Source organism: Ruegeria sp. AB7 (assembly GCF_056542625.1).
The window spans coordinates 1-115,343 of sequence record NZ_JBQGAC010000007.1; the positions used below are offsets into that span (position 1 = coordinate 1).

The 115,343-nt window shown below is 56.3% G+C and carries 102 protein-coding genes, 2 tRNA genes and 2 pseudogenes (1 of these 106 running past the window's edge); 47 read left to right on the forward strand and 59 right to left on the reverse strand.

Annotated elements, in window-relative coordinates:
* On the forward strand, positions 1-90 hold a 90-nt coding region (locus ACR0EN_RS16855; protein ID WP_211330766.1), incomplete at its 5' end, for an EF-Tu C-terminal domain-related protein.
* Between the two features lie 270 nt (positions 91-360).
* Positions 361-582 (forward strand): hypothetical protein, encoded by a 222-nt coding sequence (locus tag ACR0EN_RS16860; protein WP_170420395.1) that lies wholly within the window; start codon positions 361-363, stop codon positions 580-582.
* Between the two features lie 34 nt (positions 583-616).
* Here the strand turns inward: ACR0EN_RS16860 and ACR0EN_RS16865 are convergent, their stop codons facing one another.
* Positions 617-1,321 carry a DUF374 domain-containing protein gene (locus ACR0EN_RS16865; RefSeq protein WP_170402235.1) on the reverse strand — a complete coding sequence of 235 codons (705 nt, stop codon included), beginning with the start codon at positions 1,319-1,321 and terminating at the stop codon, positions 617-619.
* 142 nt (positions 1,322-1,463) lie between these two features.
* On the opposite strand from ACR0EN_RS16865, the gene ACR0EN_RS16870 reads away from it, so the two are divergent.
* The 8 genes from ACR0EN_RS16870 (at position 1,464) to lptF (ending at position 14,164) form a co-directional block, all read left to right on the forward strand.
* A tRNA-Trp gene (locus ACR0EN_RS16870) sits at positions 1,464-1,539 on the forward strand.
* 228 nt (positions 1,540-1,767) lie between these two features.
* On the forward strand, positions 1,768-5,073 hold the full coding sequence (locus ACR0EN_RS16875; RefSeq protein WP_480587905.1) for an adenylate/guanylate cyclase domain-containing protein: 3,306 nt from the start codon (positions 1,768-1,770) through the stop codon (positions 5,071-5,073).
* Positions 5,074-5,193: 120 nt separating this feature from the next.
* Positions 5,194-6,759, forward strand: a complete 1,566-nt coding sequence (locus ACR0EN_RS16880; protein WP_170819346.1) for an FAD-binding oxidoreductase — start codon at positions 5,194-5,196, stop codon at positions 6,757-6,759.
* 39 nt (positions 6,760-6,798) lie between these two features.
* Positions 6,799-8,472 carry a hypothetical protein gene (locus tag ACR0EN_RS16885; RefSeq protein ID WP_170819345.1) on the forward strand — a complete coding sequence of 558 codons (1,674 nt, stop codon included), beginning with the start codon at positions 6,799-6,801 and terminating at the stop codon, positions 8,470-8,472.
* A complete protein-coding gene (locus tag ACR0EN_RS16890; RefSeq protein ID WP_480587908.1) occupies positions 8,465-10,225 on the forward strand; it encodes a ferritin-like domain-containing protein in 1,761 nt (586 codons plus the stop codon). Before ACR0EN_RS16885 ends, ACR0EN_RS16890 begins: the two co-directional genes overlap by 8 nt.
* Positions 10,222-11,532, forward strand: coding sequence for a radical SAM protein (locus ACR0EN_RS16895; protein WP_480587910.1), 1,311 nt, complete (start codon positions 10,222-10,224; stop codon positions 11,530-11,532). Before ACR0EN_RS16890 ends, ACR0EN_RS16895 begins: the two co-directional genes overlap by 4 nt.
* Positions 11,533-11,536: 4 nt before the next feature.
* Complete coding sequence (gene qhpG, locus ACR0EN_RS16900) at positions 11,537-12,952, forward strand: flavin-dependent monooxygenase QhpG (RefSeq protein WP_170564400.1); 1,416 nt, start codon at positions 11,537-11,539, stop codon at positions 12,950-12,952.
* A 72-nt stretch (positions 12,953-13,024) separates the two neighbouring features.
* Complete coding sequence (gene lptF, locus ACR0EN_RS16905; protein WP_170392575.1) at positions 13,025-14,164, forward strand: LPS export ABC transporter permease LptF; 1,140 nt, start codon at positions 13,025-13,027, stop codon at positions 14,162-14,164.
* Between the two features lie 2 nt (positions 14,165-14,166).
* Here the strand turns inward: lptF and ACR0EN_RS16910 are convergent, their stop codons facing one another.
* Positions 14,167-15,000 carry a LysR family transcriptional regulator gene (locus tag ACR0EN_RS16910; protein ID WP_480587912.1) on the reverse strand — a complete coding sequence of 278 codons (834 nt, stop codon included), beginning with the start codon at positions 14,998-15,000 and terminating at the stop codon, positions 14,167-14,169.
* Between the two features lie 102 nt (positions 15,001-15,102).
* Between ACR0EN_RS16910 and ACR0EN_RS16915 the strand changes: the two genes are divergently transcribed.
* On the forward strand, positions 15,103-15,693 hold the full coding sequence (locus tag ACR0EN_RS16915) for an HD domain-containing protein (RefSeq protein WP_480587914.1): 591 nt from the start codon (positions 15,103-15,105) through the stop codon (positions 15,691-15,693).
* Here ACR0EN_RS16915 and speB read toward each other — a convergent pair.
* From speB to ACR0EN_RS16965, 10 genes are all read right to left on the reverse strand, one after another.
* Positions 15,690-16,532, reverse strand: a complete 843-nt coding sequence (gene speB / locus ACR0EN_RS16920; RefSeq protein ID WP_480587916.1) for an agmatinase — start codon at positions 16,530-16,532, stop codon at positions 15,690-15,692. The genes ACR0EN_RS16915 and speB overlap by 4 nt on opposite strands.
* A complete protein-coding gene (gene nspC, locus ACR0EN_RS16925; RefSeq protein ID WP_170819338.1) occupies positions 16,529-17,698 on the reverse strand; it encodes a carboxynorspermidine decarboxylase in 1,170 nt (389 codons plus the stop codon). The genes speB and nspC overlap by 4 nt, the downstream gene beginning before the upstream one ends.
* An 88-nt stretch (positions 17,699-17,786) precedes the next feature.
* The gene (locus ACR0EN_RS16930) at positions 17,787-18,998 is read right to left on the reverse strand and encodes a saccharopine dehydrogenase family protein (protein WP_170819337.1); all 1,212 of its coding nucleotides are present in this window, start codon (positions 18,996-18,998) and stop codon (positions 17,787-17,789) included.
* A 22-nt stretch (positions 18,999-19,020) separates the two neighbouring features.
* Positions 19,021-20,910, reverse strand: coding sequence for a biosynthetic arginine decarboxylase (gene speA / locus ACR0EN_RS16935; protein WP_170819336.1), 1,890 nt, complete (start codon positions 20,908-20,910; stop codon positions 19,021-19,023).
* A gap of 102 nt (positions 20,911-21,012) precedes the next feature.
* On the reverse strand, positions 21,013-22,098 hold the full coding sequence (locus ACR0EN_RS16940) for a DUF1513 domain-containing protein (protein WP_170819335.1): 1,086 nt from the start codon (positions 22,096-22,098) through the stop codon (positions 21,013-21,015).
* Positions 22,099-22,101: 3 nt separating this feature from the next.
* Positions 22,102-23,112 carry an imelysin family protein gene (locus tag ACR0EN_RS16945; RefSeq protein ID WP_170392568.1) on the reverse strand — a complete coding sequence of 337 codons (1,011 nt, stop codon included), beginning with the start codon at positions 23,110-23,112 and terminating at the stop codon, positions 22,102-22,104.
* Between the two features lie 3 nt (positions 23,113-23,115).
* On the reverse strand, positions 23,116-24,663 hold the full coding sequence (locus ACR0EN_RS16950) for a di-heme oxidoreductase family protein (RefSeq protein ID WP_480587918.1): 1,548 nt from the start codon (positions 24,661-24,663) through the stop codon (positions 23,116-23,118).
* A complete protein-coding gene (gene bfr, locus ACR0EN_RS16955; RefSeq protein WP_170392566.1) occupies positions 24,623-25,108 on the reverse strand; it encodes a bacterioferritin in 486 nt (161 codons plus the stop codon). Before bfr ends, ACR0EN_RS16950 begins: the two co-directional genes overlap by 41 nt.
* Positions 25,056-25,349: a (2Fe-2S)-binding protein gene (locus tag ACR0EN_RS16960; protein WP_170392565.1), complete on the reverse strand. Its 294-nt coding sequence runs from the start codon at positions 25,347-25,349 to the stop codon at positions 25,056-25,058. The genes bfr and ACR0EN_RS16960 overlap by 53 nt, the downstream gene beginning before the upstream one ends.
* 128 nt (positions 25,350-25,477) lie before the next feature.
* Complete coding sequence (locus ACR0EN_RS16965) at positions 25,478-26,746, reverse strand: imelysin family protein (RefSeq protein ID WP_170819333.1); 1,269 nt, start codon at positions 26,744-26,746, stop codon at positions 25,478-25,480.
* 231 nt (positions 26,747-26,977) lie between these two features.
* Here ACR0EN_RS16965 and ACR0EN_RS16970 point away from each other — a divergent pair, with 231 nt between their 5' ends.
* Complete coding sequence (locus ACR0EN_RS16970) at positions 26,978-27,517, forward strand: ZrgA family zinc uptake protein (RefSeq protein ID WP_170513516.1); 540 nt, start codon at positions 26,978-26,980, stop codon at positions 27,515-27,517.
* Between the two features lie 34 nt (positions 27,518-27,551).
* Here ACR0EN_RS16970 and ACR0EN_RS16975 read toward each other — a convergent pair whose 3' ends face one another.
* Together ACR0EN_RS16975 and ACR0EN_RS16980 are read right to left on the reverse strand one after the other, a co-directional pair.
* On the reverse strand, positions 27,552-28,871 hold the full coding sequence (locus tag ACR0EN_RS16975; RefSeq protein ID WP_480587920.1) for a GH1 family beta-glucosidase: 1,320 nt from the start codon (positions 28,869-28,871) through the stop codon (positions 27,552-27,554).
* 1 nt (position 28,872) lies between these two features.
* Positions 28,873-29,904 carry a substrate-binding domain-containing protein gene (locus ACR0EN_RS16980; protein ID WP_170420435.1) on the reverse strand — a complete coding sequence of 344 codons (1,032 nt, stop codon included), beginning with the start codon at positions 29,902-29,904 and terminating at the stop codon, positions 28,873-28,875.
* Between the two features lie 214 nt (positions 29,905-30,118).
* Here ACR0EN_RS16980 and ACR0EN_RS16985 point away from each other — a divergent pair, with 214 nt between their 5' ends.
* From ACR0EN_RS16985 to ACR0EN_RS17005, 5 genes are all read left to right on the forward strand, one after another.
* Positions 30,119-31,474, forward strand: coding sequence for an ABC transporter substrate-binding protein (locus tag ACR0EN_RS16985; RefSeq protein WP_480587922.1), 1,356 nt, complete (start codon positions 30,119-30,121; stop codon positions 31,472-31,474).
* A gap of 65 nt (positions 31,475-31,539) precedes the next feature.
* Positions 31,540-32,547 (forward strand): carbohydrate ABC transporter permease, encoded by a 1,008-nt coding sequence (locus ACR0EN_RS16990; RefSeq protein ID WP_170402173.1) that lies wholly within the window; start codon positions 31,540-31,542, stop codon positions 32,545-32,547.
* Between the two features lie 12 nt (positions 32,548-32,559).
* On the forward strand, positions 32,560-33,708 hold the full coding sequence (locus ACR0EN_RS16995; protein WP_170392558.1) for a carbohydrate ABC transporter permease: 1,149 nt from the start codon (positions 32,560-32,562) through the stop codon (positions 33,706-33,708).
* A gap of 9 nt (positions 33,709-33,717) precedes the next feature.
* Complete coding sequence (locus ACR0EN_RS17000) at positions 33,718-35,373, forward strand: alpha-glucosidase (protein ID WP_480587924.1); 1,656 nt, start codon at positions 33,718-33,720, stop codon at positions 35,371-35,373.
* A gap of 3 nt (positions 35,374-35,376) precedes the next feature.
* Entirely contained in the window at positions 35,377-36,459 is a 1,083-nt protein-coding gene (locus ACR0EN_RS17005) for a sn-glycerol-3-phosphate ABC transporter ATP-binding protein UgpC (protein WP_170636789.1), read from the forward strand.
* Here ACR0EN_RS17005 and ACR0EN_RS17010 read toward each other — a convergent pair.
* The 4 genes from ACR0EN_RS17010 to ACR0EN_RS17025 form a co-directional block, all read right to left on the reverse strand.
* Positions 36,456-37,577, reverse strand: coding sequence for an aminotransferase (locus ACR0EN_RS17010; RefSeq protein WP_480587926.1), 1,122 nt, complete (start codon positions 37,575-37,577; stop codon positions 36,456-36,458). The genes ACR0EN_RS17005 and ACR0EN_RS17010 overlap by 4 nt on opposite strands.
* 107 nt (positions 37,578-37,684) lie before the next feature.
* Positions 37,685-38,791, reverse strand: a complete 1,107-nt coding sequence (locus ACR0EN_RS17015; protein WP_480587928.1) for a mandelate racemase/muconate lactonizing enzyme family protein — start codon at positions 38,789-38,791, stop codon at positions 37,685-37,687.
* A 25-nt stretch (positions 38,792-38,816) separates the two neighbouring features.
* Positions 38,817-39,374, reverse strand: a complete 558-nt coding sequence (locus tag ACR0EN_RS17020) for a dimethylsulfonioproprionate lyase family protein (RefSeq protein ID WP_480563556.1) — start codon at positions 39,372-39,374, stop codon at positions 38,817-38,819.
* Between the two features lie 17 nt (positions 39,375-39,391).
* Positions 39,392-40,474: an alcohol dehydrogenase family protein gene (locus ACR0EN_RS17025; RefSeq protein ID WP_255611785.1), complete on the reverse strand. Its 1,083-nt coding sequence runs from the start codon at positions 40,472-40,474 to the stop codon at positions 39,392-39,394.
* 132 nt (positions 40,475-40,606) lie between these two features.
* Between ACR0EN_RS17025 and ACR0EN_RS17030 the strand changes: the two genes are divergently transcribed.
* On the forward strand, positions 40,607-41,494 hold the full coding sequence (locus tag ACR0EN_RS17030) for a MurR/RpiR family transcriptional regulator (protein ID WP_170392553.1): 888 nt from the start codon (positions 40,607-40,609) through the stop codon (positions 41,492-41,494).
* Between the two features lie 28 nt (positions 41,495-41,522).
* Here the strand turns inward: ACR0EN_RS17030 and ACR0EN_RS17035 are convergent, their stop codons facing one another.
* Both ACR0EN_RS17035 and ACR0EN_RS17040 read right to left on the reverse strand, forming a co-directional pair.
* Complete coding sequence (locus ACR0EN_RS17035) at positions 41,523-42,263, reverse strand: SDR family oxidoreductase (protein ID WP_480587930.1); 741 nt, start codon at positions 42,261-42,263, stop codon at positions 41,523-41,525.
* A gap of 37 nt (positions 42,264-42,300) precedes the next feature.
* Positions 42,301-43,296: a quinone oxidoreductase family protein gene (locus tag ACR0EN_RS17040; protein WP_480587932.1), complete on the reverse strand. Its 996-nt coding sequence runs from the start codon at positions 43,294-43,296 to the stop codon at positions 42,301-42,303.
* 91 nt (positions 43,297-43,387) lie between these two features.
* On the opposite strand from ACR0EN_RS17040, the gene ACR0EN_RS17045 reads away from it, so the two are divergent.
* A complete protein-coding gene (locus ACR0EN_RS17045) occupies positions 43,388-44,224 on the forward strand; it encodes a LysR family transcriptional regulator (RefSeq protein WP_480587934.1) in 837 nt (278 codons plus the stop codon).
* Positions 44,225-44,227: 3 nt separating this feature from the next.
* On the opposite strand, the gene ACR0EN_RS17050 is transcribed toward ACR0EN_RS17045, so the two are convergent.
* The 15 genes from ACR0EN_RS17050 to ACR0EN_RS17120 all read right to left on the reverse strand — a co-directional run bounded on the left by ACR0EN_RS17050 (position 44,228) and on the right by ACR0EN_RS17120 (position 56,778).
* The gene (locus ACR0EN_RS17050) at positions 44,228-44,920 is read right to left on the reverse strand and encodes an SDR family NAD(P)-dependent oxidoreductase (RefSeq protein WP_170646668.1); all 693 of its coding nucleotides are present in this window, start codon (positions 44,918-44,920) and stop codon (positions 44,228-44,230) included.
* A gap of 111 nt (positions 44,921-45,031) precedes the next feature.
* Positions 45,032-45,538: a nuclear transport factor 2 family protein gene (locus ACR0EN_RS17055; RefSeq protein ID WP_170609669.1), complete on the reverse strand. Its 507-nt coding sequence runs from the start codon at positions 45,536-45,538 to the stop codon at positions 45,032-45,034.
* Positions 45,539-45,591: 53 nt separating this feature from the next.
* Positions 45,592-46,086 carry a nuclear transport factor 2 family protein gene (locus ACR0EN_RS17060; RefSeq protein WP_480459575.1) on the reverse strand — a complete coding sequence of 165 codons (495 nt, stop codon included), beginning with the start codon at positions 46,084-46,086 and terminating at the stop codon, positions 45,592-45,594.
* A gap of 58 nt (positions 46,087-46,144) precedes the next feature.
* Positions 46,145-47,098: an alpha/beta hydrolase gene (locus ACR0EN_RS17065; protein ID WP_480587936.1), complete on the reverse strand. Its 954-nt coding sequence runs from the start codon at positions 47,096-47,098 to the stop codon at positions 46,145-46,147.
* Positions 47,099-47,211: 113 nt separating this feature from the next.
* The gene (locus tag ACR0EN_RS17070) at positions 47,212-48,099 is read right to left on the reverse strand and encodes a helix-turn-helix domain-containing protein (RefSeq protein ID WP_170392546.1); all 888 of its coding nucleotides are present in this window, start codon (positions 48,097-48,099) and stop codon (positions 47,212-47,214) included.
* A gap of 155 nt (positions 48,100-48,254) precedes the next feature.
* Complete coding sequence (locus ACR0EN_RS17075) at positions 48,255-48,671, reverse strand: universal stress protein (protein ID WP_170402133.1); 417 nt, start codon at positions 48,669-48,671, stop codon at positions 48,255-48,257.
* 208 nt (positions 48,672-48,879) lie between these two features.
* On the reverse strand, positions 48,880-50,058 hold the full coding sequence (locus tag ACR0EN_RS17080) for a UxaA family hydrolase (RefSeq protein ID WP_170392544.1): 1,179 nt from the start codon (positions 50,056-50,058) through the stop codon (positions 48,880-48,882).
* Between the two features lie 12 nt (positions 50,059-50,070).
* Positions 50,071-50,376, reverse strand: a complete 306-nt coding sequence (locus tag ACR0EN_RS17085; RefSeq protein ID WP_170392543.1) for a UxaA family hydrolase — start codon at positions 50,374-50,376, stop codon at positions 50,071-50,073.
* 18 nt (positions 50,377-50,394) lie between these two features.
* Positions 50,395-51,357 carry an alcohol dehydrogenase catalytic domain-containing protein gene (locus ACR0EN_RS17090; protein WP_480587938.1) on the reverse strand — a complete coding sequence of 321 codons (963 nt, stop codon included), beginning with the start codon at positions 51,355-51,357 and terminating at the stop codon, positions 50,395-50,397.
* Positions 51,354-52,091, reverse strand: coding sequence for an SDR family oxidoreductase (locus tag ACR0EN_RS17095; RefSeq protein ID WP_170392541.1), 738 nt, complete (start codon positions 52,089-52,091; stop codon positions 51,354-51,356). Before ACR0EN_RS17095 ends, ACR0EN_RS17090 begins: the two co-directional genes overlap by 4 nt.
* A gap of 8 nt (positions 52,092-52,099) precedes the next feature.
* Positions 52,100-53,407, reverse strand: a complete 1,308-nt coding sequence (hisD, locus tag ACR0EN_RS17100) for a histidinol dehydrogenase (RefSeq protein WP_170392540.1) — start codon at positions 53,405-53,407, stop codon at positions 52,100-52,102.
* Positions 53,408-53,443: 36 nt separating this feature from the next.
* Entirely contained in the window at positions 53,444-54,775 is a 1,332-nt protein-coding gene (locus tag ACR0EN_RS17105) for a TRAP transporter large permease (RefSeq protein ID WP_170392539.1), read from the reverse strand.
* 15 nt (positions 54,776-54,790) lie between these two features.
* On the reverse strand, positions 54,791-55,306 hold the full coding sequence (locus tag ACR0EN_RS17110; RefSeq protein WP_170392538.1) for a TRAP transporter small permease: 516 nt from the start codon (positions 55,304-55,306) through the stop codon (positions 54,791-54,793).
* A 102-nt stretch (positions 55,307-55,408) separates the two neighbouring features.
* Positions 55,409-56,554 carry a TRAP transporter substrate-binding protein gene (locus ACR0EN_RS17115; protein WP_170392537.1) on the reverse strand — a complete coding sequence of 382 codons (1,146 nt, stop codon included), beginning with the start codon at positions 56,552-56,554 and terminating at the stop codon, positions 55,409-55,411.
* Between the two features lie 32 nt (positions 56,555-56,586).
* Positions 56,587-56,778, reverse strand: coding sequence for a hypothetical protein (locus ACR0EN_RS17120; protein WP_170625143.1), 192 nt, complete (start codon positions 56,776-56,778; stop codon positions 56,587-56,589).
* 171 nt (positions 56,779-56,949) lie between these two features.
* On the opposite strand from ACR0EN_RS17120, the gene ACR0EN_RS17125 reads away from it, so the two are divergent.
* Complete coding sequence (locus tag ACR0EN_RS17125; protein ID WP_170610026.1) at positions 56,950-57,987, forward strand: LacI family DNA-binding transcriptional regulator; 1,038 nt, start codon at positions 56,950-56,952, stop codon at positions 57,985-57,987.
* Positions 57,988-58,273: 286 nt separating this feature from the next.
* Here the strand turns inward: ACR0EN_RS17125 and ACR0EN_RS17130 are convergent, their stop codons facing one another.
* The 4 genes from ACR0EN_RS17130 to ACR0EN_RS17145 form a co-directional block, all read right to left on the reverse strand.
* Positions 58,274-59,053: an IclR family transcriptional regulator gene (locus tag ACR0EN_RS17130; RefSeq protein WP_480587940.1), complete on the reverse strand. Its 780-nt coding sequence runs from the start codon at positions 59,051-59,053 to the stop codon at positions 58,274-58,276.
* Between the two features lie 11 nt (positions 59,054-59,064).
* Positions 59,065-60,423 carry a TRAP transporter large permease gene (locus ACR0EN_RS17135; RefSeq protein WP_170392534.1) on the reverse strand — a complete coding sequence of 453 codons (1,359 nt, stop codon included), beginning with the start codon at positions 60,421-60,423 and terminating at the stop codon, positions 59,065-59,067.
* Positions 60,423-61,088 (reverse strand): TRAP transporter small permease, encoded by a 666-nt coding sequence (locus ACR0EN_RS17140; protein ID WP_170392533.1) that lies wholly within the window; start codon positions 61,086-61,088, stop codon positions 60,423-60,425. The genes ACR0EN_RS17135 and ACR0EN_RS17140 overlap by 1 nt, the downstream gene beginning before the upstream one ends.
* 66 nt (positions 61,089-61,154) lie before the next feature.
* Positions 61,155-62,393, reverse strand: a complete 1,239-nt coding sequence (locus tag ACR0EN_RS17145; RefSeq protein WP_170402109.1) for a TRAP transporter substrate-binding protein — start codon at positions 62,391-62,393, stop codon at positions 61,155-61,157.
* Positions 62,394-62,502: 109 nt separating this feature from the next.
* Here ACR0EN_RS17145 and ACR0EN_RS17150 point away from each other — a divergent pair, with 109 nt between their 5' ends.
* Positions 62,503-64,098, forward strand: a complete 1,596-nt coding sequence (locus ACR0EN_RS17150) for a GMC family oxidoreductase N-terminal domain-containing protein (RefSeq protein WP_170512808.1) — start codon at positions 62,503-62,505, stop codon at positions 64,096-64,098.
* Between the two features lie 329 nt (positions 64,099-64,427).
* Here ACR0EN_RS17150 and ACR0EN_RS17155 read toward each other — a convergent pair whose 3' ends face one another.
* Positions 64,428-65,045 carry a TetR/AcrR family transcriptional regulator gene (locus tag ACR0EN_RS17155; RefSeq protein ID WP_480587942.1) on the reverse strand — a complete coding sequence of 206 codons (618 nt, stop codon included), beginning with the start codon at positions 65,043-65,045 and terminating at the stop codon, positions 64,428-64,430.
* A 101-nt stretch (positions 65,046-65,146) separates the two neighbouring features.
* On the opposite strand from ACR0EN_RS17155, the gene ACR0EN_RS17160 reads away from it, so the two are divergent.
* From ACR0EN_RS17160 to ACR0EN_RS17175, 4 genes are read left to right on the forward strand one after another with little or no spacing between them, the layout of a single operon-like run.
* Positions 65,147-66,295, forward strand: a complete 1,149-nt coding sequence (locus ACR0EN_RS17160; protein ID WP_480587944.1) for an efflux RND transporter periplasmic adaptor subunit — start codon at positions 65,147-65,149, stop codon at positions 66,293-66,295.
* Positions 66,296-66,298: 3 nt separating this feature from the next.
* Positions 66,299-69,427 carry an efflux RND transporter permease subunit gene (locus ACR0EN_RS17165; RefSeq protein WP_480587946.1) on the forward strand — a complete coding sequence of 1,043 codons (3,129 nt, stop codon included), beginning with the start codon at positions 66,299-66,301 and terminating at the stop codon, positions 69,425-69,427.
* Complete coding sequence (locus tag ACR0EN_RS17170; RefSeq protein WP_480587948.1) at positions 69,424-69,843, forward strand: DUF2141 domain-containing protein; 420 nt, start codon at positions 69,424-69,426, stop codon at positions 69,841-69,843. Before ACR0EN_RS17165 ends, ACR0EN_RS17170 begins: the two co-directional genes overlap by 4 nt.
* A 6-nt stretch (positions 69,844-69,849) precedes the next feature.
* Positions 69,850-70,698, forward strand: coding sequence for an ABC transporter six-transmembrane domain-containing protein (locus tag ACR0EN_RS17175; protein ID WP_480587950.1), 849 nt, complete (start codon positions 69,850-69,852; stop codon positions 70,696-70,698).
* Between the two features lie 127 nt (positions 70,699-70,825).
* On the opposite strand, the gene ACR0EN_RS17180 is transcribed toward ACR0EN_RS17175, so the two are convergent.
* The gene (locus ACR0EN_RS17180) at positions 70,826-72,103 is read right to left on the reverse strand and encodes a tetratricopeptide repeat protein (RefSeq protein WP_480587951.1); all 1,278 of its coding nucleotides are present in this window, start codon (positions 72,101-72,103) and stop codon (positions 70,826-70,828) included.
* A gap of 241 nt (positions 72,104-72,344) precedes the next feature.
* Here ACR0EN_RS17180 and ACR0EN_RS17185 point away from each other — a divergent pair, with 241 nt between their 5' ends.
* On the forward strand, positions 72,345-72,701 hold the full coding sequence (locus ACR0EN_RS17185; protein ID WP_480587953.1) for an adenylate/guanylate cyclase domain-containing protein: 357 nt from the start codon (positions 72,345-72,347) through the stop codon (positions 72,699-72,701).
* A gap of 78 nt (positions 72,702-72,779) precedes the next feature.
* Here the strand turns inward: ACR0EN_RS17185 and ACR0EN_RS17190 are convergent, their stop codons facing one another.
* A complete protein-coding gene (locus tag ACR0EN_RS17190) occupies positions 72,780-72,998 on the reverse strand; it encodes a hypothetical protein (RefSeq protein ID WP_480587955.1) in 219 nt (72 codons plus the stop codon).
* Between ACR0EN_RS17190 and ACR0EN_RS17195 the strand changes: the two genes are divergently transcribed.
* The 9 genes from ACR0EN_RS17195 to ACR0EN_RS17235 all read left to right on the forward strand — a co-directional run bounded on the left by ACR0EN_RS17195 (position 72,975) and on the right by ACR0EN_RS17235 (position 82,024).
* On the forward strand, positions 72,975-74,090 hold the full coding sequence (locus ACR0EN_RS17195) for an MHYT domain-containing protein (RefSeq protein ID WP_480567406.1): 1,116 nt from the start codon (positions 72,975-72,977) through the stop codon (positions 74,088-74,090). The genes ACR0EN_RS17190 and ACR0EN_RS17195 overlap by 24 nt on opposite strands.
* A 111-nt stretch (positions 74,091-74,201) precedes the next feature.
* Entirely contained in the window at positions 74,202-75,056 is an 855-nt protein-coding gene (locus tag ACR0EN_RS17200; RefSeq protein ID WP_170646652.1) for an FAD binding domain-containing protein, read from the forward strand.
* Between the two features lie 12 nt (positions 75,057-75,068).
* Positions 75,069-75,563 carry a (2Fe-2S)-binding protein gene (locus tag ACR0EN_RS17205; protein ID WP_170392521.1) on the forward strand — a complete coding sequence of 165 codons (495 nt, stop codon included), beginning with the start codon at positions 75,069-75,071 and terminating at the stop codon, positions 75,561-75,563.
* Entirely contained in the window at positions 75,560-77,989 is a 2,430-nt protein-coding gene (locus tag ACR0EN_RS17210) for an aerobic carbon-monoxide dehydrogenase large subunit (RefSeq protein ID WP_170819312.1), read from the forward strand. Before ACR0EN_RS17205 ends, ACR0EN_RS17210 begins: the two co-directional genes overlap by 4 nt.
* 46 nt (positions 77,990-78,035) lie before the next feature.
* Positions 78,036-78,911: an AAA family ATPase gene (locus tag ACR0EN_RS17215; protein ID WP_170819311.1), complete on the forward strand. Its 876-nt coding sequence runs from the start codon at positions 78,036-78,038 to the stop codon at positions 78,909-78,911.
* Positions 78,908-80,089 (forward strand): VWA domain-containing protein, encoded by a 1,182-nt coding sequence (locus tag ACR0EN_RS17220; protein WP_170402076.1) that lies wholly within the window; start codon positions 78,908-78,910, stop codon positions 80,087-80,089. Before ACR0EN_RS17215 ends, ACR0EN_RS17220 begins: the two co-directional genes overlap by 4 nt.
* Positions 80,086-80,868, forward strand: a complete 783-nt coding sequence (locus tag ACR0EN_RS17225) for an XdhC family protein (protein WP_480587957.1) — start codon at positions 80,086-80,088, stop codon at positions 80,866-80,868. The genes ACR0EN_RS17220 and ACR0EN_RS17225 overlap by 4 nt, the downstream gene beginning before the upstream one ends.
* Positions 80,861-81,469 (forward strand): nucleotidyltransferase family protein, encoded by a 609-nt coding sequence (locus ACR0EN_RS17230; protein WP_170625155.1) that lies wholly within the window; start codon positions 80,861-80,863, stop codon positions 81,467-81,469. Before ACR0EN_RS17225 ends, ACR0EN_RS17230 begins: the two co-directional genes overlap by 8 nt.
* Positions 81,470-81,571: 102 nt before the next feature.
* Positions 81,572-82,024 (forward strand): SRPBCC family protein, encoded by a 453-nt coding sequence (locus ACR0EN_RS17235; RefSeq protein ID WP_170625156.1) that lies wholly within the window; start codon positions 81,572-81,574, stop codon positions 82,022-82,024.
* A 508-nt stretch (positions 82,025-82,532) separates the two neighbouring features.
* Here the strand turns inward: ACR0EN_RS17235 and ACR0EN_RS17240 are convergent.
* A pseudogene (locus ACR0EN_RS17240) lies at positions 82,533-82,819 on the reverse strand (transposase); the annotation flags it as partial.
* 154 nt (positions 82,820-82,973) lie between these two features.
* Between ACR0EN_RS17240 and ACR0EN_RS17245 the strand changes: the two are divergent.
* Both ACR0EN_RS17245 and ACR0EN_RS17250 read left to right on the forward strand, forming a co-directional pair.
* Positions 82,974-83,645: pseudogene (locus tag ACR0EN_RS17245) on the forward strand (cephalosporin hydroxylase family protein).
* Between the two features lie 1,207 nt (positions 83,646-84,852).
* A complete protein-coding gene (locus ACR0EN_RS17250; protein WP_170819308.1) occupies positions 84,853-86,571 on the forward strand; it encodes a glycosyltransferase family protein in 1,719 nt (572 codons plus the stop codon).
* A gap of 1,325 nt (positions 86,572-87,896) precedes the next feature.
* Here the strand turns inward: ACR0EN_RS17250 and ACR0EN_RS17255 are convergent.
* From ACR0EN_RS17255 to ACR0EN_RS17270, 4 genes are all read right to left on the reverse strand, one after another.
* The gene (locus ACR0EN_RS17255) at positions 87,897-88,694 is read right to left on the reverse strand and encodes a transporter family protein (RefSeq protein WP_480587960.1); all 798 of its coding nucleotides are present in this window, start codon (positions 88,692-88,694) and stop codon (positions 87,897-87,899) included.
* Positions 88,695-88,859: 165 nt separating this feature from the next.
* On the reverse strand, positions 88,860-89,840 hold the full coding sequence (locus ACR0EN_RS17260) for a CobW family GTP-binding protein (RefSeq protein WP_480587962.1): 981 nt from the start codon (positions 89,838-89,840) through the stop codon (positions 88,860-88,862).
* A gap of 14 nt (positions 89,841-89,854) precedes the next feature.
* Positions 89,855-91,321, reverse strand: a complete 1,467-nt coding sequence (gene gntH, locus ACR0EN_RS17265; protein ID WP_170819305.1) for a guanitoxin biosynthesis MBL fold metallo-hydrolase GntH — start codon at positions 91,319-91,321, stop codon at positions 89,855-89,857.
* A gap of 24 nt (positions 91,322-91,345) precedes the next feature.
* Positions 91,346-91,564: a hypothetical protein gene (locus ACR0EN_RS17270; RefSeq protein WP_480587965.1), complete on the reverse strand. Its 219-nt coding sequence runs from the start codon at positions 91,562-91,564 to the stop codon at positions 91,346-91,348.
* A gap of 99 nt (positions 91,565-91,663) precedes the next feature.
* Here ACR0EN_RS17270 and ACR0EN_RS17275 point away from each other — a divergent pair, with 99 nt between their 5' ends.
* The 3 genes from ACR0EN_RS17275 (at position 91,664) to ACR0EN_RS17285 (ending at position 93,884) form a co-directional block, all read left to right on the forward strand.
* Positions 91,664-92,998 carry a tetratricopeptide repeat protein gene (locus tag ACR0EN_RS17275; protein ID WP_480587967.1) on the forward strand — a complete coding sequence of 445 codons (1,335 nt, stop codon included), beginning with the start codon at positions 91,664-91,666 and terminating at the stop codon, positions 92,996-92,998.
* A 403-nt stretch (positions 92,999-93,401) separates the two neighbouring features.
* Complete coding sequence (locus ACR0EN_RS17280) at positions 93,402-93,545, forward strand: hypothetical protein (protein WP_170392506.1); 144 nt, start codon at positions 93,402-93,404, stop codon at positions 93,543-93,545.
* A 120-nt stretch (positions 93,546-93,665) separates the two neighbouring features.
* Complete coding sequence (locus tag ACR0EN_RS17285; protein WP_480587969.1) at positions 93,666-93,884, forward strand: hypothetical protein; 219 nt, start codon at positions 93,666-93,668, stop codon at positions 93,882-93,884.
* Between the two features lie 182 nt (positions 93,885-94,066).
* On the opposite strand, the gene ACR0EN_RS17290 is transcribed toward ACR0EN_RS17285, so the two are convergent.
* Positions 94,067-94,141: transfer RNA gene (locus tag ACR0EN_RS17290), tRNA-Gln, on the reverse strand.
* 370 nt (positions 94,142-94,511) lie between these two features.
* Between ACR0EN_RS17290 and ACR0EN_RS17295 the strand changes: the two genes are divergently transcribed.
* Positions 94,512-95,021, forward strand: a complete 510-nt coding sequence (locus ACR0EN_RS17295) for a ferritin (protein ID WP_480587971.1) — start codon at positions 94,512-94,514, stop codon at positions 95,019-95,021.
* A 27-nt stretch (positions 95,022-95,048) separates the two neighbouring features.
* On the opposite strand, the gene ACR0EN_RS17300 is transcribed toward ACR0EN_RS17295, so the two are convergent.
* Positions 95,049-95,537 carry an SH3 domain-containing protein gene (locus tag ACR0EN_RS17300; RefSeq protein ID WP_480503753.1) on the reverse strand — a complete coding sequence of 163 codons (489 nt, stop codon included), beginning with the start codon at positions 95,535-95,537 and terminating at the stop codon, positions 95,049-95,051.
* Between the two features lie 169 nt (positions 95,538-95,706).
* On the opposite strand from ACR0EN_RS17300, the gene ACR0EN_RS17305 reads away from it, so the two are divergent.
* The 4 genes from ACR0EN_RS17305 to ACR0EN_RS17320 all read left to right on the forward strand — a co-directional run bounded on the left by ACR0EN_RS17305 (position 95,707) and on the right by ACR0EN_RS17320 (position 102,181).
* Positions 95,707-96,693, forward strand: coding sequence for a 2-hydroxyacid dehydrogenase (locus ACR0EN_RS17305; RefSeq protein ID WP_170392503.1), 987 nt, complete (start codon positions 95,707-95,709; stop codon positions 96,691-96,693).
* A 27-nt stretch (positions 96,694-96,720) separates the two neighbouring features.
* The gene (locus ACR0EN_RS17310; RefSeq protein ID WP_170733023.1) at positions 96,721-98,118 is read left to right on the forward strand and encodes an FAD-linked oxidase C-terminal domain-containing protein; all 1,398 of its coding nucleotides are present in this window, start codon (positions 96,721-96,723) and stop codon (positions 98,116-98,118) included.
* 86 nt (positions 98,119-98,204) lie between these two features.
* Complete coding sequence (locus ACR0EN_RS17315; RefSeq protein ID WP_480587973.1) at positions 98,205-99,533, forward strand: hypothetical protein; 1,329 nt, start codon at positions 98,205-98,207, stop codon at positions 99,531-99,533.
* A 140-nt stretch (positions 99,534-99,673) separates the two neighbouring features.
* Positions 99,674-102,181, forward strand: a complete 2,508-nt coding sequence (locus tag ACR0EN_RS17320; RefSeq protein ID WP_480587975.1) for a GcvT family protein — start codon at positions 99,674-99,676, stop codon at positions 102,179-102,181.
* A gap of 69 nt (positions 102,182-102,250) precedes the next feature.
* Here the strand turns inward: ACR0EN_RS17320 and ACR0EN_RS17325 are convergent, their stop codons facing one another.
* The 3 genes from ACR0EN_RS17325 to ACR0EN_RS17335 form a co-directional block, all read right to left on the reverse strand.
* On the reverse strand, positions 102,251-102,586 hold the full coding sequence (locus tag ACR0EN_RS17325) for a carboxymuconolactone decarboxylase family protein (RefSeq protein ID WP_170594396.1): 336 nt from the start codon (positions 102,584-102,586) through the stop codon (positions 102,251-102,253).
* 72 nt (positions 102,587-102,658) lie between these two features.
* Positions 102,659-103,312, reverse strand: coding sequence for a DUF938 domain-containing protein (locus ACR0EN_RS17330; protein ID WP_170594397.1), 654 nt, complete (start codon positions 103,310-103,312; stop codon positions 102,659-102,661).
* 2 nt (positions 103,313-103,314) lie between these two features.
* The gene (locus ACR0EN_RS17335) at positions 103,315-104,376 is read right to left on the reverse strand and encodes an NAD(P)/FAD-dependent oxidoreductase (RefSeq protein WP_170733019.1); all 1,062 of its coding nucleotides are present in this window, start codon (positions 104,374-104,376) and stop codon (positions 103,315-103,317) included.
* A gap of 203 nt (positions 104,377-104,579) precedes the next feature.
* Between ACR0EN_RS17335 and ACR0EN_RS17340 the strand changes: the two genes are divergently transcribed.
* Entirely contained in the window at positions 104,580-104,990 is a 411-nt protein-coding gene (locus ACR0EN_RS17340; RefSeq protein WP_170595262.1) for a hypothetical protein, read from the forward strand.
* A 3-nt stretch (positions 104,991-104,993) separates the two neighbouring features.
* Positions 104,994-106,226 (forward strand): HlyD family secretion protein, encoded by a 1,233-nt coding sequence (locus ACR0EN_RS17345; protein WP_170392496.1) that lies wholly within the window; start codon positions 104,994-104,996, stop codon positions 106,224-106,226.
* 195 nt (positions 106,227-106,421) lie between these two features.
* Here ACR0EN_RS17345 and ACR0EN_RS17350 read toward each other — a convergent pair whose 3' ends face one another.
* From ACR0EN_RS17350 to xdhB, 7 genes are all read right to left on the reverse strand, one after another.
* Positions 106,422-107,612, reverse strand: a complete 1,191-nt coding sequence (locus ACR0EN_RS17350) for a S41 family peptidase (RefSeq protein WP_480587980.1) — start codon at positions 107,610-107,612, stop codon at positions 106,422-106,424.
* Positions 107,613-107,718: 106 nt separating this feature from the next.
* The gene (locus ACR0EN_RS17355) at positions 107,719-108,792 is read right to left on the reverse strand and encodes a BMP family ABC transporter substrate-binding protein (RefSeq protein WP_170733016.1); all 1,074 of its coding nucleotides are present in this window, start codon (positions 108,790-108,792) and stop codon (positions 107,719-107,721) included.
* Positions 108,793-108,826: 34 nt separating this feature from the next.
* Positions 108,827-109,747 (reverse strand): ABC transporter permease, encoded by a 921-nt coding sequence (locus ACR0EN_RS17360; RefSeq protein ID WP_170392493.1) that lies wholly within the window; start codon positions 109,745-109,747, stop codon positions 108,827-108,829.
* Position 109,748: 1 nt separating this feature from the next.
* Positions 109,749-110,831, reverse strand: a complete 1,083-nt coding sequence (locus tag ACR0EN_RS17365; RefSeq protein ID WP_170819298.1) for an ABC transporter permease — start codon at positions 110,829-110,831, stop codon at positions 109,749-109,751.
* A gap of 38 nt (positions 110,832-110,869) precedes the next feature.
* Positions 110,870-112,387 carry an ABC transporter ATP-binding protein gene (locus ACR0EN_RS17370; RefSeq protein WP_170819297.1) on the reverse strand — a complete coding sequence of 506 codons (1,518 nt, stop codon included), beginning with the start codon at positions 112,385-112,387 and terminating at the stop codon, positions 110,870-110,872.
* On the reverse strand, positions 112,384-113,319 hold the full coding sequence (xdhC, locus tag ACR0EN_RS17375; protein WP_170564238.1) for a xanthine dehydrogenase accessory protein XdhC: 936 nt from the start codon (positions 113,317-113,319) through the stop codon (positions 112,384-112,386). Before xdhC ends, ACR0EN_RS17370 begins: the two co-directional genes overlap by 4 nt.
* On the reverse strand, positions 113,319-115,343 hold the 3' portion of the coding sequence (xdhB, locus tag ACR0EN_RS17380) for a xanthine dehydrogenase molybdopterin binding subunit (protein WP_170819296.1). The gene runs 378 nt beyond the window's last position; the window shows 2,025 of its 2,403 coding nt (coding positions 379-2,403); its start codon lies off the right edge, out of view; the stop codon is at positions 113,319-113,321. Before xdhB ends, xdhC begins: the two co-directional genes overlap by 1 nt.

The window sequence follows — 115,343 nt, forward strand, 5'->3', positions numbered from 1 at the left end:
CCGATCGCGATGGAAGACGGCCTGCGCTTTGCCATCCGCGAAGGCGGCCGCACCGTCGGCGCCGGCGTCGTCTCGAAAATCATCGAGTAATCACGGTAGTCGGGCTTTGGCCCGACAAATCGGTGAACTAAAGAAGGCCGCTCTACATGGGGCGGCCTTTTCTCATCCAATCTTCTCGGCGCATTGAGATTATTCGTCGAATGATCTCGGGCAAGCTGAGTTCATTGAACAAAACAGCTGTCGATCTCGCATTCTTAATCTACCGTCCACTCCAAACGAAGACTGAACTCCCAGCTCTCTATTGCAACAGCAAGGGTGACGCGCAAATCAAGTGCGCCCCGGCGATCAGGGGAGACTAAGATGTTTGGTTTTGAATTTCTGAACTATGGAACGCAAATCCTTCACAGCAAGGATTTGGATGATATGAGAGCCGCTGTACTCGGTGACGACGAACAGGAAGTTGAGTGCAAAATCAGCGACTTTTGCCGAGAGCGCAAGCGATTTGATATCAAGCTTGCTGAAATGTCGGACAGCATGGCGAGAGGAGCGACCTCGGTCAAAACCAGCGCAGACGCGGCCTAACGGCGCAATAGTCGTTTCACGCCGGGTTCTGGGTTCACATGCTCTTTGCCCATGGCTCACGCCCGACCATCCGGTCGGCCTCGGCGGTGATGTCGTTCATATGCTGCTCAAGGCTCAGACGAAGGGCCTCAATCTGCTCTTCGCTGGCCTTGCGTGGAACTGGATCGGTCCATTCGCGGCACAGAAATACGCCGTCGTTGCGCCAGGGGCGAGGCATCAGCAGACGATCCCAAGTTCCGGCTTCGCGCCCGTGCCGCGCGGAATAGGTGATGCCGAAAACTCGTTTACCTGATGTGCGAGCCCAGACCAGCGGTACGGTCGAGGATACCCGCTCGGGTCCGCGAGGGCCGTCGGCGGCAATGCCAATCGAGATACCCTGTTTCATCTTTCCCAGCACTTCGCGCGACAAGGCGACGTGGCGCTTGCGGCTGGACATTGCAATTGTATCCATCCCGAATAGCTTCTGCACCCGCCCCACCATGCTGCCCGCGCGCGCTGCCGAAGTGATCGAGCAAATGCGGCCCTTGTCCAGTGGGAAGAAATATGGCGATTGTGCCAGTCTCTGGTGCCACAGCACCACGATGACCGGTTCGCCCTGTTCGGCCAGTTGATCCAGTTCTTCGTAACCGATGCGCTGCCAGCGTGTGTTGCGATGCACCAACCGGATATAGCTTGCGATCCGTCGCGCGACCCAGTTCAGCACGGCTTCGCTGTCTGCGATTTTCTTGCGGATGCTCAAGGCTGCGGTCCTCCTGCTGGCCGAGCCTTGTCTTAAAGAACTGCGCGCCGGGCGCAACTTTTTTGTCAGCGGTAAAGTGTTCGGAAAACTCAAAAAGCCTCTTGAGTCCGCTGCGCCTCTGTCATATCTGATGGCCCAGCCTAGGGGTATAGCTCAGTTGGTAGAGCGACGGTCTCCAAAACCGTAGGTCGCGGGTTCGAACCCTGCTGCCCCTGCCATTTCCCACCGGACAAGCGAAATTCCTGCAACAGAGGCGTGGGCTTGGTGCATACGTGTGGCGCAATTCACTTGACGTGTGCGGCAATAAAGAAAAAGCTTGATCAAGGCTGAAGGAAAAGCCATCAGGACTGTCCAGCTAATGTGCTAAAGTCGTTCGGCTTTTGTGTCACAATATGCAAGCCTGACCGGGTAGGGGAACCCGGAGACGATCGGGGACAACGGGGATAATGACAGAGATCGACGCATTCCTTGAAGAACACGGGCTGTCGAAGTATGCGCCGGTATTCGCGTCGAACGAAGTTACATTGGCCGATCTCGCACACCTCTCCGAACATGATTTGATCGACCTTGGGCTGCCACTTGGACCAAGGCGCCGATTGATGGCCGCATTGGGGCAGGCGCGGGATGCCAATCCGACACCGGTGCAAGGCAGTGGGAAGATTGTCGCCGAGCGGAGGCAACTGACAGTTATGTTTGTTGATCTGGTTGGCTCGACTGCCATGTCCGAGCGGCTTGATCCCGAAGACTTGGGGGAGCTGCTTCGGCGGTTCAAGGAAATTTGCTCGACCTCGGTTGCTCGCTTTGGTGGACATATCGCCGATTTCATGGGTGACGGGGCGATGATCTATTTCGGGTATCCTCACGCGGTGGAAGATGCGGCCTCGCGCGCCGTTCATGCGGGTCTGGATATTCTTGAAGGATTGAATCGCATGGAAGGCCAGGAGCGTCTGACTGCGCGGATCGGTGTTTCGACCGGTCTTGTCGTTGTGGGCGAGATCCATGGCGAAGGGTTGAAGGAACATGACGTGGTCATGGGGCGGACACCCAATCTGGCAGCACGTTTGCAGAGTTTGGCCGAGCCCAATACACTGATCATCAGCCCATCCACTCGCAGATTGGTGGGCAATGCATTTGAACTGCAGGATCGCGGGTCTTTCGCACTGAAAGGGTTTTCGGAACCGATACAAGCCTGGAGCGTCACCGGGCAGGCGCGGATCGAGCGCAGATTTGACATAATGCCTGATGCCGGTTCTGGTCGGCTCATTGGGCGCCAGGCAGAGTTCCGCAAGCTGACCGACAAATGGAATGAGGCAAGTCAGGGCGCTGGACAATCGGTTCTTGTCACTGGCGAGGCAGGGATCGGCAAATCACGCCTGATTGAGGGGCTTAGCCAAGAAGTGCTGGATCAAGGCGCGCTTCGCCTGAACTTCCAGTGTTCGCCCTTTCATGCCAACTCGGCACTTTATCCGATCATTCAGCATCTGGAACGCGCCGCAGGATTTGCGCCGACAGACAACGATGAGGATAAACTGGGAAAACTCTCGTACCTCTTGCGCCATCACCCGCCGGAGCATGTGCGCCTGATCGCTGATTTGTTGAGCGTTGATGCTGATGCTACGCTGGGACCTCTCGACCTGCCGCCGCAAGTGAAGCTTGAGAAGACGTTGGAGGCAGTGACAGAACAGCTTGCAACGTTAGCGCGAGAACGACCGGTGTTGCTGTTGTTCGAAGATGCGCATTGGGTTGATCCGACCACCTTGTCTCTTACAGATCGGGTGATCGAACATATTCGGGACTTACCGGTGCTGATCGTCGTAACAGCACGTACCGGTTTCGATCCGGGTTGGGGTCACCACAACAATACCCTGCGTATACCTCTCAAGCGTTTGACCAATCGGGATGTGGCTGAGATCGTAGCTGAGGTGGCGGGGGGGCACCCTGTACCACCCGAGGTTTGCGACCTTATTGCGGCCAAGACGGATGGCATTCCGCTTTATGTCCAGGAAGTGACCCGCGGTCTTTTGGAATCGGGGCAATTGCGCTTGAGCGACAAGGGGTATGTCGTGCGCGGCCCCCTGCCATCGCTTTCAGTTCCCAGCACGTTGCAGGATTCGCTGATGGAGCGTCTAGACCGTTTGGGCAAGGCCAAAGAAGTGGCGCAAACCGGCGCCGTGTTCGGGCGGCAGTTCTCGATCGCGTTGCTGGCCTCTGTTTCGTTTCTGTCTCCGACGGTTCTGCAGGCCGGACTGGAACAGCTCTCATCGGCCGGGATCATTCTTCAAGCCCCGGATGCGGCAGAGGATGAGTTCATCTTCCGCCACGCATTGATTCGCGACATGGCTTATGACAGCCTGCTGCGCACGGAACGGCAGTCGCTGCATGACCGCGCGGCGGGTGCGTTGCTAGAGAACCAGCCGCAACTGGCCCAGACTCAGCCCGAGGTTCTGGCACAGCACTACACGTTGGCCCAACGCGCGGATGAGGCCGTGATGCACTGGCAAAGCGCGGGGCGTCGAGCGATCGAACGCTCGGCCCAGGCCGAGGCGTTGACCCATCTGTCGAAAGCTCTGGATCAGCTTGCCGATCTGCCAAAGAGCCGTGCACGGGATTTGCAAGAGATCGACATCCAGATCCTGCGTGCCGGTGTCCTGCGCTCAACAAGTGGTATTTCGGGGGATGCGACGGGTGAGGCCTATGGGCGTCTGCGCGAACTATGTCACCGAGCTGACGAGACCGAGCGGCTGTTTCCTGTGCTCAACGGGCTATATGCATTCCATCTTGTGCGTGCCGAATATCGATTGGCGAAAGGCGTGGCTGCGCAGATCCTCGATCTGGCGGCGACAAGCGGCAAGACCGAACACCGCATGGTCGGTCATCGCGCCATGGGGGCGGTGCAATTGCATCTGGGCAACCTGTTAGATGCAAAGCGCCATCTTGAGCAAGCTTGGGCGCTTTATGATTTTGATCAGCACAGCCAGCTAGCCTATGTCTATGGAACGGATCATGCCGCGATTACATCAGCATTTCTGGGCACATGTTATTGCCTGATGGGTCGGCATCAAGATGCCCTGCAGGTGCAGAATACAGCGCTGGAATGGTCCAAGAACCTCAAGCACGCGCATAGTGTGGCGCAGATCTTGGTTTACATGTGCAAGGTTCACCTGCTGGCGCGCGACATCCCTGCATTGCAAAGGGATGTTAAGGCGCTGTCCGAAGTCGCCGAGGAGCATTCGCTACCCTTTATGGCGACAATTGCGCGGCTATGGGAAAGCTGGGCAAAGGCGACCACGACCTCTGAAGTCGAACATATCGAGGACCTGCGTCAGGCGTCGGAAGACTGGTGGTCGGTTGGGGCCGGAAATTACAAGACTTTCTTCCCTTCGCTGATTGCCGAGATTCAGACAAACGCCGGCCATCACGACGCGGCGCATCAGACTCTGACGCACGCCAGAAATGTTCTGAGTAAAACCGAAGAGAAATGGGCCGAGGCCGATCAGCTTCGTATTGAGGCTGCCCTTGTAGCCAAGACAGGGGGCGATCCCGTACCGCTGCTGTTGCGCGCTATCGAAACAGCGCAAAGGCAAGGCGCGCGGCTTTACGAGCTTCGTGCGGCGGTCGCGTTGGCGGAGTGGCGGCAACACCGAGGCGAACCGGTTGGTGAGGCGTTGAATTCGGTCATGTCGCATTTCCATCAAGATGCCCAACTGCCGGACCTCAAAGACGCACGAGCGTTGATGGAAACGATTACTTGACCCGAAGGCCAACTTGCTGCCAGCTTGGGCGCGGGCAGAGTTGGGATGATACCTGAATTTCGACTTTTAAGCGCTGGGCCACCAGTCCGGCGCCCCGCTCTTGTGGTATGAGGAGACCTAATGCGTAAGATCAGCAAAACCCTTCTGGCCAAGGATGTCTTGGCGCAAAGCCGTACCGATCTGGCGCTGCAGCAGTACCATTCGATCACGCCCGATGAGATACGTGAATTTGAGAAGAAACTGATCGGAACGGTCACTCTGCCGACCGACGCGGATTACAACAATGACCGGCAGGTTTGGAATCCGGCTTTCCAGGACTACCCAGAGATCATCGTCTATTGCGAGACCATTCAGGATGTACGCGCCAGCCTTGCTTTCGCGCGCGAGCATGAACTGTGGGTTGTTGCGCGGTCAGGGCGTCACAGCACGGCGGGATATTCGGTCAATAACCAGATGGTGCTGGATACCAGCCGAATGCGTTACGTGACCGTCGATCCAAAGGTGCCGATGGCCTATGTCGGTCCGGGCACACCGTTCAAGATGCTGAATTCGGAGTTGAACTCCTATCACCTGCACGTGCCGGGCGGGGCCTGTCAGGATGTCTGCGTTGCGGGTTTCATGATGGGCGGCGGCTATGGCTTTACCTCACGCCGGCTTGGGATGGCTTGCGACAGCGTTCTGGGTGTCACGGTCATGCTGTGGGACGGCAGTATCGTGATCGCGGACAAAGAAACGAACTCCGACCTCTTCTGGGCCATACGAGGCGGGACCGGCAATAACTTTGGCGTGTTGCTGGAAATCCGCTACCAGCTGCACCAGCTGTATAAAGTCTGGGGTTGCCACATCACATGGCCGTTGGACAAAGCCGCCAAGGCACTGGAGTACCTGCAGGCCAACTACATGCGCACCTGCGAAGATGACCGTTTCGGGGCCTATATCTTTCTGGCCTATCAGGGAGATCGAAAGGTGCTGCTGGTGTCGGCGCTCTATGATGGCACGTCCGAAGAGGGGAACGCGTTTGTTCAGCCCCTGCTGAGCGATGAAATCGGCGGCGAGATGGGTGAGGACGACCAGAACTATGGCACCTATCAAGAAATCAACTCATGGCTGTATGACGACAAATATGACATCCCCGTCGTCCCCGATCAGGCGCGTGAAGATAAGCAGGCCGGATATATTGAACGCCAGCTCAACGAAGCCGAATGGCAGCGCGTCGTAGACTACCTCGACAGCACGCCCAACGCTTATGGCGCTGTGGCCATCGAACCCTATGGGGGGGCGATCAATCGGATGCCGTTGGGCAAACAAGGCAATGCCTTCATTCACCGTGATGTGTCGCTGAACTTCTACGTCGATGTGTTCTGGGTGTCGGAAGAAGAAAAAGAGATCGTGGTGCCGTGGCTCGACGGATTCATGAAACTGATGACCGAAGAAGGCTATTTCATTGATCGCGTCTATCAGAACTATCCACGGCGGACCCAGAAGAACTATCGCTGGCAATACTGGGGCGAGTATTTCAACTCTTTGCTGTTCGTGAAGCAGAAATTCGACCCGCATAATTTCTTCCATTATCAGCAGAGCATTTCACCGGTGCCGGATGACGCTCCGCCAGACATCATCCGAGATACGTCCAAGTCGATCTTCGACGACCCAACGATCACATACGAGAGCTATTCGAACCCCTGAAAGCAGGGGCTGCCAAGGCCAAACGGGGGAGGGCCCAGTATGGACACGATCCAAGAGATTTTCTTTCTGCCACCCATGGCGGTTGCTCGCCTGGGACCGGGCGAGACACCGCTGGAAAGCTATGAGTGGCAGCAGGACATGGATGCCCATGGCAACAACAAAACGGTCATCCGCTCGAACATAACCCTGCGCGAGATCGAAGATGGCAGTGTCACCGCCTATCTTCCCGATCCCGACACGATCCGCTTTCGCGACGAAGGCGGCGCGCTGCGTCCGGTTGCCCCGTTCTTTGAGCTGTGGGCGCGGATGCATGATGCCGAGACGGGCGAGGAATATGAGACACCGGTGACGCTCGATCTGCTCGACGATCAGGGCCTGTCGCTGCAAAACGTGCGCTATTCGGTCACCGTCGGGAACACCAAGGCCGAGCGCCGGACTGGCGACGCGGCTTGCGGGTTTCGTGCACGGGTCGAGATTGCGGGTCAGGATTTCACCCCGAAACCCCTGCTGGCCTTCAGCCCGTATACGTCCGAACAACAGCCGATGGTCTATGAGCATAACCCGATCCCGCTAGGCTCGATCCGTGTGATGCATCCTGTGCAGGGTCATGATGAACCGGTCGAAGGGGAGTTCATCGACCGCAGCATCCTGCGCCTGCGCTTTATGCCTCCGAAAGGTGAGGTTTATGGCCCGCCTGATGCTGCATACGGTCCGGCGACGCTGGCCGTACCGGGCTATCAGAACGACCCGCCGAAATCGGAATATGGTCGCATCCACGAAATCGTGCCCGAACAGAACCGCATCCTGAACCCCGACACCCCTTGGTCGAAATGGATCATGATGTCCGGCACCTCGGACGACCCTGAGCCGCATGATAGTTACGACGGTGCCCGTGTGGGCAATGACCAATCCTGGGGAGTGGCCGATGACACCAGCGATGGCGTGATCGAGGCGACGCTGGCCGTGCGTGGCGAACGCCTAACCGCACGCGCCACGATCATGACCGGACCACCCGATTTTGCACCTGATGCGCGTCCGTTCTATAGCCTTGAGGATGATCTGGCCGATCGTGATCTGTCGCTAATCTCGGTAACTGAAGAGAACTACACGCAAGCTAAGGATGAGGTGGTTGATATTTTCCGCCGTGCCTTCGAGACCAACAGCCTGATCAACCTCGACGATATCCGCGCGCAAGGTTTGAAGGACAATGCCAAATTACAGGCGAAAACCGGGATTTCCCCGACGCCGGGCCTGCCGTCAACCGATGCGAAATCCATGACGGAGGAGGATGCAAGGCCGCCGGACAAGATCGACGAACTGATCCGCCCGCAACCGATCTCGGTCTTTTCGAACTCCGTGCCGAATGATCGGCTGCCCTATACAGTGGCGACGAAGTTCGTGCATGAGCAGTTGATTGACGAGGCCAACCTGCTGGATTTCCTGCGCCGTCGCCCGGATTTCGTTAAAACGCTGCTGCGTCCACCATATGGTATCCTGACCGAGCTTGAGACAAACCCGAACCCTGATCAAAATCCGAACCCGGATTTTCGCGATCCTCGGATTATCCGCGACTCGATGCACGACGCGCGGATGCCGCCTTATATGCGCGATTCCAACTATTACCCGCTGTCGCTGTCGCGCAGGCAGTACCATCTGGTGATCTCGTTCATCGACTATCTGGTTGCACAGGAAACGGAGGCTCAGAATGTCTGATCAGCCCGGCCATATCCGCGTTAAACCCCGCAACCTGACCGCCCGCGCGGCCTATAAGGTACCGGGCAACCCCGACAACACGCGACTGGACGGATCGGTGGGGAATTGCTTTCCCGGTCTGGAAATGGATGTGCGCAACCTGGACCGCCGCTTTTTCCCCGGTCTGGTGTTCAACGCCGCGCGGGTGCCGCTGAACCCCGTGCCCGAGGCACCGAAGAATTCGCAGGGCTTCCATCTGGTTTTTGTGGACTATTTCTACGACCCGATGCTGCCTGACAACAGCCCCGAGGAGTGGGTGCAGACGTTGTTGGAGGCCTACAGCGGTGACATCGGCGCAAAGCTCAGCCAAGGTCGCTGGTTCCTGTCATGGGTCGAGCAGAGCGGTAAGCGCATCACTTTCAAGGAGGAAGACGGCACACCCTATGACGGGCTGATGATTTGGCGGTTCATCCGCAGTCTGGAACATGGTGATGACAAACCGGTCAGCATTGCTCTGGAACGGCGCAATCATGAGGGCATCGTGGATACCGAGCAGGTCGTCCTGCACGGATTCCGCCGCCAGTACCGGACCGAGGCGGGGGTCTTCAGCGAAGCCTATGATCCCGGAGAATTGACGCAAAGCCTGTGCAATCCGTGGTCCCATGACTTCCGCGACTGCGGCTGCCACTACTGGCCTTCGAACCACCCCGACGTAGTGATGGCTGAGGTGGCGCCTGACGATCAGTTACCCTCGGGACAGTCAAAGAACCCGATCGAGGCCGAGACCTATCTGGATTGGCTGCGCTCGGACAAGTCTGCGTCCGGTAACGTCGCGGCGCTGAATACGGTCGAACAAAACCGCCCCTACCAAATTGACCATTATCAGGTAAATCAGATGTGGAGCGAATTGCCTATCGTCGTTGAAGGCCGCGAAACGGGCGAGGTTTATGAAGTTGATCCCGAAATGCCAGGTGTGGAGCCCTATGACACGCCGCAGGCGATGATCGAGGACCTCAAGACGCGTCTGGCCGCGATGGAGATGACGCTGAGCCTGCAATATCTTTATGCCTATTTCTCGCTGGCGGATCCCGAAACGGCGGATACCCGAAAATGGCCGACGCTGAAAGACGATCTGATATTTGCCCGGCGTTCGGTGCTGGAGGTCGCGATTGGCGAGATGACCCATATGCGCTGGGCGAACCAGTTGCTTTGGGAGCTTGAGTCCGAGGGGTATGAACCCATCTTGACCCCGTCCGAAACCTTGCCGGCGGGCAAGGGTAAGACGCAGCCGCGCGCACTGAGGCCATTGACGGCCGAAGCGCTTGCGGATTTCATCGAGATCGAGCGCCCCGGAGGCTTTATCGACCGCGCTTATGCACAATGTGTGGCGACTTTGGAGCAGGAGGATTTGTTCCCGGAACGCCGCCTTTATGCGCTGGCGGTACGGATCGACACCGACGGGGACGAGCACTTCCTGCGCTTCAGTCAAATGAAGGACGTTTTGGCCAAATACGATACGGGAGAAGGCACGCCTGCCTATTTGCGTCAGATTGAGGTTGGCACTGAGGAGGAGGCCAGGACGGCGCTGGAACTCTACGCTAAGGTCAAGGATGGGTTAGCCAACGCCTATGCGCTTGAAGCGGATGGCAAATTTGAAGACTCCCAGGCCTACATCCAGCAGGTGCGCGATGACATGAAGCTGTTCCGCGTCGAGGGCGAAGCGCTGGCCGCCAAGGGGATTGGCATCCCATTCTGGACGGAGGGTAAGGCGTGATCCCACCCGCCGCGCAGGTGCATTTCTTTGACACAGGGCATGGAGATCACATGCTGGCCGTTGATGGATCGCGCGTGTTTGATGTGCCTGAGGGGACGGCGGACCAATTCGCAACGATGGACAAGAGAAGTCAAAGCGCTTTCCTCAGGTCCATGGGATTGGATGGAACACCTTTCATCGATGACACGCCGCCTCAGAGTATGCCCGTGAGGTCGCTGTCACTGGCAGTGGCGCAGAAATGCAATCTGGCTTGCACTTATTGCTATGCTGCAGGGGGAGAATTTGGCGGACCCGCGCGGAATATGGAATGGGAAGTCGCCAAGGCTTCGGTTGATCGGCTGGTGGCCGAAGCCGAACCCGGTGTGCGGATCAACCTTGCCTATTTGGGTGGAGAACCTCTGATCAACCGCGATCTGGTGCAACGCACTACGGAATATGCCGTCGATCAGGCGCAGGCCAACGGGTTGAGCGTCGGGTTATCGATCACAACCAACGGGACCCTGCTACGCCCCGAGGATGCGGCGTTTTTCGAAGCGCATGGATTTGCTGTCACCATCAGTCTGGATGGCATGGGCGAGGTCCATGACAAGCTGCGCCCAAATCGTGGCGGTCGGGGTAGTTTTGATACGATCCTGAAACGGGTCGAGCCTTTGCTGGCAGCTCAACACCGTATGCAGGTTGGTGCCCGGGTGACGGTTACGCCGCAGAATATGAACCTGCCAGAGACGCTGGATCGGTTTGTGGGAATGGGATTTCATTCGATTGGATTCTCGCCCATGCTGGCCTCGCCCAACGGTCAGCATGAACTGAACCGGAGTGATTTGGACGAGATGCTATCGCAGATGATCCGTTGCGGCGAAGTTTTCGAGGCGGCGGTCATCGAAGGGCGGCGCTACCCATTCTCGAACATGGCAGCGGCGATGCAGGAGATCCACCGAGGCACCCATCGGCCCTATGCCTGCGGGGCAGGGGGCGGGTATTTTGGCGTGTCCGCTGATGGCGGCCTGTTCGCCTGCCATCGCTTTGTTGAAGACGAAGCCGGAGCCATGGGCGATGTATATGATGGCCCTGATCTTCGGCGCGAGAACTGGTTGGCGGATCGGCACGTGCACACACAATCCCCGTGCGGCACCTGCTGGGCGCGGTATCTCTGCGGCGGCGGGTGTCATCACGAAGTCATCCATCGCGGACGCCCCGCTTGCGACTACATTCGAGGTTGGCTGCACTATTGCTTTCAAGCCTATGTCCGCTTGTCCGAAGCACGTCCGGATTATTTTGGCGTGTCCGCACGGGTGGCCTCTGCCTGAACGGATGGAGATTGAGACCGAAATCTGCGTGATCGGAGGCGGCCCGGCAGGTAGCGCTGCTGCGCTGAGGTTGGCTCAGCTAGGTCGGCGCGTCTGCCTGATCGAGCGGCAAACGTTCCCGCGCCAACATGTCGGCGAGTCATTGCCGCCATCAATCTGGCCGATCCTGAACCTGTTGGGGGTCGACGAAACCGTTTCCCAAGCCGGTTTTCTGCGTGCAAGCGGATCGCTTTTGCATTGGGCCGGAGCGTTCGAACGTCGCGGCGTCGAAGGTGATCACCCCGGACTTTTGGTTGACCGGGGCCAGTTTGATGCGGTGCTGTTACATGCAGCACAAGCGGCGGGGGCACAGGTCGTCCAACCTGCGCGCGCATACCGCCCGGTGCGCCAGCAGTCTGGTTGGGAGATTCCCGTTCGGACCGACACGGGCGCCTTTCGGATCCGGGCACAAATCCTGCTGGACGCAGCGGGACGGCAAGCCGGGCTGGGCCGCAGGTTTCGCCCTGCATCCCAACCTTTGTTGGCGCTTTATGCTTATTGGCACGTGCCGCCGGGCTTTGGCCCGCAAGCCCGGGTCGAGGCGGGACAAGGGCATTGGTATTGGGGCGCGTTGTTACCGGGAGGAGTGGTCAACGCAATGGTTTTTGTCGATCCCGACGCCTGCATCGGGCTGCCACCCGCAGATCGACGCGATCTCTATCTGAATCTTCTGGCCCGTTCGACACTACTAGCGCCCTGTCTGGAACAGCGCCGTATCGGGCCTGCGCGGCGGGCGGATGCGACCAGCCAGGCCGAGACAACACCACCAACGCGCGACCTTCTGCGGGTCGGAGAGGCCAGCTTCGCGGTCGACGCTTTGTCGTCGCAGGGGGTGCAATTGGCGATGGGGCAGGCGGTGCAGGCCGCAGCTGTGGTGAACACGCTTCTGACAACCCCCGATCATAGTGATCTGGCTTTGTCTTTTTATGCGGATCGGCAATTCGAGCGTGTGCAGACCCATGCAGCGCTCGCAGCCGATTTCTATGCACGGCAGCATGCTGTCGATCCTTCGCACTTCTGGGCTGAGCGCGCAAAGCCGTTGGATTGGGTAAAGTCTCCAGCGTTCGATCCAAACACGGAGGCGTTGCGTGATGATCAGCCCCTCATCCTGTCACCTCAGGCCAAGCTCATCACTTCCGGCGTGCAAACCGCTTCGCATATCGAACCCGGCCTTGTCATAGGGCACCCGAATCTTCCAAGGCCAGTTGCAAATCTGGAGGGCGCAATGCTGGGACCGTTGTTAGAGCGGCTGGGCGCCCCGACAACCACTTTGAACATCATCAAGAGCTGGTCAGAGGTTTTGGCCACGCACACGGCGTCGCGCATTCTGCGCTGGCTTTGGTATCATCGCATCGTGATCCCCGCCGCTGATCAGGCTTAATCGAGGTTTCCTCGGCGCGTTGAATCACCTAAAGTCCGCCGCAACGCCAATCGCCAAGAAACAAGAGGTCGCATGTCGCGTTTTGATGGGTATTTCCTGCGGCAATTGCTGGTGCTGTTTGGCTTTTTCACCCTTGTGCTTGTCGGGGTGTTCTGGATCACGCGTTCAGTCAGCCTTTTTGATCGGGTCATCAGCGGCGGCCAATCGGCGATGGTATTCCTGGAGTTCACGGCGTTGACCTTGCCGACGCTGATCCGGACGGTCATGCCCATGGCGGTGTTTGCGGCCGCTGTTTACGCCACCAACCGTTTGAGCCGCGAAAGCGAGATGACGGTGATGCTGGCAACAGGCTCCAGCCCGTGGCGACTTGCGCGAGCGGTCTTGGTGTTCGGGCTCAGTGCGGGACTGATGATGGCTGTCATCAGCGTCTTTTTGCGACCTGCATCGGTTGATCAACTGGAATTAAGACAGGATGAAGTTGCCGGAGATGTCACCGCACAGCTGTTGAATGAGGGCGAATTCTTGCATCCAGCAGAAGGTGTAACCGTCTATATCGGCGATATCGATTTGGACGGAACGCTGCGCGAAGTCTTCGTCTCAGACCGTCGCGATGGGATTAACCCTGTCAGCTATTCCAGTGCCACCGCCTATCTGGTCAATCAGGCTTCGGGCATTCATCTGGTTATGCTGGATGGGATTGCGCTGCGGTATGATCAGGCTGGTAACACGCTGTCATCCACGTTGTTCGAAGACGCCTCTTACGACATTTCCGAACTGACCCAGAATTCGAGTATGGGCCATCGCAGCCTTGAAGCCATCCCGACGGTCGAGTTGATCTGGGATCGCGAAGCGGTCTCAGTGAAAGATGATCACAGCATCGGCCATCTGGTGGATGAGCTGCACCAGAGGTTCTCGTGGATTGCGATTTGTATTGCGGTCGCATTGGTCGGATATTCGACCCTGATGCTGGGTAGCTTTTCGCGCTTTGGGCTTTGGCCTCAGATCCTGGGTGCCTTTACCATTCTGGTCCTGCTTGAGGGAGTTCGGGGATTCGTATCCCCGTTCGTCATCAATGATCCCAGACTTTGGGGCTTGCTGTATCTTCCCGCCGTTATGGGCGTGCTTGTGTCGGTTCTGTTTTTACTGGCCGCGGGGCGACCCTTGCTGCGAAAAAGGGTTCGAAACGGAGCACCAAAGCCGTCACCGGTCTGAAGTCAGCGGCGAAGTTCCTCCAGGCACTGCAGGATGTTTGCAACTTCTTGACTGTCCGAACGGACCACCAAATACAGCGGTAGCATTAAGTCGCGCGCATCTTTCTCGCGCAACAGCTCGCCCGAGTTCAGATGCTGAGTGATGACATAGTCCGGGAAATACCCATACCCGCCACGCTGTAGGAGATAGCGTAAAGCCATCAAGCAATTACCCAGAAAGATAGTTTGCCCTGTCGCGAGACGCGCTGTGGAACGGACATGATCCCGGTAGGTCTCGCCCAGTTCTATGTTGACAAATACCCGTTCAGCGTCGGTGTTCGCATCCTTCTTGCTTTGAACCAAAGACAGCCGTTCGGGCGCAAGTTCGTGGAATACCACGCGCCGGTCCGTAGGTTTTTCATGGGTCAGCGCGGCGTCAAGTACGTGGGTCGCAACGGCGTCGACCATATCCAAATCATGGTCGTAATTCAGGGTTAAAAGCAATTGTCCAAACCGTTGTTCAAAGCGAACAGCAAGGTCCACCAGTAACGGATCCCACACGCTCAACTGGGCACCCAGACGCAGTGCCAACCGATTTTGAATCTGTTCAGGCAGGTCGTTGGCGGCGAACGACCACAGCGACAGCATCTGTTCCGCATAGGGTTTGAATTGGCGACCGTACTCGGTCAATACCGTTCCGCCGGCCCCGCGCGAGAACAGTGGTTTGCCTGTTGCGTCTTCCAGGGCCCTGATCCGGGCGCTGACTGCGGTTTGGGTTACATTCAACTTACGGGCCGCTGAGTGAAACCCACCGGTTTCTGCAACGCTTAAAAATGTTTCCAGAGATTTGGTTTGCATATTGAAAGTATTTTTTGATCGTATTGATAAAATCAATTCATTTTTTTGCCTACATATGCCGCTTTAAAGTGATTTGACGAACGTAGCCAAAGGATTCGCGCGATGCTGGACAAGAGCCACAAACCCACCTGGACCAGTTTTGAAGAGGCGAGCAAGGCCGACTGGGATGCGGTCATGGAGTATGAAGAGAGCTACAACGCTGCTTTGCCGGATCGCATACTGGACGCCATTCGTTCACTGGATGAAGAATGGACGCCGTATCCGGTGAATCGCTATCAGCACAGCCTGCAGGCCGCGACACGAGCGTATGAGGACGGCGCTGATGAAGAGTTGGTTGTGGCCGCCCTGATCCATGACACCGGCGATATCTTGTCGCCTTATAATCACGGGGAACTGTCCGCCGCGATGATGAAGCCTTATGTCAGTGAGAAGACACACTGGATTCTCAAGCACCACTGCGTGTTTCAGGGCTACTACTACAATCATCATCTAGGTGGTGATCGGAATGCCCGCGACAAATATCGCGACAGCCCGTATTGGGAGGACTGCCGCTATTTTTGCCATGAATACGATCAGAAGGCGTTCGACCCGGACTATCCGACCAAACCGCTGGAGTTCTTCGAACCCATGCTACGCCGCGTTCTGAACAAGGGCGAAGGGCACATGGAACTGAATGAGACCGCCGAGGCTTAACAGGCGGCCATCAGGCGATAGACGATCTGGGCGGCGGTAAAATCCCAGGCGGCATTGCCGTTCGGGGCCAGTTCGACGACGTCGAAACCCACACATTTTCGGCCCTTCAGGGCGTGTTCCACCAGGCGCAGTGCTTGATAATATCCCAGCCCGCCTGGGACGGGTGTTCCAGTGGCGGGCATGATTGCCGGGTCCAGCCCGTCAACGTCAAAGCTGACGTACACCAGATCGGGAAAATCCTTGGGCAAATCAACCGAGTGGATGTTGCCGGTAACCAGTTCTTCGGCGTCCACATGAAACACGTGGTTTCTCAGGCGGCTTTGGGCTTCTTCAGTCGAAAAGGCGCGAACGCCGAATTGCGCCAGACGGATACCTTCTTCGGCAAGAAGATGCATGACTGAGGCGTGAGAGTGTTTCTCGCCCTGATAAGCGTTGCGCAGATCAGCATGGGCGTCGATTTGCACGATACCAATCGGTTGGTTTAGAGCGCGGGCAACACCCAACACTGCGCCGTAGCTAAGTGAATGCTCTCCACCTAGCGTCACCGGGATTTTGCCGGCGCGAACGGCCGCTTCCGTGCGTTGGGCTAGGCGTTCCATTATCTCTGACAACGCTGCATCGCAGTCAACGGGTTCTTCGGTCAAGATCCCCTCGACGCAGGGCTCGGCGTGGCCAGTGATGCGTTCCAGTTCATTACTGGCTTCGATAATTGCGTCCGGGCCTTTGGCGGTGCCCGCCCCGTAAGATACGGTGCGTTCCAGCGGCACAGGGATCACACGGAACCGCGCGTCCTCGGTGCGCTCGGATGCGGACAGTTCACTGTCGAGGAAAATACTCATGAGAGGCGGCCTTTAAAGTCGTCATAGCCGAACTGTTTGATGATTTTCAGTTCGTCCGTTTCGCTGTTCCACAGCGCTATAGTCGGTAGCGGAACTCCGTTGAAGGTGTTGGTTTTGACCATCGAGTAATGCGCCTGATCGAGGAAGGCAAAGCGTTGGCCGATTTCCAGTGGCTTGTCCCAAGTGTAGTCACCGATCACGTCGCCCGCCAGACAGGACGGGCCGCCAAGGCGATAGGTATGGCCTGCCTCGGCCTCATCCATGAGGGCGGGGCGATAGGGGGCTTCGATGACGTCCGGCATATGGCAGGTGGCCGAGATATCGGTGATCGCAAGGGTCATACCGTTGGTCGGCAAGTCGAGGATTTCGCCAACCAGAATGCCCGCATCCAGGGCCACTGCCTCACCGGGTTCCAGATAGACGTCGATACCGTGTATCTCACGGATGGATTTGATGAAGGCGACCAGCCCGTCGCGGTCATAGTCATCACGGGTGATATGATGCCCGCCGCCGAAGTTCAGCCATTTGATTTGGCCAAGGTACGGTTTGAGCTTTGGCTCAACCGCGTCCCATGTCCGCTGCAACGGCGCGAACCCCTGTTCGCAGAGCGTGTGCATGTGCAGCCCGTCCACGCCACTCATAGTCTCGGCGGACAATTGGCTGACCGGCGTGCCCAGACGCGAGCAGGGCGCGCAAGGGTCGTATTTGGGGATTTCGCCTTCGGAATGTTCCGGATTGATGCGCAGACCGACCTGTACGCCGGCGGCTTGGGCTTTTGCCAGAAAGCGGTCCTTTTGCGCGGGTGAGTTGAAGATGATGTGGTCCGATAGCGACAGGATTTCGTCCATGTCCGCGTCTTTATATCCGGCGCAGAAAGTGGCGACCTCGCCGCCATATTCCTCGCGCCCCAGCCGCGCCTCATAGATGCCGGACGCGCAAGTGCCGCCGAGGTGTCGGCGCACCAGTGGGGCCAGCGAGAACATGGAAAACGCCTTAAGCGCGCTCAGGACATGTGCGCCGGAACAGGTGCCGATCTCGGAGAGGATGGTCAGGTTGCGCTCCACGGCTTTCTCATCGACCACGAAGCAAGGGGTGGGCACGCGGTTGAAGTCGAAATTGCGGAAAGCTCCGGCATCTCCGGCTTGGGTGGTCATCATGTCGGACAATTCGGGTGTCTCCGGATTGTGGAGAGGCCGGGGGGCGCTGCCCCCCGGACCCCCCGAGATATTTATAGCCAGATGAAGCTGATGCGGATCAGAAATCGACGGGGCCGTCGAGTTCGTGGACCTGCCACGGCAGGCCGTGGGTGTTCAGCATGTCCATGAAGTCGTCCGGGTCGAGCTGTTCCATGTTCCACACGCCCGGCTGGGTCCAGTTGCCCTTTAGCACCTGCGCCGCACCGATCATGGCGGGGACGCCGGTGGTGTAGCTGACGGCTTGGCTGCCGACCTCACGGTAGCATTCCTCGTGATCGCAGATGTTGTAGATATAATAGGTCTTTTCGCCCGAGCCGTCCTTGGCCTGACCTGTGGCGATGTCACCGATGCAGGCTTTGCCCTTGGTCTCCGCGCCCAGATCGCCGGGATCGGGCAGCAGGGTTTTCAGGAACTGAATCGGGATGATCTCCTTGCCGTCATGCATCACCGGGTCGATGCGGGTCATGCCGACATTTTCCAGCACTTTGGCATGAGTGATGTAGGCGTCACCGAAGGTCATCCAGAAGCGGGCGCGCTCAATCTCGGGGAAGTGGGTGCTGAGCGACTCCAGTTCCTCGTGATACATCAGGTACATTTTCTTGGGGCCGATGGCGGGGAAGTCGAACTCGACCTTGTGGGTCATCGCCGGGCTGTGCTGCCATGCGCCGTTTTCCCAATGGCGCACCTCGGCCAGCACTTCGCGCAGGTTGATTTCCGGGTTGAAGTTGGTGGCGAATTCTTGATCGTTGCTGCCGCCATTCGCGTCCAGCACATCGATCTGACGGATCGTATCCAACTTGTGCTTCTTCAGCCATTTGGCGAAGACGGATGTAACACCCGGATCGAAGCCCGATCCGAGGATGGCAGTCAAACCAGCCTCTTTGAACCGCTCTTGATAGGCCCATTGCCAGTGGTATTCGAACTTGGCCTCGTCCTCGGGCTCATAGTTCGCGGTGTCGAGATAGTGGATGCCGGCCTCAAGACACGCGTCCATCAGAACCAGATCCTGATACGGCAGGGCCAGGTTTACGAGGATCTCGGCCCCGGTTTCCTTGATCAGTTTGACCGTGTCCGCGACCTTGTAGGCGTCCAGCTCGGCGGTCTTGATGTCCACACCGACGCGGTCCTTAACGGCTGCCGCGATGGCGTCGCATTTCGATTTCGTGCGGCTGGCCAGCGTGATCTCGGTAAAGATGTCCGAATTCATCGCCATTTTGTGCACGGCTGCGTGGGACACGCCGCCCGCGCCGACAACCAGTGTTTTGCCCATGGGATAGTCTCCTCTCAAGGGGTTATTCGTAATAGGTGTAGCCGTTGATCGAGTCGCGATAGGCGCTCATCAGGGTTTTTCGGTCCTTGGCTTGCAGAGTACCGGTCGAAATCGCCTCGTCCACCATTTTGCGGAACGCGGCGACACAGTCTTGCGGGTCGAATTCCACATAAGACAAGACTTGAGAAATTGTGTCGCCCTCTTGTTCATGCAGCAAGTCGAAGCCACCGTCGGTGCGCAGGTCGATGGTGACAACATTGGTGTCGCCGAACAGATTGTGTAGGTCGCCAAGTGTTTCCTGATAGGCGCCAACGAAGAAGACGCCCATGAAATACTCGCCTTCTTCGGGCAGCGAATGCACCGGCAGGCTGGGGGACACGCCGTCGGCCAAAATGAACCGGTCAATCTTACCGTCGCTGTCGCAGGTAATGTCGGACAGGACCGCGCGGCGGTCTGGTGTTTCATTCAAGCTTTGCAGCGGCACGATCGGGTGTAATTGGTCGATGGCCCAGACATCGGGGAGGGATTGGAACAGCGAGAAGTTGCAATGGTAGATGTCTGCGACCTTCTCAAGCTGGTCATCCACTTCCGTGTCCAGATCATCACTTGCCGCCAAGGCCTTGAGACGGGCCATAAGGGACAGGTAGATGCGCTCGGCTCGGGCCATCTGGCGCAGGTCGACATACCCGCGCCTGAAAAGCGCGCGCAATTCATTGCGATAGAAAGTTGCGTCGTTCCAGCATTCCTGCAGCCGATCCTTGCTGAGATAGCCGTGTACTGCGGCGAGGTCCGAAACCATGTGGTGGTCATCGGGCTCGGCCATTGGTCCGTCCGGGGCGTCGTAGAGTGTGCTTTCCAACACGTTGAAGACCAGCATGGACGACGTCGCAACCACCGCACGGCCGCTTTCGGTGATCAGTGTGGGGTGGTCGATTTCAGCCTCGTCCATGGCGTAAGCCACGGTTTCGACTACGTTGGCGCAATATTCCTCGACCGTGTAGTTGATCGAGTTTTCCGCGGCCTTTTTTTCGCCCGTGTAATCCACCCCCATGCCGCCGCCGAGATCCAGATAGCTGAGTGGTACACCTTCACGCGAGAGTTCGGTGTAATACCGGCATGCCTCGCCAACAGCGCGGCGCACATCGTTAACGTCTTGCACCTGTGAACCCAGATGCGAATGTTGCAGCTTGAGGCAGTGCAGCAAACCCGCCGCTTTGAGCTTGTCCACGGTGGCAACAAGCTGGTCGGTGTTCATTCCAAAGGCGGAACGGTCGCCCGAACTTTCTTCCCATTTGCCGCTGATCTGATTGGTCAATTTGACCCGAACGCCTATTAGGGGCTCGATCCCCAGTTGGTTATAGACCTCGATGACGGTATTGGCCTCTTTTGGGCTTTCCAGAACGATGACGGTGTTGAACCCGATCTTGCGAGACAGGATCGCCAATTGGATGAATTCAGCATCCTTGACGCCATTGCAGACGATCAGCGCTTGGGGGGCCAGGCGATGGGCCAGGGCCACCACCAGTTCAGGTTTTGATCCTGCTTCAAGGCCATAATTGTATTTCTTGCCGAACTCGACGATCCGGTCGACCACCTGCGCCTGTTGGTTCACCTTGATCGGAAAAACACCGCGATAGTGGCCCTTATAGTTTACGCGCGCGATTGCCTCGGCAAAGCTCTCGTTCAGGTGCGCGATTTCATGCTCTAGATAAGACGCAACACGCAAAACCATCGGGGCTTTGATCCCCCGGTCGTCCAGATCGCTGAGGATGCCCGGCAGGCTGATTGCCTCGGCCTCGGGGGCCATCGGATTGCGCAGAGCTATCTCGCCCCTTTCTGTCACCTCAATGAGGCCATGGCCCCATTTCTCAACCCCGTAGATGGAATGCGGTGCGTCGGGCGTCTGTTTCAATCAGATCAGTCCTTAACTTGGGTGTGCTGGTTTAGCGCCTGCCAATACGGCAGCGGTTTGATTCGTCCAAGTGTAAACTGTGAGAGGGTTCGCCGCCGAATTCTAGCCGTATGTACGGATCGGGATCAGGTGGTTGTCCCACTGGCAATCCGACCGCGCGGTGATTTCGGCGCCGGTGGTCGTCAGAGTGCCAAATGCACCGGTTCCGGTGGTAAACGCCAACCCAGCCTTGCCGGCGCCTAAACCGCAAACATCTTCGAACACTAAAGCTTCGATGAATGCTCCGCTATTTACGTCGAAACGGTGCAATGCATCGCCTCGCGGACAGGTGATCGCAACCGATTGGCCATCGGTGGAAAAGGCAATGCTGCCAGCATACCCTTGCAACTCTCTTTGCTGCGTTTCGGGCGCTGACAAAAGGCGAGGCTTTTCGCCCCTTTGGTGAAGCCCCAGAAGGGCAGGGTACTTGGTCTGGCTGCCTTGCCATTGCATTGCAAAACCCACTAGACCATCGTCACGCACCGCAAGATGGCGGATCGAGTTTTTGTGCAGCGCGCAGGGTAGCTCCACTTGCTCCAAAATCGAACCCGAAATGTCGAGATAGCTCAGGTTGGGCTGCATCGTTGGCAGATTTAGCTTGGTCCGACCGCTGTCGGGGTGTGTCTCGATGCCACCATTGGCGACGACCAGTATGTCGCCACCGGGCAGCAAGCGCATGTCGTGGGGGCCTATCCCACCTGACGAGAACTCTCCCAGCCGTGCGAAGCTGATCGCGTCCCAGACGCCAACCACACCTTCTGCGGCCTCATAGTCGTTTTCGGTTGTGAAAAACTGTGTTCCATCAGCCGAGAATGCACCATGCCCGTAGAAGTGGTGGCCATTGGGTGCCTCCAGCCGCTTTAGGACAGAACCATCTGTACAATCAATTGCAATTGCAAAGGTCCCGGGGCGGCGGGCAAAGGCGACCGCTTGGGCTTTGAACGGATGGGCCGCGGCGGCGTGCCCGCGCGCGGGTAGCGGTATAGCGAACAAAACTGCGCCCGAGTTATCCAGGCCGGACAGGCGGTAGCTACCATCTGGGAATAAGGCAGCGGCCAGATAGCGGGGCGCGCCGACGGACGCCCAGCCCGGCACCGAAGCAAGACTGGCGGCACCAAGGCCTGCAAGAAATTCGCGGCGGTTCGTCAATGGTCAATCCCCATCCAGTGAGTTGAATCCGGCGCTGATGCCGAGCGTCGGGCCAAGCTCGGTCGCGGCGATCTCGCGAATGTCGTTGATCGATTGCTGCAGCGCTTCGATGCGGACGCGACCTTGCGGTGTCGCAACACCGGCGAGGGCGGGGTCGTCCAGTGATTGAGCCCGGTCGATGGCCCGCGCGAAACCGGCATCCAGATCTGCAGCAATCTCGGGGTGGTCAAAGGACAGACGGGCGGCCAAGTCACGCAGGGCGATCAGAGACAGCGTGACATGATGCAACGACCGCTTGGACCGCCGCGCTTCAGCACGGTTCGGGCGCGGACGCTCGAACGTTCCTAAAGGGCGTCCAATGCGTGTGTCGGCTGTGAACTCTAGCCCCGTTGTAAGCGCCTTAAATAGCTCCTGCATCGCCTCATCGCCCGAGCGATAGGGGCTGTTGTCCCCCGGCTGCGTCAGTCGTGGTGCGTAGCTTTGCCAGTCCGCGTTGATCGCGACGGCATTTCGGTTGATATCAGTGGTGATGGCGCGGATAAGCGCGCAACGATAGTCGGCGCTTCCTTGTTCTGTCATCGCTGGATCAAAGAGCATTCGTTCCAATGCAAAAAAGCCGCGCCCGGCGATTGAGGTTTCGGCAAAGGCATCGGGGTCGTCGACGGCAGTGTCTTCACTGGCGATGTGTCGGGACAGGGTTTTGGGTGTGAATCCTTTGGTATCTGGCCAGAAAGCCAGTGCAAAAGCACGATCGTCAGCCTCGGACGGCCCAAAACGTAAATGGCTGGCCGAAATCCAGCTATCGAATGCCGTGGCGTAATCAGCGCGCAGGTCGTCTGACTCCGGTTCGCAATCTGTTTGGGCTGTGGTCGACAAAGCTCCGGTTGCATCAGCTAGCTCTGCAAAGCGTGGCAGAATATGCGTTTCGGTCACATCCATCAAAATCGGAGCTCGATCCTGAGCAAAGGCGCCCAAGGGCACCAGCAGGGCGGCGGCGAAAGTAAGGCTACGCATGGGTCAGAGGCTCCCAAGAAAGCGGATCAGAGCGTCGCGGTCGGCTTTTGGCATTGAAACAACCGTGTCACGGGCGGCCTGCGCCTCGCCACCATGCCAAAGGATGGCTTCAAGCAGGGATCGCGCGCGACCATCGTGCAGGAATTGGGTGTGGCCTGAGACGCGCTGGGTCAGGCCGATGCCCCACAAAGGCGGCGTGCGCCATTCGCGGCCCGTTGCGCGGGCCTCGGGGCGGTTATCGGCCAGACCCTCGCCCATATCGTGCAACAGCAAGTCGGTATAGGGCCAGATCAACTGGAAGCTTTGTTCGGGCCTATCGGGCATCCTGTGGGTGACATAAGCAGGCGTGTGGCAGGATGCGCAGCCCGAGGCAAGAAACACATCTTTCCCGCGCAGCACTTCAGGGTCATCGGTGTCTCGGCGCGCCGGAACACCGAGATTGCGGCTGTAGAAGGCGACGAGGTCCATGCCAATCGCGTCAATCTCGAATCCCCGCGCATCGTTGTCTCCGTGCGGTGCATCGATGCAGTTGGCCTGTAATTCGGTGCAATCGCCGTACGGCGCGGGGTAAAGCGGACTTGATATGCCGATATCACCTGCGAAGGCCGCCGCCGATTGCTCCATCACCGTGGGCATCCCGGCCTTGTGACCAAAGCGGCCCATCATTGGTTCGCCAAATTCCGTCGACCATACGATGTTCGGACGGCCCGAGATGCCATCGCCATCTTCGTCATCAGGATCGGCTTTGGCCAGCAAGTCCTCAACCGGAATTGATTCCAGCAACCCCAGTCCGATCATCTGCGGCGCAACTCGAGGGCTAAGCATCGCGTCCGGGTGCAGCGGGCCATAGCCTAAATCGGCGGCCTTATAGCTGGGGCGGCGGAGCGAGGCCATTTCGCCATCGGACAGCGCGACGGGGACTTCCTCATACGTGATGTCCAGCCGATATTCTGCGGGATGGCCTGCCAGAGCGAAATCCTGCAGTTGAGTGCCATAACTCGGATCAGGCAGGGTGGCGATATAGTCTTCGATCTCGGCAGGCGCGCCCTCTGGCTTGCCGGGAACCGAAACTCTCAGGAACATCGAGACGGCATTGTCATCCGGGCCGTTAGGCGTATGACCGCGCCCGTCCTTGATGTGACAGCGCTGACACGAGCGGGCGTTGTATAGCGGACCCAAACCGTCCGAAGCCAGAGTGGACGACGGAGACGAGACCCAGATCTTTTTGAACAACCCGTTGCCGACTTTGAAGTCCAGCTCCTGTTCGAAGCTTAAATTGGCGGAGGGCTGAGAAAACGCGTCCGCATCAGTGCGCGCCCGCACAGTCGCAGCACCAGCGGACAGTTCTTCGAACCGTTGCGGCACACTGAAGTCGTCCGGCGTTGCTGTGACAGCGTCGATCCGGGCGCGTTCTTCGGCAGTTCTTGGAAGGAAATTTAGATGAGGGTCCCGCAGCTCGGTGGCTTGGGAAGAGGTGGCCGTGAGTGCGGCCACCGATGCCAGGGCAAGCTTACTCGCCTTCGTCCATCTTGGATGCGTTAAGTTGCGCATAATTGGCTTCGCCAATCCTTTCATAAAGGTCGAGCTGCGTTTCGAGGAAGTCGATATGTCCTTCTTCGTCGCTGATTAATTCTTCGAACAGGCCCATGGACACATAGTCGCCGGCCTCGCGGCAGTATTCCCGCGCTTCGACATAAAGCGCCCGCGCGTCTTGTTCGGCGGCTAGATCGCATTCCAGTGTTTCTTTCGGGGTCTGCCCGATGCGGAGTGGGTCAAGTTTCTGCAGGTTGGGGTGGCCCTCCAGAAAGATGATCCGCTCGATCAGCTTGTCTGCATGGCCCATCTCCTCAATGGATTCCTCACGGCTTTTCTTGGCCATATGGCCAAGCCCCCAATCCTCTTGCAGGCGGTAATGTAGCCAGTACTGGCTGACCGCCGTCAGTTCATGCCGCAGTGATTTGTTGAGGTATTCTATGACCTTGGGATCGCCCTTCATGTGCTTTCTCCTGTGATACTTCGGATCGTAATGACCGAAGCTGCATGGGGACTTTAAGATTATCGTCTGCGCGCATTGTGTCTAGGAAAAGCGGCATACATCCGCCGCAATCCGCTGACTTGCCGAGGGCATGATAGATCTTGCCGGGAGTGATGATGGTCTGTGGGTCTGCCGTGCGCATCCAATCGATCGCCGCTCGGATATCGTGGTCAGAGATGTTGGTGCAATGGCAAACGATCATGGCGACTCAGTCGGGGTATGCTATTTCCTAGTGAAATAGTAGGTTATTGAGGGTGCGTCCAGTGCCAAGACGCCACACTCGATGTTGAGAAAGGCCGAGAGCACTAAAAATGCGCCCGGCCATGATGCCTATTGGAATACCGCGTCAGGGTTATCCAAGCTGTCCGAGCCTTCGAAATCGATCTGGTCAAGCTCCAGCACGGTCACGATGCGTTCGATGGTCTTGGTCTGATCGACCAGTCCATTGACGCCACCCATAATCAGCGCTTCGCCACCTTCATTGCCGCGTTCCAGCATCTGGTCATACGCAAAACCCGCTTCGGCGGTTGATTTGATACGGCCTAGCGCCAGCATGGTGTTGGCCAGCTTGGCTTTCATCTCTGTATCAAGCGTCGGATCGGCTGCGGTCACCAGATCCGATAGGGATGCACCCGAAACAGGCGTGCCATCGATGCGGGTATAGCTGCCCAAATACACATTCTGGATGCCCAGGCCGTCATAGTAATGGCTGTTATGGGTGTTGTCCGAGAAGCAGTCCTGCTCTTCCTCGGGGTCGTTCAACATCAGGCCGAGGCGCATACGCTCACCCGCCTGCTCGCCGTAGGACAGCGAACCCATGCCGGTTAGGATCGCACTAACGCCAGCAGTTTCATTTGCGGCAAGAGCGGCACGTGCGTCACCATCTTCGGCCCACTGGGCAGTCATCCATTCCAGATCACTGATCAGCAGACCAGTTGCCGCGGTCAAATACTGGGCGCGGCGATCGCAGTTGCCACCTGTACAGCCGTCACCAACTAGATAATCGGTATAAGGACGACTTCCTGCGCCCGTGCCGTGGCCGTTCAGGTCCTGACCCCACAGCAGGAATTCGATGGCGTGATAGCCGGTGGCGACGTTCGCCTCGATCCCGTCAGCCTCGTGCAGCGTATCCGACAGCAGAGCAGGGGTGATTTCGCTGGCGTCAATGGTCTCACCAGACAGATCAAAGCTGGGGTTGGCGATGACGTTCAGTGCGGCAAACTCGTTCTCATCGCTGGGGCCGCCGTAGGAGGAATCCACATAGTCTATCATGCCCTCGTCCAGAGGCCATGCGTTCACCTTGCCTTCCCAATCGTCGACGATGGCGTTTCCAAAGCGATAAACCTCGGTCTGCTGATACGGCACGCGCGCGGCGACCCATGCGGCACGTGCGGTGTTCAGAGTGGCATCGGATGGGTCAGCAATCAGGGCGTTGACGGCAGCTTGCAGATTCTTTGCTGCAATCAGACTGTCGTCATATTTGGCTTCGGCGATGTTGGAATATGTGGTCAGAACATCGGCTTTGGACGGGGCCTCGGCGACAGCTGTACTTGCGATACACAAGGTCAGGGCACTGGCCGCGTTGAACAATCTGGTCATGTGGAACACTTTTCTTTCTTAGCGGGATTCGGACCCCGGCAGGCACAGCGGGGCTGGACCTGGCAATTTCTTAGTGAAATAGTCAGCAATGTCAACCTGAGTTTTATTGTCAGGTAATATTCCTATTTCTGACTAACCATATCTGGGGAGCCCGATGCACCCGGCGAACATTGCGCTGAGGCGCAATTGTATTAAAATGCCCTACGGTTTGTTTGGTTAATGGTGAACAGAATGAAACGCGCGGCCGTTGTTCTTGCGCTAATACCAGCCGCGCTGATGGCGCAGGCAGAGACCGCCATCGAAGCGCATACTCATGGCGCGGGTCATATGGCAATTTCATTTGTTGAAACCGGATTTAGCCTGACGCTTGAAGTGCCAGGCGTAGATATTGTTGGGTTCGAGCACACTGCCGAGAACGAAGATGAGAGGGCGGATGTTGCCGTCGCAATCTCGGACCTTTCTAAACCGCTTGAGATCTTTGAGGTGCCGCCTGAAGCGGGGTGTGTGACTGCAACGGCCAATGTCGCGCTTGTTGGTGATGTCTTCGTTCAGGATGAGGGGCAAGTCAGCGATAATGCCGCGCATCACACCGAATTTCAGGCCGATTATCTGGTGCAGTGTCAGGAGCCGTCGTTAGTGACTTCAATCCAGTTCACCTATTTCGAACGGTTTGCGCGCGCCGAGCGCTTGTTTGTTGAGCTGACATCATCCTCGGCCACACAGAACCTTACGGTGGAACGCCAAACGCCACATTTGAAGGTGCCAAACTGAACCGGCGTGTGCCCGCAGCAGCAAAGCTTGACGGTCAACCAGACTGATCCCGGACCAAAGCGGCCTGCAACGCGCGGTAGGAATCCTTTGGCCTTCTTTCCAGCGTCTCAAAATCTACATCGACCAGCCCGAACCGTTTTTCATATCCCAGCGCCCACTCGTAATTGTCGAGAAGGGACCAGATGAAATATCCCTTGATCGGAACGCCGTGGTCCAGGGCATTACACACTTCGGCAAGATGCTGGTTCAAGTAGTCAATTCTGTCAGCGTCGTTTTGACGTTCTGCGCTCGCCATGCCATTTTCGGTCACGTAGATAGGCAGGTCCCCAGTATACTCTTGCGCGGTCCGGATCAGGAAACGGGACAGGGCTGCCGGATCAATTTCCCACCCCATTTGCGTTTTTGGCAAGGGGCCGGGGACGTCGGTCAAGGAAGGCCAAGACGTATCTGCGCGCGTTATCAACTTGCGCGTATAGTAATTGAGCCCACACCAATCGACAGGTGCAGCTATCGTGTCGAAATCATCCTGCCACTTGTCCGGCAGATGCGGCTCCAATCCTTCCAGAACATTCTGAGGGTAGGATTTCTTGAATGCGCCGCCCAGGAAAAAGCGGTTGTAAATCCCGTCGTAAAGCGCCGCCGCAGTCTGAGCCTCATCGCTGTCGTCAGCAGGTTCCGCCCATTCAAGGTTGAACACTGCGCCAAGGTTCGACATGCCCAATCCGCGCATAGTTTCGATTGCGCGGCCATGGGCCAGCAATACATGATGCATCGCGCGCGCGGTTGCCCGGATGTCGCGCAAGCCGGGGGCATGTTGGCCTTCGAAATGGCTCAGCCAGCTTACACACCAAGGCTCGTTGACAGGTGCGACGCTGAACATCCGATCGCCTATGCGGCCCATGATGATCTCGGTGAAGTCTGCAAACCAATTCGCGATATCCCGGTTTCGCCAACCGCCCAGATCGGCGAGTGGTGACGGGAGTTCCCAGTGATACAGCGTTGCGCAGGGTTTGATGCCGCGTTCAATCAGCGCATCGGTCAGGCGATCATAGAAATCCAAGCCTTGCTGATTGATCGGTCCGCGCCCTTCGGGCAGCACGCGCGCCCAACTGGTTGAAAAACGGTAACAGTCGAAGCCTGCGCCCCGGATCAGATCCAGATCCTGTTCGAACCGGTTATAGTGATCGCAGGCCAAATCTCCGTTTTCCGCATTGGCGACGTTACCTGGAGTTGCAGCGAAACTGTCCCAATGGGTCTTGCCTGCGCCCCCATTGGCGTGTCCCTCGATCTGATAGGCCGATGTCGCCACGCCAAACTGAAAATCTGGCGGGAAATCTGCGCGTTTGTACTTCATCTCACATCCTTTGTGGGGCTGGCCCCGTCGAGCTGCCGACGACAAGTTCAGCCTCCAGCAAGCGCGTTTTGGGTGGGTCATCCGGAGCGTTGATCCGCTCGATCAGCATTTCGGCAGCCACCTCGCCCGCGTGTCTGACCGACGAGCGCGTTGCGGTGAAAATTGGAACATCCATACCATTGCGCATGTAGGACAACTCGTCATCATGAGCGATCACCGAGATATCGCGCCCCATTTTCAGGTCGCGTTCTTCAAGTGCGCGCCGGATTCCAACGGCAGAGATAATCGAAGAGGCCAAAATTGCTGTTGGCGGGTCGTCGAGCTTCAGCATGTCGCAGGCTGTCTGATGCCCATAAATCTCGGTCATCTCGGCGCTGCGCAGCAGGTGTGGATCAGGCGAGATCCCGGTTTCTTTGAGCGCCGCCAGATAGCCGTTCCTCCGCCGACGCGCGAAATCCATTTCCTCGAGTCCGTTGATTAACGCGATGCGCCGATGGCCCAGATCGATCAAAAACCGAGTAGCGCGTTCGAAAGAACGCTGGTTGTTCACATCGATCCAATCATATGGCTCTTTGGCGTAGGTCGACCGGCCATGAACAATGAAGGGTACGCCGAGGCGCGATAACACCGAGATGCGCGGCTCTCGTACCTTGGGGCCTTGCAGGACCACGCCGTCTACGACGCCCCGATTGAACAGGCTGCGATAGGATTCTTCAATTGATGTGTCCGGCGCGTGCGTGAACATCATGTCATAATTGTTCGCCGCATAGGTTTTGGCTGCGCCTGCCACAAAATCTCCGAAAATCGGATTGACCATTTCGTGCCGGGACGAGGTGGGAATCACATGGCCGATGACCATAGACCGCCCTGTCGCCAGCCCCTTGGCGCGGCTGTTGGGGCGGTAACCATGCTTGTTCGCAGCAGCCTGAACCCGGATGCGCGTCCCTTCGCTGACCTCCGGGTAACCGTTCAGCGCGCGGCTGACGGTTGTTTGTGAAAGGCCGAGGATCTCAGAGAGTTGCTTTAGGTTCATTTTACTCAAAGCGCCTTCAAATTGATGCCCATTTGTTTTGTTGTGAAAACCTGGCTCAGTCAACATGTTTCGAGAGAATGTCTTAGAATGGCAGTTTTTTAGGTGTTAGTAGGCGAGATATTGACAGGGTCTGAATGTTAGCGGATAAAGTACGGCATCCAAAGCGCTTTGAAAACGAATCTCGTTTGCGCCGAAAATATTGGGAGGAGAACTCATGAGACACGCACTTTATTCGGGTGCGGCGGCGATCGCTCTGCTGGCCGGGTCGGTACAAGCACAAGATTTGGTCTTCGCGCCGGGCGAGGGGCCGTTCAACTGGGACAGCTATAATGCCTGGGCCGAAAGCGCCCCGGATCTGAGCGGTCAGACGGTCACGATTTTTGGTCCGTGGCTGACCCCGGAAGACGGTTACTTCAACAACATGATTGCCTATTTCGAAGAGGCGACTGGCGCAGATGTGATCTATACCGGTTCCGACAGTTTCGAGCAGCAGATCGTTATCGATGCCGAGGCAGGATCAGCCCCCAATATCGCGGTCTTCCCGCAGCCAGGACTGGCGGCGATCATGGCATCCAAAGGGCAGCTGACGCCGCTGGGTGAAGATATGGCGGTCTGGGTTGGTGGCAATTATGCGGCTGGCGATTCCTGGGTTGATCTTGGCACTTACAAAGACGCTGACGGCAATGACCAGATGTATGGCTTCTTCTACAATGTGAACGTCAAGTCTCTGGTCTGGTATAACCCGGAAAACTTCGAGGATGCCGGATACGAAGTGCCGACGAGCATGGAAGAACTGAAGGCCCTGACCGAGCAGATCGTCGCCGATGGCGAAACCCCGTGGTGCATTGGCCTGGGATCGGGTGCCGCCACCGGTTGGCCCGCGACCGACTGGGTTGAAGACATGATGCTGCGGACTCAGCCGCCCGAGGTTTACGACCAGTGGGTGACAAACGAGATCCCGTTTGACGATCCGCGCGTTATCGCCGCAATCGAAGAGTTTGGCTGGTTCGCGCGTGATGACGCCAAGGTCTCGGGTGGGTCAGATGCTGTCGCCTCGACTGACTTCCGCGACAGCCCCAAAGGCATGTTCTCATCGCCGCCGCAGTGCTACATGCACCGTCAGGCGTCCTTTGTTCCGGCCTTCTTCCCCGAAGATGTCGAGTTCGGCCTGGATGCAGATTTCTTTTACATGCCATCTTTCGCAGACAAGGACTTGGGTAACCCGGTTCTGGGTGGCGGTACTCTGATGGCGGTAAGCAATCCATCGGATGCGACCAGCGCGTTCATGGAGTTCCTCAAGCAACCGATTGCACATGAAGTCATGATGGCACAAACCGGATTCCTGACCCCGCATAAGGGCGTGAACACCGAAGCCTATAAGGATGATACTCTGCGCGGTCTGGGTGACATTCTACTGGGCGCGACCACCTTCCGCTTCGACGGCTCGGACCTAATGCCGGGCGCCGTGGGTGCGGGTACGTTCTGGACCGGCATGGTTGACTATACTGGCGGGAAATCCGCCGAAGAAGTCACCGGCGAAATCCAGTCATCTTGGGACGCAATCAAGTAATCTGCTGAACCTTCGGGCAACCTTTCAATCAGGTTGCCCGAAACCCTAGCAAGGGAGAGGACGCCATGAATCCGGCAATTCAGGGCCTGCTGACAATCGTAATCGGTGTGTCGGGATGCGTGGGCTATTTCTACCTGTCCAACCAATTTCTGGATAAAGTCCTGTTCCCTGCGCGTGGACCGAACGCGGGTCGCAACATCAACCGCGCGAATATGATCCGGCCCTGGCTGTTTCTGCTTCCCGCGATCCTCGCCCTTGGGGTCTATCTTGCCTATCCGGTGTTTGAGACGCTGCGCCTGTCGCTGACTGATCGCGTAGCCGGAGGCGGATATGAATGGGCGGGTTTTGACAACTATACCCAGATGGTAGCCGAGCCGAAATTCTGGGAGGCGATGCGCAACAACATGCTTTGGCTGATTGTTGTACCTGCCATGTCCACCGCATTTGGCCTGCTCGTGGCGCAGCTAACGGATCGCATCCGCTGGGGTAACGTCGCCAAGTCGCTGATCTTCATGCCGATGGCGATTTCTTTCGTTGGCGCCTCGGTAATCTGGAAATTGGTCTATGATGCGCGTCCGGCCGATCAGGATCAGATCGGCGTCCTGAACGCGATCTACATCTTCTTTGGTGGAACCGAAACACACACCTGGCTGACCCTGCCTTTCTGGAACAATTTCTTCCTGATGATCGTTCTGGTCTGGATACAAACTGGCTTTGCCATGGTCATTCTGTCCGCCGCGCTGCGCGGCATCCCGGAAGAGACCATCGAGGCCGCCATTCTGGACGGGGCCAATCCGTTCCAGATTTTCTTCAAGATCAAAGTGCCGCAGATCAAAACCACGATCATGGTGGTCTGGACCACCATCACCATCGTGGTCCTCAAGGTCTTTGACATCGTTTTTGCGATGACCAACGGCCAGTGGGAGACCCAGGTTCTGGCCAATTACATGTACGACAAGATGTTCCGCGCCAATGACTGGGGCGTGGGATCGGCATCCGCCATGGTGATCATGTTGCTGGTGACGCCGATCCTGATCTGGAACGTGCGCAATGCGCGCAAAGAAATGCAGTAGGAGGACGGGGTTATGAGCGATATTGCAGGAACCCGCCCAGCCCTTAGATGGGTCGTTCACGCCTCGGTTGTGCTGCTTGTGGTGCTTTGGGTTTTCCCAACACTCGGTTTGTTGATCTCGTCATTCAGAACGGCGGACCAGATTTCCAGCAGCGGCTGGTGGCGGGCGCTCTTCCCGTCGGAGCAGAACCTGACTCTGCGCGCGGCTGCGCCGGAAACGCAGGTTCTGCAGGATGGTCTCTATGTGATCGAAGGCAATATCTTCGATGGTGATCGGGCCTCGGACATTTCGCGATGGGGTGTGAATTCCCGTGCGATTGATGCCTTTGCTCCGGGCGAAACGGCTGAGCTTCGTCGTGGCGGGACGATCACGGTTCAGGCCAACGGTGACTATCGGATGGAAAACGCAGAAGAGTTTTCGGGCAAGCGCGGCCCTCGCGTGTTTGTGACGACTACTCTGCCGCCTGAATTCACCTTGGAAAACTATGCCCATGTTCTCTTCAACGAAAGCAGTTCCGACAGTATGGGCAAGGCGTTCTTCAATACCCTGACGGTGACGATCCCGGCGACGATTATCCCGATTCTTGTCGCAGCATTTGCGGCTTACGCGCTGGCATGGATGGATTTCCCGGGGCGTGCCCTGCTGATCGCTGCGGTGGTTGGCCTATTGGTGGTGCCATTGCAGCTGGCGCTGATCCCGTTGCTGAAACTGCATCTCAATATCGGGATCGGCAAAGGATACCTGGGGGTCTGGATGGCCCATACCGGGTTCGGGATGCCATTGGCGATCTACCTATTGCGTAACTACATGGCCGGGCTGCCTCGTGACCTGATTGAGAACGCCCGGGTAGATGGCGCAACCGAGTTTCAGATTTTTACCAAGTTGATCCTGCCGCTTAGCTTTCCGGCACTGGCATCCTTTGCGATCTTCCAGTTCCTTTGGACATGGAACGATCTGTTGGTTGCCAAAGTCTTCCTGATCGATGCCAGCGGCCAGACAACGGTAATGACCAACCGTATCGTCGAGCTGCTGGGTACGCGGGGCGGTAACTGGGAAATCTTGGCCACGGCGGCGTTTGTCTCAATCGCGGTGCCGTTGGCAGTCTTCTTTGCAATGCAGAAATATCTGGTTCGCGGCTTGCTGGCCGGTTCCGTAAAATAAGGGCGTGTGATGAACGTGCAGACCAACGCGAAAGCATTCGAAAAAATCAAGTCGGCGTCAGATTGGTGGCGGGGCGGGGTGATCTATCAGATCTATCCGCGCAGCTTTCAGGACAGCAACGGTGACGGGATCGGAGACTTAAAGGGTATCACCCAGCGGCTTGGCTACATCGCCTCGCTAGGGGTTGATGCAATCTGGATTTCGCCGTTCTTCAAATCTCCGATGAAGGATTTCGGTTATGACGTCAGCGACTACCGCGATGTCGATCCAATGTTCGGCACTATGGCGGACTTTAAAGAGTTGTTAGATGAGGCCCATGCACACGGGCTTAAGGTGATGATCGATCTTGTGCTATCCCACACCTCAGATCAGCACCCGTGGTTTGGTGAAAGCCGCACCTGCCGAGATAATCCGAAATCCGATTGGTATGTCTGGGCCGATCCCAAGCCTGACGGGACACCTCCGAATAACTGGTTATCGATTTTTGGCGGTTCGGCTTGGCAGTGGGATGCGCGGCGTTTGCAGTATTATCTGCACAACTTCCTGACTTCGCAGCCAGATTTGAACTTCCATTGCAAGGATGTCCAGGATGCCCTGCTGGATGTGGCGCGCTTCTGGCTGGAACTGGGGGTCGACGGCTTCCGTCTGGATACCATCAATTTCTATTTCCACGACGCCCAGCTACGTGACAATCCTGGTCTGCCGATGGATCAAAGGAACTCATCAATTGCGCCGATGGTGAACCCGTATAACCATCAGGATCACCTCTATTCCAAAAGTCAGCCCGAGAATATCGCCTTCCTGGAAAGGCTACGCGCCCTGACTGACGAATACGAGGGCCGCGCCTGTCTGGGTGAGGTCGGCGACGCGCAGCGCGGGCTTGAGATTATGGGCGAATACACCAGCGGCGATAAACGGATGCACATGTGTTATGCTTTCGAGTTCCTCGAAAAGCGGGCTTTGACGGCAGCTTACGCAAAGCAGGTTTTTGACCAGCTTGAGGACAAGGCGGGTGATGCATGGCCATGCTGGGCCTTCTCAAACCACGACGTGCAACGCCATGCTTCGCGTTGGGGTTTGGACGATGCAGCTGTCCGGCAGCACGCCGTTCTCATGATGTGCCTGCGTGGCTCAGCCTGTCTTTATCAGGGTGAGGAACTGGGCCTGCCCGAGGCAGATGTTGCGTTCGAAGATTTGCAAGACCCCTATGGCATTGAATTCTGGCCTGAATTCAAAGGTCGCGATGGCTGCCGTACTCCGATGGTCTGGACCGCACAGGACGAACAATCCGGGTTCAGCACGAGCCGTCCCTGGTTGCCAGTCAGCGCTGCGCAGGCCGAGCGGGCGGTGGATCGGTTGGAAAAAGATCCAGCGTCGATGCTGCACCACTACCGCCATGCGATTGCATTGCGTCATGCGCACTCAGCGCTGATGTCCGGCGCGCAGACAGGGATGTCACAAATCGGTTCGGTATTGACCTTCACCCGAGAGGATGAAGCCGAGCAGGTCTTCTGCGCCTTCAATCTGGGTGACTGTCCGGTTGACGTGACCCTGCCAGAAGGTGACTGGCAAGTGATCGGGGAAGAGTTGGGCGGCGTTCGCGGGGAAAGCAACGTGACGCTGGATGCCGCTCAATTCTGTCTATTGGCTCGGGAAAAGAGGTAAACCATGTCGGAACTCAAGCTTACGGATGTGGCCAAATCCTATGGTCCTGTCGATGTTCTGAAACATATCGATCTCGAGATCGAGCAAGGCGAACTGATTGTCTTTGTCGGCCCATCAGGTTGCGGAAAATCCACTTTGCTGAGGATGATCGCGGGCCTTGAAAAGATCACTGGCGGTACGCTTGAGATCGAAGGGCAGGTGGTGAACGATGTGCCACCTGCGCAACGCGGCATCGCGATGGTGTTCCAGTCCTATGCGCTTTACCCGCATATGACGGTGCGCGAAAACATGGCCTTCGCGCTCAAGATCGCGAAGATGCCGAGCGCTGAGGTTGATGCCGCAGTGGAGCGCGCGGCCCAGATTCTACAGCTTGAACCCCTGCTGGATCGCCTGCCCAAGGCATTGTCTGGTGGACAACGCCAGCGCGTTGCCATCGGTCGTGCCATCGTGCGCGACCCCAAAGTATATTTGTTCGACGAGCCGCTTTCGAACCTCGACGCTGCCCTGCGCGTGGCGACGCGGATCGAGATCGCACGCCTGAAAGAGGCGATGCCCGACAGCACGATGATTTACGTCACCCACGATCAGGTCGAGGCGATGACACTCGCCAGCCGTATTGTGGTTTTGGCCAATAAGGGAATTGCGCAGGTCGGCACGCCGCTGGAACTCTATGAGACGCCAGATAACGAGTTTGTCGCGCAGTTCATCGGCTCACCAGCAATGAACCTGCTGCCTGGGACTATTACCGCGACAGGAGAGACAACAACCGTCACGCTGGATGATGGCGGCGTGGCAATCTCATCGATCCCGACGGATGCCGCTGACGAAGGCAAAAAGGTCAATATCGGTGTCCGGCCTGAGGACTTAAATATCACTGATGGAACACCAATTTATTCCGGCTTGGTGGATTTCACCGAAGCTTTGGGTGAGGTCACGCTGCTTTACTTTGCAGTCCCGGATGGACGGGAAGCCGTGATTGCAAAACTACCTGGTGTTCAGCGCAATCTGCGAGGAAAAACCGTCTCGGTCACGGCGGCACCCGAAAAGGTGCATCTGTTCCACAACGGTCAGTCGATGAGGCGCTAGTCGAGCTTCGCAAGGAAGGTGGAAACTTTTTCCAGCCCTTCGCGAATGATCGACGGAGTATTGGCGTAACCGATCCGAACACAGCCTTCGAGACCCAAGGCAGAGCCCGGCGTGAACATCACGCCGGTTTCCTGCAGCAGTTTCACGCAGAACTCGCGCGAGGGCATGTCGAAGTTGTAGTGCAACAGCGCGGTTGTTCCGGCCTTGGGTTTGACCCAACTGATTTTGGGCTCGCTTTCGACCCATTCTTCCAGCATGGCGAGGTTGCCGCGCGTTATGGCGTGGCTGCGCGCCAGAACCTTGTCGTTGTTTTCCAGCGCAAGCGCGGCGAAATGGTCGTCGATCATGCCGACCGAGATCGTGTCATAGTCCCGATGGATCGAAACCGCTTCGATCAGTTCTGGGTTGGCCGCAATCCAACCCAGTCGCAGCCCTGCCAGCGAAAACGCCTTGGACATGCCCGCGGTTGAAATGCCTTTCTCATAAAGATCTGCAACCGCATCCGTCATGCCCGAACCTTCTTGCCCTGTACCGCGATAGACTTCATCACACAGCAACCATGCTCCAGCGGAGCGTGCGATTTCGACGATCTCAAGCAGGAACGCGCGATCCATCACCGCACCGGTTGGGTTGTTGGGGTTGTTGATGGCAATCAGTTTGGTGCCCGGAGTTGCGGCGGCGCGCAGCTCCTCAAGATCGGGCAAATAAGCGTTCTCGGCCCGTAGATGGATCTGCGTCACCTCCGCGCCGATGCTGGCCGGGATGGAATAGTGTTGCTGATAGGTGGGCACGACGGCCACCACCTTGTCGCCGCGCTCGACCAGCGTTTTGTGGACCAGCATGTTGGCACCGATGGTGCCATGGGTGACGATGACATTCTCACGCTTTTGCTGGTCATATAGGCTACAAATCGCATCGCGCAGCCGGTCCGAGCCCCGAATCGCGCCATAGGTCATTTTCATCCCCAGCAATTCAGACAGATCATCCGAGTTTTTGCCGGAAAGCTTCAAAAGCTCGGCGATACTCAGGCTCTCGACGCAAGTCTCTGCAAGGTTATAGGCGCAGCGGGTTTCCCATTCATCCATCCAGATTTCGACGCCAAAGGGTTCGATCTTCATCGCGCTATCCTGTTCGACTAAGCCATCGCGCATCGTTCCCATGGCGAAGCGGCAAGGTCAACCTCGGCAGATGACCGTTATCGAACTTGCACAAGAGGCGTGTATCGTTACCGGTAGATCGCCACAGGATCACCCAACGCATCTTCATCTGGGTGAACGCCAAGGCCCGGTGTTTCGGGTAGATGCAGGTGGCCATCCACGTTTCTCGGCCCACGCCCACCGGCGATATCGACGGTGATCATGTCCTGACAGGCCCAGACAGCATGGCAATTCGCATCCGGAATTGTCGCCGCCAGATGCAGCGCTTCGGTATCCGCCAGCACAGAACCACCGGTTGCCATTACAAACATGTCAATCCCATGCGCCAGCGCGACATCGCGCATTCGGGCCGCTTTGGTCAGCCCGCCGACCCGGTTGAGCTTGATGCCGAATATTTCGGCAATGCCATCGCGGGCTATGCGCGTCGCGTCCTGAAGGGTAACAAGGCTTTCATCAACCGAAACAGGCGAAGCATGTTTGCCTGAGATCGCTGCAATGTCATCCAGTGTTTCGCAAGGCTGTTCGATCATGACATTGAGGTCTTCGACCGCACTCATCACGCGTAATGCTTGCTGCCGCGACCAGCCGCGATTGACGTCATAGAGGATGATGTCTTCGGGATTGCGCAGGCTTTCAACGTCGCGGATTCGGGCAATGTCACGGGCCACATCACCGCCGATCTTCACGGAATGGGCGACATAGCCGCGCTGCCGGTATCGTTCGATGACTGCGCGGGTTTCTTCAATTGTCTTGGCTCCTACGGAGGATGCGATAGGGCGCGGCGTACGCGACCCTCCCCCCATCAGATCAGCAATCGGAAGCCCAGCAACCTGACCGGCTATGTCCCAGCACGCCATGTCAATCGGGCTTTTGGCGTAGAAATGTCCGGGTAGGGCCTGATCCATCGCGCGTTCAACATCCAGAACTCGCCGCGGGTCGAGGCCAAGAACAAACGGTGCCATCGTCTCGATCCCGGCCCGTATGCCGGGGCCGTGGGCGGGTACATAGGTATGCCCCCAGGGCGTGCCTTCGCCCCAACCAACAAGCCCTTTGTTGGTTTCAATCTTGACCAGCGTCGCATCCAGCTTCTCAAACTTCAATCGCCCGCCTGACAGCCAGTATGGATGCTCCAATGGCAGGTCGATTTGAAAGACAGAAATCCCGGTAATTTTCATTTTGGTTTCACCTCGACGCAGTATGTCATGCGGCATCCATCCGAGGCAGTTCATCCATTCCATCGCCCCGCCATAAGACAAAGGTCAGGATTGAATGATCGCTTGTCGTCATGGCGTGGCTTTGCCAACTTTCATGCTGGCGGGTCTGGCCCGGCCCGACAAGCTGTGCATTCCCTTCAACCTTAAAACAGGCTTTTCCAGCGAGCGTCAGGTATAGCTCTTCAGCCTGATGGCTGTGCCAGTCATACTGCAGACCTGCGCCCCAATAGGCGACATAACCGCGTAGTTGGGTCGAATGGAAATGCCCGCTGGGTCCGAACAGTTCGTAATACCCGTATCGAGACAAGAAATCCGCACCGACTTCGGATTCGGAATAGGTCAGTTTCCAGTGCGCTTGCTCAGCAGTTGCTGCAATAGCCGTAACCAATGCCTGTGTTTCGGGCGTACCGTTCAGACCAAATTTGCTGACAAGCCGGGTTGCCGGAATCTGTGCGGGCTGTAAGTCCGTTCTGGATAAATCTGTTGGCCAACCCCCAAAACCCGCCAAATCCGGGTGGTTCTGATGCAATCGCCTGGCGGCCATTAAAACATCATCCAACGTCATGGGATCACCACGATGTTTCCGGTGTGTTTCTTCGCGATGAAGGCGGTTTGTGCCTCATGCAATTGGCTCAGAGGGTAGGTTGCGGCCAGGGCCGGTTTTACTTCGCCCGCTTCGATATATCGTACAAGATTTTGCATTACTTCGGGGTCGATGACAGTCGAGCCTGTAAAGGTCAGATCGCGCAAGTAGAACGTCCGCAAATCGAACTCGACCATAGGTCCCGCGATGGCGCCCGAGCAGGTATAGCGTCCGCCGCGTTCAAGAATGCTGATAAGCTGCGGCCAGTATGACCCGCCCACCACGTCGGCAACGACCGTGATCTTTTCGTCTCCCAACGATTTGCGCAAATCATCGGGGGCGCGGGACAGGATGACATCTGGACCCAACAGGGCCACGTCGTCGTGCTTAGCCTCCGACGCCATCGCGATGACCCGCGCATTTCGGCGCTTGGCCAGTTGAACCAGAGCGCCACCGACGCCGCCAGATGCGCCCGGAACAAGAACAGTGTCAGCCGCGGTGACCTTGGCGCGGGTCAGCATGCCTTCGGCGGTTGAGTAGGAACAGGAGAAGGTTGCCAGCTCAGCATCCGAAAGTGTTGATTGGATGGCTATCGCATTGACAGCCGGGATCGTTGTGTATTCGGCAAAGCCGCCATCTCGCTCTGATCCGAAGTAGCCGGTTTTGTCCTTGTTCACCGGATCGGTCGGATCGCGCAACCAGCAATCGGTTATCACACGCTCGCCCAAGCGGTTTGGATCCACGCCGTCTCCAACTCCAACGATCTGCCCACAGACATCCGCCCCTTGAATGCGCGGAAAGGCCAGTGGCGCTCCGCCCCAGGTTGGGTCATCAGTGCCGACCTCTTCAAACGCGCCACCGGTGGTCGCGTCGCTGACGGTTTTAGAATACCAGCCGGACCTAGTGTTTACGTCGGTATTGTTCAGGCCACAGGCACCGACCTTGATCAGAACTTCGCCCGGTTTGGGAGTAGGACACGGCCAGTTTTCGTGCCAGACCATCTGATCCAGATCACCGTGCCCCATGGTGACCATCGCCTTCATTGTCTCGGATTGGGCCATGCGGCAAACTCCGTCGATGCATTTACGGTGACCTCAATCAAGCGCGGGAGTGAACTGAAAGACATCGGTCCGCCCCCCCCTGAGTCGATTTGGTCTCGACACCGTATGCAAACAAAAATACCATCGTCAATCATGAATGGGACAGATGTATCAAATTTAGTTTTGGAACGGCTGGCGGAAGAACTGTCTCAGTTGACACCCGAGGCACGCAAGGCTGCGACCTATGTGCTTGAGAACCCGCGCGACGTGGGCGTATCGACTGTACGCGAAATTGCTGAAGCCGCCAATGTGAAACCCAATACCATTGTCCGAATGGCGCGGCAGGTGGGGTTCGAAGGCTACGAAGATTTCCGGGTTCCCTTCCGCGAGGCGATCAGGCGCGGGCAGGCCGATTTCCCGGAACGCGCGCGTTGGCTGCAGGATATTCGTAAGTCCGGCAATATGGGCGGGCTTTATGCGGATATGGTTCAGGACGCCCTGCGCAATGTCGAGGAGACGTTTGCCAATATCTCGTCCGAACAGCTGAAAGCCGCCGCTGAAGATATCTGGAATTCGCGTAACGTGTTCGTGCTGGGCGTTGGCGTGAACAATTCGAATGCGCGAAACTTTGTTTATCTGGCCTCGACGGGCATGGTGCAGTTTCATGCTATCCCGCGCGCCGGATCAAATCCGATTGACGATCTGGCATGGGCGGACAAACGCGATGTACTAATTGCGATGACCTGCAAACCTTATCGGAATGAAGTGGTCGAGGCGGTGCAAGTTGCCCGAGAGCAGGGCATGACGGTGGTCGGTCTTTCTGACAGCCCAGCCAGCCCTGTTCTGCGCAATGCACAACACGGGTTCGTCATCTCGGCGGATACGCCGCAATTCTTCCCGTCATCAGTAAGTACTATCGCATTGCTCGAAACGCTTTTGTCCTTCGTCATTGCAGTGGCCAGCGACGAGATTGTCGAAAGAGTGGCGACCTTTCACAAGCGTCGCCATCAGCTAGGCCTATATCACGCGGAAGAGCCCTGATTGGATCAGGCCAATCCGCATTGGCCATTCAGCCACGCACCAGGTGACCTCCATCCACATCCAGCACAGCGCCTGTGAGATAGCCATTTGTCATTGCCATTATCACAGCTTGGGCGATGTCCTCTGCCTCACCAATGCGTCCGACGGGCAGGCTGTTACCAACCTGAGCGAACATGGCCTCGCGAGCCTCATTCGACATTGCCGCGTAAGCCTCGGTTGCAACCATTCCAGGGCTGATGCAGTTCACACGCGCACGGTTTGATAGCTCCAATGCCAACCCCTTGGACAGGGCTTCGACCGCCGCGTTCACGGCCCCAAGACCCGTTGCACCGGCAGAGGGTCGGCGGCTGAGGACGCCAGAAAAGAAGGTGATGGAGCCGCCTTCAGTCAAGACAGGCAAGACTTCACGCGCCGCCACATAGGGCCCGATAAATTTAGCCTCGAACATCGCGCGCAGGTCAGTGGTTGGCAATTCGGCGAAGGCCCCACGCGCTGCGCTTGAGGCAGAGATGACCAGATGATCTACTTTCTCAAGGCCGCTGGCCCAGGACTTCGTGCCAGTCTCGTTGGTGGTATCGACCGGTGCGATCTGAACTCCGCCTCCGATGTCTGCCGCTGCTGCCTCCAGCTTGGCGAGACTCCGGCTGGCGATGGTAACTTTCGCACCAAGCGCCACCGCCAGCTTTGCGGTGGCCTTACCCATGCCGCTGCTGCCGCCAATGACAACAACGTGTTTGCCGATGAGGGCCGTTTCGAAAACCGAGTTCATTGCTTTGGTTCCTTGCTTGTCGTGTCTGTTAAATGAGTCAATCGATGCTGAGCACCAACTTGCCGGTGGTTTCGCCCGCCTCTAGGCGGCGATGCGCTTCCGTGGCCTTGGCGATTGGGTATGTGGTGATCTGAGGACGCAGAATGCCAGTTTCCAACAGCTTGAATACCTTGGTCATGTCCGCGCCGAATGCAGTTGGTCGGTTGGAAAAATACGTGTAAATATCGCTGACCCGCACTGAGACAGATTTCTGGAAGTGTTTCGCCAGATCCTCGGCAAAATCGCCAGCTGGCGGCCCGGCAAGGAATCCGAAGAGCACAGCCGTTCCAAGGGGAGCCAGCGCATCAAGGTCTGATTTCAAGGAGTCACCGGAAACCGGATTCAACGTCAGATCAACACCGCGCCCACTTGTGATCTCTGACACCAGCGTGGCCACGTCCTGAGTACGATAGTCGATGACAAAATCTGCTCCTTGCGCCTGGGCGTATCCGACCTTTTCAGTGCTGACCGACGCGATCACAGTCATGCCCAGATGCTTGGCGATGTGGAGGGCCATCGTGCCCACTCCGCCTGCAGCCGCATGCACCAGTGCGGATCTTCCGGCCGCCGCACCGCCCAGATTGACCAGCATGTGATAGGCCGTCATTGCGTTGACAGGGATTGCTGCGGCGGTTTCAAAGGCGATGGTATCGGCAATTTTAGTTACATAAGGTGCACTTATTACGGAATGCGTACCATAGCCGCCCGCACCAATCGGCCCCATCCATGCGACGCGATCACCCACGGCGAAACCAACGGCATCTTTGCCCGTCGCTTCGACGATTCCGGCACCTTCAACGCCGGGTACATGGGGCAGGTCTGGCATCATGCCCTCGGGCATTTCGCCACGACGAATAATCGTATCGATAAAATTCACCGCCCCGGCATGATTACGGATCAGGATTTCTCTGGCACCGGGCTGTGCGACAGCTTGGTCAACGCTTCGCAGAACTTCGGGCCCGCCAGTTTGGGTGATTTCTATCGCGTATGGCATAATGCATCTCCTTTTGTTTCGCAGAAGATAGCGATGACGCCATTTCGTGATAATAGTTGAATTTAGAAGGTATTATCTCATAAATAGAATTATGATCTACAACGACCTTGGCCTGTTTACTGTTGTCGCCCACCACCTCAGCTTTTCCAAAGCTGCAGATCGGCTGGGTATTCCGCTTAGCAGGATTAGCCGCAGGATTGCCAAGTTAGAGGATCATCTGGGCGCTAAGCTATTCGAGCGCACGACAAGGCAGGTGCGCCTGACCGAAGAGGGGCGCCGTCTTCTGGATCGTTGTCAGGATCCGATTGAAACGCTTCAGCGTATTGCGGGTTTTACCGATGACACGCGGCACCACACGATTCGCATTACGGCCCCACCTTTGGCAGCCCGTACAACGATTGGGCCAAAGCTGGTGGATTTCGCCGAACAAAATCCTCAGGTCCAGCTTGAACTGACGACGACTAACATCATGCTGGATTTTTTCGCGGACAACATCGACCTCGCCTTTCGGGTTGGTCCGCTTGCGGACTCCGGTCTTGTTGCCAAGCGGTTATGGTCAGTTCCATATTGTTTTTGCGCAGGGCAGGGCTTCATTCGAGAGCACGGATTTTCGGGACCTTTGACGCGACCGAAGTTCCAGACTCTTCCTGCGCTGATAGCGGGTCAACCCTGGGTACTGGAAACGGGAGAGACGGTGAATCCAGCCCAAATAGCCCACAATATTGGCGACCTTGATGTCATCGCACAGGCCGCTCGTCGTAATCTGGGGATAGCGATGTTGCCGAAGGATATGGTGGAGGGCGATCTGCGACGACTGGAAGTTGAGAATACTGTCCCGCTGACTCGAGACATGTATGCGGTTTATCCCAGCCGTCGCCTGTTGCCCGAGCGCGTCAGGAAACTGATCGATTTCATGGCGCCGGGATAAAACCTACCAATCAATTTGCACCCCATCCCGAAAGAAACCACCTGTTGGACCGTTCACGGGCAGTGTTGCAGCCCACACGACGCCCTTGGCCCCTTCGGACACCGGGCGACCACCCCCGCCCATGTCAGTGGCGACCCAGCCGGGGCACACTGCGTTGACAAGGATGCCTTCGGGTTTCAAATCAGCCGCAGTCTTGATGGTCAGCGCATTGAGCGCTGTTTTCGAGATGCCATATCCAGGTGTGCTGGATGACATGCCTGTCAGCGCTCCTGAGCCGGAAGACACGTTTACAATCCGGGCATCATGACCATTTTGAAGTAAAGGAACGGCCGAAATGGTTGTTGCCCAGGCTCCGAAGAAGTTGGTCTCGAAAGCACGGCGCACGCGCACCAGGTCAGCGCTGAGCGTGTGCTGATCCGTGTCGTAGTCAACGCCTGCATTGTTTACCAGTATGTCGAGATATCCGTATTCGGAGTTGATCTTATCAAAGGCAGCGTTGACCGAGCTCTGATCGGACACGTCCAGTTGCAAGGCCTTAGCTCCATGCCCAATCTCTTCGGCCGTGGCTTGTCCCTTTTGCGGGTCGCGCGATGCTACCAAAACAAATAATCCATGATCGCGGGCCAGTTGTAGGGCGACTTCTTTGCCGATGCCTCGATTGGCTCCGGTCACAAGTGCGATACGTTGTTCGGTCATGAGGTTTCCTTTGAATTTTCGTCAGTTAACCGAAAGCAAAACCTAATAGTGAGATTGCCAACATCGCTCTGGCAAGGCAACCGGCGCGCAACGATGCGGCGTTAACTGATGTCAGTTGGCCCCGGCCCCGCGTTCACCGGCGAGGGCGACGAGACCACGGTCGCCGGTTTCCCAAAGAGCGGTCATTGTCATCGCTGTTACAACCCAGCGGTCACCTGTTTTTTCCAGCACATAGTCATAACGGCCGCCCAATACCCATAGGCCATCGTCAAGCCGGTGGGTAGCGGTGAAATCAGCCTGCGCTGTCGCGGCGATTTCTGAAACTGAGGTGATTGCGTGGTTGGTCACCATGTGATGCGTGCTGTCGAACCCGGGCAGGAAGGCGGCCCAGCCCGCAACAAGTTCGTCAGCGGGTTGGGTTGCCGGGTCTCCACCCCAAAGGCTGGTGTAGTCAATGTTGACGTGATCGGCGAAGGCATCCCTTACACGGGTCCAATCATGCCGGTCTGCGCCTGCAGCGATATCCGTTAGGGTGCGGGTGATGTCGGTTTGATCGGCCAATGCAGGGCCTCCAATCATTGTTATGGCGGTGAGCATGGCGATGAGGGATCGTTTCATATCCGGGTCCTTTGTCAGAGTTGGACAAAGCAACGTACGTTGCTGCGCCTGCTTCATTCATTAGCCAGGCGTTCAGGCACGGGCGCTAAGGTGTATTGCGACCAAAAAAACGCATTTGCCGCATCCTGATCGGCACTGAGATTGGTGGCCTCGACGATCTTGCCGTTCTCGATCCGGTAGACCAGAGCCCAGATGGTATCGACATTCGGCTTACCTTCGGCGTTGGACCAGCCTCGGTGAATATCTACAACATGGGTTTCATCCGCGCCAAAGTAGATCGGGTCAGCCTGAAACCCAGCTGCGCCCAACTGGGCGAAGAAGGCCAAAACTTCATCCCGACCGTTTTTGGTGCCGCTCAGCGGATGGCGGCCGGGAATGTGCCATTGTACGTCCTCGTCCATGACTGCGGCGATTCCATCAAGGTCGTTCGAGCCGTAAGCCGCAAAAAAGTTCTGAACCACTTTCATATTGTCTTCGGGGGTATCGGCCATTGCGTTGCCTCCCATAATGGTCGCGACCGCGAGTGCTAGTTGAAGTTTTCGGGTCATAGGGGTCTCCAAGGGAATGAGGTGTCGGATAGCGAGGCCCGACGCCTGATCAGCAGGATCAATTATCCAATCCGGCGCGGAAGTGGTCGGCAACGGCGTCGGCCGCCCGTGTCACGTCCTCGGGGTTGTCGTAGAAATCGAACTGCGTGACATCCTCGAGCCACTGCGCAGCCGCTTCACCGGCAAATCCGGCAAGGAAGGTCTGCACGCCCTGCGGGATCGCTGCGCTTTCAGAGTGAACAATGGTCAGCGGTTTATCCAGACGCTGTGGGTTGTCGGCGGGATGGTAGGTCAGCCAGCCTTCCCAGCCTGCATTGTTCCATTTGTCATCATATTCCGGGATCGCCCCACGGTCCGCTTCATAGTAGTAGCCACCGATCGGCATCAGCACGCCTTCGGCACCTTCTGGACCCGCGGCAGGAATGATCTGGCCCCCGGCGGCTTCGGCAGCCCGAGAGACTTGAAGCAAGCCGGCAACACCTTCTGCGCCGCCGTAGACGGCCTCAACAATTTCGGCGTTCTGCAGCCAGGGAGCAACCAAACCAAGTCGCTGAACCAGCGGGTTGCCCGAGACGGCATCGACCATATAACCCGCTGAGGCGCAGATACCCAGCCCATTGATGTGCTCGGCGTCCACTTCTGGCAGGGTCGCTATGAATTCGATCGCTGCCTTGATGTCCGAGGTCTTGGCTTCGGGGCTTTCGACAAAGCGCGCTTGGTTCGGCAGATCGCCGGATTTACCCCAGCCCCGGAAATCGAAGGTGAAGGCGGCAAATCCGCGTTCGGCCATTTCCCGGGCATAGTTCGCCGGCATCTGTTCTTGTACCGAGGTCCAGGCCCCTGTGACCACGACCGTTGGCAAAGGTGCATCGCCGCGTTCTTCGGGTAGGTACAGTGTGCCGGATAGGGTGGCACCTTCATTCTCAAAGGTGACAATGCGGGTTTCGACCTGTGCGACGGCAGCTGTCGAGGCCATTAAAGCCGCAGCGGTATTCAGAGCGAGGGTTTTCATCGCGATATCTCCCAAAGTCTGTCTGGATGGGCGCAAGCCCGATGACGAAAGAGATACGTTGCCGGAGGTTCACTTGATTGCACCGGACTGCTGTGTTTTTGAATGATCCTGCATCAAGCCATGTTGGCCGCGCGATAAGCCTTGGGGGTTTGTCCCACCACCTGTTTAAAGCTGCGCGTGAAATGAGCCTGATCGGAAAAGCCACATTCCAAAGCGATATCACCCAGAGGACGCTGCTGGTCTTGCATCATCTTCATCGCCTGTTCAATTCGGTAGGCCATGACATATTGCATCGGGGTCGTGCCCAACGTCTCTTTGAACATGCGTGCGAAGTGCGAAGGGCTCATTCCCGCCTCGGTCGCGAGCTGCTCAACGGTTATGGTCTGATCCAGCCGGTTCTGTACAAAGGCCAAAACGCGCTGGTAATGCCGGGATGTGAAGCGGGATGACAGCTGAACATCTTCGATCCGGCGTTTTCCATATTTCTGGAGCAGTTTCACTAGGAATACGCGGCTCATGGCTTCGAACATCACGACCGAAGACATGTCGGTCGATTCCAATGCGTCACGCAGTATAACGCCAGCCGTGCACAGATCAGGGTCCGAGAACTGCGGCAAATCCCGAAATTGCTGCGGGTCAAGCAGCATGCCCAGCTCGGACTGAGCAAAGCGTTCAACCTTAGCCGGGTCCAGCGTGATAACGATGACATCAGACGTCGCGTACCATTGCCAACCCGATCGCATACCAGCCGGAGTGACGATGATTTCATCCTTGTGAAACATGAAATCCCGCAACTCACCATCCCTCCAGTTCCGAACTCTGTGCGGAATGGTCTGGAGATTGAGAAGCACGTGATGCTCTTTGAAAACATCCTCGGGCATCTGATCCGGCTCAGCCCGGAAATACCGAACGGACATCAACCCTGCAGCCGAAGGCCGCTCGATCGCATCGCTGTTTAGTAAAGGTTCCGAGGGGTAAATGTCCGCATATCTCGAAGGCAATCGTCGGCTCCCATAGTGTACCTGGGCAATTCTCGCTGGCGTCGATCGCACACGGTTGAAAACATCCAACAGGGGTGCGAACCCATGGAGTGGTTCCGTGGCCACCTGCTTCTCGCAACGCAGCCGTAGCGTTCGGGTCGACGCTTAGAGAATTTTCAAGATTGCGGTCGCTGAATCAAGACGGAACACGATGCCCGACGAGAAACACGCGCTGCCGTTGATCCTAGAAAATAGTCCATTGCCGATGGGTGATGCGCTCCGACAACAATCAAATCAGCGCCGATTTCTCGCGCGAACTCGGTAATACGCAGCCCTGGCTTTCCCGTTTCTACCTGGCAGTTTATATCGGTCGCTTCTCCGGCGATCGACTTTAGGGTTCCCATGATTTTGTTGGTCAGATGGTTCTCGGATTTCACTGTCACGAATTCCGCCGTAAAACCCGGGATTTGTTCCAGAACTGTAAGTAGTGTGATCTTTCCGTCAGCTGCCAAAAGCTTGCGGGCAGTGGTGATTTTCTCGGCAACCAACTCTTCATGATCAATGGCAACGGGGATCAATATGGATTTATACATGTAAAGCACTCCCAGTGAGTTTCGGCGATGTCAACGAGCAGGGCTTGGTGCATCATAACTTGATAAGTACTTTCAGAATTAACGGTTCTGATCTGTTGCCCAGGACCCCGCCCTGCCTTAGTGGCCAAACACCTCGAGCCGCGCCCATTCTGGACCTCGGTTCAAGAGAAAGACGGCCACCGCATATGCAATGGCCGCCTTGAGGTTACTATGCGCTGCGATACAGTTTTGTCATCGAGAATTCCCGATGTCCCAGCGCCTCTGCCGCGGTGTTACGGCCGTTTGCTGTCCTGCGGATCATATCGATCAGAGCATCACCAGCCTGATCGATGGTTTGTTCGCGCCGCAAGATGCCTGAAACATCAACATCCACATGCTCGCCCATGGTGCGCACTGTACGCGGGTTCGCGGTGATCTTGATGACCGGAACGATCGGGTTGCCCACCACGTTGCCCTGACCTGTCGGGAAGGTATGGATCACAGCACCGCCCGCCGCCATCAGCGTCACACATTCCGCCGCAGCTGATGAACTGTCCATGAAGTAAAGGCCTTTGCCCGAGTTAGGTTGCTCGGCAGGTTCCAGAATGTCGATATATTGCGAAGTCCGGCCGATCTTTTCGAGGTTGCCAAGCGCCTTTTCCTCAATGGTGGTCAGGCCACCTTCGATGTTGCCCTTGGTTGGCTGACTGTCGCTGAGGTCATCGGTCTGATGGGCAAAGATTACATCGTCCTGATAGGCTTTCCACATCTTGTACCAGCGTTCGCCCACCTCTTCATTGATGGCGCGTTTCTGGCAGATATGTTCCGCCCCGGTGATTTCCGAGGTTTCACCAAAGAACCCGGTGATCCCTTCGGGCAGCAACTTGTCATACATGTTGCCAACGGTTGGGCAGGACCCCAGACCCGTTGTCGTGTCGCTTTCACCGCATTTGGTCGAAATCCAAAGCTCGTTGATCGAGCATTCCTCGCGCTGGACCTCGGTGGCCTTGTGGACAAAATCTTTGGCCGCCCATGAAGCGCGCCGGATGGTCTCGAAGTCACCGTTCTGTTCGATTGAGAACTCTGCCACGTCCTTGCCGGTCTCGCGGATGCCGTCGGCAATGCGTTTGGTCCAACCCGGCTCGATGCCGATCACCACCACCGAGTGGACATTCGGGTTGGCCCCTGTGCCGATCATAGTGCGGAAATGCAGCTCGAGGTCCTCACCGAACTGAAGGCGGCCATAAGCGTGTGGGATTGCCAGCGTGCCCTTGACGTTGTTGGCGACTGCCTCGCAGGCGGCGTTGGAAATGTCATCGACGGGCAGGATCAGCACGTGGTTGCGCACACCAACCCGGCCGTTTTCGCGCCGGTAGCCCATGACAGTCATGTTTGAATATTTGCTCATGGTATTAACCCCTTACCAGCGCTTGGTCTTGCAGTTTTGCGTGTGGACATGCCCGCCGCGTGGGATGTCAGCGATGATCTTGCCGATGTCTTCGCCATATTTGATCGCCGTATCGCCGTTCTTGAGGTCCGTGAGCGCAATCTTGTGGCCAATCGGAACATCCGCACCTGCGGTCAGGCGAAAGGTCGAGTTGTCATGTGTAATACAGCACAGCATGTCGGTGCCTGCAGTCAGGCCTTCGACGACCACGACACCGACATTGTCTTCCTCTTCATGCACCAAAAGGTGCGGTATTTCATTTGGGGCTGGATTTGACATGAAGGTCTCCGGTTTTTGCTATGGTTTAAGGATGGTTTTCGGCGCAAGCGTCTTGCCAGCGCGAATGTCTGTAAAGGCCGCGGCCCCGTCGGACAGGTCGCGGGTTTCAACCCAGTCAAGCGTCCCGAGGCGGCCCTTGAACATGGCATTGCATGTGTCGCGGAAGTCCTGTGCGGTATAGGTGTAGGTGCCGATTAGCGTGATTTCCTGCAGCGTGATGCGTCGGATATCCAATCCACCTTCGGAACTGCCTAGGCCGATGTGCAAAATCACCCCGCCCGGGCTGACGAGCGCCGAGGCAACCGCACGGGTAGACGCAAACCCCACTGCGTCGATCACCAATGGAATGTCCTGTTCCGGTGTGTCCATAACGGCGATTCCACAGGTGTCGCGAAGATAGGTCGCACGGGCTGCGTTGGGTTCGGATAAGGTCACCTGCTCGACCCCCATCGCAGTGAGCGCGAGAGCTGCCGCTAACCCGATTGCCCCGCCGCCAATCACATGGGCACGCCGTTCGTCTGCCGGGTGCAGGGCCGCAAGCCCCAGCCGCACCGCATGCCAGCTGACCGCAATCGGTTCGGCGAGTGCGGCCTGCTCCAGCGTGATATGCGAGGGCACTTCAATCAAATTGCGCTCTGGGATAGCGACGTATTCCGCAAAAGCGCCTTCGCGCGGCGGCATTGAGATGATCTGTCGCGAGGGGCAAAGGTTCTCACGTCCGGACCGGCTAGCCGCGCTGTTGGGGTCGTTGACCAGCGGATTGATGGTTACGCGACGGCCATCAGCCGTCACACCGGCCCCTTCATGGCCAAGGATCAGCGGTGCCGGGCGGCGGTCATCATGGCCCAAATAGGCGTGCATGTCAGACCCGCAAATGCCGACGCTATCGATACGGACGAGAACCTCATCGGGGCCGGGCTCCGGGTCCGCGAAATAGCGGTATTCCAGTGTTTCGACATCAGTGTAAACCAAAGCTTTCATTTCGCTGTAAACCCCCCATCAACCATCAAAACTTGCCCGGTCACGAAGGCACAGGCATCAGAGCAAAAGAACAGCAACGGGCCGTCGAGGTCTTTGGGCTCACCGTTGCGACCGATACAGGTCTGCGCAGCATTACGGTTCGCGCGTTCAGGATCATTGAACACCGCAGCCGTCAGCTCGGTTCGAAAGAACCCAGGGCCAATCGCGTTTACGCATATTCCGCTCGATGACCAGGCCTCGGCCATTGCTCGGGTCAGCTGTGCCACGCCGCCCTTAGACGCCCCATAGCTAAGCCCACCTGGAAAAGCCCGGCTGGACTGGAGCGATGCGAAATTTACGATCCGTCCCCAGCCTTTGGCCTTCATATCGGGCACTAGGTGCTGCGACAGAAAGAAGGGAACGGCAAGGTTCAATCCCAGTGTGATGTCCCACCCCTCAGGCGATACATCATCCGCAGCCTCGCGCGTGTTGATCCCGGCGGCATGCACCAGAATATCCGGTGCCCCAAACGGCTGCGACGCGGCAACGGCCAGCTCCGCCAACCGATCGCGATCCGAAAGATCCCATGGCAGCGCATGAACCTGATCCAGCTCGGCCAACGCTTCTGCACGTCGCGCCACGCCCACGACCTTAGCGCCGGCATGCGACAGTACCTCTGCCGCTCTGCGACCAAGGCCGGAGCTGGCCCCGGTCACAAGAGCGGTATGTCCAGTGAGATCAGGATGATAGGTCACGGGTTGGGTCAGTCTTCGGCTGTCAGGTCAAAGTTTTCATCGGGGAAGAACTTGGCCAGTCGAATATCCGCAGTACGCGCGTGCCCCTCCATACCTTCAAGGCGTGAGATACGGGCCGTCGCCTGCGCAATCGGCTTCATCGCATCAGCGGTCGAGCGCTGCCAGGTCACGATCTTCATGTATTTATGGACGCTGAGGCCACCGGTGTAAGTGGCCGCCCGGCTCGTGGGCAGCACGTGATTGGTGCCCGAGGCTTTGTCGCCAAAGGCAACCGTGGTCTCTTCGCCCAAGAAAAGCGACCCATAGCACGTCAGCCGATCCAGCCACCAATCAAGATCATCGGCCATGACTGTCAGGTGTTCTGGAGCGTATTGATCCGATGTCGCCGCCATTTCTTCGCGATCCGCGCACAGGATGACCTCGGCATAATCGCGCCACGCAGCCGTAGCGTTTTCGCGGTTCACTTCGGGCAGGTCCTCGATCAGCACTGGCACCAAGCGCATAACCTCTTCGGCGAGGTCGCGATTGTCTGTCACCAGCCAAACCGGTGAGTTGTATCCGTGCTCGGCCTGCCCAACGAGGTCAGTTGCAACAACCATCGGATCAGCAGTGACATCCGCAAGGACCAGACTGTCCGTCGGGCCCGCAATCATGTCGATGCCGACGCGCCCGAACAGGATACGCTTTGCTTCGGCCACAAACTGATTGCCGGGGCCCACAAGGATGTTAGCCTTGGGAAGCCCGAACAACCCGAAGGTCATCGCCGCAACCCCCTGCACGCCGCCCATGGCCATGATCTTGTCGGCGCCACAGATATGCGCGGCGTAGACGATCGCAGGCGCGATACCGACATCGGGGCGCGGCGGTGAGCAGGCGACAATGTGCTTACATCCCGCCACCTTTGCCGTGGTGACCGTCATGATGGCGCTGGCTATATGGCTGTATCGCCCGCCTGGGACGTAGCAACCGGCTGCATCCACCGGGATCATCTTCTGGCCAGCGGTCAGGCCCGGCACAACCTCGACTGCGATGTCGGTCATGGACGCTTTCTGTGCCTCGGCAAAGCGTTTGACGTTGCTGTGGCTGAACTCGATGTCGCGCTTCAGCTTTTCTGGCACGGCATCCATCGCGGCCTGGATTTCGGCATCGCTGAGAATGACGTTGCCTTCGTAATTGTCGAATTTGGCTGCGTATTCCAACGCCTTGGCATCGCCACCTGTCTCAATGTCGGTCAGGATTCCCTGCACAATTTCACTGACATCTGACGCTCCGCTGCGCGCGGTCAGCGTGGCTTTCTTCAGGTATTCACGGGTCATGAATTAGGTCCTTTTCTTACCGCGTCTTTCGGCGGCTTATCGATAGACATCAGGCAACAGCGAGGTAGAGAACGCCGGGATATAGGCGATCATCAACGTCACGATCAGCATGAAGAAAACAAACGGGATGGCGCGGTAGGCGATCTTGAGGATCGACTCGCCCGTAATCCCCGACACCACGAACAAGTTCAGCCCCAAGGGTGGAGTAATAAACCCGACCCCCAGCGCGGTGATCATCATGATGCAGAACTGAATCTGGTTCATCTCGATCTCTTGCGCCAGCGGGTAGAGGATCGGTGCCAGGATCACGATGTTGGGCGTCGTTTCCATAACGCAGCCCGCAATGATCAGGATAAGGACCATCATGGCGATCAGTACGAATTCGTTACTGCTGACTGAGGTCAAAGCTCCGACAAATCCTTGCGGCACTCCAATGATCGCCAGAGCTTCGGCCAGAGGGATCGAGAAGGCGATGATCGGAAGGATCACACCGTTGACCTTGGCCGAACTGACCAGCATGGCCGGGAAGTCGGACAATTTCAGTGTGCCCAGGATAAACCCGATGAATATGGTCACGACGACCGCCACGGCACCTGCCTCGGTCGGGGTCAGTTTCCCCGAGAAGATGCCGTAGAAAATGATGCCGGGGACAAGGAAAGCGTACCAGCCGGACTTGACCGTCTTCCACAGGTTCGCGCGCCATTCAGCTGCGGTCATCATGCCGCCGCCTTCCCAAAGGTTCAGCCGGTTCATCACGACGTTGGTGATCAGGATGGCCGTCAGGATCAAAAGGCCGGGGATCAGCGCAGCAAGGAACAAGGTCGAGACCGCTATGCCCAGCACGAGGCCGATGATGATATAGGCGATAGAGGGCGGGATGAGGATGCCGGTGCAGGCTCCTGCCGCGACCAAAGCGCAGGCGTAGGGGCGGGGATAACCGCTCTCGACCAGCCGGTCGATAGTCATGCGCCCTACCGCTGCCGCACCTGCTGCGTCCGACCCGGAAATCGCTGCGAACATGCCACAGACCAAAACGGTGGCCGAACCGAAGCCACCCTTGGCCCAGCAGGTCAGGGCTTCGGCGACGTCCAGAAACTTTCGACTGAGCCCGGTTCGGACAAGCACGTCTCCGGTCAGGATAAACAACGGCACAGCTGTCAGCGCGAAGGCATCGATGCCCGAGAACAGCTTTTCGCCGACAAGGCTCAGCGGCAATGCGCCGGACATGATCAGCATTGTGATCGATGCTGCGCCGATCGCGGCCCAGACCGGAACGGCGAGCGCGACAAGAGCGACGAAGAGAATGACGGAGGCGTAGAAATCCCACCCAAGTTCAAGCGTTTGACCGCCGAGTTGTTGCCACATCATGGCTCAGGCCCTCCCTTAATCAAATAGCTTGTCGCCTTCGTAGACGGGACGGCCCGTTCGAAGGTCGGCAATGTCGCGGAGGAAGGACTGCACCAGCCGAAAGATGACCAGCGCGAAGCCAAACGGCACCGCCATGAGGAAAAAGACCTGGCTGATCCGCAGGCCGTGTGTGACAGACCCGAATTTCCAGGACACGTGGACTGTCTCCCACGACCAATAGATCGCGACGAGTGCCACGATGAACATCACGATGTCGCCGAAGATGTAGAGCAGCGTTTTGACCGTGCGCGGGACGTAGTGCATCAGAACATCAATGCGGATATGCCCGCGTTCCTTGACCGCAGCGGCGGCACCGATCCATGCGAGATAGATGAACGCATACCGGACGATTTCTTCGCCCCAGATGGACGAGTAGGCAAAGACCTCGCGCCGGACCACTTCGATAAACATCGTGCCGACGAGCATGACGTAGAAGACTAAAAGCAGCCAACGTTCGGCATTTTTATCAATCGCTCGAAAGAGCTGAGACATAGCATCCTCACTACCGTCACGCGGCGGCGACGTGTTCTAGCGGGTTTTTAATGGGCAAACATCGGATGAGCCGACGCTGGACGCGCCGGCCCGAAGACGCGATCAGGCGTCGTGCACGTAGTATTTCGCACGCGTGTCTGCGGCTTCTTCCAGCTTGGCGAACGCATCCATCGATCCGGCCAGCTCGGTCTTGAAGCTGTCCCATTCGCTGCGCTGATAGCCACCGGCCTCTTTCCATTCGCCCAACTGATCTTCGCTGAGCGAGTGGAACTCGACGCCGTTCGCGATCAATTGAGACATGGCGTAGGCCCGTGCCGAAGGCACTTTGGACAGGTTCTGCTGCTGGGTGACTTCGCCCGCAAATTCGATACCTTCCTTGACGTCCATCGGCAGGCTGTCGAACCATTCAAGGTTGATCGAATAGACCTGACTGTCCGGCACCGCCTGAGTGAAGGTCACATGGCTGAGGATCTCACCAAAGCCAAAGACATGCAGCGCGCCCACCGAGGGATCAAGCGCATCTGCGACGCCTTGCCGGATCGCTGACGGAGTCTCACCCCACGCAACAGGCGTCGGGTTCGCACCCACCATGCCATAATACTGCTGCAGCATTTTTGATCCGGGTACGCGGAATTTGACACCGGACATATCGCCGGGGGTGATAATTGCGTTGCCTCCCTGGCGAACAGCGACGACGCGCGGATCGATCACGATATACATCAGCGCTTTAAAGCCGGATGCCGCGATCTTGGGGTCTACTTCCGCCTTCCAAGCTTCAGAGGAAGTTAGGTTCGTGAACCGCTGGTTGGACCCGCAGAAATATGGAAGGTTGATCAGGTCGACGACGCTTGCGAAGGGTGCGAAATTTGACAACGAGTGTTGCGCGGCTTGAATGGTCCCCCCCTGAACCGCCTGCGCCAACGCACCACCTGCACCAAGCTGACCACCGGGCGCCAGTTTCACATAGACCTTGCCATTCGTCATGTTTTGGATGTTTTCTTTCAGGTCCAGCTGCATGATCGGATAGCTGCGAGACGCGCCCAGAACATAGGCCGTTGCCAACGTCATCTTGAATTCAGCCGCGTTTTCGCGATCGCGTTCCTCGGCGGCGGTCTGTGCTGCCGCTTCGCTGGACCACAATGTCCCAGCCGCGCCGGCGACCATGGCCGCCGTGAACGAGCCGGTGCCCGCGAGTTTCAAAAAATTCCGACGCTCGGCCGAAGCCAGCTCCTGTTTAGTCTTGTCCATGTGTTCTCCTCCCGTTGGACTTTTTTTCGGATTTATTCCTTTGATTTTTTATCCGAAATTTCTTTTGCTTCGCTCCGCAGAATGCCGATCGAAAAGGCGATGGCCGCGGCAAACAAGATCAACATTTCCCAGATATTGTTGACCAAGGGCGCATTCGACACTGCTCCGATCACTACGTTCGCTACAAACGCGAGCAGCAATATTCCAGCTATCAAGTATGACATGCGTCCTCCCCAACCCATCTAATGCCTCGCACTGAGTCGCCCGCAATGTAAGCGCTTACATTTTGTTATGCAAGCGCTTACATTGCACATGTGTTGTAGGTTCCCGACAAATCGTGCTTTTGATAGAATTCGTCTTGAGCTAGTTGCCCATCCAAAATGACAAGAAAAACCATGCCTCAAAGCGGTCACGAAAACACAGTCCCAACCCTTGCAGATGTTGCCCGACATGCGAACGTGTCCACCGCAACTGTCTCGCGGTGCCTGAACTCGCCAGAGCGGGTAGGGCAAAGCACAAGGGAACGAGTTCTGGCAGCCGTACGAGAACTTGGGTACGCGCCGAATTTCGGAGCCCAAGCCCTTGCAGCAAGGCAGACAAATACCATCGCCGCCGTGATACCGACTATGGAGAACGCTGTTTTTGCACGCGGATTACAGGCGTTTCAGGAAGAGCTGGTGAGGCATGGTAAAACGCTTCTGGTTGCTTCGTCCGCCTATGATTCAGAGCTGGAAGAACAACAGGTGCGTGCGTTGGTAGCGCGGGGTGCAGATGGGTTGCTGCTGATTGGGTACGATCGCGAACCGGAAATCTATGCGTTTCTGGAAAAGCAGCGTGTACCAACTTTGATCGCCTGGTCATTTGATCCTGACCAATCCCCGCCGGCCATCGGCTTTGACAATCGGGCTGCGATGTTTGCCCTTGCCCGGCAGGTCATTGGATATGGGCATCGGCATATCGCATGTATCTCTGCTCCAACCGCTTCGAATGATCGGGCAAGGGAACGCGTTCAAGGCATTCGGGATGCCAAACAAGAGGCCGGTCAGGACCCGAATACAATGTTTCTTGTCGAGACCGCTTACGGCGTTGAAACTGGTGAAGTTGCTTTGCGCGAGGTCATGACAGCCGCACCAGAAACGACTGCCGTGATGTGCGTCAATGACGTTTTGGCGGTCGGAGCCTTACGCGCGGCTCGGGAAATGGGGCTTGAGGTGCCCAGAGACCTCTCAATTACCGGTTTTGACGATATCGAAATTGCAATGCTCGCCGAACCCGCTCTTACGACGGTCCATGTCCCGCATCGCGAGATGGGGCGTCGCGCTGCTGGGATGCTGATCCAGATACTTCGTGATGCGCACAGCGGTCAAAGTGTTGAGTTGCCGACAGAAATAAGACTACGTCAATCACTCGGTCCTGCCCGCACTATTGAGTGATCCCGACCTTGAGGGCTATGTCTGGAAATCCACTCGCTCGAATCTACCAACGATGTACGACCCGGATTCGGCATGCGCGGCCAATCCAACTTGAATTACTGGTGTGAATAATTCTTAGACTCAGAGTTTATGGCTAGCAGACCAAGAGAGCTGTGAGAGTGATTGCTGAGAGGAAGGCCTTTGTGCGCGGCTCATCCGTTGCGATGCAGAATGCCCTGAACCGGACGATGCCTGCCGTGGCAATCGGGCAAAAATTATTATGTCGCGGCTGTCTTTCAGGTTCTGGTCACGTGGTTAACAGAGCCGAAAGTTCATTTGCCCCCTTTTTCAGGATACCCAGAAACGACATCAGGCTGTTGACGTTGTGACGTTGTGTCGGTGCATGAACCGAAAGTGTGCCCACCAATCGGCCTTGCCCATCTTGAACGGGTACTGCTAGGGCTGCCATTCCACTCATGAACTCTTCATCATCAGTGGAATAACCGTTCTGAGCGATATGTTGGATTTCCGTGCGCAATGACTGCGGATCGGTCAGGGAACTTTCAGTCTGTGGCTGCAGATTTCCTGCTGAAAGAAATCCATCCAGTGTTTTCTGCCGGAGCGTGGACAAGTACATCTTGCCGCTGGCGGTGCAATGAAAGGGAACCTGTGTCCCAACCGGCAATTGAATGCGCAAAGGCCACTTCGTCTCAACCCGGTCAAGATAGATCATGCCCTCTCGGTCAGGGATGGCGAGATTGCAGGTCTCACCGACCTGCTCGGCGATACTGCGTAAGATCGCCAAACGCGCTGTGCGCAGATGCTCGGACGACATGGTGTTGACTGAAAGCAACCTTAGACGGTGCCCGGGACCGTATGAGCGGCCATCCAGATCACGCTGCAGGAAACCTTCGGCCTCTGCTGTTTGCAACAAACGGTGGATTGTTGGTTTCGCCAGACCGAGTGCCTCGATCAGGTCCGATGGTTTGACGGCAACCCCGCGTCGCGCCACCTCCTCAAGGATGAGGAGAAGGCGCAAGTTAGTTGGGATTTGGGTTTCTTTGTCTTGTGTTTCCGTTTCGGCCATCCCGCAACAGTCTAGTTATTTGGCAGCAGGATCAAGGCCAGATCAGGTACAAGCGAGATCAAAATCCACACTGATATCAGCGCTGCTAGATAGGGCACAGTGTACCGAAGCAGACGGAAGTAGGGAACGCCAGTCACCCCTGATGCCACGTAAAGATTGAGACCGTAGGGGGGTGTGATGAAGCCAATCGAAGCCCCCACAAGGAAGATTACCGAGAAATGGATCGGATCAATCCCGACCGAGGCCGCAATCGGTGCCAGAATCGGGGCCAGGATGATCGTGACAGGCAGGCTTTCGAGTACCATGCCCGAGAAGAAAACGATCACCATCGAAGTAAACAGAACCGCATGGTAGCCACCCATCGAGGTTACGAAATCCCCAATGGTTTGCTGAGCGCCAAGCAATGACAGGATCTGCTGCATCACCACAGAAATCGCGATCAGCGGTGCGAGGATACCTGTGATCTGGGCCGAGCGGATCACGATTGAGGGGATCTCGGGGATCGTGAAGCCTTCGACGACAAACATCTCGGCATAGCTTTTTTCGGTGGGTGAGATGTCGTTCCGCGCGCCCATGATCCGATTGATCGGATAGCTGACCAACCCCGCAATAACGCAGAAGCCGACCGTCACTCCGGCTGCCTCAGTTGGTGAGAATTTGCCTGTGTATATACCCCACAGCACCAGCCCGATGGCAAAGAATCCAAGCCAGGCACCGAATGCAGTTTTCAGCACCCGGTTCAGTTGCAGCGGAATCAGATGTCCCCAGCCGTTCATGCGGCAAATGATCCAGCAGGCGAACTGCATGCCAAAGACCATCAGCGCGCCCGGAAGGATACCCGCCACGAATAGCTCGGAAATCGGCAGGTTCATCAGGAAGCCGTAGACGATGAAGATAATCGAGGGAGGAATGATGATCCCCACCGTACCGCCTGCCGCCGCCGTGGCCGCGCTGAACCGTTCGTCATACCCCCCTTTGACCATCTCGGGGTGCAGCATCGAACCGATCGTGGCGGTTGTGGCCGAGTTTGAGCCTGAGATTGCTGCGAACAATCCGCAAGCCCCGAGGGATGCCATCGCCAACCCGCCGCGTATCCAGCCCAGACAGGCATAAGCAAAATCGCTGAGCCGCCGCGCGATGCCCGATTTATTAATCAGGTCTCCGGTCAGGATGAACAGCGGCATCGCCAGCAAGGCGAAACCCTTGTTGAACACGTTCAGAAGTTCAGCACCCATGTTGTCCAGCGTCAGGCCAAGAACAAACGAACAGCCGATGACCCAATAGCCGATTACCAACAAAACCGGCACGCCCAGCATGAACAGAAAGGTGACCGCAAGAGAGATCAGTGTGACCATAGTTCCGTCTGTCATCAGTCTGCTCCGATCACGGCCTGCTTGATCAGCGGCTCGCCTGTTTTCCAGTTGTTCAGATCATCGGCAAGGTTCTGAAACACGCGCCCGACCATCAGAAAGAACGACAGCGGTGCGGCCAGAAGGAACCACCACTGCATGATATTGTCTGTTCCCAGAACGATCTGAAAGTTTGATGCCGACAATGCCACCAGCCGTGTTGTGGTCACGATGACGATCACCGCAAAGATGAACCACAATATCGCGTCGAGTATCAGGCAAGCCAATTGCCCAGCCCTCGGCATTGCAGTGCGGAATTCGCTGAAGCTCAAATGTGTGCGCAGGCGGACATTGTACGACGCCCCAAACCACGCCATGACCATGAACAGCAGCGGGGGAATGGTGGTCGACCAGGGTTCCTGATCGTTGAACACAAACCGGTCGATCACGCCCCAGAAGATGATTAATGCGATCGCAAGGTAGGAATACACCATCACCGACCGTTCCAGATGACGTTCAACAAAGGGCACCGCCCGATAGATCAACATGATCACGATTCCGCCAATCGCCGAGACAATCGCGCCCAACACCCAGGCGGCGTCGGATTCCAGTGCGGATTGAATCTCGAACGAATCCTGGCTGAGAAAGGCGCTGAAAATCGCGCCGATGTCTGCCCAAAACGACATGAACCCCGTCCTCCCAGTCGGTATGAAGTTGAACCGGCCCGCTCAGGGCCGGTTCGTAACAGTCTATCAGGCTTCGCCTTTCCACCAACGGCGCGGTTCGACATTTTCCGGCAGGGTGTCAGCCGGAATCTCGCGCGCGATGTCGTAGATTTCCTGATAGGTATCAATGCCGCCTGCCCATTTATTCAGACGTTCGCGCCACTGGGCCCAAGGCTCTGGGTTGTAGTTCGGAGCGCACATCTCTTCGGCCAGCTTGATCTGATCGTCAGCCAGGAATGCCGGGCGCACGCCATTTTCGGCGAAGATAGTGTCCGGCAATTGCGGCTCCGAGAAGCCTACCGTATTCAGCAATGCGGCTTCATTCGCACCCTGGATCAACGCTTGAGTGAAGTAGGAAGACTCCATAACTGCGTCCTGCAATTCTCCACTCAGACCGTCAAAGACTTCGGCCGACATGGACGTATGTTCAGTGCCGCAGAAAAATTTCAGATTGACCGACTGCGAAACCACCGGCGCCATGTTGGCGTAAGCCACGGCCGAGGCCCAGGTTTCCGCCCCATCGATCAGGCCTGTCTTAAGCGCATCCAGTGTCTCTTCCCAAGCCACCGGGACTGGGTTCAGATTCAGCAATTGCATTGCAATCCGGCCCAACTGCGTACCCGTCACGCGGTTCTTGGTACCAAACAACTCTTCCAGTTTGGTGACGGTCGGCTTGTCGGCAAAGGTCGATCCCATTTGCAGGCCGCGTAGCTCACAATGGGTAAACAGGAACTTCAACCCGTGCCGTTTTTCCAGCGGATCACGCAGGATGCGTTGGCTCGCCGGGCTATAGAAGAAGTGATACTGCGCCGCGCGGCTGGGGAACATATAGGCGTAGTCCAGCACGTTCAGATAAGGTGCGCCTCCGGCCGAGTTCTGAGTTGAGGCAGCATAAATATCGACGATTCCCTGCTGGGTCTTTTCGACACAGCTCAGCTGGCCGCAGATCTGGTTGTCGCCGATGAATTCGATGCGAATCTCGCCGTCCGTGCGTTCTTCCAGGTCGCGCGCGAACTCAATTGCGCCGGCGCGTTCAATCAACAGGTTGCGGGTGTTGAAGCCCGACGCGCCGAATTTCAGCGTGTGCTTCGGCTCTTTCGAAAAGCGCTTTTCATAGGTGGATTCGGCGGCCTGCGCCAGATTCGCCAGACTCATCGCGCCGCCGAACCCGCCCGCCGCCAGCAGTGTCGAGCTCATGCCGTAACGCCCGGCCACGCGGAAGAAATCTCGCCGTGAAATACCACTTAGTTTCCGTCCGATCTCCATTGCTTACCTCCCTGATCGCAATTATTGAGACGTTTTGTATCAAAAAAGGCTAGTATAATTCTTGCATCTTGCATAGAGTTTTTTTCAGCGACGTTGGAAGGAGGCGGTCATGGAGGTGGATTATGCAGTTGTTGGCGCAGGATCGTCGGGCTGTGTCATTGCCAATCGGTTGAGCGCAGACCCCAACACAACTGTTGCGCTGCTCGAAGCAGGTGGCCGCGATACCAACCCGTGGATTCACATCCCCGTCGGCTATTTCAAAACGATGCATAACCCCTCGGTTGACTGGTGCTATCGCACTGAGCCCGACCCCGGCCTTAACGGTCGATCCATCGACTGGCCACGGGGCAAGGTGCTGGGTGGTTCATCCTCGCTGAACGGGTTGCTCTATGTGCGTGGCCAGAAGGAAGATTACGACCGCTGGCGGCAAATGGGCAACGAGGGTTGGGGCTGGGACGATGTGCTACCCCTGTTCAAGCGCTGTGAGGATCAAGAGCGCGGCGAGGATGAATATCATGGCGTCGATGGCCCCTTGTCAGTGTCCAACATGCGCATTCAGCGCCCGATCTGCGATGCCTGGGTCGCGGCGGCACAGGCCGCCGGTTACCCGTTCAACCCAGATTATAACGGGGCCGAGCAAGAAGGTGTGGGTTACTTCCAACTGACCACGCGCAATGGCCGCCGCTGTAGCGCCGCCGTCGCCTATCTCAAGCCCATTCGCAGTCGTCAGAACCTCAACATCATCACCAAAGCGCTTGTGTCGCGTGTGGTTCTGGATGGGAAAAAAGTAACCGGGCTGGTCTACCGGGATCGCTCTGGTGCCGAGCAGACCCTGACAGTTCGGCGCGAGGTCATCCTGTCCGGTGGGGCGATCAACTCTCCCCAAATCCTAATGTTGTCAGGGATCGGAGAGCCGGATCATCTAAAGGAAAATGGTATCAAACCGCTGCACGCCCTGCCGGGTGTTGGCAAAGGTCTTCAGGATCACTTGCAGGCGCGGCTGGTGTTCAAATGCAATGAGCCCACACTGAATGACGAAGTTCGCAGCCTGTTCAATCAGGCGCGAATCGCGCTGAAATATGCACTATTTCGTGCGGGTCCGATGACAATGGCCGCCAGCCTTGCGACTGGTTTCATGAAAACCCGGCCCGATGTTGAGACGCCCGACATTCAGTTCCACGTGCAACCCTGGTCCGCCGACAGCCCAGGCGAAGGTGTGCATCCGTTTTCGGCCTTCACGATGTCGGTCTGCCAACTGCGTCCGGAAAGTCGGGGAGAGCTGCGCCTGAACGGACCGGACCCATCCGAACATGTCAAGATCATCCCGAACTATCTGTCCACTGAAACGGATTGCCGAACCATTGTCGACGGCGTGAACATCGCGCGCGGGATTGCCAAACAAAACCCTCTGGCCTCGAAGATATCAGAAGAGTTTCGACCAACGGCAGAGCTGAGCTGCGAAGATTATGAAGGCACTCTGGATTGGGCCAGATCGAACAGCGTGTCGATCTACCACCCAACCGGCACCTGCGCGATGGGGAACGCCGAGACGTCTGTTGTCGACGCAAGACTAAAGGTACACGGTATTTCGAACCTGCGGGTGGCCGATTGTTCGATCATGCCGGAAATCGTCAGCGGCAACACCAACGCACCAGCGATCATGATCGGCGAAAAGGCAAGCGACCTGATAAAGGCGGATGCTTGAGAAATCTGCCATCGTATCTGATCGCCTGATCCCTACAGTATCAATAGATCAGTGCGCCAATCGCATCAAAAAACGATCTGGCGCTGTGCCGGTGGTTGGAATCTGCATGCGCTTTGCGACCGCTTTGTCTTGTGAATAAACGAAGTCTGGTAACCGAACCTCGGATGATTTTGCGTTAGCCAATAGTCCTAACCGCAAATCCAACTTTCCTTTGACCTCCACCGCGTTTTGGCCGGCTCAAAGTCGATGTTTGCTGCCTACATGAATGTGTCAGGCAGTTTCCTTTTGGCTGACATTCACGAATTCCAAAACGACACGCTACCCACGTGCTAATGACGTGCCAGCAGGGAACTCATAATAAAGTCTTCAGTGCACACAATGATCCCGGTCATGGGTATTTCTGACAGCACACTACGATATGCACTGCCTTCCAGAACTTCGATCACTAGTTGTGACGCCTGAAGGGGATCCGGAACGGCGCGCAATTCACCGCCAGTAATTCCTCGCTTCACTACGGCTTCCAGGGCCTCAGTCAAACTCGACCGGTTCTCGACGAACAGCTGCGCGATGTCCGGTTGACGAACTGCTTCGCTCGAAATTTCCAATGTTAATATAACGTTATCCGGCGCAGCAAGGTATTTTGCGTAGGCCTTGATGAACTTTCTTATGACTTTGGGCGCGGGCGCATCTGAGTTCAGGATTTTCAGAAACGGCTCCATCTCGCGGCGTTCAAGTGTTGCGATTTCTACAAGCACATCATGTTTGCCGCGAAAATGATTATAGAGATTTCCAAGGCTGACGCCCGCCCGCGCAGCGATATCGCGGACGCCTGTCTGATGATAGCCGCGCTCAAGGAAACACATAACTGCGGCCTCCAAAATCTGGTTGCGACGCTTGGCTGTTGCCTTTTCCCGGATTGATTCCGGCTTCTTGGTGTCATCGGACATTTTTTCAACTTAATATTGAACGAACGATCGTTCATAGTATATGACACTCTATCGAATGCCACAAGGTGCAATGGATTCGGCGGCACAGGAAAGACTGGTCTATGACAGAAAAATCTTTGGAAACTCGGCAAAGACCGACCCGGCGATGGCTTTGGATTGGACTATCGTTGGCACTGTTTGTAGCGATCGTCGTCCTCCTGTTTGATACAGAAGATACAATTGATGTTCAGACAACAACGACCTCACCTCCGCCACCGACCGTCTCCGTCGTCACAGTAGTTTCGGCAACCGTACAAGCGCGGGTTTCGGCGTTTGCCGAAGTTCGGCCTCGGTGGGATGCCAAGCTGCGATCTGCTGTGTCCGGGCGCATCATTGCGGTACACAACGCCGCTTTGGCAGGGACTAAGGTGGAACGGGGTGCCCCTTTGTTTTCAATCGAAAATGCACCTTATCAAAGCGCCGTTGCAGCCGCTGAGATGGAGCTTGAGCAAGCGGAACTGGCGTTATTGCGCGCGCAGAACAAAGTGACAGTCGCGCAACGACAGTTTGATCGGGATGAAACAGAACCGCCAAACGAACTGGCTGTGAATCTACCGCAATTGCGCATTGCCGAGAAAACCGTTGCAGCTGCACAGGCACGGCTGAATGCGGCGCGAAATGAACTGAAGGACGCGGAGGTTGTCGCCCCTTTTTCGGGATTTGTAACCCATCGCTTTGCCAGCCTGGGCCAGACGGTCAACCCAGGCGATGCCCTGATACACCTTTCGGACGACCAGCAATTCGAACTGGTCGCCGAGTTTAGTCAGGCGGACTGGGCGTTGTTGGATCATCCGATCTCTGGCGCCACTGCTGATCTGACACAGCGCTCGGGCGGAGCGTTGGGGCGGGCTCAAGTCCGGCGTGGAGGAGGGTTTCTGGATCAAGACACACGGCAGGTGCGGGTCTTTCTGGATGTCACAAAGCCCGATGAACGCATACTCGCCGGAGACTTCCTGCAGGTTCACATTCCCGGACGCCGGATCTCGGACACATTAACCCTACCCGAAAGCGTCCTGACCCGTGCGGGATACATTTGGATTGTAGACGATAAGGACCAATTGCAGAGGCTTAGCCCGAACATCCTGTTCCGCAGCGAAAGTACAGTGACGGTATCGGCTCCCGAAGGGACCGGCCCGTGGCGCGTGGCCAAAACACCTTTGGCCTCGTTTCTACCGGGTCAGCGGGTGACGCCGCAATCAGATGGGGGCTGAGCCATGCACGCTCTGACTTCCTGGTTTATTCGAAATCCGGTCGCTGCCAATTTGATGATGGCGCTGATCCTATTTCTTGGGGTGCAAACGCTGCTGAACATTCGGATCGAAGGCTTCCCCCGCATTCCGCCGGAAAGTGTTACAATCGCGATCGAGTTTCCGGACGCCACAGCCGAACAGGTTGATGAATTGGTGACCCAGAAAGTTGAGCAGGCCCTCGAAGGTTTGGAGGGCGTGCGTAGTGTGACCTCACAATCCCAAAATGACCTAAGTGTCGTGACTGTCCGCCGCGCAGGTGGCCAGAAACTACAAGCCGTCCTGGATCGTGTCCGTATTCGGATCGACGGTTTGACTGATCTGCCTGATACTGCGCGCCGACCCGTGATCGAAGCCTCGGGTTTCGATTTCCCGGCGCTGTATCTGAACTTGTTCGGAGAAACAGACCCCGCCACATTACAGAGCTTGGCGCAACGCCTGAAAGAAGAGTTGCTGGCGCAACCGGAATTGTCGCGGTTGCAAATCTGGGGCCTGATACCGCGTGAATTACGCATCGAAATCGACCCGGCGTTGCTGCGCCACTATGGGTTGACGGTTTCGGATGTGACCCGCGCCATCGAAGGGAATTCGCTGGCCTTTCAGGCAGGTCGTCTGAGGACCGATGGTGGCACGATTTATCTGCGGGCCGATGACAGGGCGAAATACGTGCCGGAATACGCAGCTCTGCCGATCATCGAACGTGACGACGGTTCCTATGTGCCTTTGGGCGATATTGCCAAAATCGAAGACGGGTTTCAGGACGGCGAGTACCTGTTTCGCCTGAACGGCAAACCAACCGTAGGGATGGAGGTTCTGGTCGGGCAGAAGGAGAACCTGCTGGAGATCAGTGATGTCGTGCGCAGCACGGTTGACGAGTTCAGCCGACAGCTGCCGTCGCAGGTTCAGGTCGAGGTCTGGGGTGATAGCGCTGGCTACATCTCGGACCGTCTGGCGCTGTTGCGCTCAAACGGGGTGCAGGGTTTGATCCTTGTGACCCTGATGCTGTCGATTTTCCTGAACGTGCGTTTGGCCTTCTGGGTTGCCATGGGCATTCCCGTTTCGGTCATGGGGGCGCTTGCTGTCTCGGGCTCGAAATGGGTGGACTATTCGCTGAACGATGTCACGACTTTTGGTCTGATCATTGCCTTGGGAATTCTGGTAGATGATGCCGTTGTAGTCGGCGAAAGCGTTTTTGAAGAACGCCGCAAGGGGAAGGACCCGATTAGGGACACGGAACGCGGCGTGCATCGCGTGGCTGTTGCGACCGTCTTTGGCGTGCTGACCACAATCGCAGCCTTTTTCCCGATGCTGTTGATCGACAATCCGCTGGGCAAGGTACTTGCCGGGTTCGCGGGCATCGTGATCCTGACGCTGATCTTTTCGCTTATCGAAAGCAAATTCATCCTGCCCGCCCATCTGGCGCAGGTTTCGATGCGGCAAGAGCGTCGATACTTGCCGACCCGCTTGTGGGGGCGGGTACAGGATTCTGCGCAGGGCGGGTTGTACTGGGTGCGGGATTGCATCTACCAGCCTTTGCTCGTCGCGGCGGTGCGTCAGCGCTACGCTGTGCTGATCTTGTTCATTGCCGCCGCAACGCTGGGGCTTGGCCTGATGTACAAGGGCAAGGTCAGGACGGTGTTCTTTCCCGAGGTGCCCGGTCAGGTCATCACGATGAACCTGGAAATGGATGCCCGCTCCCCCTTTGCGCTGACCCGCACGAACGTGAATCGGATCGAAGCCGTGTTGAACGAGCTGAACGTCGAGCTTGCAGAAGAGGCGAGTATGTCTGCTCCACCCGTTCAGACAATATTCACCATCATCAACAGCGCTGGAAATGCCCAAATTTTCGCTGAAATGATCCCGGTAGCTGAGCGTCCGAATGTCCCGATCCTTTCCGTGGTCCGCGAATGGCGCGACCGGGTCGGTGCGGTCGAGGGCGTCACCGAGTTGGAGTTCACCGGATCGGAAACGCTTGCCGGAGGGTTCCGAATCCGGTTGGCGTCAAAAGACGAAGACCTTCTGCAGCAAGCCAGCGCCGAAATGAAAGGTTTCCTGTCGAACATCGAGGGCGTGGCAAATGTAAGGGATGGGTTGGTGGGCGGCCAACCTGAACTGAAACTCCGCCTGCGCCCGGACGCGCGGCACCTTGGTTTTAACGCCGAGGCTCTGGCCAGACAGATTGGCTATGGGTTCGGCGGGGCCGAGGTGACCAAGGTCAGACGCGATGGGTCCGAAGTCCGCGTAGTCGTACAGAACGCGCGTGAAAACCGCGATACGTTGGCGGATCTGGTGCAGACCCGGTTGCGCAGCGCATCCGGCGCCTGGGTGCCGCTTGAGACCGTCGCCGAAATCGAGGGCACCTATGCCTCTGGCACTATCGATCGCCGTGACGGCAAGCGCATGAACATCGTAGCCGCGTCCATCGACCGCGACCTTGTTGCTCCCGAAGAGGTGGGGCAGGCGGTGTTCGAGCAGCTGGTCCCGAAACTCCGTGCCAAATATCCCAGCGTAACCGTCCTGCCGGCCGGTGAACTGGAAGAAATGGCCGATATAAGCGATGGCCTGAAGCGCGCGCTGTTGCTGGCAGCCGTTCTGATCTATGTGCTGATGGCCGTGCCGTTGAAAAGCTATTGGCAGCCTTTCGTCATTCTGGCCATCGTGCCATTCGGCTTTATCGCAGCCGCCGTCGGGCACCTGATCATGGATGTCTCGCTGTCGCTGTTTTCGTTCTTCGGCATGCTTGCTCTGACCGGTGTGATTGTGAACGACAGTCTGGTCATGATCACCCGCTACAATCAGGCGCGAGAGGAAGGTCAGCCCGTGAATCTGGCGCTGAGAAGCGCAGGCATTGGACGTTTCAAGGCGATCTTTCTGACCACCGCAACTACAGTGATTGGTCTGCTGCCTTTGCTGACCGAAACCTCTGAGCAAGCACAGTATCTGATCCCTGCGGCAATCTCTTTAGCTTTTGGAGAACTCTTCGGCACAGCCCTCATGCTGCTGCTGGTGCCGGTTCTGATCGCCATCACCGAGGATGTCATTGCCATTTTCAAGTCACCCCTTCCGCAGCCTTCTGAAGAAAGGACAAAGCCATGATACGGAACCTTCTAGCCCCTGCGTTCGCCGTGGTAACGCTTGCGCCACCGGCCGCCGCCGAGGGTCTGAATGTGACTGTGGACGGCATCCGCAACGCCAACGGCAACATCGTGATCCTTGTATTCGATAACGCGCGCGCCTTTGACAGTTTGGATGTCTGGAGCGCCATTGACTACGCCCAGATTCCGTCACGTAAAGGCAGCGTCAGCCATGAGTTTTCTGACCTGAACACGGGCCCATACGCTGTGCTGTTGTTTCATGACGAAAACAAGGACGATGACCTGAACATGACTGAGACAAAACTGTTGGAGGGGCTGGGTTCAACAGGTGCCTCAGACCCTCAGGACGAGCCGGATTTCAAGGCTGCCTCGGTCTGGCCGGGCGATGTGCGTGTTCGCATTCACTATGATCAGTAATTCGACATGCTGACAGATCGAAAACTGACAATCGGCACGCTTCTGAGTGTGTTCCGCTGGCGCGTAGGACTTACGTGGTTCCTGATCCTGGTTGAAACTGCCCTGACAGTTTTGATTCCGCTGTTCGTCGGCTTCGCCATAGATGGATTGCTGAGCGAAGATTTTCAGCCCTTTGTGCAGTTAGGTGCGCTCATGGTTGCCCTTACTATGATCAGCGTGATCCGGCGGATTTACGATACACGTGTCTACGGTATGATCCGTGTCGAATTGGGCAAGGCGCTTGCCGCGCGGTTTTCAAATCTTCCAATTTCGTCGCTGAACGCCCGGATCGGGATGGGGCGCGAACTGGCCGACTTTCTTGAAGAGATCCTGCCTTCGGCAATCGCGGGGGTGGTGCAGTTCGTCGTATCAGCAATTTTGCTGTTTTACTTCTCGCCAGTTCTGGCCCTGTCTGCCTGTGGGGTTCTTGTCGGAATGATATCTGTGTACGCTCTGTTTCATTCGACGTTTTGGCAATGGAACCGTGCGCTGAATGAGCAAATGGAGCATCAGGTCAGTGTTCTGGAACAACGACGTGACCGTCCGGTTTTCGTCCACCTGAGTAAACTGCGCCGGTTCGAAGTAAAGCTCTCGGATATCGAAGCCGTTCTGTATGGCGTAATCTTCATTCTGTTAATAGGTCTGCTCCTATTCAACCTGTGGTTCGCGACCCAAAACCTGGATGCGACACCGGGCATGATATTTTCGATTATCAGCTATTCGTGGGAGTTTGCGGAAGCCGCACTTGCTTTGCCCGTCACCTTACAATCCTGGTCTCGCCTGTCAGAAATTACGACCAGGTTGCAGAGCGATTGATCAGGCTTGCATACCATAAATGGCGTGATACGGGATTTGTAATCAGGAAGTAATCAGTCCATTCCGGTCGTGCGCAGCCTAGCCAAAGGAGGGGTAAAAAGAGCTGATAAACTAGAGCTTTGTGAATTCAGACAAAGCCTGCAACGGGCGCAGTATGACTGAAGATCGGGCGTCGCGCTGTAATCGTTCGATGAGCTTCTTGAATATGGCCGGATTTCAATAGCAGATTCAGGTAAGTCAGCTCCAAAAGGTCACGCTGTGCGCGGCTGCCACCCAGACGAGCGTGATCTGCCATGACCGGAGTCAGCTGTTGCAGCGCATCCGTCCAATCTTGTCGCGCAATCGCACCCCAAGCACGGGCCACCGGGCGAACAAGATCTGCCGCATAACCCAAGCTTGTTTCGGTCAGAACCGCAAGGCGTTCACCTTCCCCTGCCATTGCATGAGCCAGCGCGCCATGTATGTCCGCAAAACTCATGCCTGGGTTTGGAAAAAACCGTGATGCGTATTCGCTCAGGTCGCGCCAAAGTTTGGGCGCAACTGTTAGACCTGCAATTTCAGTGCGGTGCAAAAGTGCAGCAGCATCGGTTAGAATATTTATCGGCAACGAATAGGACGCTGCGGGTGCGATAGCTCCCTCGTAAATCGTCCATAGCTCAGCCTCATCCCCTTGCTCCAAGGCCCACAGAGCGCGATGCCAACTTAAGTGGCCGTGCAATACCGAGCGCACATCATAATCCGCGATCCAGTCGGCAAGGTACGCGCGACCGGCCTCTCCATAACCTTGCTCGTAGAGCGTGTGCGCTTTGAAGTGTGACGCGTTTGCATTGGCGTTGTTCAAAGCGAGCGAGCCGTCCATCATGGACATGGCCTCATCATGCCGCCCAACTTCGCACAGCGCCTGACCGTGTACGCTCATAACCCACCAGTCTTCGCCCAAGGCATCAAATAATTTGGTCGTGTAGGCAAGTTGCGTGCTTTCCCGACCAGGCTCACCCGATGTCCCAATCAAACCAAAAATGTTGGTACAGATCTGCGCGACAAGGACATCGCGGGGGTGATGAGCAGCGTGCTTCAGAACTGCGCTTCGTGCCTGTAAGACACGTCCCTGAAGCAAGAGATCGAATACCGCAAGATGACCCTCCTCGCGCTCAGTCAACCCAGATGCGCAGGCGCGGGCCGACGCCATTGCCTCTTGAGCGCCAGACATATCGTTTTCATACATTCGAGCTCGAGCAAGCCCAACGTGACCGAGGGCGAAGCCGGGATCGGCCGTGATGGCGGCGGAAAAAGCTTCGCTTGCACCAAACGTTGCTGCAAGGATGTGATCAAGCCCCGCGACATAGGCGTCCCGCGCCTCTGGCAGGCTGGTCGTCAGCGTCAGTCCATATCGGTCAACCAGCATCTCCATACTCCCACTTTCGTCAGCATACTCAAACGTGCGTGCTCGCAACTGCCCAACGCTAGCATAAAAAGCGAAACCATAAGCACTATTGTGGATAATCGATTGCTATAAGGATCGAACCATCGGTTAACGGGCTGGCCTTCTGGCCTTCACTACTGATTGAAAAGATATTGATTGAACCAAGCGTGGCTCATAGCCTTTCTTTGCCAATAGGGTTGTCCTAAGGAGGCACAGTGATGAGGTGCACATTGCCTACCAAGTATATGGCGATGGCTTTCTCTCTACGTTTGACGGACCCGGCCAGGCGATCCATCGTGGCAAGGCGATTGGCGATGCCATTTCCAAGCTGAATCTGGAAGTTCGCATAGGGGTTCACACAGGCGAGGTCGAAGTTTCTTTGCATTATGTGCGCGGAGTTTCCGTTAACACTGCAGCGCGTATCTCTGAATTGGGCGGAGGCGGCGACATCGTCGTTTCCAGAACAGTAAAAGATCTGGTGGCTGGGTCCGGTCTGGACTTCGAAAATCTTGGAACAAAAGAACTGAAGGGCTTATCCGAAGACTGGCAAGTTTATAAAGCGGTCCAAAGGCATCTCTAGCCATTCCACCCAACAGCTTTCGGAAGTCACAAATTAAACATCAAATGATGACGGCGGGAGGGGTCGAGCAGACCTTCATTAGCCATAAATTGTGGTTTTCAACCAATCAATATGAACGGCGGATTTGGCCTCAAAGCCGCTGAATAGCAGCATGCTAGCCACCTCGGCACGAATGCTTGGGAGCTGGGCATCGCCTAATGTGTAACCGCTCTTTGAACGTCCGATATCGTTGATCCATTTGCCAAACGCATACTTTTTAGCCAATTTGCGACAATGGAGTTTCTCGACGTCAGCCACAACAGTTTCCTCGTCGCCATGTCCTGCATCGTTGCCTTCGTGGCAGGGTTTACAGGATTGTCGATGACGCGAGATCTTTCGACGAAGCCGGTCTTTGAAAAGAAGGCCTCGGTGGCTCTTGCGGCTGTTTCGCTTGGCGGTGGAATCTGGGCCATGCACTTCGTGGCCATGCTCGGGCTTCAGATGCCGATCCTGTTCTATTACGACGCTGCAATCACACTTGTGTCTGCCCTTGTCGCGATCCTGCTCGTCGGAGCTGCGCTTATTCTGTTGCATTTCACCGAACGCAACCGCGCCACGATTGCGATGGCAGGAGGCGTTGTTGGGTTGGGCATCTTGGCGATGCACTATATTGGCATGGCTGGCTTGGAGCTTTGCCGGGCAGTGTATACGCCCAGTGGCGTCATCTTGTCCTCGATTGCGGCAATAGCGCTTTGTATGCTGGCTTTCGCGATTGCCTACGGGCAGCGAACAAACAGAAACATTTTGCTGGGCACGTTGTGTTTTGCAGCGGCGGTTTGCACCGTTCATTTTCTTGCTCTGGCTAGCACCCGTTTCGTCGCCGTGCCAAGTGGGGTTGAGTTTGGCCCGTTGATGAGCAATGAGACGCTGGCCATTGGCGTAATCCTGTTCAGTTTCATCATATTTGGTGCTTGCTTGTGGGTCAGCGTGACCTACCTACCAGGACCTTCGAGGAAAGACCCGGAGCCAACAGAAGCGACCGCGGATGTAAAACCATTGCTGCAAATTCCTTGCGAACGGGATGGTGGAAAGGTCTTCATCTCTGCCGAAGATGTTCTGTTTTTGCGCGCGGATGGGCACTACACCCAAGTTTACACCGAAACGGATCGTTTGTTTTGTGTCTGGCCAGTGACCGAGGCCGCCAAGCGATTGGTGCCCACCGGATTTCTCCAGACCCACCGCAGCTACCTTGTCAATCCTCAGCGCGTGGCGCGGTTTGAGCGTACCAAGGATAAGGGCCGATGCCTGTTCGACGGGGATGGTTTGCCACCCGCGCCGGTCAGTCGATCCAAACTCAAGACGGTTCAGGATGCGCTTGCATCGCAGGTCGGCGCAATTCGTGCGACCTAGGGCGCATTTCGTGCAAAATACCTGTTTTTTATTGATTTACTGAAGCGTCGCCATCCAAGCGCATGCAGTGATCCTTTCAGCCAGAACATTTGCTTGAAGGGAGGAGAGCCGATGATTCCAGCGGCATTCGAATACTACAGACCCAAGGACATGGCCGGTGTGCTGTCGATCCTGGAAGAGCATGGCGATGATGCCCGCGTCATGGCCGGTGGGCACAGCCTGATTCCGATGATGAAGCTGCGGATGGCGGATGTGCCGCATCTGATCGATCTTCAGGATGTTGGCGGCATGTCTGATATCGAGATCGGAGGTGACAGTATTCGCATCGGTGCGATGGTCACCCAGCACGCGATTATTGATCACGACGCACTGGCTGAGGCCGCTCCGATCCTGCGCGAAGCTGCCCTTCAGATCGCAGACCCGCAAGTCCGATACATGGGTACAGTTGGTGGCAACGTGGCCAATGGCGACCCCGGTAATGACATGCCCGGCCTGATGCAGTGCCTGAATGCGCGTTTCACTGTCGAGGGTCCTGACGGGGAACGCGACATCGCTGCCCGCGAGTTTTACGAAGCCGCCTACATGACCGCTCGGGAAGACGAAGAAGTGTTGACTGCAGTCACCATCCCAACGCCGCATGGCGGTTACGCCTATGAAAAACAAAAGCGCAAGATTGGTGATTATGCTACCGCTGCTGCTGCAGTCCAGATCGTGAAAGAAGGTGGCACCTGTGCCTCCGCCTCGATTGCAATGACCAATCTGAGCGACACACCGGTCTTTTCCGAGGCGGCTGGGGCCGCTCTGGTTGGCACCGGCGTCGATGCAAATGCCATTAAGACCGCTGTGGCCGCCATGCTCGGTGATATTGACCCCACCGAGGACAACCGCGGCCCCGTCGCTTTCAAAAAACACGTGGCAGGTATCATTCTAACCCGCGCCATTGAGCGCGCCTGGTCGCGTGCGTGAGGAGATCGTCCGATGTCAAAGAAACAACACTACAAGATCACGGTGAACGGCAAGGAAGAGGAATTCCTTGCCGAGCCACGCGAACTTCTCATCTACACGCTGCGCGAGCGGCTCAATATCACCGGCCCGCATATTGGTTGCGAGACTTCCCATTGTGGCGCTTGCACCGTCACCATTGATGGCAAATCAGTCAAGTCCTGCACCATGTTCGTGGCGCAGGCCGATGGCAAGGATATCACAACCATCGAAGGCATCGGTGGGCCTGACGCGCTGCACCCGCTGCAAGAGGCGTTTAAGGAACATCACGGGCTGCAATGCGGCTACTGCACACCGGGCATGATCACACGTGCGGCAAAGTTGCTCGAAGAGAACCCGAACCCGTCCGAGGAAGAGATCCGTTTTGGCATGGCAGGTAATATCTGCCGCTGTACCGGGTATCAGAACATCGTGAAGTCCATCAAAGCCGCAGCGGCCGAGATGAATGCAGCCAAGGAGGCGGCCCAATGAATGACATGACACCAGATCGTGAGGAACGCACCGCGAACCTCAAGGGCATGGGCTGTTCGCGCAAAAGGGTCGAAGATGCCCGCTTTACTCAAGGCAAGGGCAACTACGTCGATGACGTGAAGCTCGACGGGATGCTCTTTGGAGATTTCGTCCGCTCTCCCTATGCTCACGCGCGGATCACCAACATCGATACGGCGGCAGCGCTTGAAGTGCCCGGCGTTCTCGCTGTGCTGACCGCCAAGGACCTTGAACCGCTCGGCCTCCATTGGATGCCGACGCTGGCCGGCGACAAGCAAATGGTTCTGGCCGATGGCAAGGTTCTGTTTCAAGGCCAGGAAGTGGCGTTTGTGGTGGCCGAAGACCGCTATGCGGCGGCAGATGGAATCGAGGCCGTCGAAGTCGAATACGAAGAGCTTGAGGTTCTGGTTGATCCGTTCAAGGCGATGGAATCACAGATAGTTCTGCGTGAAGACACCGTGGGCGAGGATGGCAAACCAATCGATGGAGCACATGGTCCTCGAAAGCATCACAACCACATCTTCACGTGGGAAGCGGGCGACAAGGATCCAACATTCGAGACAATCGACAATGCCGAGGTCGTTGCCGAAGAGACCATGTATTACCACCGTACGCACCCATGCCCACTGGAAACCTGCGGCTGCGTCGCCTCAATGGACAAGGTCAATGGCAAGCTGACTCTTTGGGGCACGTTCCAGGCGCCTCATGCTATCCGCACTGTGGTCAGCCTGATTTCCGGGATCGAGGAACACAATATCCGTGTGATCTCTCCCGATATTGGCGGCGGGTTTGGAAATAAGGTTGGGGCCTATCCGGGCTATGTGTGTTCGGTCGTCGCCTCCATCGTCACCGGCAAGCCGGTAAAGTGGATCGAAGACCGGATGGACAATCTGATGACCACCGCCTTTGCCCGCGACTATTGGATGAAGGGCCGCATTTCTGCCACCAAGGACGGCAAGATCACCGGGTTGCATTGCCATGTGACAGCGGACCATGGTGGATTTGACGCCTGCGCCGACCCAACCAAATTCCCGGCGGGTTTCATGAATATCTGCACCGGATCTTACGACATCCCGACTGCATTCCTTGAGGTTGATGGCGTCTACACCAACAAAGCGCCGGGCGGGGTCAGCTACCGTTGTTCCTTCCGCGTGACAGAGGCGGTTTATTTCATCGAACGGATGATTGAGGTGCTGGCGATCGAGTTGAACATGGACGCGGCAGATTTGCGCCGGCTCAACTTCATCAAGAAAGAGCAATTCCCTTATCAGGCTGCGCTTGGCTGGGAATATGACTCTGGCGATTATCACACTGCATGGGACAAAGCGCTCAGCACCGTCGACTACGAGGGATTGCGCAAGGAACAGGCCGAGCGTGTAGAGGCGTTCAAACGGGGCGAAACGCGCAAGCTTATGGGAATCGGTCTCAGTTTCTTCACTGAGATCGTGGGTGCTGGCCCAGTGAAGAATTGCGATATCCTGGGTCTCGGCATGTTCGATAGCTGCGAAATTCGCATCCATCCCACGGGCTCTGCAATTGCACGGCTTGGAACGATTTCGCAGGGGCAAGGCCACGCGACGACATTCGCACAGATACTGGCCTCCGAGATCGGATTACCTGCCGATAGCATCACCATCGAAGAGGGCGACACCGATACCGCGCCCTATGGTCTGGGCACCTACGGCTCGCGCTCGACCCCGGTTGCCGGGGCGGCTACGGCCATGGCTGGCCGCAAGATCCGCGCCAAGGCGCAAATGATCGCGGCCTATCTGTTGGAAGTGCATGACGATGACGTCGAGTTCGACGTCGACCGTTTCGTGGTCAAAGGAGCGCCCGAGCGGTTCAAGACCATGAAAGAAATCGCATTCGCCGCCTACAATCAGGCCATTCCAGGGATTGAGCCAGGGCTTGAAGCGGTCAGCTACTATGACCCGCCAAACATGACTTATCCGTTCGGTGCCTATGTTTGCGTGATGGATATTGATGTGGATACAGGCGTGCCAGACATCCGCCGCTTCTACGCTCTGGACGATTGCGGTACCCGGATCAACCCGATGATCATCGAAGGACAGGTGCATGGCGGCCTGACCGAAGCACTCGCCGTCGCTTTGGGCCAGGAAATCGCCTATGACGATCAGGGCAACGTGAAGACGGGCACGCTGATGGATTTCTTCCTGCCGACGGCATGGGAGGTTCCGAACTACGAGACCGACTACACCGTCACGCCGTCGCCACATCATCCCATCGGTGCGAAGGGCGTGGGCGAAAGTCCGCATGTGGGCGGGGTGCCATGCTTCTCCAACGCGGTGCAGGATGCGTTCCGGGCCTTTGGTCTGCGACATACCAACATGCCACATGATCACTGGCGGATCTGGAAGACCGCCAATGAGCTTGGCCTGCACGACTAAAGGCGAAAGGCAGGGCGGAGACGTTCCGCTCTGCCCGGAGACACACATGACCTGGACCGATTTACAATCCGCTCTTGAAGGGCAGGGCTATGTCGCATCCGGCGACCTAGCAGTTGCTCTCCATTTGGCGCTGACGTTGGAGCGGCCCCTTCTTCTGGAGGGCGCCGCGGGCGTAGGTAAGACAGAGGTCGCGCGCACCCTGAGCGATGCGCGCGACACCAAATTGCTCCGACTGCAATGCTATGAGGGGCTCGACGCCGCGCAGGCCATCTACGAATGGAACTACCAGCGGCAATTGCTGACGATCCGCGCCGCCGCCGAAGATGGTGAGACGGGCAAAAGCGTTGAGGAGCGTATTTTTTCCCGTGATTTCCTGTTGGAACGCCCTCTATTGGCCGCCATTACCCAGGACACGCCGCCTGTCTTGTTGATTGACGAAATTGACCGCGCTGATGTGGAATTCGAAGCCTACTTGCTGGAAGTTCTGGCCGACTATCAAGTGACTGTGCCAGAACTCGGCACCATCACGGCCTCTAGTAAGCCGATCGTGATCCTGACATCAAACGGCACACGCGATCTATCCGATGCACTGCGTCGTCGCTGCCTTTACACCTATGTCGATTATCCGGACCGACAGACAGAACTTGCAATCCTCAAAGCCCGCTGCCCTGCGATTGAGGCGCGTCTTGGCGCGCAAGTCGTAGGCTTTGTACAAAAGCTTCGCGAGGAGGAACTGGAAAAGACGCCCGGCATCGCTGAGATGCTCGATTTTGCTGCCGCCTTGATGGGACTCGGGATTGCGGATCTGACCGACGATCCAACCGTGTTGCACTCCACCTTAACCACGCTGCTGAAAACTCAAAGCGATCAGGCACAGATCACCGCCGAAGTCGCGGCCCGTATCGCGGGGAAGGCCGCATGAGCCGGGTTTCCAAATTTGCGGCGCGTGATCCGGGGCCAGCGGCCCGTGTCGCCGGGTTCATTGCGCATTTGCGCCAGAACGGCCTGCGCCTAGGTGTGGCAGAGGCAGAGCTTGCCTTGCTTGCCCTCGGCGAGGTCAATGCCGTTGTCCCGAATGAAAGCCGTCGCGCGTTACGGGCCATCTGCACAGGATGCAAGGATGAGGCCGAACGGTTCGACAGCCTCTTCGATAGTTTTTGGATGGATTCCGGTCGGGTGAAGCAAAGGGCCGTGCCCAAAGCGCAGTCTGCGCTCAGCGATGACGTGCATTCCTCTCGTCAAGCCAAGGGTCAGGATATGGGCGCATCGGGCAGCGCCATCGCTCCTGATTCCGGTGACGGCGAAGCCGACAGCGATGGCACCGGTAAACTTATCGCAACTCAGCAACGCAATCTCAGCCGCCGCGATCTGCGTGATCTGGTCCGCGCGGATGATATCGCAGAGGCCGAAGCAGTTGCGCGTCGCATCGGTGCCGCTTTGCGCGATCGACGTTCGCGCCGTCGGATCGCCGCCCGCAAAGGCGACCGCCTGCATTTTCGCAAGACCATTCGCCTGAGCCTTGCGACAGGAGGGGAACCTCTGCAGCTCTTGCGCAAGTCTCGCCCTGATCGCAGCCGCAAAATCGTAGCGCTTTGCGATGTATCGGGATCGATGAGCGTCTATGCGCAAGTTTTTCTTGCTTTTCTCGCTGGGCTGATGCGCGCTGACAAAGATGCCGACGCTTATCTTTTTCACACACGGCTGGTACGCATCACTGAAGCATTGCGCGACAAAGATGCACTGCGTGCAATTGGTCGGATGTCGCTGATGGCAGATGGCTTCGGCGGTGGATCAAAGATCGGGCCATCGTTGCAACGCTTTGCCGATACCTATGCGCGGCGCTTTGTAGATGGCCGGTCTGTCGTAGTGATCTTGTCGGACGGCTATGATACTGAGCCACCCGCAATCCTGGCAGCAGCGCTTGAGAAGCTGAGAAAACGCGGCTGTAAGATCATCTGGCTCAATCCACTGAAGGGTTGGAGCGACTACGCGCCTGTAGCTGGCGGAATGGCTGCGGCCTTGCCTTATCTCGACCTTTTTCAACCGGCCAACACCCTTGCCGATCTTGCCGCCCTGGAACCAAAATTGGTGACGCTATGAGTCCGGCAGAGATCTTAGACTCGGACCTTGCCGATGCGGCACAAGACCTGCGTGACCGGCAAGAACCTTTCGCCTTCGCGACAATCGTGCGCACTGCGGGGGCGACGGCGGCCAAGCCGGGTGCCAAAGCGCTGCTCAGCGCGGACGGGACAATCCTGCATGGATGGCTTGGTGGCGGATGCACGCGTGGCGCGGTCAAACGCGCTGCGGTAGAGGCTTTGCGCGCCGGTCAGCCGCAACTGGTTTCTGTCGCGCCCGAGGAACTCCTGGAAGAAATGGGCGTGATAGCGGGGGATGAGGTCGACGGGACGCGCTTTGCGCGCAATGGTTGCCCGTCAAAAGGCACCGTCGACATTTTTATCGAGCCCTGTTTGCCAATGCCCGAACTTGTCGTGCTTGGCGCATCCCCTGTGGCCCAAGCGCTTAGTTCCCTGGCACCGCAATTCCACTGGTCGGTTTCTGGCACCTCGTCGACTGATACGACGTGCAATCGACGACGCTTTGTTGTCATTGCGACGCAAGGCCAAGGAGATCTGGACGCGCTCAAATCCGTACTGACAGATTTGCCCGACTATGTTGCCTTCGTCGGAAGCGCTCGGAAATTCGCGACACTGGCTGAAAAACTAAAGACCGCCGGCATAACGCCCGAGGCCATCAACACCGTCCACGCCCCGGCGGGTCTGGACCTGGGGGCGGTCACGTCCGAGGAAATAGCGCTGTCGATCCTTGCGCAGTTAGTCCGTGTCAGACGGCAGACTGTGGGGCTTGCCGATGGCTGATGTTGCCGCGATCCTTCTGGCCGCCGGTCTTTCCCGTCGCATGGGGGCGCAAAACAAGCTGCTGTTACCAATAGACGGCGTACCGATGATCCGCCGTGTAGCCATGGCTTACTTAGGCGCCATTGATACTGACCTGACGGTGGTAACAGGATATGAGGCGAGCGCCGTGCGCCGGGCATTATCAGGGCTAGCTGTTTCTTTGGTTCACAATGCAAACTTCACCAGCGACCAGCAGAGCTCGGTTGCCACGGGATTGCATTGTGCACCTGACGCCCATCTGCTTCTGATCGGCTTGGGTGATCAGCCGCTATTGAGCACTCAGGATCTGCAAGATCTGATTGCCGCTCACGTTGCAGGTGATGCGACTAAAGTGACGATACCTGTCCATAACGGCGCACGAGGCAATCCAATTACTATCCCGCAGCTATTGCGCCGGCGATTGCTGGAAAACCCCGCACGCCCCGGCTGCTTGGGCTTCACGCGCGATCATCCCGAACATGTACAAGCCGCTACGCTGCCATCGCCCGGGTTCTACACCGATGTCGATACCCCGGATGACTATGCGACCCATTTGGAAACCGCGAAGGAGCCGATCTCATGAGCCGACTTCTGATCTGGATGCGCAGGCGTCTTAAATCGCTCGAAATGACCACTGAACAAGCAGACAACATAAGATTTCCATGTTGCTAAGAAGGACTAGACTATGGAACTGAAGGACGAAATCATCATCAACGCCCCGAAAGATCGCGTCTATGCGGCACTGAATGATCCCGAGGTGTTGAAACAATGCATCCCGGGTTGTGAAGAACTAATCAAGCATTCTGATACTGAACTGGAGGCCAAGGTCTTGCTTAAAGTAGGGCCCGTCAAGGCGCGGTTCGGAGGCAATGTCACCCTGGACCAGACCGGCGCCCCTGATGCATTCTCGCTGTCTGGTCAGGGCAATGGTGGTACCGCTGGTCATGCAAAGGGTGGCGCAGATGTGACGCTGAGTGCAGACGGCGACAAAACGATCCTGCGCTATGAAGCAAAGGCCGAGATTGGCGGAAAACTGGCTCAGCTCGGCAGTCGTTTGATCCAGAGCACAGCCAAGAAGCTCGCAGGAAAATTCTTCAAGTCCTTCGCTGATGTAGTGAATGAAGGCGCGATGATTTGATCTTATTGGGTGGAGATGAAGTAGTTCTGTAAGCTTGCTCCACCCGCGAACGACCAGAAAGGCAACTTGTACCGCCTGCGCAACTGCCTGACGTCATCGCTAATGGGACAGTTTAAGTCGATTTGATAAGAGAGGGTTTCTGGCTCATCGTAACCGCCAAGGAGTGGAGATGAGAAAGCAACCCGGAACCAAGCAGAGCCACGGTGAGAAGGTCGTAAAGGACATTCCCCGTGCGACCCGCAAACAGTATTCCGCAGAGGAAAATATCAGGCCGTTCCGGATGACCGGAAGGGTGAGGATAGCATGCCGAGTTTTGCCGCTGTGAAAGCATTGCACAGAGCCTCTACTGCAGCTGGTCCAAGGAATTCCTGGAATCCGGCAAGAAACGCGTGGCAGGTGATACGGCCCGCGCGGCGACTTCCACCCAAGTAAAGGATCTGAGACGGGAAGCCCGTGATCTAAAGAAAGTTTTTTGCTGAATAGGCCTTGGAATTGCGCCTGCTCAAAGAAAGCGTGATCGCGGATGGGGGCGACGACGAGCGGGGCTCAAGAGTTTCCCTTTGAGGCTACCGTCAGGAACAATTTGTCCAAAGTCAAATCTGAAACCGCGTGTTTCAGCCGCTCGGTCTCTCTCTAACGCCGTTTCAGTTCCTTCAACTGGTCTACGCCCATTCCACCGTTCTTCTTTCTCCAGCAGTAATAGGTTTGTTCAACAACCCCGATCAGTCTGATCGCATCAAGACGGGACATGCCTTGCCCCATAAGAACTTCAACCTGCCGCAACCACGAGACAATCTCTTCTGGCTTCGGTCGCTAGTTTGCCATTCTCATTCATCCGTTTCCTAAACATATCGGTGGACCAGTTCAGTTGGGGAGGCTCACATCTCTTCTGGACTTTCGAAATGATGCAAGTTTTCAGCATTTGTCCCAGGATTGGCGGCGCGAAAGCATGCAGCGGCGTTACGTTTACAATTTCGATTGGATGGGGCGGCCAATTATCCAATATCCGCAGGATATAGTCGCCTTGCAAGAGATAGTATGGGAGACAAAATCCGATGTTATTCTTGAGACGGGCATCGCCCATGGTGGCTCTTTGATTTTGTCCGCGTCATTGCTGGCCATGCTCGACTATGCTGACGCTGTGGAAAGCGGAGATTTGCTTGATCCGGCTAATCCGAGGCGACGCGTCGTCGGCATTGACATCGATATTCGTGCACACAACAAAGTCGCGATGGAACGCCATCCGATGGCCTCCCGGATCACTATGATCGAGGGATCCTCGACTGCGCCAGACACTATCGCGCGTGCCAAGGATGCTGTGGGCGACGCAAAAAGAGTCATGGTTTGTCTCGATTCGATGCATACCCACGACCATGTTGTCGCCGAAATAGAGGCATAAGGGCCTTTGGTTGCCTCAGGTTGCTATTGCCTGGTTCTTGATAGCTTTGTAGAAAACATGCCGCGGGGATTCTTCGAAGACCGCCCTTGGGATGTTGGGAACAACCCCAAAACGGCTCTGCACAGCTGGTTAAAGGACAATCCCGATTTCACCATTGATCGCGATATGGCGACTAAACTGCAGGTGACCGTTGCACCTGATGGATTTTTGCGTAGGGATTAGATTTGACGGTGAAGACTTTTATGTGGTCGCGATCAGCAGGGCCATGCACTTAGCTTTCTTTTTGTTGGATAGACGCCGTTCAATTTGTTCCCGTTGTTGCGACACCGTGAACAAGATCGGTGCACTTAAGGCTTTGTTGCGTGGACTAACATCGCTAGAGCGTCCTATCGAAAAACTGAAGCGCCGGGATTCCCATGAGAACTGAATTGTAATTCATCGTTTATGAGAGGATGGATCATAACAGCACCATTGCCAGATGCGTTTCGGTCGCGGCTTCGAAAGTTGATTGAAGAATGGTTATGCGGGAGCGCGACGGCGTTATGGTTGTAACTTTCGCCTGCAACCGGCGCACGCACAAGGTTTACGGTCCGACGAACTGGACGATTGAAGGCCGCGCCGCAGGGTCGACCTTGCAGTGAAAGCATTCTTGATCCCCATCGCTCATTTCTTATCGAACGGATTGAGCAAGACGAAGACACAACCATGCCTGAACTAGCCAATGTACTGGCATATACGACCGGTGTGCAATCACACCCTAATGCGATGACAGGTTTCCGAGCAAGTTTGGCTTTAAGTACAATAGAAGACGCTGATGGCCACCGAGCGACGCTACACACGGACAAGGGGACAACGCTACGACTGGTCTACCCGCCACCCGCCAGCTGTCTCGGCCAAGCCAGATCGCGTTGGAGCAAGGACATTCACTGAAATGTTCGACGCCTTCTCAGAGATATGCGCTCTCTTCTCACCAGAAGAATACTGGAACCACTTTAGGGCTGCCAGATATGTCTCAAGTTAAAAGCCGGAGGTTTAAATTGTGTGTTCAAGTCGTTGTATAGCAAAGTCATGTGCCGGGGCTTGTGCTGGTTGGAAACGATTGCGTCTTGAACGTGTGCCTCTGATACGATTGAAGTTCTGAGTTCAACAACGCTGCGTCAGAATGGTATGGCAACTATGTGGCATAGCAGTTGAATAAAGGGGATCGCCGGTTGCACTGATGCGCTTTCCTAGAATAGTTCTGCGTATCTATTGATACAATCCAGATCGGTGGTTCGAATTGCCCTTCAGTCTTCACCTTAGTTCATCATTGCATGCTATAATCTTTCGACTGACACACCCAAGAAAGTACGTCGAAGCACGTAAACTTCGTTCTGCGGCAAAACACGCTCTCGAGAAGAAGAACTTTCGTTCAGCGTCGGGGACGATTTTGAAGGCGTTGAATTGTAATCCAGCGCTGAGGAATGGCGCGCAGCTTCTTGCCAAAGCAAAGGCTGAGGACGTGAGAGCAGGAAAGGCAGACTTAGTTGCAGAAGCGGAGATAGACCTTGTTCACGAAGTCGAACGGAAGCTTGAGACCCGCAGATTGTGTTCTGATGCAACGTTCGAGGCGCTGGCCGTCGTCAAGGCACTGCAACTTGATGCCGAACAGTCGCTTGACGCTCTTTCGCGTTTGAAATCGCGCCGCCGCCGCAAGGTACTGTCTTCTGCAATGATCGGCGTGTTGAGTAATGCGTTCGAGGATCGTAGCCATTTCCAAAAGTTCATTCAGTTGTTGGACCAATTTGGTGTGGCCGAAGAGGCAAATTCTCGCCGAAGTGTATTCAATATGTGGTTGGTGCACGAACTGAAATTCGGGGTGCCTTACAAGGGTGGACTTCCTCTTCTGGTTCCCGAAGTTTTTCAGAGGTTTATGCAAATCGTGCAGGAAGGTGATCCCGCCGTTGCTTCTTTCCCTATCGAATTGCAGAACCTTATAGAGGCAGGGCAGGTTGGCGGCGCGCATGGTGGTTCCCCCGTCGAGTCCAAAAAGGTGTTGGTCGTCTCTGACAACTGGAACTTTTTTCCGCTGGCTGCGAAGGCACTCGAGGACGATGGATTTGAAGTGCGTTACCTCGATTTTGGAATTATCAGGCAGGCGTTTCCCAATACGGATCGCAAACTGGGTATTTCGTACCAAACAAGGAGCATCGCCGGGCGACCCTCTGCGACCGCTATCCGTGAAGCGCTGGCAGACCGCAATCCGTTAGCGAGTGACCTTGTTGGTTGGGCTGATGTCGTTTTTTGTGAGTGGCTGACGGAGGGCGCTGTCTGGATGAGTCACTATTTGCAGGAAGAAAAGCCGCTGATAGTTCGTTTGCACAGCTACGAAGCATTTACGACGTACCCTCTGATCGCGAATTTTCGCAGGATCAATGGGTTGATATTCATTGCGCCACAAATTCGTAAGGTGTTGACTGCGCTGGTGGGTGAAAAGGCTCTTTTGGATACCGCTACAAATGTCATTCCCAATTTTAGAGATGTGTCGAATTTCAACTTTCTAGCGCGCGAGACGTTATCAATAAAGACCCTGGGTATGACGCAATACGCTTCCGCAAATAAGGACCCAATATTCGCTCTCGACATACTCAAAGAACTTCAGGTGCATGATCCATCCTGGAGGCTTCGTTTCGTTGGAAAGCCTTGGGGTAGCGATGTATCGGACTCTGAAGCGCAATATCAACTCAATTTCAAGAAAAGACTTTCTGAGTTTGGCGATAGCGTTTCAGTTGAAGGGTATACAAACGACATTGCTAGTTGGTACCGGTCGATCGGCTTTGTTTTATCTACGAGCCAAAGAGAAGGTAGTCATGAGAGTCTCGTCGAAGGCATGCTTACTGGTGCTATACCGGTTCTACGGAATTGGCCCATGATGGCACCTTTTGGGGCTCCCGAGTCAGTCTTCCCGGATCTTGAACGAGTTAATACTGCGGCCGAAGCAGCTGCATATATTCTTCAAGCATCCGATCAATACGAAATGCGCTCTAAAGCCGCTGCAGATTACGCCGTCGATTATGTGTCTATGGATAGGCCGGAAATTGAGTTGCCTCGGTTTGTCCGAGCCGTATGTCGGCCAGACCGCATTGGACAATCCGTGGTTGCTTCGTGACTGTTCTCATCACCGGAGGCGCTGGCTACGTCGGCAGCCATATCGCCTGAGAGTTTCTGGACCAAGGCGATTCTGTCGTTATCCTTGACAATTTGATGACGGGCGTCTGTGAAAATCTACCAGAATCGGCAGTTTTTGTTGAAGCTTGCGTTGGTGATGAAAAGGTAATTGCAGAACCACATTCTGGCATCCACACCATCCTGGTAATTGACCTACCGATTGCGTTGGGAAAATGTCAAAAATTTTGTTCTTTCTGAAAATGGTATGAAAAAAAGTAGCGGTAGCGTTCTTCTCGCTTTGTTTCTTACCCTCTCGAAACAAACAGCCATGGATTTCACGATCCTCAAGCGAGGTTCAGAAACGGACGTTGGAGTGGCGTCGGTTTTCCGCGGTTGGTTTGTGGCGGCCGACTTTCTAACCAACCACAAGAGTTAAGTCGGCCGCCTAAAGCTGTACGGCAGGCGCATTATCACTTGGTGCATGGCTTAAGAACTATATTAGCCGCAGCCGAAATGGAGGCTACGGCTAAATCTATGCTATCGGATTGGGCGCACCATCGATCTGTTTTGAAACGTGACGTAAGTTACTCTCCGTCCCGATTACAACTTCCGTGATCTTCTAGGTTTTTGGAACCGTGCGTAGACAACTCGTACTTCATCGTCGGGAAAAGAGTCAGAGTCCAGACTTCATTTGATGCGATGTGGATAAACGTCACACCATCAAGACCATGCGCAACCGTATGGGTCTTCGAATTCAACGGCTTAAACCAATCAAAAGCAGATAGAGCCGTTTCACCTAATCCTACGGGTGAAATGAGTTCCTGCGCGAAATTCACGGCAGTTCGTTCGCTTTGCAGTCGCTCGTAGAAGAAGCATTCCCACCATCGCAATGCATAACAGCAAAGTGGGCTACGTTCGCAGCATTTGAGGTCATTTATGGATGTCGGCTCGGAGCCAAATTCGTGGGCCCGCTGATTCGAGCTGAACGGCAGCTTTGGTCCGCTCACCTGCCACCTAACACTGGATTGTGAACGTCAGGAATGCGCGGTTGTGGCATGCTGCATGAACGAATGGCAGAGGTGGAATCAAAGGCAGGTGAGGGCTGTTACTTCAAATCGATGCCCACCGCAGAGAACGGCGAGAGAGAGCCCTTACCGGCCATTGCTAAAAATGTTCAGCGCTGCGGACGCATTAGACAGGCCTGCAGCCCAAAGCGGACATTCAAATCCAGGCATGGTGACTTCCAAGATGCGGACAATCTGCCGTTCGCTTTCATCCGCGCAATGCCTGAATCCGGTAAGCGATATTCTTTGAGGAAAGGTTTAACTATTTGGGAAACAGCAAGATAGCTACAAGTCTCACGCCCCAACCTTCGGGCCCAATATCGGGGCCGTCGGCCGAATAGCGTATCCCCCCGCATGCGCTGATAAGTTGATCCCCGAGTTGGGTAACTTTGGTGACAACACCGTTGATTGGCACAGACCATTGTTTGTTTTCCCAATCGTAGGTGGACTCAGTGTTAATAGTGAACGTCCACGCGTTCGAATTTGTGTAGGAAATAAATGGCTGTAAGAACGTCTGGTTGATGTCGGTGTCACCATCAATGTCCCAAATGTGATTTGTCAGGCCACCATATGTCCAGGGACCCTGTTGTTTGAGTGCCACGCCGGTAACTCCAGCACCCCACTCTCCGAGACCTAAGCTGTTATCTGTCGACGTTGGCAGCAGAAAAACGGGTCCAGCCCCCCAGATCCAACCGCCCGCACTTGGTTTTTTGGGCGAAAGAAATAAGCTTTGAACAGTATCTCCTAGCCCAGTCTCGGATCCAGAACCCGGTATGCCACCATCTATGGAGGCGATTGGGAGAATTGTTCGGGATATGACGTTCCAATCGTCCGTAAGATTAAAGGGTACAACCGGCTGTACATTCAATATCCAACGCGAACCGTTTCTGTCGGCACCCAAATTCTGATCATAGTTCAGCTGGAATGGCACACTAATCAGAGCGGCCACGGGGTTGGCAAGTTGCTTTGCTAGTTCTTCTTCCTGGGACTCTGCCCACGCAGTACCAGAAAGGACACCAACCCCGGCAAGTATGGAGCAGCGTAGCAACCTTAGTTTCATAGGCGGTCTCCTTTCAACTGGCCGTTTCCTCATGGGTGGCTTGCACTTGAGATCGCCAGATTGGCAATGACGTCAATGGCCCGCTCACAGTCCGCCACCGCCGAACTGGATGAAATTATTCAACCTGGTTGACTTATAGCCAAAATACTTGGTCGAAACTGGCTTTCAGACTGTCTCCATAAGCGTGTCCGAAAGCACATCCTCGGAGAGCGCCCCCGGTGCGCCTATTGCGACAAGCCTTGTTTCGGGTTTGCGGTCACCCCAAGCACCATCCCGTGCGATGTCCATTCGTTTTCCAACCACCTGAACAAGAATGCGATGATCTGGATCCTCCTCGCTGAAAACAAAACCCTTGAGGCGATAAACGTCGCCGGGAAGCTTCCGAATTGCACTCCGGAGGGAAGACAGGCTTATTGGGCGTTCAGCTTTCATCATAGTTGTTGAGAAGCTGTCTGAGTGATCAGAGTGGTGGCAACCACAATCTGGCCCATGTACGTGATGATCGGGTAATTCTGTTTCGAGCTGTTCGGCGGCAAAGCGACCGACTGAAAGAAGTATGTCCAGAGGGACGTCTGCGTTTACAGCTTCGACAAGACGATAGCGACGGAAGCGAGAGCCAAGCCAGTCGTGCACCTTCTGAACTGTGGCCCTGTCGACAAGATCAACCTTGTTCAAAATGACCATGTCCGAGAACGCAATTTGACGAAGCTTCAGTTCCATTTGTTCTGGCGCAGCAAATAGCTGTTCCGCATCGACAAGACACATAAGGTTGTCCAAGCGGATCATGTCCCGGAACCGTTGATCCGTAAACGTCATGGCGATTGACGATGGATCCGACACTCCGCTTGCTTCAAGGACGATGTATTCTGGTTTCTCAGGCCGAGCGAGAACAGCTTCTACCGTTTCAATCAGATCATCTCGTATCGAGCAGCAAACGCACCCATTAACCAAGCTCATCACATCATCTTCGAGGCCAACCACCAAGTCGGCGTCTACGTTTATTGATCCAAAGTCATTCACCAGAACTGCCACTCGCAATCCGTGATTGCCGGTAAGGATCCGGTTCAAAAGTGTCGTCTTACCGGCTCCAAGAAAGCCGGTAAGGATCGTAACAGGGATCGCAGAAGTCGAACCAAATTCAATCATTGTTCGATCTCCTCTCAGTCTTCATCACGCGAGCCGATTACATCCGAAACTCTGATGGTAAAGTCTTGCGGCCAGTCCCCGCCGGGTGCTCGGAAAACGTCAGTTGGGTAGTATTCGCGTGGATCGATCTCCATATCTCGATACTTCTGGTCTTGCTGGTCTGCGCGAGTGAGTCTTGGGTTCGGTAATGTGATTTCATCCGGAAGCTCAATACGCCCGGCCTCGGCCGCCGCAGCCAGTTCACGAAATGGTGGCACTGTACCGGATTTTCCGGGCAGTGCAGCTTTCCTGTACCAGATTGCATCCTTGGTCACGTTCACAACGGCTACATCGAGACCCCATTGGAACAGACCGTCATAGTGGGCGCGAATACCAGCCAGCATTTCAGCGTCGATGTCTTCATCCTGGGTATAGTGTGTCACCATTCCCAAACGCGGCCTTGTGTCAGCAAAGAGCTTACCCACGGCATAGTGGGAGGTGTGATGCGTATCGATAGTGTAGTTAAAGAGATCTTGTGGGATACCGTATTTGTAGGTCATCAACTGACCAATATCCTGCCCCGACATTTCGGTTACAAAGACATCAACGCCTTCGCCGTATTTTCGTGAAAGCTCATCTGGGCGACCATCGCCGGTCCAAACAAAGCTCAGACCATTCCAATCGAGCCGATAACCAACCGCACCGTCCTTGGCATGACTTCGCGGCCAAGACCGAACAGTCACACCGTCTTCGTCATAAACAAAACCACCTTCCTGGCGGAAATCGAATTCATTGACTTCGATCTCGTAGCCGTCCCCAATCGGGAAAACATCAAAGGCCTCCAGATGCCATTTGAGCATCTGTTGCATGCCTTTGACCATTCCGGCTGTGCCAAGCTCGGGCGTTCGACCTGACGGCCCATGGATGCGTAGTGGCGTGTAGCCACCCGACCAGGCACGGAAGGGGTAAATATACGGAATGTCGGCATAGTGGTCGACATGCAGGTGAGAGATGAAGATGTCGTTGATCAACTGCCCAGGCACTTGCATCGCAATGATGTTGCGGACACAACCGGACCCAAAGTCGAAGAAGAACCGTTTTCCATTCCCCAACTCCACCATGATACAAGTACCCGCCTGATCTTCGCGCGGCGGATATGGTGTTGAGCCGCAGAATGAGATGCGCATCTCATCTGGCCCTAATTCCTCACTCAGTGGGAAATAGTTCGCATTTGAACCCGTCATGTACTTCGTCGGACGGAAGTACTCCGGCAATGATATGCCGCCTGCGGGTCGACCACCATATGGGTTCTTGAGTGTCTCTCCTAGTGGGCCGTCTCCTTCGTGGGCCTCGGCAGTTCCTGCCGCAAACCCAGTCGCCCCTGTGGCAGCCGCTCCAGTGGCCAAGCCCTTTAGAACACTCCGCCGCGACGGGTCTTCAATTTGATCTGACGCCTGAACCTGTTTGTCGTCATGGTCTTTTCTATTGTCTTCCTTGGTCATGGATTGGTCCTCAGTTAGAGTATCTCACAGGTTGCGCTTCAACATCCGGCGAAGCTCGTTGATGAGTTCAGATTTGATGTGGACCCATTCGGCGCGCTCTGAGGCCGTTATCGATGTGTCTTTCGAAAACGCAGATGCTTTATTCAGGTCCTTGATGACCTCGCCGAGTAGTGCATCCGTTTCGATGCGCCTCGAGAGCACATCAGAAAGTTCCGGAATTTCTTCAATCAGGTCCACTGTCACTGGAATAATCCCGACACCCACTATCTATTCTCAAATCAAGATGAGTGCGGTTGACCACAAAGGCCAAGTGAGTCACCGTGAGTTGGGGGTGAGTTGACATTGAACAAATCAAATGATTTGCCAATAAATCAACAAGTTGGCCAACCTTCTTCGGAACTCATCCGGGAAGCTCTGAGTCGAATTGTATCAAGCGACGGGTTTCAAGCTTCACCCCGACTCACGCAGTTTCTCACCTATATAGTCGAGGAAACTCTATCTGGTCGAAGCGCTCAGATTAGAGGCAAAGCTATCGCTGTTGAGGTCTATGGGCGGCGCATAGATGGTACTGGTGGTCAAAACCTGGTTCGCGTTGAGGCTAGGCGACTGCGTCGTCTTTTACATCAGTTCTACGAAGATCACTGGGACGGCAACGGAGTTCGCATTTTTGTTGATCCCGGCGGATACAAGCCGCGGTTTTCATACGAATCTACAATTGAAGACCGTACATCAAGTGAACTGAAGAGCGACAATCCAGTTGGCCGTTGGCGTTCGCGGCAACTGCTGCCTGCTGGACTAGGTGTTGTTGCATTAGTCGCTGTGCTTGTCATCTGGATGAGCCAGGATAACAGGGAGGTTGTGCCGACAATTCGATCCATCGAGAAAGCAGAACGTGTGGCGCTTGGTGAACAATCATTGACGAGACTCCAGGCGGCCAACATTGCAGACCAAGCCCGAGGCATGTTTTTTCCCGTTTTTGATGTCAAACGTCAGCAGATAGCACTGGGAATGTTCCAGCACGCGATGGAACTCGATCCGGCTCTGTCCGACGGCTATGCCGGCTCAGCGCAGGTCCTGGCGATCCTGGCGGTGTTGTCGCCGGATGAATCACAAAGGGATGATTTCTCCAATCAAGCTTCAGAAATGTCTGAAAAAGCGCTTCAATTGTCCCCGGCCGACGCCTGGGCAAACAGCACAAACGGTTGGGTGCTGGCTGTCAAAGACCAGCCAAACGAGGCATTGAAATACGCAAGGATGTCGGTCGAACTGGCGCCGAATGATGGCCATATTCTCGACCTTGCAGGTATCACCGCCATCTTGGCTAACGCCCCGGAATTTGCCGCCGAGGTTAGCAACCCGGATAGACCCAAATCTGGATCCGGGAGGTTTGGTGCGAGAAACATCTGGGGCGTCTCGCAACTTATGCTCGGGAACTACGAAAATGTTGTTGAAGCTTTTCAGGGAGCGCCAGCTGCTGGAGCGCCAGTAAGTGCTCCTTCGCTCTTGTTCCAAGCCGTTGCGCACGATCAGTTGGGAAATTCAGAAGAAGCAAGACGGCTCGTTGCTGAAATGCGCAGGACATGGCCTGAGTTTCCGTCCGAGTTTCTCGCCGATAGAATTTTCCACAACGACATCAATACGCGGAATATAATACTGGAGACGTTAAGTAGATACTGACGAACGTTTCGCGACTATTGCCTCGAAACGAGCGTCAAAATCTATTCAAATAGTTCCGCTTTGAAAGCGTGAGATGTCGATAAAATCGGCGATAGTACCGGACTACGCCGTTTGTGGATTGAGGGTGGACATTGCAGACTTGCAGAGTCTGCCTGCCGCGCATAGCCGCCGCTCATGAGGCGCAGTGTTGCTGATGCAGCGAACGGCAGTTTGGTGGCCAATTTGCTGCATCAGCTAGAACTCATAAAGTGACTAATGGCGGTAGTGGCTCTATCTGCCGAAATTGTCTGGACTTTGGTCCGTAAGAAAGCGGTACTGAAATCGCCAATATTTGCCCGGAACAGCCGGGCTCCGCTCAGTACAGGGCGCAGGATCAGCCTGTGTCCTTAGAGTGGAGACATAAATGACAACTTCATCCGATACAGAAATCAATAAATCGCCTGCCAAATCCGCGCGAAACAAACTGACGCGTCAGCAACAATTGCAGAAACAGCTGTGCCGCAAGGCAGGTGCCACGATTGCGCAGATGCGGAACGCCTTTGGCTAACAACCGCATTCAGCACGCGCAGCGATTTCGATGATGCGCAAGTCAGGACATACTGTTGAGCGATCAGGATCTGACAAAAGCACAGTCTACCGGATTGTGAAGGCGCGCCGGTGGTTGGCGATGATCAATGATGGCAGAGCTTTCTCAGAAATCGTTCAAGAAGAAGGTACCTCCAAACGCCGGGTGCAGGATGTGGTCGATCTGGCCATGCTGGTGCCTGATGCTCTGGATGCCATCGATTCAGGCGAACAAACTGATGGCCTGACAATGGACTACCTGATCAAGTCGGGATTCCCGGCGATCTGGTCAGATCAACACAAGCGCTTCTCTGCCCTCTGATCTGCCGCCTCTCCGAAACACACCAAACTCGTATCGTCGGAATCGCGACCTGGGACTGTGGTCGGAAATCGACCACTGTTGCGCACACGCTCGGGTCTCAGTTGAAATTGCTGGATCTTAAGTCGCTGAAAACACGCTATAATCGGCGTGCAACTTCTCGGTATGTGATTTCCGGGAAATCATGGCTGGGGTGGTAGGATTCGAACCTACGATACACGGTACCAAAAACCGCTGCCTTACCACTTGGCTACACCCCAACGGTGAGCGGCTATCTACGACTGTTGCTTTCAGGGTTCAAGGGCTTTTTTGGACAATTTTGATGTGGATATGCAATTTAGTCTGATGGCGGTTGGATCGTCGGGATGGTCGAGTATTGGTCAGGCGATTGTTTGAGGCGAAGCTAGATCTCTAAAACGAAAATCCAACTGGCAATCCTTGGTTTTGCGGTCGCGAGATACAATCCGCAATGCGCTACAACGCTCGTTCCTGCGACTGCGTTTCAATAGCACAAGAATTGGATTAAATTATTGATTAATAGCGATAAAAATTACCTTTATCAGTTGAATGTCTTTGGCTTCGGACCTAGCTAGATAAAGTCCGCTAACCAGCACGAAAAAGGAGCGAGCAATGAAACTGAACCCGCAAGTTGCAGAAGCATTGAATAAGCAGATCAACAATGAGCTCCACTCTTCGTACACCTACTTGGCGATGTCGGCTTATTTTGAGGCGCAGGATCTGCCTGGATTCGCCAGTTGGTTTCGGGGGCATTCTGCCGAAGAGGAAACCCATGCAATGCGTATATTCGACTTTATCGCCAAGCGGGGTGGGAGGGTAAATCTCGACGGCATCGCAAAACCGCAAACGGACTATGGATCACCCGTTGATGTACTGGAGCAGGCGCTGGCGCAGGAGCAAACCGTGACGGGCCAGATCAACGCGTTGTTTGAGCTGGCGCATGAGGTCAAAGAATACAGCACACAGAATATGCTGAACTGGTTCCTGGCCGAACAGATAGAGGAAGAAGACCTGTTCACATCGATCCTGGATAAGGCCAAGGCGGCCAGCGGGGACCGATGGAACCTGCTGTTGTTGGATCAGGAACTGGCCAAACGCGGCAGCGCTGCAGGCGCGGAGTAGCTCAGTCGGCGCTGTCGCGCACGCACGTCATTCCCGAATCTCGGTGGGGTCGACCCCCCAAAGATTGCTTTTCAGGGTCCAGCCGCGATAGCCGCCTGCAGAAATGCGGCACCAATCGGGTGAGCACTTTTCAAGCCGGGCGACGACGCCGGTTTCAAAATGCGCATTCACCTGCGATTTGGGATCAGGCATCGCGTAAACCGGCAGCAAGTCGGCTTCGATAAGGACTGTCCGCACACCTGAAAGCAGCGCGTAATGCACCCAACCCCCGGCACCGTCTCGATCCTGAACCTTGCGCCAGTTTCCATATTCGGCCGTGATCTGCAGCGGCATGCCACGGCGTTTGAACACCCAATCGATTCGGTGAGTCAGCGAAGGGCCGCGACGGACATTACCCTCGGCGGCTTTCATCGAGACATATCGCGGAAGCGGTAGATTCGTCACTGGACCGCGTTTTTCCTGCGCGGACACGGCCACTGCGCCGAGCACGAGCAGGAAAACCGATATCAACACCACAAAATGGCGGTTCACTGAAAAACTAGCACTCACTGCCTGTCTGCTCTTATGCCTGTGGATCGTATGCAAAAAAGGTTGAGACGATGCCCAAGGGGTTCTTGTGCCCCGTGTAATCCTGCGCCACGATGCCATGGCGCGCGGCAGTTTGCAAAGCGGTAGGAGGGTCAAGGTGCCAAGAGAACGTCTGAGTGTTGTCGTTACGCGACGGTTGCCCGAAGCGGTGGAAACACGGCTAAGCGAACTTTTCGATGTAAAACTGCGTGACACCGACGATCCCATGACTCGCGAAGAGCTGGTGGCGGCAGTGAACACAGCAGATGTGCTGGTTCCGACGATAACCGATACAATTGATGGCGGTATCCTGGGGCAGGCTGGTGAGAAATTGCGACTGATCGCCAATTATGGTGCCGGTGTCGACAATATTGATGTGGCGACGGCGAGGCAGCGCGGGATCCTTGTCTCGAACACACCAGGAGTACTGACTGACGATACTGCAGATATGACTATGGCTCTGATCCTGGCGGTTACACGACGTATCCCCGAGGGGTTAGGTGTGATGCAAAAGGGCGATTGGGCCGGTTGGGCCCCGACGGCCTTGCTGGGTGGCCGGGTCGGTGGTCGCCGCTTGGGTGTTCTTGGGATGGGCCGGATAGGGCAGGCCGTTGCGCGACGTGCAAGCGCGTTTGGAATGCAGGTCCACTATCACAACCGCCGCCGGTTGCGCCCCGAGATTGAACAGGAACTGGAGGCGACCTACTGGGATAGTCTTGATCAGATGGTGGCGCGGATGGACGTCATCTCGATCAACTGCCCGTCGACCCCTTCGACCTTTCATTTGATGAATGCGAGGCGTTTGAAATTGATGAAACCCACGGCCGTGATCGTGAATACATCACGCGGTGAAGTCGTCGATGAGAACGCCCTGACACGCATGATCCGCGCCGGTGAGATCGCAGGCGCTGGTCTGGATGTTTATGAACAGGGCACAGATGTGAACCCACGCCTCCGGCAATTGCCGAATGTGGTGCTGCTGCCTCATATGGGCTCGGCTACGCTTGAGGGTCGGATCGAGATGGGTGAGAAAGTCATTATCAACATCAAGACCTTCGAAGACGGTCATCGCCCGCCAGATCAGGTTGTGCCTGCAATGCTTTAGGCTGCGGCCTGAGAAAAGGGGAACGCAATGGTGCAGGCAACCGCTTTGCCGCGAAACGAGGCCGGGATCGACACGGCGCTGGGAATTCTGAAGCAGAGGTTCGCAGACCGGCTGCAATCTGGTGCTGCGATTTGCGAGCAGCACGGGCACACGACAACGTGGATTGAGAACCAGAGTCCGGATGCGGTGGTTTTCCCGCATTCAACCGAAGAAGTGGCCGATATCGTCAGGACCTGTGCCGAGCACAAGGTGCCAGTCATCCCGTTCGGAACAGGCACCTCGCTCGAAGGTCATGTGAACGCTCCTGCAGGTGGCATATCCGTCGATCTGAGTCAGATGAACAAGATATTGGCGGTTAATGTCGGTGATCTGGACTGCGTTGTCCAACCGGGTGTCACCCGAGCCGAATTGAACACCCATCTGCGGGATCAGGGGTTGTTCTTCCCGATTGATCCGGGCGCGAATGCGTCGCTAGGTGGCATGGCCGCGACACGCGCGTCTGGCACCAATGCTGTGCGTTATGGGACAATGAAAGACAATGTGCTTAGTCTTGAGGCCGTGATGCCGGACGGGCAAGTGATCCGCACGGGGCATCGTGCGCGCAAATCTTCGGCGGGTTTTGATCTGACCCGCTTGCTAATCGGTGCCGAAGGCACACTGGGAATAATCACCGAAATCACATTGCGATTGCAGGGTATCCCCGAGGCCATCAGTTCAGCTCGCTGTTCGTTTCCATCGGTGGATGCAGCCTGTCAGGCTGTGATGATGACTATTCAGTATGGTATCCCGGTTGCGCGGATCGAATTGCTGGACCAGATGTCGGTCAAAGCGGCAAACGCATATTCGGGACTGGATTTGCCAGAAACGCCACTGCTGCTGCTGGAATTTCACGGTTCGGACAGCGGTGCAGCGGAACAGGCAGAGACCTTTGGCCAAATCGCGGAAGAATTTGGTGGCAGCGATATCACCACCACCACGACAACCGAAGAGCGCAACAAGCTGTGGCAGGCCCGGCACGATATGTATTGGGCCAGCCTACAACTGCGCCCAGGCGCGCGGGGCATTTCTACGGATGTATGTGTTCCGATCTCGCGTTTGGCCGAATGTGTGACCGCCGCACAGGATAAGGCCGCTGAATTGGGTTTGCTGGCCCCAATCGTGGGTCATGTTGGTGACGGTAACTTCCATACACTGCTGTTAATCGACATGGATGACGCAAAAGAGGTCGCAAGTGCAGAGGAATTCGTCGGTTGGCTAAATGATCTTGCAATTGCGATGGAGGGCACCTGTACCGGAGAACACGGAATCGGGCAGGGTAAACGCCCCTATCTGGTGAAAGAACTTGGTGCGGCGACAAATTATATGGCGGCGATCAAAGCAGCGCTGGATCCCGATAACATCATGAATCCTGGCAAGGTACTCTGACCGTGATTGTTGGGCTCGGCCATAACAGCGCCTCAATTTTAGGTGAATGATCTAGGAAAGAGCAGTATTTGATTCCGAGGTTATTCATGGGCGCGTTGCGTTTCATTGGGTTTTTGCTGATTGCCGTCGTGGTTGTCGTAGGTCTGGATTATTATCAGCAGGATAAGAAAGTCGAAGGCAGGTTGTCCTTCAACGGATATGTCGACACGATTAATCAGCGGTTCAACTTGTATCAGGCGGAGCTAGCCGCGGAAGAAGTTGAACGCGAAAGACAGAAGCGTTGGCGAGAGGGGGCCAAGCCGTACCTGCCGGATTCGGGCGAAGGCTGGGTGCGTCGTTCGATCGTGGATGCAGATTTTACCCGCGATGCCCGAGAAGGTGTTTTGCAGGACGGAATAAGTGAAGCTGCTCGTCCAATTGCAAAAAGAGTTGCTGTGCAAGAGACCGAACAACTGGCCAGAAAACTCGATAATTCTAGTTGGATATACGAAAGCGGCGAGCATACGGTCTGGCTACAGGCGAAACTCAGGAAAGACGCTAAATCCAATACACTGACTGGCAACATCGTCAGGTCTGTCGAAGGGTTGGGCGCAGGATCGAGTGGCTACACTCCATTCGGCATAGTTGGTGGTGCTGCGTATTTCAGGTTTGAAAACAGCCGATACAAACCCGTCACAGTGAAAGATCGAAAGTTTTGGTCAATGATCACGGCGAGCCTGACGGACCTTGAGGTCGAACCTCGGTTTGAAATCTACAAGGCCACAATCGGACTGGGCGAAGAAATTCGTTTACAAGTCTATTCCGATGCACCAGCGCCTATGCTGCGAGCGTTTCTAGATCGATTGGATTATGACGGATTGAACGCACTGCTTCAAAAGCAAGTGCCTGGCGTCGGCAACGATACCCTCTTTGATCCTGAACGAGAAAGTGAACTGGCGACAAACATGGCCGCCTTGCGCGGCGAGTTTGTCAAGCTGCGCAGCGAGCTGGCGCGTTTGAAGCTAGAAAACATTGATGGGTTGTCTCTTGTCGCAAATACTTTGGCCGCGCAATACGGTTTGCCGGCAGACACCTTCGACTTGACCGCGAACAGAATCGAATCTGCGGATGATTTGGTCCAGGTCGGATACCGCAAAGGACTGACAGATTTGCTTGAAGACGAGATGCAGCAGGCAGACAGAGATGACGAGGGTTTCTTTGGAAATTTGTTCGCCAAATTCAAAGATCAGGAAACCTCTGAAGAAGTCGCATCTGTAAACGAAAATGAAGGCTTCCTGTCCGGACTGTTGTCAGCCTTTGGTAGCTCTGATTCCGAAGCAGAAACTGCCGTGCGGGTAAACCGAGGCGGTTCCGGAACGGGCATTGATTGCGCAACCACCGGAACGTTCAAAAGGTGCAAATTGGGGGGCGGATAACACGTCAGATCGACTGTTGGAAAGTGACCTGGTGCAACGCTCAGGTCGCTTTTCTTATATCACTGGTCGGATGAATGTCGCGTCGAGCCCCTCAAATGCGCCATATGGTGTCAACTGAATTCAAGGGGAGACACCCGGCTATGAAAACCCAAGTCAAAGCACTGGTCGTTGGCGGCGGCGCCGTCGGGACCTCGATTGCCTATCACCTTGCCAAAGCGGGCTGGGATGATGTGATGCTGATCGAGCGGGACGAACTGACATCCGGTTCCACCTGGCACGCAGCGGGCCTGTTGCCCTTGTTCAACATGTCGTATGCCACGACCCACATCCACAAGTACTCAGTCGATTTCTACAAGACACTAGAGGAAGAAACCGGCTTGAATGCAGGCTTCGCCGTAGTCGGAAACCTGCGTATGGCACAGACACAAGAGCGTATGGATGAATACATGCTCTATGCATCCACAGCGGAAACTTGTGATGTTGCATATGAGTGGCTGACGCCCGAGCAAATCAAGGAACGTTGGCCTCTGATCGAAACTTCGGACTTGAAAGGCGCGATCTATCACACTGAAGACGGCTACATTAACCCTGCGGACGTGACCCAGGCGATGGCCAAAGGTGCGCGTCAGCGCGGTGTCGACATCGTTCGCAAGATGCAGGCTGATGCCTTCCACTGGAATGGCACTCACTGGGACGTCACCTGCACCAAGATGATCGAGAAGGGGGGCAATCTCGTTCCGTCAGAAGAGCAGGTTGTGATCACCGCCGAACATGTTGTGACCGCGTCAGGCAACCACGCACAGCGGACCGCGAAAATGCTGGGTATCAAGATGCCCGCGATCCCGGTCGAGCATACCTTCATCGTCATGGACAAAGACCCCGAGCTGGTCAAATGGCGTGAAGCGGGCAACCCCGAGCATCCAGTTGTGCGTGATGCAGACAACGAGTCGTATGCGCGCGAAGAACGTGGCGGCTGGATTCTGGGTATCTACGAACATGGCGCTCCTGCGCAGTTCGAACACGGCGTGCCGGACAGCTTCCGCGCTGACCTATTCCCGCTGGATCTGGATCGGATCGCCGATCAGTACATGGCGATGGCCGAACGCGTGCCGTCCTGTGCTGAGTCCGGTCTGAAAGACGATTTCAACGGCCCGATCTGCTACACACCTGATGGCAACCCGCTGGTCGGTCCCGCTCCGGGGCTGCGCAACATGTGGCTTGCTGAAGGCTTCAGTTTTGGCATCACCGCTGCGGGCGGCACCGGTTATTATCTGGCTCAGATGATGGTCGATGGCGAAGCCGAGATCGACATGGCTTCGCTGGACCCCAAGCGGTATTCGTCGAACTGGATGACCACCGAGTTCGCGGCGCGCAAGAACGAAGAGTGCTATGAGCACGTCTACATCCTGCACCACCCGGATGAAGAGCGTGAGGCCTGCCGTCCGCTGCGCACCGTTCCGGCCTACGACCGTCAGAAAGCGCGTGGCGCACAGTTTGGCTGGGTCAACGGCTGGGAGCGTCCGAACTATTTCGGCCCGCTGGATGCGCCTGATAACTTCGACAAAGAAAGCCGCAGCTTCCGCCGCGGTGGTTGGTGGCAGTATGCCGTCGAAGAAGCCAAAGCGATCCGAGAAGGCGTTGGCCTGATCGATGCGTCGGCCTTCACCAAGCATGTCGTCAAAGGCCCCGGTGCGACCCAGTTCCTGGATTGGTTCACCTGCAACAAGCTGCCCAAGGTCGGTCGCATCAACCTGACCTACGCGCTGACCGCGCACGGCACCACCCGCACCGAATACACCATCGTCCGCAATGGCGAGAACAATTACTACATCGTCTCTGCCGGTGCCTGGACCGAGTACGACGCCGACTACCTTCGCAAGGCGGCCGAGGACAAGATGGAGGAGTTCGGCTACATCGAAATCCAGGACGTGACCACCCAGTGGGGCGTCTTCGCGATCGCCGGACCCAAGTCGCGTGATGTTCTGAAAGAGGTCATCAAGGACGCCGATCCGGAAACCGCGCTGTCCAACAAGCGCTTCCCTTGGTTGTCGGCCCGTCAGATCGAACTGGGCATGTGCCCGGTCAACGCGATCCGCGTGGCCTATACGGGTGAGCTGGGCTGGGAACTGCACCACCCGATCGAGATGCAGAACTATCTGTTCGACCTGCTGGAGAAGGCCGGTGAAAAGCACGGCATGAAACTGGTTGGTGCCCGCGCCCAAAACTGGCTGCGCCAGGAGAAATCCTATCGCGCCTTCGGCACCGAACTGGGCCGCGACGCGACCCCGCTGGAAGCTGACCTGCCGCGCTTTATTGATCTGTCGAAAGACTTCTACGGCAAAGCCAAGCTGGAAGAGACCGGCGTGCGCGTGAAGTGCTGCACTCTGCTGATCGACGGACCGGACGATGCCGACCCCTGGGGCCGCGAGGCGCTGTACACGCCGGAAGGTGAGCGCGTGGGTCGTTTGACCTCGGGCGGGTACTCGGTGGCGTTCGAGAAATCCATCGGCATGGGGTATGTGAAGCCTGAGCTGGCGGTCGAAGGCACCAAGCTGCAGGTCAAAATTCAGGACAAGCTGTGGGATGCGGTCGTCACTTGTGACAGCCCGTATGATCCGAAGAACGAGGTCATCCGCAAGGACGGCTGACGCTTTTTAGAAATAAGGCGGTACTCACGTAGCACCGCCTACCAAAAGCCCGCTCTCGGTGGGCTTTTTTCATGCGCTCAATTCATCAAAGCAGTCTAGTGACTTGGCGGCGTACATCATGGACGGCCCACCGCCCATCTGGATGGCCATTGCCAGAACGTCCGAAACCTCATCGCGGGTGGCTCCCGCCTTGGCCAACGCCTCGGAATGCAGGGTAATGCAAGGCTCACACCGTACTGCGATTGACATGCCTAACGCGATGAACTCTTTGGTTTTGTAGTCCAGCGTCCCGCCTTCCTTGACAGATTTTCCCAGCGCCCCGAAGGCACGCGCCGTATCAGGAATGGCTCCGTTAAGGTTACGCAAGCTTTTGCGCGTTTCGTTCAGTGAATCCTGCCAGCTCATTATAACGTCCTTCTTGATACATATGATAATCTGCATATGAATGATGAAGAGCAAAGCAGACTTTGATCCTGATCAGATTCCAGTTTTTTGGGCGACAAATGCCAAGTTGTTCGCAGGCATCTTTACGATTTCGACCAATTCGAGGGCGTTGTCCTTTAACATAGACAATATATGTGTGTCGTCTTTGTACCCGATCTCAGGGTCTTGTTGGACCAGTGCGTCGTGAAATCGCTGGTCGCCATCGCTTGTCAGGTGTCCGTCACGTTTGAAAGGGCCATAAAGCACCAAACGCCCATCCGTTTTCAGAGCGCACGCTGCTTCGGCAATGAGGGTTTCAGCCTCGGGCAAACTGATCAGGTGCAAGAGGTTGACCAGTAAAACCAAATCTTGTTGCGCCATTGTTTTGTGCCAACCCTCCGCAGTTGCATCCAGATGAACGGCTGCGGCGGTATTTGGTAAACCCTTGGTGTACGCATCGATGCTGGCGCGCCGTTCGGAGGTGACTTCGCTGGGTTGCCAATGCAACCCGGGCATCCGCTGGGCAAAGGCCGAAATGTGTTGTCCGGTTCCACTGGCCAGTTCCAGGGCCTGCCCTGATGACGGAGCGACCCGTGCCAGAAGATCGCACAGCACAACCGTGTTTCGGCTGGCGGCTGGGGCGACGAGTTTGCTGCCGTCGCTCTCGGTGGCGACGCTGGCATTTGAGGGCAGTTTGCGTTTTGTCATCGTTACAGCCTACCGGGTGTCAGCGCTTTCACAATCGCCGCATCAAGGCGCGGCGACGCGCCAGTCACAAGATCCGCCACAAGTTGCGAGGCAGCAGGAGCGGTCTGAAACCCATACCCTCCCTGTGCTGCCGACCAGATAAACGATGGATCGGTTGGATCAGGTCCGAGGACCAGCGTGCCATCGGCAACAAAACTACGTAACCCCGCCCAATTGGTTTCTACCCGAGTTACAGTTTCAGTAACCATCGCTTCATATCGTGCCAGTCCTTCTGCGAGAATCATGTCATCGGCGTAAGCGTCATGGGGTGTGGTTGGGTCCGCCTCGCAAGGCGAGACCAGTAGCTTGCCCGCATCAGGTTTGGCGTACCAGCTCTCGCCTGCGCCCAGCATCATTGGCCAGTTTCGCAGGTCATGTCCGCCCGGTGCGGGGATGCGCGCAATCGATCGACGGTAAGGTGTGATCCCGATGGGGGAGATTCCTGCCATCTGCGCCACCTCATCGACCCAGGCTCCGGCGGCATTTACCAGATTGCGTGCCTCAAAGGATTCTGAGGTTTCGACGGTCCAATGAACCGATTTGCGGATGCTGCTGACCCTCTGACGGGTCAGGACTGAACCGCCATTCTTGCGGACGGTTCGCGCAAAGTCCTGCAGGACGCGATCTGTATCGATATCATATGCGCTATTACTTATGGCTGCATAACCGACAGTTTCAGCATTCAGGACAGGAATGTGTCCGATGGCATCTTCCGGCGAAATCTCTTGCACACCAAGATCTTGGGCGTCTTTTTGAAACAGCGCCTGTTGATCCCTTCCGCCAATCAGCATCAGGCCGCGTGGTGTGAGGTACGCATTTGTTTCAAAGAACGCAGCACTTGCCTCGTTCAATGCCTTGACCGAGTTTGGACCGTAACCCTTTTCGAACAGGGCAGCTGAACGACCCGAAGTATGATATCCTAATCCGTCCTCGGCCTCTAACACCGTGACTGTGCCGTGCTCTGACAGGCGCGCACCTGCGCTTAGCCCGGCGACACCGCCACCGATTATCAGAAAATCAATCATGCGTTTTGTTCCGTTTCCGGCCGCCAAGTGATCGAGGCGGTGGTAAGTTGACTGGCGACATTGGCGGACCATGGCACGCGTACTGCCAAACGAAAAGACACAAGCCCACCGCAATGGAAACTTGATCGTAGGCGGCCAGCCTGCTTTTAGTGCAAACAACAAAAGATTCGGAGGCGGACGTGAACGCGGCAGATATTCACCCGATGGCAACGGGGCACATTCCGTCATATGTGACACAGGCAGATGGTAGCGACTTCCTCTTCACCTTCATGTTGTTTTTTACCGTCGGGATGGTCGTGCTGATCGGGGTTGCCTACTTCACGTTGCATTCGATCCCGGAAAAAATGGCGCATGAAACCAATCACCCGCAATTCCAATTGGTTGGGATTCTGGCGCTATTGGCTTTGTTTACGCATAACGGCCTTTTCTGGGTTGCCGCCATCCTTGTGGCTGGGTTCCAGTTCCCTGATTTCGCGGCACCGCTGCGCTCGATTGCCGATGCCATCCGATCTTTGGCGCCTGGGCAGGACAAAGAACACGCTTCACCCCCTCCTGAGCTGGAAATTGAGCCCGAACAATCCAAACCCTCCGAACCGGCAGCACAGGGGCACTGAACAATGATCGAGACGATGCTGTGCGCTCTGATTACCGTGCTTCCTGACTATCTGTTTCGCCGCTTTGTGCAGGGCAAACGGATCGGACACGAGATCACGCTGTTCACCATGTGGTACGAGTTGCGCTGGGGGCTGACGACTTGCGCTATTTTGGCGCTAACCGTTATCACAACGCTGTTCTATTTTCACCCGTCCAGCAAAACAGCGGCTTCCTACTTCCGGACGGTAACGATCCTTCCGCAGCTAGGGGGGCGCGTTTCCGAAGTCTACGTGCGCAACAATGAGCAGGTGACAGCTGGACAGCCGATTTTCCGGATCGAAGACTTCACGCAAACCGCGCAGGTCGAAGCGGCGCATGCCCAGATTGCTCAGGTTCAAGCCTCGTTGAAGGTGGCGGAAACCGATCTGGCCGAGGCTGAGGCCGGGATTGCAGGCGCGCGCGCAGCTCTGGATCAGTCGCTCGAAGATCTGGAACGCAATACCACCCTGCGTGACGAGGGATCCAGCGCGGTGCGTTTGGCCGAGATTGATCGGTTGGAAAATCTGGTTGCCGAGCGTGAAGCGCAGGTGAAAGCAGCCGTCTCAAAACGCGCAGCGGTTGTACAACAGATCGAAGAGCTGATCCCGGCCCAACTTGCCAGTGCCAATGCGCAGCTGGATGCGGCATTGACCGAGTTGGACAAGACTGTGGTAAATGCTGGAGTGACGGGCAGGGTTGAACAATTCGGGCTTCAGGTCGGCGACTATGTCAGCCCTTTGCTGCGCCCGGCGGGTATTCTGGTGCCATCCTCCTCCGGACATGACCGATTCCAGGCGGCGTTCAGTCAGCTTTCGGCCCAGGTGGTCAAACCGGGTATGATTGGCGAATTGGGCTGCATGACCAAGCCCTTTACCGTTATCCCGGTGGTTGTCGTCGAGGTGCAGGATGTGATCCCATCGGGGCAGATCAGGCCATCTGATGAGTTGCGGGACGTGCAGAGCAACACCAATCCTGGTTCGATCCTTGTCTACCTTGAACCGCTCTACAAAAGCATGGCCGATGATGTGCCTCCAGGCAGCAACTGTCTGGCGAATATCTATACGGATAATCATGCAAAGCTGGAGGATGAGAGCCTCGGCTTCTGGGAAAAATCGTTCCTGCATGTGGTAGACACGATTGGCGTCGTTCATGCGGCAGGCCTGCGCCTGCGACTGATACTGATGCCGGTGAACACTCTGGTGCTGGGCGGACACTAATTTCAAGCCCTAGAAGCTGACCATTGCGGCGATTCAATCGCTTGAAGTCCTGACTCGACGACAGCTGGGTATCAAAAGGCTCGTGGCTAATACTGCCCACGGGCCGATGGTGTTGGGTCTCCAATAAGACTGGCCACCAAGTAGACCTTCGCCGTGCGTGCAGCATTTGCTTTCTTTGAATGCAGCTATGCGGACTTAGCGGCTGTTTAGCGATTTGCTCATGCTTTTGAGAACTCGTTGATGGAGCTCGGTTGGTGCATCCTCAACTGCAGGTCTTTCGACCCATTCCAAATCCAAGTTCAGTGATCCCGCAGGTACGATTTTTGTTGCGATTTCGGGCGGCGTGGTATCGTCAGTCGTTCCATTCTTCCAGTCGTGAAAGGCTGATGAGTAACGAACGACCGCTCCGCTGGTCGACAATTCGAGCAATCCGCCCTCGGCGAAGAACGTCAGCCTATCTCCCATTTCCTCACCAATAAGTTTGAGCCTGTTTCCCAATCGATGTTTGAGGATGGCTACAAACACTATCGCTGCGGAAAACGTGAATTTATCGACAAGCATAACAACCTGCTTGTTTGCACTTTTTGAGATCGCGTCGATCAAGGGCATCGTTAGAAGAAAGTCGCCACCAGTGTTTCCGCGAACATCAATTAGTAGTGTTTTGTTCGAGGATGCGCGCACGCATTCCACCGCGGCTGAGATGGCTTTAGGCAGCGCATTTTCGTTCGGATCAAAGAAGCTTGGTAACGCTATTGATAGCCCTAGCTCTTGCCAGTCCTTTATCTCTACAAATATCTCGGGTTCCCAGGCTGGATCAGCCTTGCCGTGCTCGTTTCTCGGGTAGAGCATCGATCCCGGAACTGTATGTTCATTGGCCACTTTCAGATTGGCTATCCGCCCATTTTCGTCCTGCACACGGTACTCGGTCATGCCGCCGTTTGACGAAAAACCCAAACGTGCCAAAGCGTACGGCCAAGCCAGTAGAATCGGGCCGATGACCCGTTTCCTTTGGCACGTTCCCGCCAGAAATTTCTCTGCAGTGGCTTCAATCTGGCTCAAAGCTGAGCCGTTGACCGCTATCAACTCTCCTCGCGGTGCGGCTATCTCTGGCGCCGCGTCGATGAATTGAACGGAACGTCCAACGCTCACGAATCTCAGCGGTAGCACCGCGATCGCATCATTCGGGATCAGCCGTGTGTGCCCATTGCAGGGAAGTGCCAATAAACGCATCGCTGACAACAGAAAGGCTTCGACAGAGCTCTCTGAGGCATATTGCCGGGTTTCACCAATACAGTCGTCAATCACGGCCTTTTCGACCTGTCGAAAACTGGGATCGGTCGGCAGGGCAGTTTCTAAAATTTGGTTCAGGTCTTCCGTGAGCGACATGTTTCACGATGCGCATAGCCACTCGTCAATGTCCAGATTGGGCTCAGGGCGACTAAAAAGGCCCGCAAAAACATGCGGGCCTTGTTGTTAGTTTCCGGGTCAGATTCTACTGCGGAATTTCGCCTTCCAGCCCCTCAACGTAGAAATTCATGCCCGCCAGCGTACCGTCATCGGCGGTCTCGCCTTCGGCCAGCCAGTCACTGCCGTCCTGCTTTTTCAGCGGGCCAGTAAAGGGGTGGTATTCACCGGCTGCCATCGCGGCTTTCAGCGCCAGTGCTTCTTCTTTAACATCAGCCGGAACGGCGTCCGAAATCTCACCAATTGCTACCATGCCTTCCCGGATGCCATCCCATGTGTTGGCACTTTCCCATGTTCCGTCCATCACGGCCTGGGTCCGCGCGATGTAGTAGGGAGCCCAATCGTCGATGATTGAAGACACACGCGGGAAGGGTGCGTATTCGCTCATGTCGGAGGCTTGGCCAAAGGTGACAACGTTTCCTGCCTCTTGCGCGGCTGCCTGCGGTGCAGTCGAGTCAGTGTGCTGCAGGATCACGTCCGCGCCCTGTTCGATCAGAACTGTGGCGGCGTCAGCTTCTTTCGCAGGATCGAACCAAGTGTAGGCCCAGACGATCTTGAACTCGACATCCGGATTCACCTTCTTGGCGTGGATATAGGCTGAGTTGATACCACGGATCACTTCAGGGATCGGGTAGGACCCGATGTAGCCGATGATATTCGATTCCGTCATTTTACCGGCGATGTGGCCTTGGACTGCGCGACCTTCATAAAAACGGGCCGAGTAGACCGAGACGTTGTCGGCGGTCTTGTAGCCGGTTGCGTGCTCGAATTTCACATCCGGGAATTTCTTCGCGACATTGATGGTCGGATCCATGTAGCCGAACGAGGTGGTGAAGATCAGGTCCGCTCCTTCCAGCGCCATCTGGGTCATCACGCGTTCTGCATCTGGGCCCTCAGGCACCGACTCGACGAACACGGTTTCGACCTTGTCGCCAAAGTGCTCTTCCACGGCCAGACGGCCCTTGTTGTGCTCATAGGTCCAGCCGCCATCGCCCACTGGGCCGACATAGACGAAGCCGACTTTGGTCTTGTCTTGGGCCACGGCCCCCGAGGCCAGACCCAGCGCCATTGCGGCGCTTGCCAAAAGTGTAGTGAATTTCATGTGTTACTCCCCAAGTTGGTTCAGTGGGCCCCGCTTAGTGCGAGGCATGGAAGGTCCGGCCCAATGCGGCAGGTGCGCTGCTCTTGTCGGCCGAAAGGATCACAAGCACAAGGATCGTGATGATGTAGGGCGACATTGCCAGATACTCGACAGGAATGGCAACGCCCGCTGCCTGCAAATTAAGCTGCAACACAGTGATGCCGCCGAACAAATAGGCGCCCAGCAAGACACGCCATGGTTTCCAGCTGGCAAAAACCACCAGCGCCAAGGCAATCCAGCCGACACCGGCAGTCATGCCCTCGGTCCACTGCGGCACGCGGATCAGGCTGATGTAGGCGCCGCCCAAGCCAGCGCAAGCACCACCAAACAGGATCGCCATGATGCGAATCTTGATGACCTTGTAGCCCAGCGCATGCGCCGCATCGTGGTTCTCGCCAACGGCGCGCAATATCAGGCCGATGCGTGTGTATTTCAGCGTGGCCCAGACGGCGGCCGTCAGGGCAATTCCGACATAGAGGATCGGGTCGTGCTGAAACAGGATTGGTCCAATAACAGGGATATCGCTGATCACCGGGATATGGATTTCACCCATGCTGGGCGGCTTGATTCCTACGTAGCTCTGCCCCATCAGCGCGCTGAACCCGAGGCCGAACAAAGTTAGGGCCAGGCCACTGGCAACTTGATTGGCCAGCGCCACCTGCGTCAGCAGCACAAACAACAGCGATAGCACCGCGCCACCGATTGCTGCCGCAATAAAGCCCAGCCAGGGCGAACCGGTCTCGACCGAGATTGCGAAGCCGCTGATTGCGCCCACGATCATCATGCCCTCGACACCGAGGTTCAGGACGCCTGCTTTTTCGACCACCAATTCTCCGATTGCGGCCAACAAAAGTGGGGTTGCGGCCACCATTAGCGAGGCGACCAGAAGGACGGGGTTAATTTCACCAAGGTCCATATCACGCTACCTCGCTACGGGCCGCACGGATGCGGTAGTTTGTCAGAAGATCGAATGCCAGCAGGAAGAACAGAAGCATCCCCTGGAATACCTGAATGGCTGCGGCGGGCAGACCCAGCTGAGATTGGGCGATTTCACCGCCAATATAAGTCAACGCCATCAGGCCTCCGGCCAGCAGGATGCCCACCGGATGCAAACGGCCAAGGAAAGCCACGATGATCGCGGTAAAGCCGTAACCGACGTTGAAGTCGATGCTGACCACGCCAGCAGGGCCCGAGACTTCGAACATCCCCGCAAGACCGGCCAGCGCGCCGGCCAGACCCAGACAGAACAGGATCAGACGAGCAGGGTTTACACCTGCGAACTTTGCCGCACGCGGGGCCTCACCTGTCAGGCGGATGTGGAAGCCCAGCATGTGCCGGTTCAGCAAGACATATGCAAGGATAACAGCGATCAGGGCAGTGACTACGCCCCAGTGCATGCCTGAACCCGCAATCAGTTCGGCATTATACGCGCTGTCGTAGGATTGCAGATTGCGCGAACCCGGAAAGCCGAACCCTTCGGGATTCTTCAGCAGGCCTAGCGAGACCGAGGCCAGCATCTGTTCGGCCACATAGACCAACATCAGCGACACAAGGATTTCATTGGTACCGAAGCGCACTTTCAGGAAGGCTGGGATCATTGCCCATAGCCAGCCGCCAAACGCGCCTGCAATCACCATGATCGGAAAGATGTAGAATGCATCCAGCGGATAGAATGCCAGACCAGCACCCGCACCGAAAATGGCCCCCATAATGTACTGACCCTCGGCCCCGATATTCCAGATACCTGCGCGGAAGCCTAAAGACAGGCCGATAGCGATCAAAACCAGGGGCGCGCCCTTAACCAGCAATTGCGGTCGATAATAGAAGGCGAACTCGCCAAACAGGGGTTCCCAGAAAATGGTTCCAATAGCCTCGACCGGGTTTTTGCCCAGAATGGCGAACAGGATGCCACCAAAAACCATCGTCGCCAGGACCGCGACCAGAGGGGTGGCATAAGACCACGCCTTGGACGGCTGAGGCCGTTTCTCCAACACAATCATTTGCTCATACCCCCGCGTTTCTCTTTTCTTTTAACTGTTTAGACATGGGCCACCTCCATGCCATGCGCGCCGCCCATCATCAGGCCGATCTCATCGACCGTCAGACCCGTAGTTTCACGCGGGGCGCTTAGTCGTCCTTCGTTCAAGGCGGCAAAGCTATCTGAGATTTCCATCAGTTCATCGAGGTCTTGCGAGATACAGATGACCGCAGTTCCCTTGGCCGCCAGATCCAGAATGGCCTGCCGGATCGAGGCCGCCGCCGCTGCATCCACGCCCCAAGTCGGCTGGTTCACGACCAGAACATCCGGGTTTTGCAGCACTTCGCGACCAATCACGAACTTCTGCAGGTTCCCGCCCGACAGCGACCGGGCGGCATTCTCAGGACCCGGCGTACGCACGTCAAAGGCGCTGATGATCTTTTCGGCAAAGCTCTTGGTCTCGGACCACTTCAGAAAGCCGTTGTTCTCCAGCCCCTCGCGGACCGACCCGGTCAGCAGAGCGTTTTCGGTTAGGCTCATATCAGGGGCAGCCGCGTGGCCCAGCCGTTCTTCGGGCGCGGTCAAAACGCCCAGCTTACGCCGCGCGGTCGGGCCGAGTTTGCCGATGGGTTGACCGTTGAATTTGATCGCATCTGCGGTGGTCGGAATTTCGCCAGAAAGCACACCCAGCAATTCATCCTGACCGTTCCCCGCGACACCCCCGATCCCCAGAACCTCGCCCTTGCGGACGGTCATGTGGACGTTGCGAAGCGCGGTTCCGAATTCCGACGGCGACGGCACTGACAATCCGCTGACATCCAGCGCAACGTCACCGAATTCCCGGCCGGAACGTTCAGGTGTCTGCAGGGTTGACCCCACCATCATCTCAGCCATATCGCGCGCTGAGGTTTCGGCTGGTACACATTCGCCCACATTCTTACCCAGCCGTAGAATCGTGGCGTGGTCGCATAGCGTTCGAATCTCTTCCAGCTTGTGCGAGATATACAGGATCGATGTCCCTTCCGAGCGCAATTTGTTCAGCGTTTCGAAAAGGATTTCAACCTCTTGCGGCGTCAGAACCGAGGTCGGCTCGTCCATGATCAGCAACTTTGGGTCCTGCAGTAAGCAGCGGATGATTTCGACCCGCTGACGCTCACCTGCAGACAGATCGCCAACTGTGCGGAAGGGGTCCAAGGGCAGGCCGTAGGTTTCGGATACTTCGCGGATACGCGAGGCCAGATCACCCATTGGGGGCGGGTTCTCCATCCCCAGAGCGATATTCTCGGCGACGTTCAACGCATCGAACAGCGAAAAATGCTGGAACACCATCGCGATCCCGTCCGCACGGGCGGCGCGCGGTTCAGGCGGTGCATAGGACTGCCCCCGCAGCAGCATCGTGCCGCTGTCGGGTTTCACCAGCCCATAGATCATTTTGACAAGCGTGGATTTGCCTGCGCCGTTCTCGCCCAGCAGCGCGTGAACTTCGCCTTCACCGATGTCAAAGGACACCTGATCATTGGCCACGACGCCGGGATAGGCTTTGGTCAGCCCTTGCAAGCTCAGAAGTGGAGTGGTCACGCGCTCAGGTCCTTCTTCAATTCGTTCTGTCGGGCGGGGCGTAACAGTTGCGCTGCCACGCCAACGGCGATCATCTGCGGGTGTTTGCCCAAGCCCGGATCGCCGATCGGACAGGTGATCCGGCTGATCCGCTCGGGCGGATGCCCAAGGGCTGCAAGTCGCGACCGGAATCGCGCCCATTTCGTAGCCGAGCCGATAAGCCCCGCAAAGAGGAAATTGTGCGAAAGCAGCCGGTTGCACAGTTCCAGATCCAGATTGTGCGAATAGGTCAGCACCAGATGCTCGGCATCGGTTGGCGCGTGGCGAACCAGCTCGGCGGGTTTTGCGGTCGGAACCGGGGTTACACCGGTTGGAACCACATCGGGAAACCGCTCGGGTCCGGTATCGACCCAGGTGATTGCCAGATCGGGTAGGGGGGACAAAACGTCCACCAGCGCCCGGCCTACATGGCCTGCGCCCCAGATCCACAGATTACGCGTCGGTTTGTGAACGGGTTCGACCATCCAACCTTCGATCAGTTGGGGCTCGGGCGCGACACCCTGTCCTCGCGCTGCCGCCAGCCGACGTTTGACCGATAGCGGCATCTCTCCGCCCGAGGCCGAACGCGCGATGACGGTATCGTCCAGTGCATTCAGCGCTTCATGATCAAATACTTCACTCAGCAATGAAACTGCACCGCCGCAGCATTGCCCCATGTCGGGGCCAAGAGCGTGATGCGTTAGTCGGGTGGCGGTGGTTTGGGATCGCGCAGCTTCAGTTGCCTGATACTCCAACGTGCCTCCACCGATGGTGCCACTTTGCCCGTCCTTCCAGACTAGCATCGCGGCCCCCACTTCACGTGGAGACGACCCTTTGATGCCGGCGATGACCACCCGGACCACTGTTCCGTGGGTTTTGACCGCCTCCCTCAAAGCCTCCAAGTCAAATCCCATCAGATGCCTCCCTTCATCTTTTGGACGCCGCGCCAAACCTCTTCAGCCGTGGCTGGTGCATCAAGAGCGGGGTAGGCCTCTCCACAGGCCGCGACCGCATTCGACAGGGCCAGCCATGCTGAAATACCCAGCATGAACGGCGGTTCGCCCACCGCTTTCGAACGATAGATCGTGTCCTCACGGTTTTCGGCATTCCAGAGTGCGACGTTGAATACGTCGGGTCGATCTGAGCAGGCGGGGATCTTATAGGTCGAGGGTGCGTGTGTGCGCAGGTTGCCCGTGCCGTCCCAGACCAGTTCCTCGGTCGTTAGCCAGCCCGCGCCTTGCACATAACCTCCTTCGACCTGCCCGATATCCAACGCCGGGTTCAACGAAGCACCGGCATCATGCAGGATATCGGTGCGCAGAATGCGGTTCTCACCAGTCAGAGTGTCGACGGCCACTTCGGTGACCGACGCTCCGTAGGCGAAGTAGAAGAACGGACGGCCTCGTCCGGCGATCCGGTCCCATTCGATCTTGGGTGTCTTGTAGAAACCGGTCGCCGACAGGCTGATCCGACCCTGATAGACCAGCGCCGCAGCTTCAGCGAAGGTGTAGCGTTCTGCGCCAACCGAAATATGGCCATCAGAGAAGGTTACAGTCGACGGATCGGCCTGATGCCGCTCGGCCAGATAGTCCGCCATTCGATCGCGGATCGTATCGCAGGCCGCCTTCACGGCCATACCATTCAGGTCACTGCCCGAGGATGCTGCCGTGGCCGAAGTGTTCGGTACCTTGGCCGTGTCTGTGGCGGTGATTTTGACCATCTCCAGCGGGATGCCAAAGCGCGAAGCCGCCACCTGTGCCACCTTCTGGAACAGACCCTGACCCATCTCGGTGCCGCCGTGGTTCAGATGGACCGAGCCATCCTGATACACATGCACCAAAGCGCCTGCCTGATTCAGGTGGGTCAGCGTGAAGGAAATCCCGAACTTGACCGGAGAAAAGGCAATGCCCTTCTTGATCACGCTGTTCTCGGCGTTCCATTTCGCAATGGCGGCCTTGCGCGTTTCGTAATCGCTGGATTTCAGTAGCGCCTGAGTCATCCCGTGTAATTCGAAATCGCTGACCTCCATTCCGTAGGGCGTGGTATTGCCGCTAGCGGGCAGAGGGCGCACGGGGGCGTCCCCGGTTTCGACCGCGCCGCGGCTTGTTAGGTCCTCATGCGGGTCGGGATGACCCAAAGGCTTCTCGGACGGCGTGATCTCGGCAATCGCATGGGCCGGTTCGTAATAGTTTCGGCGGCGCAGTTCCACCGGGTCCAGACCCAGCTCATACGCGGCGTGGTCCATCACGCGTTCGATGCCAACCATGCCCTGCGGGCCGCCGAAGCCGCGATAAGCGGTGGCGGATTGGGTGTTGGTCTTCAGCCGGTGGCTTTCGATCCGTGCATTTGGCAACAGATAGGCATTGTCCGAATGCAGCATCGCGCGGTCGGCGACGGGCAGGGACAGATCCTGCGCCCAACCGCAGATGGCGTGGTGTAAGAACGAAACGCCCTGAATGTGGCCATTCTCATCGAACCCAGCCTTGTAGGAAATCCGGAAGGCGTGGCGTTTGCCGGTGATGATCATGTCATCGTCGCGGTCATAGCGCATCTTGCAGGCCTTGCCGGTTGCACGTGCGGCTATAGCACAAGCCACAGCCAAAGCGTTGCCCTGGCTTTCCTTACCGCCAAAACCTCCGCCCATACGGCGGGTTTCAACGCGGACCGCGTGCATCGGAACGCCCAAAGCGTCCGCCACCTTGTGCTGGATCTCGGTCGGGTGCTGGGTCGAGCTGTGCACTAGCATATCCGCGCCTTCATTCGGCACGGCCAGCGCCGCCTGACCTTCGAGATAGAAATGTTCCTGCCCGCCAAGTTCGAAAGACCCTTCGATCACGTGTGTCGCGCCAGAGATAGCCGCATCTGCATCACCCTTGGCGTAAACGCGCGGGCCGTCCTCGAACCGGCTGTCGGCGGCCAGAGCCTCTTCGACCGTCAG

Bases quoted from the DNA above. Each gene is read 5' to 3' on its own strand.
- ACR0EN_RS17015 (WP_480587928.1), bottom strand. From the start codon at position 38,791: ATGAAAATTACCGGGATTTCTGTCTTTCAAATCGACCTGCCATTGGAG.
- ACR0EN_RS17365 (WP_170819298.1), bottom strand. From the start codon at position 110,831: ATGATTGTGTTGGAGAAACGGCCTCAGCCGTCCAAGGCGTGGTCTTAT.
- ACR0EN_RS17200 (WP_170646652.1), top strand. From the start codon at position 74,202: ATGATTCCAGCGGCATTCGAATACTACAGACCCAAGGACATGGCCGGT.
- ACR0EN_RS16890 (WP_480587908.1), top strand. From the start codon at position 8,465: ATGTCTGATCAGCCCGGCCATATCCGCGTTAAACCCCGCAACCTGACC.
- ACR0EN_RS17025 (WP_255611785.1), bottom strand. From the start codon at position 40,474: ATGGCCCAATCCGAGACAATGAAGGCGATGGTCACCATGGGGCACGGT.
- ACR0EN_RS17195 (WP_480567406.1), top strand. From the start codon at position 72,975: ATGGAGTTTCTCGACGTCAGCCACAACAGTTTCCTCGTCGCCATGTCC.
- ACR0EN_RS17345 (WP_170392496.1), top strand. From the start codon at position 104,994: ATGATCGAGACGATGCTGTGCGCTCTGATTACCGTGCTTCCTGACTAT.
- ACR0EN_RS16885 (WP_170819345.1), top strand. From the start codon at position 6,799: ATGGACACGATCCAAGAGATTTTCTTTCTGCCACCCATGGCGGTTGCT.
- ACR0EN_RS17280 (WP_170392506.1), top strand. From the start codon at position 93,402: ATGACAACTTCATCCGATACAGAAATCAATAAATCGCCTGCCAAATCC.
- ACR0EN_RS17235 (WP_170625156.1), top strand. From the start codon at position 81,572: ATGGAACTGAAGGACGAAATCATCATCAACGCCCCGAAAGATCGCGTC.
- ACR0EN_RS17040 (WP_480587932.1), bottom strand. From the start codon at position 43,296: ATGCCATACGCGATAGAAATCACCCAAACTGGCGGGCCCGAAGTTCTG.
- ACR0EN_RS17355 (WP_170733016.1), bottom strand. From the start codon at position 108,792: ATGAAATTCACTACACTTTTGGCAAGCGCCGCAATGGCGCTGGGTCTG.
- qhpG (WP_170564400.1), top strand. From the start codon at position 11,537: ATGGAGATTGAGACCGAAATCTGCGTGATCGGAGGCGGCCCGGCAGGT.
- bfr (WP_170392566.1), bottom strand. From the start codon at position 25,108: ATGAAGGGCGATCCCAAGGTCATAGAATACCTCAACAAATCACTGCGG.
- ACR0EN_RS17075 (WP_170402133.1), bottom strand. From the start codon at position 48,671: ATGTATAAATCCATATTGATCCCCGTTGCCATTGATCATGAAGAGTTG.
- ACR0EN_RS17125 (WP_170610026.1), top strand. From the start codon at position 56,950: ATGCCTCAAAGCGGTCACGAAAACACAGTCCCAACCCTTGCAGATGTT.
- xdhC (WP_170564238.1), bottom strand. From the start codon at position 113,319: ATGGGATTTGACTTGGAGGCTTTGAGGGAGGCGGTCAAAACCCACGGA.
- ACR0EN_RS17170 (WP_480587948.1), top strand. From the start codon at position 69,424: ATGATACGGAACCTTCTAGCCCCTGCGTTCGCCGTGGTAACGCTTGCG.
- ACR0EN_RS17330 (WP_170594397.1), bottom strand. From the start codon at position 103,312: ATGACAAAACGCAAACTGCCCTCAAATGCCAGCGTCGCCACCGAGAGC.
- ACR0EN_RS16910 (WP_480587912.1), bottom strand. From the start codon at position 15,000: ATGCAAACCAAATCTCTGGAAACATTTTTAAGCGTTGCAGAAACCGGT.
- speB (WP_480587916.1), bottom strand. From the start codon at position 16,532: ATGAGTATTTTCCTCGACAGTGAACTGTCCGCATCCGAGCGCACCGAG.
- ACR0EN_RS16880 (WP_170819346.1), top strand. From the start codon at position 5,194: ATGCGTAAGATCAGCAAAACCCTTCTGGCCAAGGATGTCTTGGCGCAA.
- ACR0EN_RS17220 (WP_170402076.1), top strand. From the start codon at position 78,908: ATGAGCCGGGTTTCCAAATTTGCGGCGCGTGATCCGGGGCCAGCGGCC.
- ACR0EN_RS17340 (WP_170595262.1), top strand. From the start codon at position 104,580: ATGGCAACGGGGCACATTCCGTCATATGTGACACAGGCAGATGGTAGC.
- ACR0EN_RS17145 (WP_170402109.1), bottom strand. From the start codon at position 62,393: ATGGAGATCGGACGGAAACTAAGTGGTATTTCACGGCGAGATTTCTTC.
- ACR0EN_RS16995 (WP_170392558.1), top strand. From the start codon at position 32,560: ATGAGCGATATTGCAGGAACCCGCCCAGCCCTTAGATGGGTCGTTCAC.
- ACR0EN_RS17225 (WP_480587957.1), top strand. From the start codon at position 80,086: ATGAGTCCGGCAGAGATCTTAGACTCGGACCTTGCCGATGCGGCACAA.
- ACR0EN_RS17295 (WP_480587971.1), top strand. From the start codon at position 94,512: ATGAAACTGAACCCGCAAGTTGCAGAAGCATTGAATAAGCAGATCAAC.
- ACR0EN_RS17105 (WP_170392539.1), bottom strand. From the start codon at position 54,775: ATGATGTGGCAACAACTCGGCGGTCAAACGCTTGAACTTGGGTGGGAT.
- ACR0EN_RS17155 (WP_480587942.1), bottom strand. From the start codon at position 65,045: ATGTCCGATGACACCAAGAAGCCGGAATCAATCCGGGAAAAGGCAACA.
- ACR0EN_RS16930 (WP_170819337.1), bottom strand. From the start codon at position 18,998: ATGGGCAAAACACTGGTTGTCGGCGCGGGCGGCGTGTCCCACGCAGCC.
- ACR0EN_RS17215 (WP_170819311.1), top strand. From the start codon at position 78,036: ATGACCTGGACCGATTTACAATCCGCTCTTGAAGGGCAGGGCTATGTC.
- ACR0EN_RS17055 (WP_170609669.1), bottom strand. From the start codon at position 45,538: ATGAAACGATCCCTCATCGCCATGCTCACCGCCATAACAATGATTGGA.
- ACR0EN_RS17005 (WP_170636789.1), top strand. From the start codon at position 35,377: ATGTCGGAACTCAAGCTTACGGATGTGGCCAAATCCTATGGTCCTGTC.
- ACR0EN_RS17165 (WP_480587946.1), top strand. From the start codon at position 66,299: ATGCACGCTCTGACTTCCTGGTTTATTCGAAATCCGGTCGCTGCCAAT.
- ACR0EN_RS17360 (WP_170392493.1), bottom strand. From the start codon at position 109,747: ATGGACCTTGGTGAAATTAACCCCGTCCTTCTGGTCGCCTCGCTAATG.
- gntH (WP_170819305.1), bottom strand. From the start codon at position 91,321: ATGACCAAGGAAGACAATAGAAAAGACCATGACGACAAACAGGTTCAG.
- ACR0EN_RS16990 (WP_170402173.1), top strand. From the start codon at position 31,540: ATGAATCCGGCAATTCAGGGCCTGCTGACAATCGTAATCGGTGTGTCG.
- ACR0EN_RS17150 (WP_170512808.1), top strand. From the start codon at position 62,503: ATGGAGGTGGATTATGCAGTTGTTGGCGCAGGATCGTCGGGCTGTGTC.
- ACR0EN_RS16860 (WP_170420395.1), top strand. From the start codon at position 361: ATGTTTGGTTTTGAATTTCTGAACTATGGAACGCAAATCCTTCACAGC.
- ACR0EN_RS16970 (WP_170513516.1), top strand. From the start codon at position 26,978: ATGAAACGCGCGGCCGTTGTTCTTGCGCTAATACCAGCCGCGCTGATG.
- ACR0EN_RS17140 (WP_170392533.1), bottom strand. From the start codon at position 61,088: ATGTCGTTTTGGGCAGACATCGGCGCGATTTTCAGCGCCTTTCTCAGC.
- ACR0EN_RS16985 (WP_480587922.1), top strand. From the start codon at position 30,119: ATGAGACACGCACTTTATTCGGGTGCGGCGGCGATCGCTCTGCTGGCC.
- ACR0EN_RS17020 (WP_480563556.1), bottom strand. From the start codon at position 39,374: ATGGCCGCCAGGCGATTGCATCAGAACCACCCGGATTTGGCGGGTTTT.
- ACR0EN_RS16980 (WP_170420435.1), bottom strand. From the start codon at position 29,904: ATGAACCTAAAGCAACTCTCTGAGATCCTCGGCCTTTCACAAACAACC.
- ACR0EN_RS17135 (WP_170392534.1), bottom strand. From the start codon at position 60,423: ATGACAGACGGAACTATGGTCACACTGATCTCTCTTGCGGTCACCTTT.
- ACR0EN_RS17130 (WP_480587940.1), bottom strand. From the start codon at position 59,053: ATGGCCGAAACGGAAACACAAGACAAAGAAACCCAAATCCCAACTAAC.
- ACR0EN_RS16965 (WP_170819333.1), bottom strand. From the start codon at position 26,746: ATGACCAGATTGTTCAACGCGGCCAGTGCCCTGACCTTGTGTATCGCA.
- ACR0EN_RS17310 (WP_170733023.1), top strand. From the start codon at position 96,721: ATGGTGCAGGCAACCGCTTTGCCGCGAAACGAGGCCGGGATCGACACG.
- ACR0EN_RS17010 (WP_480587926.1), bottom strand. From the start codon at position 37,577: ATGAAGATCGAACCCTTTGGCGTCGAAATCTGGATGGATGAATGGGAA.
- ACR0EN_RS17090 (WP_480587938.1), bottom strand. From the start codon at position 51,357: ATGAAAGCTTTGGTTTACACTGATGTCGAAACACTGGAATACCGCTAT.
- ACR0EN_RS17030 (WP_170392553.1), top strand. From the start codon at position 40,607: ATGAATGGGACAGATGTATCAAATTTAGTTTTGGAACGGCTGGCGGAA.
- ACR0EN_RS16915 (WP_480587914.1), top strand. From the start codon at position 15,103: ATGCTGGACAAGAGCCACAAACCCACCTGGACCAGTTTTGAAGAGGCG.
- ACR0EN_RS17175 (WP_480587950.1), top strand. From the start codon at position 69,850: ATGCTGACAGATCGAAAACTGACAATCGGCACGCTTCTGAGTGTGTTC.
- ACR0EN_RS17060 (WP_480459575.1), bottom strand. From the start codon at position 46,086: ATGACCCGAAAACTTCAACTAGCACTCGCGGTCGCGACCATTATGGGA.
- ACR0EN_RS17115 (WP_170392537.1), bottom strand. From the start codon at position 56,554: ATGGACAAGACTAAACAGGAGCTGGCTTCGGCCGAGCGTCGGAATTTT.
- ACR0EN_RS17045 (WP_480587934.1), top strand. From the start codon at position 43,388: ATGATCTACAACGACCTTGGCCTGTTTACTGTTGTCGCCCACCACCTC.
- ACR0EN_RS17180 (WP_480587951.1), bottom strand. From the start codon at position 72,103: ATGCTGGTTGACCGATATGGACTGACGCTGACGACCAGCCTGCCAGAG.
- ACR0EN_RS17110 (WP_170392538.1), bottom strand. From the start codon at position 55,306: ATGTCTCAGCTCTTTCGAGCGATTGATAAAAATGCCGAACGTTGGCTG.
- ACR0EN_RS17085 (WP_170392543.1), bottom strand. From the start codon at position 50,376: ATGTCAAATCCAGCCCCAAATGAAATACCGCACCTTTTGGTGCATGAA.
- ACR0EN_RS17160 (WP_480587944.1), top strand. From the start codon at position 65,147: ATGACAGAAAAATCTTTGGAAACTCGGCAAAGACCGACCCGGCGATGG.
- ACR0EN_RS17065 (WP_480587936.1), bottom strand. From the start codon at position 47,098: ATGAAAACCCTCGCTCTGAATACCGCTGCGGCTTTAATGGCCTCGACA.
- ACR0EN_RS17000 (WP_480587924.1), top strand. From the start codon at position 33,718: ATGAACGTGCAGACCAACGCGAAAGCATTCGAAAAAATCAAGTCGGCG.
- ACR0EN_RS17320 (WP_480587975.1), top strand. From the start codon at position 99,674: ATGAAAACCCAAGTCAAAGCACTGGTCGTTGGCGGCGGCGCCGTCGGG.
- ACR0EN_RS16950 (WP_480587918.1), bottom strand. From the start codon at position 24,663: ATGCGCAACTTAACGCATCCAAGATGGACGAAGGCGAGTAAGCTTGCC.
- ACR0EN_RS17210 (WP_170819312.1), top strand. From the start codon at position 75,560: ATGAATGACATGACACCAGATCGTGAGGAACGCACCGCGAACCTCAAG.
- ACR0EN_RS17050 (WP_170646668.1), bottom strand. From the start codon at position 44,920: ATGACCGAACAACGTATCGCACTTGTGACCGGAGCCAATCGAGGCATC.
- hisD (WP_170392540.1), bottom strand. From the start codon at position 53,407: ATGACCCGTGAATACCTGAAGAAAGCCACGCTGACCGCGCGCAGCGGA.
- ACR0EN_RS17035 (WP_480587930.1), bottom strand. From the start codon at position 42,263: ATGAACTCGGTTTTCGAAACGGCCCTCATCGGCAAACACGTTGTTGTC.
- ACR0EN_RS17285 (WP_480587969.1), top strand. From the start codon at position 93,666: ATGATCAATGATGGCAGAGCTTTCTCAGAAATCGTTCAAGAAGAAGGT.
- ACR0EN_RS17080 (WP_170392544.1), bottom strand. From the start codon at position 50,058: ATGAGCAAATATTCAAACATGACTGTCATGGGCTACCGGCGCGAAAAC.
- ACR0EN_RS16945 (WP_170392568.1), bottom strand. From the start codon at position 23,112: ATGCGTAGCCTTACTTTCGCCGCCGCCCTGCTGGTGCCCTTGGGCGCC.
- ACR0EN_RS16975 (WP_480587920.1), bottom strand. From the start codon at position 28,871: ATGAAGTACAAACGCGCAGATTTCCCGCCAGATTTTCAGTTTGGCGTG.
- ACR0EN_RS17120 (WP_170625143.1), bottom strand. From the start codon at position 56,778: ATGTCATACTTGATAGCTGGAATATTGCTGCTCGCGTTTGTAGCGAAC.
- ACR0EN_RS17205 (WP_170392521.1), top strand. From the start codon at position 75,069: ATGTCAAAGAAACAACACTACAAGATCACGGTGAACGGCAAGGAAGAG.
- ACR0EN_RS17335 (WP_170733019.1), bottom strand. From the start codon at position 104,376: ATGATTGATTTTCTGATAATCGGTGGCGGTGTCGCCGGGCTAAGCGCA.
- ACR0EN_RS17230 (WP_170625155.1), top strand. From the start codon at position 80,861: ATGGCTGATGTTGCCGCGATCCTTCTGGCCGCCGGTCTTTCCCGTCGC.
- ACR0EN_RS16875 (WP_480587905.1), top strand. From the start codon at position 1,768: ATGACAGAGATCGACGCATTCCTTGAAGAACACGGGCTGTCGAAGTAT.
- ACR0EN_RS16960 (WP_170392565.1), bottom strand. From the start codon at position 25,349: ATGATCGTTTGCCATTGCACCAACATCTCTGACCACGATATCCGAGCG.
- ACR0EN_RS17325 (WP_170594396.1), bottom strand. From the start codon at position 102,586: ATGAGCTGGCAGGATTCACTGAACGAAACGCGCAAAAGCTTGCGTAAC.
- ACR0EN_RS17255 (WP_480587960.1), bottom strand. From the start codon at position 88,694: ATGAAACTAAGGTTGCTACGCTGCTCCATACTTGCCGGGGTTGGTGTC.
- ACR0EN_RS17315 (WP_480587973.1), top strand. From the start codon at position 98,205: ATGGGCGCGTTGCGTTTCATTGGGTTTTTGCTGATTGCCGTCGTGGTT.
- lptF (WP_170392575.1), top strand. From the start codon at position 13,025: ATGTCGCGTTTTGATGGGTATTTCCTGCGGCAATTGCTGGTGCTGTTT.
- ACR0EN_RS17260 (WP_480587962.1), bottom strand. From the start codon at position 89,840: ATGATTGAATTTGGTTCGACTTCTGCGATCCCTGTTACGATCCTTACC.
- ACR0EN_RS17350 (WP_480587980.1), bottom strand. From the start codon at position 107,612: ATGTCGCTCACGGAAGACCTGAACCAAATTTTAGAAACTGCCCTGCCG.